The organism is Pseudomonas psychrophila (genome assembly GCF_001043005.1).
Lineage (GTDB): Bacteria > Pseudomonadota > Gammaproteobacteria > Pseudomonadales > Pseudomonadaceae > Aquipseudomonas > Aquipseudomonas psychrophila.
In genome coordinates this window covers 57,672-155,278 of record NZ_JYKZ01000013.1, presented here as the reverse complement: position 1 = coordinate 155,278, position 97,607 = coordinate 57,672, and the positions used below count along the sequence as shown (strand labels likewise).

Annotated in this window: 88 protein-coding genes (1 of these 88 only partly in view); 31 read left to right on the top strand and 57 right to left on the bottom strand. The window is 56.4% G+C overall.

Annotation, left to right across the window (positions count from 1 at the left end; translation table 11 throughout):
- Window positions 1–443 precede the first annotated feature (443 nt).
- Both TU76_RS21425 and TU76_RS21420 read right to left on the bottom strand, forming a co-directional pair.
- Window positions 444–1,664 (bottom strand): CaiB/BaiF CoA transferase family protein, encoded by a 1,221-nt coding sequence (locus TU76_RS21425; RefSeq protein ID WP_048352468.1) that lies wholly within the window; start codon window positions 1,662–1,664, stop codon window positions 444–446.
- Between the two features lie 14 nt (window positions 1,665–1,678).
- Window positions 1,679–2,860, bottom strand: a complete 1,182-nt coding sequence (locus TU76_RS21420; protein WP_048352467.1) for an acyl-CoA dehydrogenase — start codon at window positions 2,858–2,860, stop codon at window positions 1,679–1,681.
- A 158-nt stretch (window positions 2,861–3,018) separates the two neighbouring features.
- Here TU76_RS21420 and TU76_RS21415 point away from each other — a divergent pair, with 158 nt between their 5' ends.
- The 10 genes from TU76_RS21415 (at window position 3,019) to TU76_RS21370 (ending at window position 12,855) form a co-directional block, all read left to right on the top strand.
- Window positions 3,019–3,915: a LysR family transcriptional regulator gene (locus TU76_RS21415; protein ID WP_048352466.1), complete on the top strand. Its 897-nt coding sequence runs from the start codon at window positions 3,019–3,021 to the stop codon at window positions 3,913–3,915.
- A gap of 437 nt (window positions 3,916–4,352) precedes the next feature.
- A complete protein-coding gene (locus tag TU76_RS21410; RefSeq protein ID WP_048352465.1) occupies window positions 4,353–5,474 on the top strand; it encodes a Re/Si-specific NAD(P)(+) transhydrogenase subunit alpha in 1,122 nt (373 codons plus the stop codon).
- Between the two features lie 11 nt (window positions 5,475–5,485).
- Window positions 5,486–5,809, top strand: coding sequence for an NAD(P) transhydrogenase subunit alpha part 2 (locus tag TU76_RS21405; protein WP_019826992.1), 324 nt, complete (start codon window positions 5,486–5,488; stop codon window positions 5,807–5,809).
- Window positions 5,806–7,242, top strand: coding sequence for an NAD(P)(+) transhydrogenase (Re/Si-specific) subunit beta (locus TU76_RS21400; RefSeq protein ID WP_019826990.1), 1,437 nt, complete (start codon window positions 5,806–5,808; stop codon window positions 7,240–7,242). Before TU76_RS21405 ends, TU76_RS21400 begins: the two co-directional genes overlap by 4 nt.
- Before the next feature lie 181 nt (window positions 7,243–7,423).
- A complete protein-coding gene (locus tag TU76_RS21395) occupies window positions 7,424–8,914 on the top strand; it encodes an acetyl-CoA hydrolase/transferase family protein (RefSeq protein WP_019826988.1) in 1,491 nt (496 codons plus the stop codon).
- A gap of 318 nt (window positions 8,915–9,232) precedes the next feature.
- Complete coding sequence (locus TU76_RS21390) at window positions 9,233–9,448, top strand: DUF1127 domain-containing protein (protein WP_019826986.1); 216 nt, start codon at window positions 9,233–9,235, stop codon at window positions 9,446–9,448.
- 300 nt (window positions 9,449–9,748) lie between these two features.
- The gene (locus TU76_RS21385) at window positions 9,749–10,066 is read left to right on the top strand and encodes a DUF2388 domain-containing protein (protein ID WP_019826985.1); all 318 of its coding nucleotides are present in this window, start codon (window positions 9,749–9,751) and stop codon (window positions 10,064–10,066) included.
- A gap of 190 nt (window positions 10,067–10,256) precedes the next feature.
- Window positions 10,257–10,550 (top strand): DUF2388 domain-containing protein, encoded by a 294-nt coding sequence (locus TU76_RS21380; RefSeq protein ID WP_037032528.1) that lies wholly within the window; start codon window positions 10,257–10,259, stop codon window positions 10,548–10,550.
- A 26-nt stretch (window positions 10,551–10,576) separates the two neighbouring features.
- A complete protein-coding gene (locus TU76_RS21375; RefSeq protein WP_019826982.1) occupies window positions 10,577–10,897 on the top strand; it encodes a DUF2388 domain-containing protein in 321 nt (106 codons plus the stop codon).
- Window positions 10,894–12,855, top strand: a complete 1,962-nt coding sequence (locus tag TU76_RS21370; RefSeq protein ID WP_048352464.1) for a DUF7844 domain-containing protein — start codon at window positions 10,894–10,896, stop codon at window positions 12,853–12,855. The genes TU76_RS21375 and TU76_RS21370 overlap by 4 nt, the downstream gene beginning before the upstream one ends.
- A gap of 108 nt (window positions 12,856–12,963) precedes the next feature.
- On the opposite strand, the gene TU76_RS21365 is transcribed toward TU76_RS21370, so the two are convergent.
- The 7 genes from TU76_RS21365 to TU76_RS21335 form a co-directional block, all read right to left on the bottom strand.
- A complete protein-coding gene (locus TU76_RS21365) occupies window positions 12,964–13,839 on the bottom strand; it encodes a response regulator (protein WP_048352463.1) in 876 nt (291 codons plus the stop codon).
- A gap of 76 nt (window positions 13,840–13,915) precedes the next feature.
- Window positions 13,916–14,677, bottom strand: a complete 762-nt coding sequence (phoU, locus tag TU76_RS21360) for a phosphate signaling complex protein PhoU (protein ID WP_019826976.1) — start codon at window positions 14,675–14,677, stop codon at window positions 13,916–13,918.
- Window positions 14,678–14,762: 85 nt separating this feature from the next.
- Window positions 14,763–15,596: a phosphate ABC transporter ATP-binding protein PstB gene (pstB, locus tag TU76_RS21355; RefSeq protein WP_019826974.1), complete on the bottom strand. Its 834-nt coding sequence runs from the start codon at window positions 15,594–15,596 to the stop codon at window positions 14,763–14,765.
- 153 nt (window positions 15,597–15,749) lie between these two features.
- Window positions 15,750–17,420, bottom strand: a complete 1,671-nt coding sequence (gene pstA / locus TU76_RS21350; protein WP_048352462.1) for a phosphate ABC transporter permease PstA — start codon at window positions 17,418–17,420, stop codon at window positions 15,750–15,752.
- Between the two features lie 15 nt (window positions 17,421–17,435).
- Window positions 17,436–19,721, bottom strand: coding sequence for an ABC transporter permease subunit (locus TU76_RS21345; protein ID WP_048352461.1), 2,286 nt, complete (start codon window positions 19,719–19,721; stop codon window positions 17,436–17,438).
- A gap of 220 nt (window positions 19,722–19,941) precedes the next feature.
- Window positions 19,942–20,946 carry a phosphate ABC transporter substrate-binding protein PstS gene (locus TU76_RS21340; RefSeq protein WP_019826968.1) on the bottom strand — a complete coding sequence of 335 codons (1,005 nt, stop codon included), beginning with the start codon at window positions 20,944–20,946 and terminating at the stop codon, window positions 19,942–19,944.
- A gap of 166 nt (window positions 20,947–21,112) precedes the next feature.
- Window positions 21,113–22,402: an MFS transporter gene (locus tag TU76_RS21335; protein ID WP_019826966.1), complete on the bottom strand. Its 1,290-nt coding sequence runs from the start codon at window positions 22,400–22,402 to the stop codon at window positions 21,113–21,115.
- Between the two features lie 375 nt (window positions 22,403–22,777).
- On the opposite strand from TU76_RS21335, the gene TU76_RS21330 reads away from it, so the two are divergent.
- Together TU76_RS21330 and TU76_RS21325 are read left to right on the top strand one after the other, a co-directional pair.
- Window positions 22,778–23,179 carry an acyl-CoA thioesterase gene (locus TU76_RS21330; RefSeq protein ID WP_003438129.1) on the top strand — a complete coding sequence of 134 codons (402 nt, stop codon included), beginning with the start codon at window positions 22,778–22,780 and terminating at the stop codon, window positions 23,177–23,179.
- Between the two features lie 57 nt (window positions 23,180–23,236).
- Window positions 23,237–24,136, top strand: coding sequence for a D-hexose-6-phosphate mutarotase (locus TU76_RS21325; protein ID WP_048352460.1), 900 nt, complete (start codon window positions 23,237–23,239; stop codon window positions 24,134–24,136).
- A gap of 81 nt (window positions 24,137–24,217) precedes the next feature.
- On the opposite strand, the gene TU76_RS21320 is transcribed toward TU76_RS21325, so the two are convergent.
- From TU76_RS21320 to TU76_RS21300, 5 genes are all read right to left on the bottom strand, one after another.
- The gene (locus TU76_RS21320; protein WP_019826960.1) at window positions 24,218–24,754 is read right to left on the bottom strand and encodes a DUF3299 domain-containing protein; all 537 of its coding nucleotides are present in this window, start codon (window positions 24,752–24,754) and stop codon (window positions 24,218–24,220) included.
- Window positions 24,755–24,835: 81 nt separating this feature from the next.
- Window positions 24,836–25,084, bottom strand: a complete 249-nt coding sequence (locus TU76_RS21315; protein WP_019826958.1) for a GlsB/YeaQ/YmgE family stress response membrane protein — start codon at window positions 25,082–25,084, stop codon at window positions 24,836–24,838.
- Between the two features lie 106 nt (window positions 25,085–25,190).
- The gene (locus tag TU76_RS21310; RefSeq protein ID WP_019826956.1) at window positions 25,191–26,276 is read right to left on the bottom strand and encodes a 5-(carboxyamino)imidazole ribonucleotide synthase; all 1,086 of its coding nucleotides are present in this window, start codon (window positions 26,274–26,276) and stop codon (window positions 25,191–25,193) included.
- 11 nt (window positions 26,277–26,287) lie between these two features.
- On the bottom strand, window positions 26,288–26,779 hold the full coding sequence (purE, locus tag TU76_RS21305) for a 5-(carboxyamino)imidazole ribonucleotide mutase (RefSeq protein WP_016782937.1): 492 nt from the start codon (window positions 26,777–26,779) through the stop codon (window positions 26,288–26,290).
- Window positions 26,780–27,170: 391 nt separating this feature from the next.
- Entirely contained in the window at window positions 27,171–28,088 is a 918-nt protein-coding gene (locus tag TU76_RS21300) for a LysR substrate-binding domain-containing protein (RefSeq protein WP_019826954.1), read from the bottom strand.
- 180 nt (window positions 28,089–28,268) lie between these two features.
- Here TU76_RS21300 and aspA point away from each other — a divergent pair, with 180 nt between their 5' ends.
- The 5 genes from aspA (at window position 28,269) to TU76_RS21275 (ending at window position 34,863) form a co-directional block, all read left to right on the top strand.
- Complete coding sequence (aspA, locus tag TU76_RS21295) at window positions 28,269–29,693, top strand: aspartate ammonia-lyase (RefSeq protein ID WP_019826952.1); 1,425 nt, start codon at window positions 28,269–28,271, stop codon at window positions 29,691–29,693.
- Between the two features lie 388 nt (window positions 29,694–30,081).
- Window positions 30,082–31,503 (top strand): alanine/glycine:cation symporter family protein, encoded by a 1,422-nt coding sequence (locus TU76_RS21290; protein WP_019826950.1) that lies wholly within the window; start codon window positions 30,082–30,084, stop codon window positions 31,501–31,503.
- A gap of 56 nt (window positions 31,504–31,559) precedes the next feature.
- Window positions 31,560–32,564 (top strand): asparaginase, encoded by a 1,005-nt coding sequence (locus tag TU76_RS21285; RefSeq protein ID WP_019826948.1) that lies wholly within the window; start codon window positions 31,560–31,562, stop codon window positions 32,562–32,564.
- Window positions 32,565–32,705: 141 nt separating this feature from the next.
- Window positions 32,706–33,698, top strand: coding sequence for an AraC family transcriptional regulator (locus TU76_RS21280; RefSeq protein WP_037032524.1), 993 nt, complete (start codon window positions 32,706–32,708; stop codon window positions 33,696–33,698).
- 127 nt (window positions 33,699–33,825) lie between these two features.
- Entirely contained in the window at window positions 33,826–34,863 is a 1,038-nt protein-coding gene (locus TU76_RS21275) for a histone deacetylase family protein (protein WP_048352459.1), read from the top strand.
- A 125-nt stretch (window positions 34,864–34,988) separates the two neighbouring features.
- Here TU76_RS21275 and pdxR read toward each other — a convergent pair whose 3' ends face one another.
- Window positions 34,989–36,536: a MocR-like pyridoxine biosynthesis transcription factor PdxR gene (gene pdxR, locus TU76_RS21270; protein ID WP_048352458.1), complete on the bottom strand. Its 1,548-nt coding sequence runs from the start codon at window positions 36,534–36,536 to the stop codon at window positions 34,989–34,991.
- An 89-nt stretch (window positions 36,537–36,625) separates the two neighbouring features.
- Here pdxR and TU76_RS21265 point away from each other — a divergent pair, with 89 nt between their 5' ends.
- From TU76_RS21265 to TU76_RS21255, 3 genes are read left to right on the top strand one after another with little or no spacing between them, the layout of a single operon-like run.
- Window positions 36,626–37,255 (top strand): FMN-binding negative transcriptional regulator, encoded by a 630-nt coding sequence (locus TU76_RS21265; RefSeq protein WP_046809485.1) that lies wholly within the window; start codon window positions 36,626–36,628, stop codon window positions 37,253–37,255.
- A 5-nt stretch (window positions 37,256–37,260) separates the two neighbouring features.
- A complete protein-coding gene (locus TU76_RS21260) occupies window positions 37,261–37,710 on the top strand; it encodes a GNAT family N-acetyltransferase (RefSeq protein ID WP_048352457.1) in 450 nt (149 codons plus the stop codon).
- A gap of 14 nt (window positions 37,711–37,724) precedes the next feature.
- Window positions 37,725–38,405 (top strand): GNAT family N-acetyltransferase, encoded by a 681-nt coding sequence (locus TU76_RS21255; RefSeq protein ID WP_019826936.1) that lies wholly within the window; start codon window positions 37,725–37,727, stop codon window positions 38,403–38,405.
- A 55-nt stretch (window positions 38,406–38,460) separates the two neighbouring features.
- Here TU76_RS21255 and TU76_RS21250 read toward each other — a convergent pair whose 3' ends face one another.
- The 4 genes from TU76_RS21250 to TU76_RS21235 all read right to left on the bottom strand — a co-directional run bounded on the left by TU76_RS21250 (window position 38,461) and on the right by TU76_RS21235 (window position 43,518).
- Window positions 38,461–38,736, bottom strand: coding sequence for a helix-turn-helix domain-containing protein (locus tag TU76_RS21250; protein ID WP_019826935.1), 276 nt, complete (start codon window positions 38,734–38,736; stop codon window positions 38,461–38,463).
- Window positions 38,733–40,058, bottom strand: a complete 1,326-nt coding sequence (locus TU76_RS21245) for a HipA domain-containing protein (protein ID WP_048352456.1) — start codon at window positions 40,056–40,058, stop codon at window positions 38,733–38,735. Before TU76_RS21245 ends, TU76_RS21250 begins: the two co-directional genes overlap by 4 nt.
- Window positions 40,059–40,282: 224 nt before the next feature.
- Window positions 40,283–42,091, bottom strand: a complete 1,809-nt coding sequence (gene oadA, locus TU76_RS21240; protein WP_019826931.1) for a sodium-extruding oxaloacetate decarboxylase subunit alpha — start codon at window positions 42,089–42,091, stop codon at window positions 40,283–40,285.
- Window positions 42,092–42,102: 11 nt separating this feature from the next.
- The gene (locus TU76_RS21235) at window positions 42,103–43,518 is read right to left on the bottom strand and encodes an acetyl-CoA carboxylase biotin carboxylase subunit (protein ID WP_019826929.1); all 1,416 of its coding nucleotides are present in this window, start codon (window positions 43,516–43,518) and stop codon (window positions 42,103–42,105) included.
- A 190-nt stretch (window positions 43,519–43,708) separates the two neighbouring features.
- Here TU76_RS21235 and TU76_RS21230 point away from each other — a divergent pair, with 190 nt between their 5' ends.
- The gene (locus TU76_RS21230) at window positions 43,709–44,671 is read left to right on the top strand and encodes a LysR family transcriptional regulator (RefSeq protein ID WP_019826928.1); all 963 of its coding nucleotides are present in this window, start codon (window positions 43,709–43,711) and stop codon (window positions 44,669–44,671) included.
- Here TU76_RS21230 and TU76_RS24950 read toward each other — a convergent pair.
- From TU76_RS24950 to TU76_RS21220, 3 genes are all read right to left on the bottom strand, one after another.
- Window positions 44,613–44,825, bottom strand: a complete 213-nt coding sequence (locus tag TU76_RS24950; protein ID WP_019826927.1) for a PA3496 family putative envelope integrity protein — start codon at window positions 44,823–44,825, stop codon at window positions 44,613–44,615. The genes TU76_RS21230 and TU76_RS24950 overlap by 59 nt on opposite strands.
- Window positions 44,826–45,017: 192 nt before the next feature.
- Window positions 45,018–45,884, bottom strand: a complete 867-nt coding sequence (gene hexR, locus TU76_RS21225; RefSeq protein ID WP_019826926.1) for a transcriptional regulator HexR — start codon at window positions 45,882–45,884, stop codon at window positions 45,018–45,020.
- 157 nt (window positions 45,885–46,041) lie between these two features.
- The gene (locus TU76_RS21220; RefSeq protein ID WP_082136560.1) at window positions 46,042–47,577 is read right to left on the bottom strand and encodes a putative bifunctional diguanylate cyclase/phosphodiesterase; all 1,536 of its coding nucleotides are present in this window, start codon (window positions 47,575–47,577) and stop codon (window positions 46,042–46,044) included.
- A gap of 191 nt (window positions 47,578–47,768) precedes the next feature.
- Between TU76_RS21220 and uvrD the strand changes: the two genes are divergently transcribed.
- From uvrD to TU76_RS21205, 3 genes are all read left to right on the top strand, one after another.
- Complete coding sequence (gene uvrD / locus TU76_RS21215; RefSeq protein WP_046809489.1) at window positions 47,769–49,952, top strand: DNA helicase II; 2,184 nt, start codon at window positions 47,769–47,771, stop codon at window positions 49,950–49,952.
- Between the two features lie 265 nt (window positions 49,953–50,217).
- A complete protein-coding gene (locus TU76_RS21210) occupies window positions 50,218–51,075 on the top strand; it encodes a Tim44 domain-containing protein (protein ID WP_019826921.1) in 858 nt (285 codons plus the stop codon).
- 134 nt (window positions 51,076–51,209) lie between these two features.
- Window positions 51,210–51,617, top strand: a complete 408-nt coding sequence (locus TU76_RS21205; RefSeq protein ID WP_016782918.1) for an SMI1/KNR4 family protein — start codon at window positions 51,210–51,212, stop codon at window positions 51,615–51,617.
- Between the two features lie 43 nt (window positions 51,618–51,660).
- Here TU76_RS21205 and TU76_RS21200 read toward each other — a convergent pair whose 3' ends face one another.
- Window positions 51,661–53,421, bottom strand: coding sequence for a cation:proton antiporter (locus TU76_RS21200; protein ID WP_048352455.1), 1,761 nt, complete (start codon window positions 53,419–53,421; stop codon window positions 51,661–51,663).
- Between the two features lie 287 nt (window positions 53,422–53,708).
- On the opposite strand from TU76_RS21200, the gene TU76_RS21195 reads away from it, so the two are divergent.
- On the top strand, window positions 53,709–54,194 hold the full coding sequence (locus TU76_RS21195) for an acyl-CoA thioesterase (protein WP_019826917.1): 486 nt from the start codon (window positions 53,709–53,711) through the stop codon (window positions 54,192–54,194).
- Window positions 54,195–54,269: 75 nt separating this feature from the next.
- Here TU76_RS21195 and pdxY read toward each other — a convergent pair whose 3' ends face one another.
- Window positions 54,270–55,142 (bottom strand): pyridoxal kinase PdxY, encoded by an 873-nt coding sequence (gene pdxY, locus TU76_RS21190; RefSeq protein WP_019826915.1) that lies wholly within the window; start codon window positions 55,140–55,142, stop codon window positions 54,270–54,272.
- A gap of 113 nt (window positions 55,143–55,255) precedes the next feature.
- Between pdxY and TU76_RS21185 the strand changes: the two genes are divergently transcribed.
- On the top strand, window positions 55,256–55,657 hold the full coding sequence (locus TU76_RS21185; protein ID WP_019826913.1) for a DUF3301 domain-containing protein: 402 nt from the start codon (window positions 55,256–55,258) through the stop codon (window positions 55,655–55,657).
- Between the two features lie 197 nt (window positions 55,658–55,854).
- Here the strand turns inward: TU76_RS21185 and TU76_RS21180 are convergent, their stop codons facing one another.
- Genes TU76_RS21180 through zigA form a run of 3 tightly spaced genes read right to left on the bottom strand, consistent with a single transcriptional unit; the run spans window position 55,855 to window position 58,727 of the window.
- Window positions 55,855–56,829 (bottom strand): CobW family GTP-binding protein, encoded by a 975-nt coding sequence (locus TU76_RS21180; RefSeq protein ID WP_046809492.1) that lies wholly within the window; start codon window positions 56,827–56,829, stop codon window positions 55,855–55,857.
- 39 nt (window positions 56,830–56,868) lie between these two features.
- Window positions 56,869–57,519, bottom strand: a complete 651-nt coding sequence (locus TU76_RS21175; protein ID WP_046809516.1) for a DUF1826 domain-containing protein — start codon at window positions 57,517–57,519, stop codon at window positions 56,869–56,871.
- The gene (gene zigA, locus TU76_RS21170; RefSeq protein WP_046809493.1) at window positions 57,519–58,727 is read right to left on the bottom strand and encodes a zinc metallochaperone GTPase ZigA; all 1,209 of its coding nucleotides are present in this window, start codon (window positions 58,725–58,727) and stop codon (window positions 57,519–57,521) included. The genes TU76_RS21175 and zigA overlap by 1 nt, the downstream gene beginning before the upstream one ends.
- 147 nt (window positions 58,728–58,874) lie before the next feature.
- Between zigA and folE2 the strand changes: the two genes are divergently transcribed.
- The gene (gene folE2 / locus TU76_RS21165) at window positions 58,875–59,771 is read left to right on the top strand and encodes a GTP cyclohydrolase FolE2 (RefSeq protein WP_019826906.1); all 897 of its coding nucleotides are present in this window, start codon (window positions 58,875–58,877) and stop codon (window positions 59,769–59,771) included.
- A complete protein-coding gene (locus tag TU76_RS21160) occupies window positions 59,768–60,328 on the top strand; it encodes a gamma carbonic anhydrase family protein (RefSeq protein ID WP_019826904.1) in 561 nt (186 codons plus the stop codon). The genes folE2 and TU76_RS21160 overlap by 4 nt, the downstream gene beginning before the upstream one ends.
- Here TU76_RS21160 and TU76_RS21155 read toward each other — a convergent pair whose 3' ends face one another.
- Window positions 60,329–60,847, bottom strand: a complete 519-nt coding sequence (locus tag TU76_RS21155) for a DUF3617 domain-containing protein (protein WP_019826901.1) — start codon at window positions 60,845–60,847, stop codon at window positions 60,329–60,331. It lies immediately after the preceding gene.
- Between the two features lie 138 nt (window positions 60,848–60,985).
- On the opposite strand from TU76_RS21155, the gene cls reads away from it, so the two are divergent.
- The gene (cls, locus tag TU76_RS21150; protein WP_048352454.1) at window positions 60,986–62,425 is read left to right on the top strand and encodes a cardiolipin synthase; all 1,440 of its coding nucleotides are present in this window, start codon (window positions 60,986–60,988) and stop codon (window positions 62,423–62,425) included.
- 72 nt (window positions 62,426–62,497) lie between these two features.
- Here cls and cfaB read toward each other — a convergent pair whose 3' ends face one another.
- The 7 genes from cfaB to TU76_RS21115 form a co-directional block, all read right to left on the bottom strand.
- Window positions 62,498–63,682: a C17 cyclopropane fatty acid synthase CfaB gene (cfaB, locus tag TU76_RS21145; RefSeq protein WP_019826897.1), complete on the bottom strand. Its 1,185-nt coding sequence runs from the start codon at window positions 63,680–63,682 to the stop codon at window positions 62,498–62,500.
- 114 nt (window positions 63,683–63,796) lie between these two features.
- A complete protein-coding gene (locus tag TU76_RS21140) occupies window positions 63,797–65,713 on the bottom strand; it encodes a cation-translocating P-type ATPase (protein WP_048352453.1) in 1,917 nt (638 codons plus the stop codon).
- Window positions 65,710–66,768, bottom strand: coding sequence for a protease modulator HflK (hflK, locus tag TU76_RS21135; RefSeq protein WP_046809495.1), 1,059 nt, complete (start codon window positions 66,766–66,768; stop codon window positions 65,710–65,712). The genes TU76_RS21140 and hflK (TU76_RS21135) overlap by 4 nt, the downstream gene beginning before the upstream one ends.
- Complete coding sequence (hflC, locus tag TU76_RS21130; protein ID WP_019826893.1) at window positions 66,765–67,673, bottom strand: protease modulator HflC; 909 nt, start codon at window positions 67,671–67,673, stop codon at window positions 66,765–66,767. Before hflC ends, hflK (TU76_RS21135) begins: the two co-directional genes overlap by 4 nt.
- A gap of 116 nt (window positions 67,674–67,789) precedes the next feature.
- Window positions 67,790–69,724 (bottom strand): protease modulator HflK, encoded by a 1,935-nt coding sequence (hflK, locus tag TU76_RS21125; RefSeq protein ID WP_019826892.1) that lies wholly within the window; start codon window positions 69,722–69,724, stop codon window positions 67,790–67,792.
- Window positions 69,725–69,930: 206 nt separating this feature from the next.
- Entirely contained in the window at window positions 69,931–71,265 is a 1,335-nt protein-coding gene (locus TU76_RS21120; RefSeq protein WP_048352452.1) for a serine hydrolase domain-containing protein, read from the bottom strand.
- 103 nt (window positions 71,266–71,368) lie between these two features.
- Window positions 71,369–72,283, bottom strand: coding sequence for a LysR family transcriptional regulator (locus TU76_RS21115; RefSeq protein ID WP_019828676.1), 915 nt, complete (start codon window positions 72,281–72,283; stop codon window positions 71,369–71,371).
- A 279-nt stretch (window positions 72,284–72,562) separates the two neighbouring features.
- Here TU76_RS21115 and TU76_RS21110 point away from each other — a divergent pair, with 279 nt between their 5' ends.
- A complete protein-coding gene (locus TU76_RS21110; protein ID WP_019828674.1) occupies window positions 72,563–73,525 on the top strand; it encodes a bifunctional GNAT family N-acetyltransferase/nucleoside diphosphate kinase regulator in 963 nt (320 codons plus the stop codon).
- A gap of 209 nt (window positions 73,526–73,734) precedes the next feature.
- Here the strand turns inward: TU76_RS21110 and glmS are convergent, their stop codons facing one another.
- The 22 genes from glmS to rpmH all read right to left on the bottom strand — a co-directional run bounded on the left by glmS (window position 73,735) and on the right by rpmH (window position 95,849).
- Window positions 73,735–75,570, bottom strand: coding sequence for a glutamine--fructose-6-phosphate transaminase (isomerizing) (gene glmS / locus TU76_RS21105; protein WP_048352451.1), 1,836 nt, complete (start codon window positions 75,568–75,570; stop codon window positions 73,735–73,737).
- Between the two features lie 9 nt (window positions 75,571–75,579).
- Window positions 75,580–76,347 (bottom strand): DeoR/GlpR family DNA-binding transcription regulator, encoded by a 768-nt coding sequence (locus TU76_RS21100; RefSeq protein WP_019828670.1) that lies wholly within the window; start codon window positions 76,345–76,347, stop codon window positions 75,580–75,582.
- 268 nt (window positions 76,348–76,615) lie between these two features.
- Entirely contained in the window at window positions 76,616–77,983 is a 1,368-nt protein-coding gene (gene glmU, locus TU76_RS21095; RefSeq protein ID WP_048352450.1) for a bifunctional UDP-N-acetylglucosamine diphosphorylase/glucosamine-1-phosphate N-acetyltransferase GlmU, read from the bottom strand.
- A gap of 115 nt (window positions 77,984–78,098) precedes the next feature.
- Window positions 78,099–78,524: a F0F1 ATP synthase subunit epsilon gene (locus TU76_RS21090; RefSeq protein ID WP_019828668.1), complete on the bottom strand. Its 426-nt coding sequence runs from the start codon at window positions 78,522–78,524 to the stop codon at window positions 78,099–78,101.
- A 44-nt stretch (window positions 78,525–78,568) separates the two neighbouring features.
- The gene (gene atpD, locus TU76_RS21085) at window positions 78,569–79,948 is read right to left on the bottom strand and encodes a F0F1 ATP synthase subunit beta (protein WP_019828667.1); all 1,380 of its coding nucleotides are present in this window, start codon (window positions 79,946–79,948) and stop codon (window positions 78,569–78,571) included.
- A 27-nt stretch (window positions 79,949–79,975) separates the two neighbouring features.
- A complete protein-coding gene (gene atpG / locus TU76_RS21080; RefSeq protein WP_019828666.1) occupies window positions 79,976–80,836 on the bottom strand; it encodes a F0F1 ATP synthase subunit gamma in 861 nt (286 codons plus the stop codon).
- A gap of 50 nt (window positions 80,837–80,886) precedes the next feature.
- Window positions 80,887–82,431: a F0F1 ATP synthase subunit alpha gene (atpA, locus tag TU76_RS21075; RefSeq protein WP_019828665.1), complete on the bottom strand. Its 1,545-nt coding sequence runs from the start codon at window positions 82,429–82,431 to the stop codon at window positions 80,887–80,889.
- A 21-nt stretch (window positions 82,432–82,452) separates the two neighbouring features.
- Window positions 82,453–82,989, bottom strand: a complete 537-nt coding sequence (locus tag TU76_RS21070; protein WP_046809499.1) for a F0F1 ATP synthase subunit delta — start codon at window positions 82,987–82,989, stop codon at window positions 82,453–82,455.
- A 12-nt stretch (window positions 82,990–83,001) separates the two neighbouring features.
- Window positions 83,002–83,472, bottom strand: coding sequence for a F0F1 ATP synthase subunit B (locus TU76_RS21065; RefSeq protein WP_019828663.1), 471 nt, complete (start codon window positions 83,470–83,472; stop codon window positions 83,002–83,004).
- Window positions 83,473–83,529: 57 nt separating this feature from the next.
- Window positions 83,530–83,787: a F0F1 ATP synthase subunit C gene (gene atpE / locus TU76_RS21060; RefSeq protein WP_002555987.1), complete on the bottom strand. Its 258-nt coding sequence runs from the start codon at window positions 83,785–83,787 to the stop codon at window positions 83,530–83,532.
- A 123-nt stretch (window positions 83,788–83,910) separates the two neighbouring features.
- Window positions 83,911–84,780, bottom strand: a complete 870-nt coding sequence (gene atpB, locus TU76_RS21055; RefSeq protein WP_019828662.1) for a F0F1 ATP synthase subunit A — start codon at window positions 84,778–84,780, stop codon at window positions 83,911–83,913.
- 16 nt (window positions 84,781–84,796) lie between these two features.
- Complete coding sequence (locus tag TU76_RS21050) at window positions 84,797–85,204, bottom strand: F0F1 ATP synthase subunit I (RefSeq protein ID WP_003437994.1); 408 nt, start codon at window positions 85,202–85,204, stop codon at window positions 84,797–84,799.
- 148 nt (window positions 85,205–85,352) lie between these two features.
- Window positions 85,353–86,225, bottom strand: coding sequence for a ParB/RepB/Spo0J family partition protein (locus TU76_RS21045; RefSeq protein ID WP_019828659.1), 873 nt, complete (start codon window positions 86,223–86,225; stop codon window positions 85,353–85,355).
- 9 nt (window positions 86,226–86,234) lie between these two features.
- A complete protein-coding gene (locus TU76_RS21040) occupies window positions 86,235–87,026 on the bottom strand; it encodes a ParA family protein (RefSeq protein ID WP_046809500.1) in 792 nt (263 codons plus the stop codon).
- Between the two features lie 18 nt (window positions 87,027–87,044).
- Window positions 87,045–87,689, bottom strand: a complete 645-nt coding sequence (rsmG, locus tag TU76_RS21035; RefSeq protein ID WP_046809501.1) for a 16S rRNA (guanine(527)-N(7))-methyltransferase RsmG — start codon at window positions 87,687–87,689, stop codon at window positions 87,045–87,047.
- A complete protein-coding gene (gene mnmG / locus TU76_RS21030) occupies window positions 87,686–89,578 on the bottom strand; it encodes a tRNA uridine-5-carboxymethylaminomethyl(34) synthesis enzyme MnmG (RefSeq protein ID WP_019828655.1) in 1,893 nt (630 codons plus the stop codon). The genes rsmG and mnmG overlap by 4 nt, the downstream gene beginning before the upstream one ends.
- Window positions 89,579–90,082: 504 nt before the next feature.
- The gene (locus tag TU76_RS21025; RefSeq protein WP_048352449.1) at window positions 90,083–91,699 is read right to left on the bottom strand and encodes an ABC-F family ATP-binding cassette domain-containing protein; all 1,617 of its coding nucleotides are present in this window, start codon (window positions 91,697–91,699) and stop codon (window positions 90,083–90,085) included.
- A gap of 224 nt (window positions 91,700–91,923) precedes the next feature.
- Complete coding sequence (gene mnmE / locus TU76_RS21020) at window positions 91,924–93,291, bottom strand: tRNA uridine-5-carboxymethylaminomethyl(34) synthesis GTPase MnmE (RefSeq protein ID WP_019828652.1); 1,368 nt, start codon at window positions 93,289–93,291, stop codon at window positions 91,924–91,926.
- 80 nt (window positions 93,292–93,371) lie between these two features.
- Window positions 93,372–95,057 (bottom strand): membrane protein insertase YidC, encoded by a 1,686-nt coding sequence (gene yidC / locus TU76_RS21015; RefSeq protein ID WP_019828650.1) that lies wholly within the window; start codon window positions 95,055–95,057, stop codon window positions 93,372–93,374.
- Window positions 95,058–95,070: 13 nt separating this feature from the next.
- A complete protein-coding gene (yidD, locus tag TU76_RS21010) occupies window positions 95,071–95,304 on the bottom strand; it encodes a membrane protein insertion efficiency factor YidD (protein WP_019828647.1) in 234 nt (77 codons plus the stop codon).
- Window positions 95,297–95,698, bottom strand: coding sequence for a ribonuclease P protein component (gene rnpA, locus TU76_RS21005; RefSeq protein WP_019828646.1), 402 nt, complete (start codon window positions 95,696–95,698; stop codon window positions 95,297–95,299). The genes yidD and rnpA overlap by 8 nt, the downstream gene beginning before the upstream one ends.
- A gap of 16 nt (window positions 95,699–95,714) precedes the next feature.
- Window positions 95,715–95,849, bottom strand: a complete 135-nt coding sequence (rpmH, locus tag TU76_RS24945; RefSeq protein ID WP_003213577.1) for a 50S ribosomal protein L34 — start codon at window positions 95,847–95,849, stop codon at window positions 95,715–95,717.
- 563 nt (window positions 95,850–96,412) lie between these two features.
- Here rpmH and dnaA point away from each other — a divergent pair.
- Window positions 96,413–97,607, top strand: the 5' portion of a protein-coding gene (gene dnaA, locus TU76_RS21000) for a chromosomal replication initiator protein DnaA (RefSeq protein WP_046809504.1). It continues 311 nt past the right edge of the window; the window shows 1,195 of its 1,506 coding nt (coding positions 1–1,195); it begins with the start codon at window positions 96,413–96,415; its stop codon lies beyond the right edge, outside the window.

Below are 97,607 nucleotides of genomic sequence, written 5' to 3'. Positions count from 1 at the left end.
TTCAAACATCTTTGGGTTTTTAAGAAACCCTAAACTTGGCTCAGCAATCGTTGGTTACATCTTTGATTTCTCGCGGAGTAACTTGTGATGCTGATAATCTTGTTGACTATCAGTCTGACTCCACAAGTACCCACACGAATTGCTTGATTCAGTTGTTAAAGAGCGGTTGGTTTAGCCTTCGCTGAACCGAGGTGCGCATTCTACAGCGTTACAAGCTGCTGTCAACACCTAATTTCCTGCTTCGATGACTTGAAGCTAACACTGTAAAACAATCCAACTCATTGATTCTCAAGGAGTTTTCCGTTTCAACTGCGCCGGAAGTGGGACGAATTATAGGCCGCTAAAAATCCTAGTCAAGGGCTAATTGAGTAAAACTATCAATAAACTTCAAATACCCCTAAATACACCTATATAGAGGGGTGCTGACGCACCCCTCTATATAGCTACAGCACGCCAGACCGCCGCAAAGCTTCCACCGCTCCCGACTTCAGCCCCAACACCTGCTCCAGCACTTGCTGAGTATGCTCACCCAACAAAGGAGGTGCATTGCGGTACTCCACTGGCGTTTCGGACAACCGGATAGGGCTTGCCACCTGCGGCACAAGACCCGCTAACGCATGTGGCAACTGCATCGCCAACCCTCGAGCACGCACCTGAGGATCAGCAAACACTTGAGCCAGGTCATTGATCGGCCCGCAGGGCACACCAACCGCTTCCAGTTGCGCCACCCACTCAGCTGTAGTCTTGAAAACAGTTAGCTGCCTGATAAGCGGCACCAACTCCGCCCTATTAGCAACACGCAGCTTATTAGTGGAAAAGCGCGGATCCCCACCCAACTCAGGACGACCTGCCACTTCAGCAAATTTACGGAACTGACTGTCGTTACCTACCGTGAGAATAAAGTCTCCATCTGCCGTCGGAAAATCCTGATAAGGAACGATATTAGGATGAGCATTGCCCAGGCGCTGCGGTGCAACGCCCGTAGTCAGATAGTTCATCGCCTGATTCGCCAGGCAAGCTACCTGCACGTCCAGCAGCGCCATATCAATATGCTGCCCGCCACCCTCATGCTGGCGATGGACAAGGGCAGCCAGAATAGCTACGGTCGAATATAGCCCGGTCAAAATATCGGTCAGCGCAACCCCAACCTTAACCGGTCCCGCACCCTCATCACCCTCAGGCCTTCCCGTCAGGCTCATCAGACCACCAAGCCCCTGGACCATAAAGTCATAACCCGCCCGCTTGGCATAGGGACCGGTCTGACCGAACCCCGTAATCGAGCAGTAGATCAAATCAGGGTTCAACACCTTGAGCGACGCATAGTCCAGACCGTACGCCTGCAGACCACCCACCTTGAAGTTCTCAATTAGTATGTCGGACTTGGAGGCCAGATCACGAACCAGCTGCTGCCCCTCAGGCTTGGTGAAATCGATAGTGACTGACTGCTTGTTGCGATTGGCAGACAAGTAATAAGCCGCCTCCCCCGTACTCTCACCGTAAGCATCCTTGAGAAAGGGTGGCCCCCACGCGCGCGTGTCATCACCATTGCCCGGGCGCTCAACCTTGATAACCTCGGCTCCAAGGTCCGCCAGTATCTGCCCGGCCCACGGCCCCGCCAGCACCCGAGACAAATCCAACACCCGCAAATGCGATAAAGCACCCATGAGCCGAGCTCCTGTTAATAGAACGCCTGAAGGCCGGTCTGCGCACGACCCAAGATCAAGGCATGCACGTCATGCGTGCCTTCGTAGGTGTTCACAACCTCCAGGTTGACCAGATGGCGCGCAACCCCGAATTCATCCGAGATACCGTTACCGCCCAGCATGTCGCGGGCCATACGCGCGATGTCCAGCGACTTGCCGCATGAATTGCGCTTCATGATCGACGTAATCTCAACAGCCGCAGTCCCCTCATCCTTCATCCGACCCAAACGCAGGCAACCCTGCAGGGCCAACGTAATCTCGGTCTGCATATCGGCCAGCTTTTTCTGGATCAACTGGGTTGCAGCCAAAGGCCGACCAAACTGATGACGATCCAGGGTGTACTGACGCGCCGTGTGCCAGCAGAACTCTGCAGCCCCCAGCGCTCCCCAAGAGATGCCGTAGCGAGCCGAATTCAGGCAGGTAAAAGGACCTTTCAAACCACGCACATCCGGGAAGATGTTCCCTTGCGGCACAAACACGTTATCCATCACGATTTCGCCAGTAATGGACGCACGCAAGCCAACCTTGCCGTGAATCGCAGGCGTAGTCAGACCCTTCCAGCCTTTTTCCAGAACAAAGCCACGAATGTCGCCTTCATCATCTTTCGCCCACACCACAAACACATCGGCGATCGGGCTGTTAGTGATCCACATCTTGCTGCCCGTCAGGCTGTAGCCGCCATCAACCGAACGGGCACGGGTAATCATCGCGCCCGGGTCAGAGCCGTGATTAGGCTCTGTCAGACCAAAGCAACCGATCCACTCGCCAGAGGCCAGCTTGGGCAGATACTTTTGCTTCTGCGCCTCGGTACCGAACTCATTGATCGGCACCATTACCAATGAAGACTGCACACTCATCATCGAGCGATAACCCGAATCGACCCGCTCCACCTCACGAGCGATCAGGCCGTAGCTGACGTAATTAAGGCCACTACCACCGTACTGCTCAGGAATCATCGCACCCAGCAAACCGGTTTCGCCCATTTCGCGAAAGATCGCAGGGTCAGTCTTCTCATTACGGAAAGCATCAAGAATACGTGGCGCCAACTTGTCCTGAGCGAACTGCTCAGCACTGTCACGCACCATGCGCTCTTCTTCAGTGAGCTGCTGATCCAGCAACAGTGGATCAATCCAGTTGAAGCTTGCTTTACCCGCCATGAGAGAACCCTCGCGTAATAGATAAAATGTCGTGAGCCGATCCTAGACCCCTTCTATATAGAAGGACAAACGAGGATTCAGCACCATCCTGTGATAATTTCTCACTCCGTAACTCGATAAAAAGCCTTTTCTGACTGCATTTAGTGAGGAAGCCGTACATGCGCCGCAAGATCCCCAGCACAACAGCCCTGATCAGCTTCGAAGCGGCCGCACGCCACGAAAGCTTTACCAAAGCTGCGCACGAGCTTTCCCTCACTCAAGGGGCCATATGCCGACAGATTGCCAGCCTGGAGGAATTCCTGAGCGTTGAACTCTTCCGACGCTCTAAGCGCGGCGTAAAACTGACCGAGGCAGGCCTTTCTTACAGTCGACGCATAGCAACCCAGCTGGATGCGGTAGAACGGGACACACTGTCGGTCATGGGCCAGCAGGGCGCCAATGTGATTGAGCTGGCCGTAGTGCCCACTTTCGGGACGCAATGGCTATTACCTCGCCTCAAGGACTTTCAGCAGCAACACCCGGACGTCACGGTAAACCTGACCAACCGCACACGCCCCTTTCTGTTTGCCGATACCGACTTTGATGCCGCCATCTACTTCGGCGATGCCGACTGGTCAGGCACTTCGTCCTACCGACTGATGGGCGAGAACCCAGTACCTGTATGCAGCCCTACACTACTGGGTACACACCAGGGCCTCACCCCGCACGCTCTCGCCGAAGTTCCTTTGCTACAGCAAACCACTCGCCCCTACGCGTGGCGCCAGTGGTTCAACGCACAAGACATGACCGTGCCCCGCGACATGACTGGGCCACGCTATGAACTGTTCTCGATGCTGGCTCAGGCCGCCATGCATGAAATGGGCGCTGCCCTGATCCCCCCGTTTCTGATTCAGCGCGAACTGGCCGAAAAACGCCTGGTGATTGCCAACGAGAGCGCCCTGCTCAGCACCAAGGCTTACTACCTGATGATCCCCGAACGCAAAATTGAGTCAGCCTCACTGCAAGCTTTTAGAGACTGGCTGATCAATCAGGCCGCGACTTACAGCCTGATTTGAAAGTCCCGCATAGTCCAAATAAACTATGTAGCGCCATACAAATAAGCGCTACATATATAAGTAAATGTCGCCTTTAAACACTCTGGACTTTTGTCTAACTGGACATTCCTGTAAGCCAGTAACCACGCGGCCTACAGGGTATTTCTCAAAGTTATGCAGCGATAACTAAAAGAAATGTGAAAAAAACTCAAAAAACACTCAATTCCTCTGCAAGCCCCGTATTTAAAGGCATGTAGCCGACCATTGCGACATTCGGTCACTGCATGACTTGTAGTTTAAATCTCGTCACCCTCCATAAGTTCTTGAAGGGTAAAAAAATTGCCAGCAGAATGCCCCGCCCCACCCATACTTTGGTGGGATCGTGCTGATCGGCCGCCCCAGTCGCACCATCCGTAGTGCGCTGGCTTTCTTATAAAAGATCACGCAGGAGATTTGACGTGCACATTGGTGTTCCTCTCGAGACCCATACGGGTGAAACGCGGGTTGCTGCAACCCCGGAAACCATCAAGAAGCTGATCGGCCAAGGCCATAAGGTGACTGTTCAAAGCGGCGCGGGCATTAGTGCCAGTGTTATTGACAGTGCTTATGAAGCCGCTGGCGCGACTATTGGCAACGCAACAGATGTTTTCGGCGCAGAGCTGATTCTCAAGGTTGTCGCCCCAAGCGATAGCGAACTGGCCCTGATAAAAACCGGCACCGTGCTCATTGGCATGCTCAACCCGTTCAGCAATGAAACCATTGCCAAACTGGCCGAGCGCGGGATCACCGCCTTCTCTCTCGAAGCCGCCCCCCGAACCTCCCGCGCGCAAAGTCTTGATGTTCTGTCATCCCAGGCCAACATCGCCGGCTATAAAGCCGTCTTGGTCGCCGCTCACCACTATCCGCGCTTTATGCCGATGCTGATGACCGCTGCCGGGACCGTTAAGGCCGCTCGCGTGCTGATCTTGGGCGCAGGGGTTGCTGGCTTGCAGGCAATCGCCACGGCCAAGCGCCTGGGCGCAGTGATCGAGGCCTCCGATGTACGACCTGCCGTTAAAGAGCAGATCGAATCTCTGGGCGCCAAGTTCGTCGACGTGCCTTACGAAACCGACGAAGAGCGCGAGTGCGCCGTTGGGGTAGGCGGCTACGCACGTCCAATGCCTGCAAGCTGGATGCAACGCCAGGCACAGGCCGTTCACGAACGCGCCAAGCAGGCAGACATCGTGATCACCACCGCACTGATCCCGGGCCGTAAAGCTCCGGTACTGCTCAGCGCCGAAACCGTAGCCCAGATGAAACCCGGCTCGGTGGTCATCGACCTGGCTGCCGCACAAGGCGGCAACTGCCCGCTGACCGTTGCCGATCAAGTAGTGGTTGAACACGGCGTCACCATCGTCGGCCACACCAACCTTGCCGCCATGGTTGCCGCAGACGCTTCGGCGCTCTACGCCCGCAACCTGCTGGACTTCCTCAAGCTGGTCTTCACCCCCGAAGGACAGTTCCAGATCAACCTTGAAGACGACATCGTCGCCGCGTGCCTGATGTGCCGCGACGGTCAAGTCGTGCGCAAAAACGGCTGAGGATAAAAATAATGGAAGAGTTCATCTCCCCCGGTATCTACAACCTGATCATCTTCGTGCTGGCCATCTATGTGGGCTACCACGTGGTCTGGAACGTGACACCTGCGCTGCACACACCTTTGATGGCCGTTACCAACGCCATTTCGGCGATTGTGATCGTAGGCGCGATGCTTGCTGCGGCACTGACTGTTACCCCACTGGGCAAAACCATGGGCACCCTGGCGGTCGCGCTGGCGGCCGTAAACGTATTCGGTGGATTTTTGGTCACCCGGCGCATGCTGGAAATGTTCAAGAAGAAAGCACCTAAAGCCAAAGAAGAGGTGCGCAAGCCATGAGCATGAACCTGGTCACTGTTCTGTATCTGGTTGCATCAATCTGCTTTATCCAGGCACTCAAGGGTCTGTCGCACCCTACCACCTCACGTCGCGGCAACCTGTTCGGCATGCTCGGCATGGGTCTGGCGATCATCACCACGGTCGGCCTGATCTACAAACTGGGCGCAGAGATCGCGACTGCTGGCATCGGCTACGTGATTGTCGGCCTGCTGGTCGGCGGTACTGCTGGCTCGATCATGGCTAAACGCGTTGAAATGACCAAAATGCCTGAGCTGGTCGCTTTCATGCACAGCATGATCGGCCTCGCTGCGGTATTTATTGCCATCGCAGCCGTGGTCGAACCGCAGTCGCTGGGTATCGTCAAGCACCTGGGCGACGCCATCCCGGCAGGCAACCGCCTGGAGCTGTTCCTGGGCGCAGCCATTGGTGCAATCACCTTCTCCGGTTCGGTGATCGCCTTCGGCAAGCTCTCGGGTAAATACAAGTTCCGTCTGTTTCAGGGCGCACCGGTACAGTTTACCGGCCAACACAAGCTGAACCTGGCGCTTGGCCTGGCTACGCTGGCTCTGGGCATTACCTTTATGCTGACCGGCAACCTCAACGCATTCGCGCTGATGCTGGCTCTGGCATTTGTACTGGGTGTGCTGATCATCATCCCGATTGGCGGCGCCGACATGCCGGTCGTGGTATCGATGCTTAATAGCTACTCAGGTTGGGCAGCCGCCGGTATCGGTTTCTCGCTGAACAACTCGATGCTGATCATTGCTGGCTCGCTGGTAGGATCTTCGGGTGCGATCCTGTCGTACATCATGTGCAAGGCGATGAACCGCTCGTTCTTTAACGTGATCCTCGGCGGCTTTGGTGGCGCAACAGACGTTGGCGGCCCAGCCGGCACGCAAGAGGCCCGTCCGGTGAAATCCGGCTCGGCTGACGACGCCACCTTCCTGTTGATGAACGCCGATACTGTGATCATCGTTCCAGGCTACGGCCTTGCGGTTGCCCGGGCACAGCACGCGCTCAAAGAACTGACTGAAAAACTGACCCACCGCGGTGTGACCGTAAAGTACGCGATTCACCCGGTTGCAGGCCGTATGCCAGGCCATATGAACGTGCTGCTGGCCGAGGCCGAAGTGCCTTACGACCAAGTGTTCGAAATGGAAGACATCAACTCCGAGTTTGGCCAGGCTGACGTGGTGCTCGTACTAGGCGCCAATGACGTGGTCAACCCGGCGGCAAAGAACGATCCAAAATCGCCGATCGCAGGCATGCCGATCCTCGAAGCCTATAAAGCCAAAACCGTCATCGTTAACAAACGCTCCATGGCCAGCGGCTATGCAGGCCTGGATAACGAACTGTTTTATCTGGATAAAACCATGATGGTTTTCGGCGACGCCAAGAAGGTTATTGAAGATATGGTTAAAGCGGTCGAGTAACATCAACCATCACCGCAATATCGAGAACCCCGGCGCTGTATTGGCCGGGGTTTTTCTTTTTCCAAGGAACCCGACCAAAGGCTCTAAATCGGCCGCTGGCATTCGACCATGGTAGCGGGACGAAAGGCTCTGAAAATGAATAGACTGCGCCTCTTGCTTCCGTTGCCCGAGATAACAATCCATGTACCGTGAACGTATTCGCCTGAACTCCCTGCACGATAAGGTCATGAGCGCCGAAGAAGCCGCCGCCCTTATCCAAGACGGCATGACCGTCGGCATGAGCGGTTTTACCCGTGCCGGTGAAGCCAAAGCCGTCCCGCAGGCCCTGGCTGAGCGGGCCAAAAAGTCACCGCTGAAAATCACCCTGATGACCGGCGCAAGCCTGGGCAACGACCTGGACAAGCAATTGACCGAAGCCGGTGTACTGGCACGTCGCATGCCATTCCAGGTAGACAGCACTCTGCGCAAGGCCATCAACGCTGGCGAAGTCATGTTTATCGACCAGCATTTGTCCGAAACCGTTGAGCAACTGCGTAACAATCAGCTCAAGCTGCCAGACATCGCAGTCATCGAGGCCGTCGCTATTACCGAGCAAGGTCATATCGTTCCGACGACTTCCGTAGGCAACTCTGCCAGCTTCGCCATCTTCGCCAAGCAAGTGATCGTCGAGATCAACATGGCGCATAACCCGAACCTGGAAGGTCTGCACGACATCTATATACCGACCTACCGTCCGACGCGTACACCTATCCCCTTGGTGAAAGTCGACGATCGCATCGGTAGCACCGCGATCCCGATCCCGGCAGAAAAAATCGTCGCCATCGTGATTACCAACAAGCCCGACTCGCCATCCACCGTATCCGAGCCTGACAGCGAAACAGACGGTATCGCCTTCCACCTGATCAACTTCCTCAAGCAGGAAGTCGAAGCCGGCCGCATGACCAACAAGCTCGGCCCGCTGCAAGCGGGTATCGGCAACATTGCAAACGCCGTGATGTGCGGCCTGATCGACTCGCCGTTCGAAGACCTGACCATGTACTCTGAAGTACTGCAGGATTCGACCTTCGACCTGATCGACGCGGGCAAGATGAGCTTCGCTTCGGGCAGCTCCATCACCTTGTCGGAACGTCGCAACTCGGACGTGTTCGGCAATCTGGAACGCTACAAGGACAAACTGGTACTGCGTCCGCAAGAGATCTCCAACCACCCTGAAGTGGTTCGTCGTCTGGGCATCATCGGTATCAACACCGCACTGGAGTTCGACATCTACGGCAACGTCAACTCCACTCATGTCTGCGGCACGCGGATGATGAACGGCATCGGCGGCTCGGGCGACTTCGCCCGTAACGCGCACCTTGCGATCTTCGTCACCAAGTCGATTGCCAAGGCCGGCGCAATCTCCAGCGTTGTGCCAATGGTCAGCCACGTCGACCATACCGAGCATGATGTCGACATCCTGGTGACCGAACAGGGCCTGGCCGATCTGCGTGGCCTGGCACCGCGCGAGCGCGCACGCGTCATCATCGACAACTGTGTGCACCCCGACTTCCGTGAAGCCCTCAATGATTACTTCTCCAAGGCATGCGCGATAGGTGGCCACACGCCGCACATCCTGCGTGAAGCCCTGAGCTGGCATATCAACCTGGAAGAAACCGGAAAAATGCTCCCGTAACCCGCGAGCTAGACAGCCGCTGACGTAAACACTGTTTCGTCAGCGGCTTTTTTATGCCTGGAGTTTCAAAAACTGTACTGCTGTACTGGTCTATTTATACCTGTTAAGCCTGTCTTTCTTACGAATTTTGCCATTTATGCACTACTTAGGTGCGCACAGGTACAGTTGCACTCATTTGTGCCAGTACAGCCCCTGTAAACAGTTAACTGGCCCATCGCAATACAGGTGAACTGTATCTAGAGACCATGGACAAAGAGGAGGATCATTGGCATCAGTTAAACCACTAGCCAATGCCGCCATAAGCGGAAGGATGACACCATGGAACGTACACTCAGTTCCGAACTGTTCAGCGAAAGCAACTCTGTAAACACCCAGGCTTCCATGCCTTTGCGCGTACTTGCCAACCTGATGTTGTGGCAGCGCCGCATCTCCAGCCGCCATCAATTGGCTCGACTGGACTCGCGTCTTCTGGCTGATGCCGGTATTAGCGAAGCACAGCGTTACGAAGAGTTGAGCAAGCCGTTCTGGCGCTAACCAGCGCTCGCTGGCCCTGACCACCGGTCCACTGCCAGCAACCTGAATTGAAAAAACAGAACCCGTCGCGGATAACCGCTGACGGGTTTTGTCGTTTATGGGCTCCGGGTTTGAGTACCAGCATTGCGACGGGTACAGTTTTAAAATGCATAAAATCGACAAGTACAGTTAGCGCAATGCCTGATCTAGAGCACTTTGCCCACAGAACCCAGTAAAACTTCCTATGCCTAGCGCAGCCCTCAGCCTACTATTCGGTCCATAACCGACTATTTTCATACGTTCATATCCAGGAGTCTCACCATGTCCACACTTCGCCTACTTAGCGCGGCGGCTCTGCTGGCCGTTGCTGCAAGCGCCAACGCCACAAGCTTCATCGTTACGACCGATGGCATTGTGGGCACCCTCAAGGCAACGACCGATCTGACATCTGACGCCACAGGCTCGTTTCGTGACAACAAAATCGTACGTGCCGCCCGTGACGACGCTGCCAGCTTTGTTGCCAGCGAAGGCACTATCCGTGGCGTGAAACTCGAAAGCGCTTTCGAAGCCATTCGCCAGCAAGCTCCGCAATTGCAGGCCACCGATGCCCAGCTTGCCCAGGCCATTTTGACGATCTGAATGTAAGTGACGCCATAACGGGTCAGCTCTTGTGGGAGCGGGCTTGCTCGCGATGCAGGCGGCGCGTTCATTCAGTTGAAACGCGTCGACACCATCGCGAGCAAGCCCGCTCCCACAAAGACACCCCCGCGCTGGCCCTGCCCCGCCCATTACGCTAGCCTTGACGCTCATTCAAACAGCCTCGAGACCCATGCGTTTTTCCTTATCCGTTCTACTTGCTCTCTGCTGGACTCAATCAGCCAACGCCTTCGACATGACCACCCAGAATGTGGTGCTCAGTGGTTACGTCACCAGTAAAGTGACGTCCGCGCCTTTTGATCAAAAATTGATACGTGCCGCCCAGGATGATGCCGCCGTCTTTATTGCCAGTGATGGCCAGACAAGAGGAGCGCAGCTGGAGTCTGCCTTGCGCTATCTGCGCCAAAACACGCCAAAATTGAATGCCAGCGACCTTGAACTGGCACACACAATTCTCGTCCAATAAATACCCGCTTTTCCTGGAGATACGTCATGCGCAGCCCATTAATTGTCGCCACCCTTGGCCTTTTGCTGCTCGCCGATGTGGCGCAGGCACAAACCGTCGTGCAGACCAGTAACATCATCGTGCGCGCTTTTGGCCGCACCATCGATTTCACGTCCGATACCACCACCTCTATCCGCGACTCTAAAGTAGTGCGTGAAGCCCACGACGACGCGGCTACCTTCGTCGCCAGCCAAGGCGATATTCGCGGCGTACAATTGGAAGCTGCCTTCAGCACCCTGCGTGACCGTGTGCCTGAAGCACGCAACGCCAGTGACCAGGATCTCGCCGAAGCCATCCTCGCACTGTGAGGTCGCTAACGCGCTGGTTAGCCGCCTGTGGCCTGCTGCTGATCGCCAGCAGTGCCCAGGCCGCGCTGCATCTGCAACTCAAGACCGAAGGCCTGAGCCCGGCCGAGCAACAGGCCAGCCAGGCCTTGCTGGATGAGGCCATGCAGAGCCTGCCACCGCGTTTTATCGAACAACTGGACCGACAAATTCTGGTGGGCTGGACCGATGACATGCCCAGCAACGCCTACGGCCAGGCATCGCTGACCTCCGAGCTGGACCTCAATCGCACGCTCCTGGCAGGGCTGACCGATGGCTCGGCCGCGACCCGGCAGACCAACCGTCCACACGGCACCGTGCGCCGTGAAATGCTCGCCACCGTCTTGCACGAAATCACCCACATCTACGACCGCGCCCGCCTCTGGCCCACACCCGAGCGCACGCTGATCCGCCGCTGCACCCGTCAAAACGGCAACACCGGCCTGATTGGCCTGCCTGATCAATGTCGCGGGCAGACCGAACGCCGTTTCACCCTCAGTGATGACCCGCGCCTGCTCGACCTGGCCGGCTGGCAGCAATACGTGGGTCGCCGGGGCGAGCGCGAACAAGATAACCACCAGGTCGTGCGCAGCCCCGACCTGTACGAAATCAGCAGCCCCAAGGAGTTTGTCGCGGTCAACATGGAGTACTTCCTCCTCGACCCGGCCTATGCCTGCCGCCGACCGGCGCTGTATCGCTACTACAAAGAGCATTTCGGCTGGGCACCCGCCGTCAAGGACGAGTGCCCCAAAGGCTTTGCCTTCCTCAATGCCGGCAACGATTTCGCCAAAACACCGCTGGGCACCGTAGACCCTGAGCGGGTCTACGCCGTCGACTACCTGCTGGCCGAAGCCAATCAGGAATGGGCCAGCCGTTGGGGCCACAGTATGCTCCGCCTGGTGATCTGCGCCCCAGGACGCCCACGCGGGCCGGACTGCCGACTCGACCTACAAGAACACTTGGTGTTGTCCTACCGGGCGTTCGTCAATGACGTACAGCTTTCAAGCTGGGACGGCCTGACCGGTGCCTATCCTTCACGGCTGTTTGTATTGCCGCTGGCCCAGGTGATTGACGAATACACCAAAACCGAACTGCGCAGCCTGGCTTCCGTACCGCTCAAACTGAGCCGTCCGGAAATCGAGGAAGTGGTTGAGCACGCCGCCGAAATGCACTGGAGCTATGACGGCGACTACTACTTCATCTCCAACAACTGCGCTGTCGAGACCCTGAAACTGCTGCGCAGCGGCAGCAACAATGCCCAACTCAAGGGCCTGGACAGCATCGTGCCCAATGGTCTGCTCGACGTCCTCAAGGGTCGTGGCCTGGCGGACACCAGCGTGCTGGACGATCCCAAAGAGGCGCTACGCCTGGGTTATCGCTTTGACTCCTACCGTGATCGCTACCAAGCAATGTTCGACGTACTCAAGACCCGCTTGCCGATCAAGCAAACCACCGTCGAAGACTGGTTGGCCCTGAACGCGAACGAACGCCGCCCATGGATCGCGCAAGCCGACTTGCGCGCCAGCGCCGCCTTGTTACTTCTTGAGCAAGCCGGCTTTCGCCGACAACTGCTGCTGGCACAGGACGAGGTCAAACAAAAGTACCTGGGCGCACGCGGGCTCAAGGATGGCGGCATGGACAAGGCCAACAAGACCTTGCAGGAAATCCTCGCCAGCAGCGGCTTCCTCAGCCGCCCGGCCGAACTGCTCGGCAGCGGCGGCTACGGCCTGCCGCAAACCAAAGAATGGGAAATGCTCGAGTCCGAAAGCAGTCAGCGCCAACAGCAACTACTGCGCCTGACTACCGACTTGGACAAGGAGGTGCGCAGCCTGCTGGAGCCTTCCCGCGCCGCCGAAATAGCGGCGACTGAAGCCAACGTCAAACAGATCGGTGAACACCTGCGGGCAATCCACAAGGCATCGGGCGGGTTGCAGCTGCCCTGATCCACATATGACGTGTGGGAGCGGGCTTGCTCGCGATGGTATCGACGCGGTTCGACTGAAAAACCGCGGCGTCCACATCTCGAGCAAGCCCGCTCCCACAAGGGCACTTCACGCACCCGGCACAAAATGCTTCTGTGCCGTGCCGTGGGCAATCAATCGTGACAGGTAGTTCATTTTGTCGGCATCCTGATCGACAAAGCGAAAGGTCAGTTGCAGCCAGGCGCTGTCTGGTTTTGGCTCATACGCCACGATGGCATGCAGATAACCATTCAAACGCGCCACTTCGGCGCTCTCGCCCTGCTCAAGGTCCAATACGGCGCTGTCCAGCACCTGAGGCAGCACTTCGCCACGACGCACCACCAGCAGCGCCTCCTTAAGGCTCAGGGCCTTGATCACACAGACCTGTGTGCCGCTGGGTAACCGCAGTTGTCCTTGGCCACGGCTTGTCAGTGCCGGCGCAGGCACTGGGGCCGGACGCGGTGCAGGGGCCGCCGGTGCAGGGGTTACCACCTGCGCCTTGCCTCCAGTTAGTGCATTCAGCGAATCATTGCCAAACGCCGAGTTCATGCGCGTCGGTGCACTGGCCATCACCGAGTCGAGCAATCCTGCCTTGGTGAACGCCTTCTTCACCTTGGACAGCAACTGTTCGTTGGTAAAAGGCTTGCTGACGAAATCCGAAACACCGGCCTGAATAGCCTGGATCACGTTCTCTTTATCGCCACGGCTGGTGACCATGATAAAGGGCAGCGTTTTCAGCTGGTCCTGCTCACGACACCAACTCAACAGTTCAAGGCCGGACATCTCTGGCATTTCCCAGTCACACAGCACCAGATCGAATGATTCACGGGTCAGCAGGGTCTGGGCTTTGCGGCCGTTGACGGCGTCTTCGATCCTGATGCCCGGAAAATAATTACGCAGGCAATTTTTAATCAGGTCACGAATAAACGACGCGTCATCCACCACCAGCACACTCACCTTGCTCATCGACTGCTCCTTGGATATGAACGCCTGAAAACCAAAACGCCCGGCAATGAGCCGGGCGTTTTTAGTTCAGGCTGTCTTACTTATCGTCAGGCGGCGTCGCAACATTAGCGTTATCGGCACCCGTGCCCTGAACTTCTTCGCGCATGCGCTTGAGGCCCATGTGTCGAACGTCGGTGCCGCGTACCAGATAAATCACCAGTTCCGAGATATTACGGGCGTGGTCGCCGATACGCTCCAGCGAACGCAGTACCCAGATGATGCTCAACACCCGCGAGATCGAGCGCGGATCTTCCATCATGTAAGTGGCCAGCTCACGCAGTGCAGTCTTGTACTCGCGGTCGATGATTTTGTCGTACTGGGCCACCGACAGTGCAAGGTCGGCATCGAAACGGGCAAAGGCGTCCAGTGCATCGCGCACCATGTTGCGCACCTGATCGCCGATATGGCGCACCTCGACATAACCCCGTGGTGCCTCACCTTCTTCGCACAACTGGATAGCCCGGCGGGCGATCTTGGTCGCTTCGTCGCCGATGCGCTCAAGGTCGATCACTGACTTGGAGATGCTGATAATCAAACGCAAGTCAGACGCCGCAGGCTGACGACGGGCCAGAATGCGCAGGCACTCCTCGTCGATGTTGCGCTCCATCTGGTTGATCTGTTCATCAATCTCGCGCACCTGCTGAGCCAAACCCGAGTCGGCCTCGATCAACGCGGTCACTGCATCGTTGACCTGTTTCTCGACCAGGCCGCCCATCGCCAGCAGGTGGCTGCGCACGTCTTCGAGTTCCGCGTTGAACTGCGCGGAAATGTGATGGGTGAGGCCATCCTTTGAAATCATGGTTCTGCTCCGCAAAAGCTGTGAGCTGCGCGCTGTAAGCGGCTAGCCAAATTGTCGATACGTCGAACGGTCACTACCGCTCAAACTAGCCATAGCGCCCGGTGATGTAGTCTTCGGTCTGCTTCTTGGCCGGGTTGGTGAACAGCGTGTCGGTGTCGCCGTACTCAACCATTTTGCCCATGTACATGAACGCCGTGTAGTCCGAAACCCGAGCTGCTTGCTGCATGTTGTGGGTCACGATCACGATGGTGAACTTGGACTTGAGTTCGTAGATCAGCTCTTCGACTTTCAACGTCGAGATCGGGTCGAGTGCCGAGCACGGTTCATCGAGCAACAGCACTTCAGGCTCTACCGCGATGGTACGGGCAATCACCAGACGTTGTTGCTGGCCACCCGACAACCCCAGTGCCGATTCATGCAGGCGGTCCTTGACCTCATCCCACAACGCCGCTCCCTTGAGTGCCCATTCAACGGCCTCGTCGAGCACGCGCTTTTTGTTGATGCCCTGAATCCGCAGGCCGTAAACCACGTTTTCATAAATGGTTTTGGGGAACGGATTTGGCTTCTGGAACACCATGCCGACGCGACGACGCAGCTCAGCGACATCCTCGCCCTTGCGGTAGATGTTGTTGCCGTACAGGTTGATCTCGCCTTCGACGCGGCAACCGTCTACCAGGTCGTTCATGCGGTTGAAGGTGCGCAGCAACGTGGACTTGCCACAGCCCGACGGACCGATAAACGCCGTTACCCGTTGTTTCGGGATATTCAGACACACGTCGTACAGCGCTTGTTTTTCGCCGTAGTAAAGATTCAGGCCCGGGACTTCAATGGCGACTTCTTCGCTTTCCAGGTTCAAGCTTTGTTTGGTGCGACCCAAGGCTGACATGTTGATGCCGTGGGTTGAGGATTCATGCTGCATGGGTTGCTCCATACGCTAAAAATTCGTTTCGGTTTTCAGTAACCGGGCTTCTTCTGTGGGAGCTGGCCTGCCAGCGATTCGGGTAACCGGTTCCACCTTGAAACCTTGGCGATACCTTCGCGAGCAAGCTCGCTCCCACAGGTTATGTGTCTATCAGCTTTCCAGCGCCTTGTACTTCTCGCGCAGATGGTTACGAATCCACACCGCCGACAGGTTCAGGGTCGCGATTACCAGTACCAGCAGCAGCGCCGTGGCATAGACCAGCGGGCGGGCAGCTTCGACGTTCGGGCTTTGGAAGCCGACGTCATAAATGTGGAAGCCCAAGTGCATGATCTTCTGGTCAAGGTGCAAGTACGGATAGTTGCCGTCCAGAGGCAGCGAAGGTGCCAGCTTGACCACACCCACCAGCATCAGCGGCGCCACTTCACCGGCCGCACGAGCCACGGCGAGGATCATGCCCGTCATCATGGCCGGACTGGCCATCGGCAGCACGATCTTCCACAGCGTTTCGGATTTGGTCGCACCCAGCGCCAGCGAACCTTCGCGAACGGTACGCGGAATACGCGCCAGCCCTTCTTCAGTGGCCACGATCACCACTGGCACCGCCAGCAGCGCCAGCGTCAACGAAGCCCACATCAGGCCCGGTGTACCAAAAGTCGGCGCAGGCAATGCTTCAGCGAAGAACAAACGGTCAACCGAGCCGCCCAACACATACACAAAGAAGCCCAGACCAAACACACCGTAAACAATGGCCGGCACACCCGCCAGGTTGTTCACCGCAATACGGATCACCCGGGTCAGGGTGTTTTGCTTGGCATATTCACGGAGGTAAACCGCCGCCAGCACACCAAACGGAGTCACGATCACGGCCATGATCAACGTCATCATCACGGTGCCGAAAATCGCCGGGAAAATACCGCCTTCGGTGTTCGCTTCACGCGGGTCCTGGCTCAGGAACTCCCAAATGTTGCTGAAATACATGGCCAGTTTTTGCCAGCTGTTCATGGCGTTCGGCTGGTAGGCCTTGACCACTTTGCCGATGTCGATCACGAGCTCTTTGCCATTGGCATCGCGGGCCGTAAGGCTGTCGCGATTGAACTGCGCATGCAGCTCGCCCAGACGATCTTCAATCGCTTTGTAACGGGCATTCAGCTCGGCACGTTCAGCGTCCATGTCCGCTTGTGCCTGAGGGGTCAGCTTGCCGTCCAGTTCCAGCTTGCGACCCTGCAGACGGATGCGCTCAAGCCCATAGTTGATCGCACCGATGTCTTTCTTCTCGAGCTGGCTGAGTTGCGCCGCCAGATCATTCACACGCTTGACCCGGGCTTGCAGCTCTGGCCAGGCGGCGGCACCTTCTGCCACCACCTTGCCGTTTTCTTTCACGTTAACCAGGTAACCGTAAAAGTTGCCCCACTCACGACGCTCAATGGCCATCAGCTCTGGCGGCGTGCTCTGGTTAGTCAGCCACTCGCCGACCACCCAGGTAAAGTCGTTGCCATTCAAGTCACGGTTGCCGACCTTGATCAGCTCGCGAGTCATGAACTCCGGGCCTTGCTCCGGGACTGGCAAACCCGCGCTTTTCAGACGCTCGCGGGGCACCTCTTCCTTTTGCACCACTTCACCAACCACCAGGTGATGGGTATCGCCTGGAACGTTGTACTCAGCGTGTATCAGATCAGCAGGCCAGAAGTGGCCCAGGCCACGTACGGCAATCACCGACAGCAAGCCGATGGTCATGATGACGGCGATGGAAACCGCACCACCGCTGATCCAGACGCCAGGAGCGCCGCTCTTGAACCAGCCTTTGAGGGAGTTCTGTTTCACAGACTTCTACCTTCCTTAAAGCGACGAATATTTCTTGCGCAGACGCTGACGGATCAGCTCGGCAAGAGTGTTCATGACAAAGGTGAACAGCAGCAGCACCAGGGCCGAGAGGAACAGCACGCGGTAATGGCTACCGCCCACTTCCGACTCCGGCATTTCCACCGCCACGTTTGCCGCCAAGGTACGCAGGCCTTCGAACAGGTTCATTTCCATGACCGGGGTGTTACCGGTGGCCATCAACACAATCATCGTCTCGCCAACCGCACGGCCCATACCGATCATCAGTGCCGAGAAGATCCCCGGGCTGGCCGTCAGGATCACTACGCGGGTCATGGTTTGCCACGGCGTGGCACCCAGCGCCAGCGAACCCAGGGTCAGACCGCGAGGTACGCTGAACACGGCGTCTTCAGCAATCGAGTAGATGTTGGGGATAACTGCAAAGCCCATAGCCAGACCCACTACCAGTGCGTTGCGCTGGTCGTAGGTGATGCCCAGGTCGTGGGAGATCCACATCCGCATGTCGCCGCCAAAGAACCAGGCTTCCATATACGGGCTCATGTACAGCGACAACCAGCCCACAAACAGCAGCACCGGGATCAGAATCATGCTTTCCCAACCATCCGGTACTCGCAGGCGGATCGACTCAGGCAGACGGCTCCAGGTGAACCCGGCGACCAGAATACCAATCGGCATCAGCATCAGCAGGCTGAAAATCCCCGGCAAATGCCCTTCGACATACGGTGCGAGGAACAGACCGGCAAAGAAGCCCAGAATCACCGTTGGCATGGCTTCCATCAGCTCGATAACCGGCTTGACCTTGCGGCGCAGGCTCGGAGCCATGAAGTAAGCGGTGTAGATCGCAGCGGCAACGGCCAGAGGCGCAGCCAGCAACATGGCGTAGAAAGCAGCCTTCAACGTACCGAAGGTCAATGGCGCAAGGCTCATCTTCGGCTCGAAGTCGGTGTTGGCGGCGGTCGATTGCCAGACGTATTTAGGCTCGTCGTAGTTCTCGTACCAGACCTTGCTCCACAGCGCACTCCAGGACACTTCCGGGTGCGGGTTCTTCAAGGTCAGTGGCAGCAGCTTGCCGCCCTCTTCCACGATGATGCGGTTGGCCCGCGGCGACAACGCCATGATGCCAGGGCCTTCGGCAATTTTTTCGACCAGCAGGGTACGGTGCGCGGTGCTGTGGAACACGCCGATCTCACCCGCCGCATCCAGGGCCAGGAAGCCCTTGCGACGTTGTTCGGCAGTGATTTCAACAATCGGCGAAGTGCCCATCTGGAAGCTGCGGATAGGCTTGAAGCGCTGTTCGCCATCCGGATCGCGGGCCATGAACCACTGGCTCAGACCACCTTTGGAATCGCCAAATATCAGGGAGATGCCACCCACCAGCTGCGCACTGGCCGTGATCTCTGTGGTCGCGTCCTCAGACAGTTTGTAGCGACCGTTGAGGCTCTTGTCGCGCAGGCTGAACACATCGACTTGGGCGCGATCATTGACCACATACAGCCACTGCTGACGCGGATCGATGTACAGCGCTTTAACCTGATTGGTCATCTGCGGCAGATCGATGCGGGTCTCGGAGTTCGTGACCTCACCGGTCATCATGTTTTCTTCGCTGGCCAACGACACCACATGCAACTGCGCGCCGGTTGAACCCGCCAGCACCAGCGTCGAATCGTTCACGCTGAGGTTAACGTGATCCAGTGCGCGGCCTTGCGGATCGAGCACGACGGGGGTTTCCCCGTAGGGGTATTCAATCGCAGGGGTGATGGTCTTTTTGTTGTCCGGGTAGCTGACGCGATAGGTGTGGCGAAACACCAGCGCCTGGCCATTGGACAAGCCCAAGGCTACCACCGGGTTACCCGGCTGGTCTTCGCCCAGCGAAGTCACTTGCGTGCCAGCTGGGAGCGGCAAGTTAACCCGCGTCAGTTCTTCGCCGTTCTTCACATTGAAGAACAGCACCATGCCCTTGTCGGATACCCGCATGCCCACCTGATTCTGCTCCTCAACGGAGATCATCAGCGGCTTGCCGGCGTCCTGCATCCAGACCGGCGTAATCGCCTGTTTGGCATTCAGGTCGGCGCCCTGGAACAGTGGATAAACCACGTAGCCCAGAAAGAAGAAAATCAGGGTGATAGCGCCGAGCACGGCAAGACCGCCGATAAATACATACCAGCGGGTCAAGTGGTCTTTAAGCGCGCGGATACGGCGCTTGCGCTGCAGTTCAGGCGTATTGAAATCAATGCGCTTGGGAGCGGATGTCGTAGTCATTGGGGAATTGGCCAGATCATTCATGCGCACACCCTAGCGGTCCTGTATGACAGAAAGATGACAAAGCAGTGACGCAAAAAATCCGCCGCCCAGTGGTTCCGGCAGCGGAGTGAAAAAATGAGGTGAAGCAGAAGTGAAATAACCCTGTAGTCGCTGCCGCAGGCTGCGAAGGGTTGCGCAGCAACCCGTTGATCTGAAGTCTGCGCGATCCTTTTCGCAGCCTTCGGCAGCGACTACATAGCCATTACTTCTTCGCGACGTCAGCGCCGCCTTCTTTCAAGCCCAGGTCAGCCAAAGCTTTGGCAGCGACTTTGGCTGGCAGAGGGATGTAGCCGTCTTTGACAACCACTTCCTGACCTTGCTTGGACAGAACCAGCTTGATGAACTCGGCTTCCAGCGGGTTCAACGGCTTGTTCGGCGCCTTGTTCACGTACACGTAGAGGAAACGCGACAGCGGGTATTTGCCGTTCAGTGCGTTTTCTTCGGTGTCTTCGACGAACTCGGTGCTGCCTTTTTTAGACAAAGGCACGGTCTTCACGCTGGCGGTTTTGTAACCGATGCCCGAGTAACCGATACCGTTCAGCGAGCTGCTGATCGACTGAACTACCGAGGCAGAGCCCGGTTGTTCGTTCACGTTAGGCTTGAAGTCACCTTTACACAGGGCTTCTTCCTTGAAGTAACCGTAAGTGCCGGATACCGAGTTACGACCAAACAGTTGCACCGGCTTGTTCGCCAGGTCGCCCGTCACACCCAGGTCACCCCAGGTCTTGATGTCGGACTTGCCGCCACACAGACGCGTGGACGAGAAGACAGCGTCTACTTGCTCCATGGTCATGTGCTTGATCGGGTTGTCCTTGTGCACGAACACGGCCAGGGCATCCACTGCCACCGGGATAGCGGTTGGCTTGTAGCCGTACTTCTGCTCGAAAGCAGCCAGTTCGTTGTCTTTCATCTTGCGGCTCATCGGGCCCAGGTTAGCGGTGCCTTCAGTAATCGCAGGCGGCGCGGTCGAAGAACCGGCAGCTTGAATCTGGATGTTCACGTTTGGATATTCTTTCTTGTAAGCCTCAGCCCACAAGGTCATCAAGTTCGCCAGGGTGTCAGAACCAACGCTGGACAGGTTGCCCGATACACCAGTTGTCTTCACATAGGGCTGAATAGCCGGGTCAACACCAGCGGCAACCGCATTGGCAGTTGCAACGCCTGCGGCAACAAAAGTCAGGGCCGCCATAACACGCTTCAGTTTCATGCCTTACTCCTAACAAACGGGGTTAGATGAATCGGGGGCCAGTATCTGCAGGCCATGTGACTACTCTATGAACCGATTGTGACAATTAGATGAAAGGCCATCATTCGTTACAAATGATGGCCTTCGGGGAGAGGCTAGCGAGACGTCATGACAGACAAGGAATCGATCAGCGTCCTTTTTTCCACAGATAAGCACCCACTACCAAGCCCATCGTGCAAATGATTGCCACGTAATACGCGGGTCCCATCGGGCTTTCCTTGAGCAACAGGGTCACGGCCATCGGGGTCAGGCCGCCGAAGATGGCGTAGGCCAGGTTGTAGGAAAACGATAGACCACTGAACCGCACCACAGCCGGGAACGCTTTGACCATCACATAGGGTACGGCGCCGATGGTGCCTACAAACAAACCGCTCAGGGAATACAACGGGAACAGCCAGTCAGGGTGTTGCAGCAGGCTGTGATAGAACGTCCATGACGTGATCAGCAACCCGGCGCAACCCACCACAAACACTTTGCCTGCACCAAAACGGTCAGCCAGAGCGCCCGAGGCAATGCAACCCAAACTCAAAAAGACGATCGCCAGGCTGTTGGCTTGCAACGAGGTGGTCGCAGAAAAACCGTAGATGGTTTGCAGTACTGTCGGCGTCATCAGAATGACCACAATGATCCCGGCAGACAGCAGCCAGGTCAGCAGCATAGAGATCACTATCGCCCCGCGGTGATCACGCAATACGGTCTTGAGCGGGACTTCAGCGGCCAGCGCCTTGCGCAGTTGCAACTCGGCGAACACCGGGGTTTCGTGCAACCAGCGACGCAGGTAGACCGAGAACAACCCGAACACACCGCCCATCAGGAACGGAATCCGCCACGCGAAATCAGAGACTTCAGCCGGTGTATAGATCGTGTTAATGGCAGTCGCCATCAGCGAACCCAGCAAAATACCCGCCGTCAGCCCGCAGGTCAGGGTGCCGCAGGCATAGCCCACATGGCGTGGCGGTACGTGCTCGGCCACAAATACCCAGGCCCCTGGCACTTCACCGCCAATGGCGGCGCCCTGAATCACGCGCATCAGCAGCAACAGGATCGGCGCCCACATGCCAATCTGCTCATAGGTTGGCAGCAGCCCCATGATCAAGGTCGGAACGGCCATCATGAAGATGCTCAAGGTGAACATCTTTTTGCGCCCCAGCAGATCGCCAAAGTGCGCCATGACGATGCCCCCTAGAGGGCGCGCCAGGTAACCTGCGGCAAAAATGCCAAAGGTTTGCATCAGGCGTAGCCATTCCGGCATGTCAGCCGGGAAGAACAACTTGCCGACCACGGTGGCGAAAAATACAAAAATAATGAAATCGTAAAACTCCAGCGCACCACCCAGGGCAGACAGCGACAAGGTTTTGTAGTCATTACGGGTCAACGGCCGTGAAGGCGGTGCAGCACTGGAAGGCTCTGTGATCATGGGGTAATGCTTCTCTTATTAGGCTCGGCAAAAGCTGCAACTTCGCCGGCAGGGGCTGGGCAGGTTTTGAAAGATAACAAATTGTTTGCAAAAGCACAGAGCTAGACGCGCAGCGCCCTCAAAAAGCAGAATCTGAAGGTCGTCGGCTGAGTCATCGCCCGATATACTCACAACAGAAAGAAACACTTGGTAACTTCTCAAGTGACTGTACGAAAACGTCCTGCTGGACGACTTCAGCCGGTTTTGCAGCGTTTCCCCATGGCGCGGCTTATGAAGAACGTGACGAACGTAGTATGTTCGGGCTGAATCGTTTTTCTAAAGACGCTTTTTCACCCGCAGTACTCATGAAGAATCACGGGTCAGAGGCCCTTAGGCATGCTAGAGCTCGAACAAGAAGATCCAATCCCCCAAGGCGACTTGGCCTTGCAGATCACCGCCTTGCCACGGGAAACCAACGGTTTCGGTGATATTTTCGGTGGTTGGCTGGTTTCACAAATGGACCTCGCCGGTACCGCAATGGCCAGTAAGGTTGCAGGTGGCCGTGTAGCCACTGTCGCGATTGATCGCATGGCGTTTTTGGTGCCTGTGGCCGTTGGCGCGCAATTGTCGTTCTACACCCAGGCACTGGAGATCGGCCGCAGCTCGATCCAGATGATGGTTGAAGTGTGGAGTGACGACCCGTTGTCCAGCGAGTGGCGCAAAGTGACCGAAGCGGTCTTTGTATTTGTTGCCATTGATGGCAGCGGTCGTACCCGCTCCGTTCCGCCGCGCCGCTAAAACTTGCGCGATTTGCCTGCCCATTGCTGCCTTTGCCCCTGAAATAGAGAGCCTGCCATGCATCACATTGAGTCAGTCACCCTGGATGAACTGGAGTGCTGGCACTTCCAGCATGGTCAGGCACAACTGTTGATCGCCAAACAGGGCGCGCAGGTACTCAGCTATCAGATAGGCGATGAGCCCCCGATTATCTGGCTCAACGAAAAAGCGCAGTACAAGCAGGGCAAAGGCATTCGTACCGGCGTGCCTGTGTGCTGGCCGTGGTTCGGCAATCTGGCGCTTAACCCGCAAAGCGTGCAGGCCATGCGCCACAGCGATGAACCCGCCACCGCCCACGGCCTGGTACGTACCCGCGAATGGGAAGTGTTGGAGATCGATGATGCGGGCGAAGCGCTGCATATTGAACTGGGCTTGCCCCACATCGAGGGCGGCCTGCCCGGCTGGCCCCACGATGTGGCACTCACCCTGAGCATTCGGCTCGACACCCAGTTGCACATCAGCCTCACCAGCCATAACCGCAGCGACATCCCGGTCAGCATCAGCCAGGCGCTGCACAGTTACTTCGCGGTCAGCGACGTACGCAAGGTTCAGGTTCAAGGGGTCGAGGGCCTGACCTACATCGATACCCTCAAAGACTGGGAACACATCAAGCAGTCGGGCGACCTGACCTTCAGCGGCGAAACCGACCGTATCTACCTCGACACCCCGCAGCAACTGAGCATCGTTGACCCCGCCTGGTCACGCACTCTTGAGTTGACCAGCCGAGGCTCACGCACAGCCGTGATCTGGAACCCCTGGATCGACAAGACCGCCAGCTTCAAGGACATGGCAGCAGATGGCTGGCAGCGCATGCTGTGCATCGAAACCGCCAACGTGATGGATGACGTGATCACCCTTGAGCCAGGCGCCAGCCATACGCTGGGTGTGAGCATTGCGAGCAAGCGCCTGAAGGTCTGATACACATACACCTTGTGGGAACGAGCCTGCTCGCGAAGATCGTTTTCGCGAGCAGGCTCGCTCCCACAACTAATCTGCCACCTACAAATCTTCCTCGACCACCACCCGCACCTTGCTGGCATCCAGCGCATAAGCCGCATCGGCCAGGTCATTGCTGACCTTCTCGACCTTCAGCGTGCCCATGACCCACAGCGGCGTGTAGATGTCATCCAGCTTCAGGCCTTTGGGATAGCGCACCAGCACCAGTTGATTCGGCGGCGGAGGTGGCACATGGATGCAGGCCCCCGGGTAAGGGACCAGGAAAAACAACGTGCTACGCCCCTTGGCATCTGTTTCCAGAGGTACGGGATAACCGCCCAGACGGATATTTTTGCCGTTCATGCCAGCAACAGTTTTGCTGGAATACATCACGGCCGGCAAACCCTTGCTCTGCTTCAAGCCACCCTTGTCAGTAAACGTACCATTGGCCTCGGGCGAGTCATGGTCAATTTCGGGCATTTGTTCGAGGGCTTTTTGGTCCGACATGGGCATCAGTTCGAGCCAGTCGGTTTCGGGCAGTTCTGCCGCGTGTACCAGGCCTGAGCCCAGCAAAAGAAAAGTCAGTAGAAGACGGCGCATGAAAGGCTCAATGAAAGAGGAGTTAAACGCGCGCAGTTTAGCTCCCTCTGCGGTTCGCGCAGAGAGAGCCAAAGCGTTTAATCAGGACTTTTTCGACACAATGCCGTAGATCACCAGCAAGATCACTGCACCAACCACCGCACCAATAAAGCCGGCACCCTCACCCGCCCTGTAGATACCCAGTGCCTGACCACCATAGGTAGCCGCCAGCGAACCGCCGATACCCAGAAGGATGGTCATGATCCAGCCCATGCTGTCGTCACCTGGTTTCAGGAAACGAGCCAGCAGGCCAACGATCAAGCCGATGAAAATGGTTCCGATGATGCCCATGGGCGCTTCCTCTCGTTTAGATGGCGTTATACCAAAGCCTAGTCAGCACTTTGGCATCACGCCATCAGAGAGCAGTGACAACCCAATGGTTCCCGGCGAAAGCGATTTACGCTTCGTCGATCAGCGCTTCAACCTTGAGGATTTGCGCTTGCAGAGTCGCCATGTCGGCGCAGCGCAGGTTGGCGTGACCGACCTTGCGCCCGACCTTGAACGCCTTGCCGTAGTGATGCAAATGGCAGTCGGCAATCGCAATCACCTTCTCAACCGGCGGCACGCTGCCGATGAAGTTGAGCATGGCGCTTTCACCCACCTTGGCCGTCGAACCCAGCGGCAAGCCAGCGATGGCCCGCAAGTGGTTTTCGAACTGGCTGCACTCGGCGCCTTCAGTGGTCCAGTGCCCGGAGTTGTGCACACGCGGAGCAATTTCGTTGGCCTTGAGGCCACCGTCGACTTCGAAGAACTCGAACGCCATCACGCCAACGTAATCCAGCTGCTTGAGTACACGGCTGGAGTAATCCTCGGCCAATGCTTGCAGTGGGTGATTCGTACTGGCAACCGACAGCTTGAGAATGCCGCTGTCGTGGGTGTTGTGTACCAACGGGTAGAACTGGGTCTCACCGTCACGACCGCGCACAGCGATCAGCGACACTTCGCCCGTGAACGGTACAAAACCTTCCAGCAAGCACGACACACTGCCCAGCTCGGCAAATGTACCCACTACATCCGCGGGGGTACGCAGCACTTTCTGGCCCTTGCCGTCGTAACCCAGGGTACGGGTCTTGAGCACCGCAGGCAGGCCAATGGTGGCCACCGCAGCGTCCAGATCAGCCTGGGACTGAATGTCGGCAAACGCCGGGGTCGGAATGCCCAGGTCCTTGAACATGCTCTTTTCAAACCAGCGGTCGCGCGCAATGCGCAATGCTTCGGCACTTGGGTACACCGGGACGAATTGCGACAGGAACGCCACGGTTTCAGCCGGAACGCTTTCGAACTCAAACGTCACCAGATCGACTTCATCGGCCAGTTGGCGCAAGTGATCCGGGTCGCTGTAATCCGCACGCAGGTGTTCGCCCAGTGCGGCTGCGCAGGCATCGGGAGCCGGGTCAAGGAAAGCGAAATTCATGCCCAGCGGAGTGCCCGCCAAGGCCAGCATGCGGCCCAGTTGGCCGCCACCGATTACACCGATTTTCATCGTCAGAAACCTCAGGCTACGCGCGGGTCTGGATTGTCCAGCACGCTGTCTGTCTGTTCAGCACGGAATGCTTTCAAAACGGTATGGAACTGCGGGTGTTTGGCACCCAGGATGCTCGCCGACAACAGGGCCGCGTTAATCGCGCCCGCCTTGCCGATGGCCAGGGTTGCAACCGGGATGCCTGCTGGCATTTGTACGATCGACAGCAGCGAGTCGACGCCCGACAGCATGGCCGACTGCACCGGAACACCCAGTACTGGCAAATGGGTTTTAGCCGCACACATGCCTGGCAGGTGGGCTGCACCACCGGCACCAGCGATGATGACCTCGATCCCGCGGCCTTCGGCCTCTTCGGCATACTGGAACAGCAGATCCGGAGTGCGGTGGGCAGAGACCACTTTCACTTCGTAAGGAATGCCGAGTTTTTCCAGCATATCGGCGGTGTGGCTGAGGGTGGACCAATCGGACTTGGAGCCCATGATCACGCCTACCAGTGCACTCATCGTCGCGCCTCTTCTCTTGGGCGCCCGCAGGCGCGTCAAAAAACAACAAGCCACGTGGAGGATCCGACGTGGCTTGTTATAGGAATTAAGGCCGGTCAAGCCAGCCGAAGGCCGCGCAGTATACCGCAAAGAGGTGGTTTGACAGCACCTTTGGCGACCATCTGTCTTGCACCCTGAAAACGGCCCGACAGCCCGGTTTTATTGACTCTAAGGTCAGGCAAAAAAACCACCTCAGGTCATAATGCTGTTCACTTGAGCCAGCGGTGCCTCTGTGGGAGCGAGCCTGCTCGCGAAGGCCGTTAGCGATAACGCGTGATTACGGGTTAATCGCGACGGTCTTAAGGCGATCGCGAGCAGGCTCTCCCACAGCTGAGGTCATACCGCATTCGGGTCAGGTCGGCGTTGGTGTCTGACCGGTAGGGTTCTCCAGCTTGCGCCACAACAACCGCACGTTGGCCTTGCGCACCAGGGCGCAGCGATACAGGCGAATCTCCAGTGGCACGTGCCATTGTGGGCCGCCGCACACCACCAGCTCACCCCGCGCCAGCTCGGCGCGCACACTTAGATGAGGCACCCAGGCAATGCCCAGCCCTTCGAGCGCCATGCTCTTGAGGCTATCCGCCATGGCCGTTTCATAAATAGTGGTGAAACGCAGGCTGCGCTGGCGCAGCAGCAAATTCACCGAGCGCCCCAAAAACGCTCCGGCGCTGTACGCCAGCAATGGCACGCTGGCTTCACCTTCCAGGTCAAACAGCGGCTTGCCGTCCGCATCGGCCGCACACACCGGGAGCATTTCGGTGTTACCCAAGTGCAGTGACGGAAAAATCTCCGGGTCCATCTGTAAAGCCGCATCTGGATCGTAAAAAGCCAGCATCAAATCGCATCCGCCCTCGCGCAAAGCATGCACCGCGTCTCCGACGTTAGTCGCAACAAGCCGCGTGGCAATGTTCAACCCTTCGTTGCGCAATTGGGCGATCCAGCGCGGGAAAAAACCCAGCGCCAGGGAGTGCGCGGCGGCCACTTGCATGACCTCGCCCTGCCCACCTTCGAGGTGATGCAAGTGACGCAACACCTCACCGAGTTGCTCGACCACGGTACGCGCCGTCACCAAAAACAGCTGACCGGCCGCAGTCAACTCCACCGGGGTGCGGGAACGATTCACCAACGTCAGCCCCAGTGCTGCTTCGAGGCTGCGAATACGTCGGCTAAATGCCGGCTGGGTCACAAAACGACGCTCTGCCGCCTGGGAAAAACTGCGGGTCGCAGCCAGGGCACTAAAGTCCTCCAGCCATTTGCTTTCAAGATTCATCGAGTCCTCCCGGACGCGCACCAAATTGGGTCACACGTTCAACGCAGCCGTCGCGTCACGTCGTCATTATGCCGTTTCTGCATAGGATAGTGTTTAAAGGCATTGGCCCAAAATAGTCTGCAGGCCTAGGATTCGCAGCGTTCCGGCCCAGACCGGGTTCTTATCGAGATGATTTCTATCATGTCCTCCGCTGCATCTTTCCGTACCGAAAAAGACCTGCTTGGCGTACTCGAAGTACCGGCTCAAGCGTACTACGGCATCCAGACCCTGCGAGCGGTGCATAACTTCCGCTTGTCCGGCGTCCCGATCTCGCACTACCCGAAGCTGGTTGTGGGCCTGGCAATGGTTAAACAAGCCGCCGCTGACGCCAACCGCGAGCTGGGTCATCTGAGCGACGCCAAGCACGCTGCCATCAGCGAAGCCTGTGCCCGCCTGATCCGCGGCGATTTCCACGAAGAGTTCGTGGTGGACATGATTCAAGGCGGCGCTGGCACTTCAACCAACATGAATGCCAACGAAGTCATCGCCAACATCGCGCTGGAGGCCATGGGCCACCAGAAGGGCGAGTACCAGTACCTGCACCCTAACAACGACGTCAACATGGCGCAGTCGACCAACGACGCCTACCCGACTGCGATCCGCCTGGGTCTGCTGCTGGGTCACGACGCCATGCTTGCCAGCCTCGACAGCCTGATCCAGGCGTTCGCCGCCAAAGGTGTTGAGTTCAGCCACGTGCTGAAAATGGGCCGTACCCAACTGCAAGACGCCGTGCCGATGACCTTGGGTCAAGAGTTCCGTGCGTTTGCCACTACCTTGGGTGAAGACCTGGCCCGCCTGAAAACACTGGCGCCAGAGTTGCTGACCGAAGTGAACCTGGGCGGCACCGCCATTGGTACCGGCATCAACGCCGACCCGCGCTACCAGTTGCTGGCCGTAAACCGCCTGGCGACCATCAGCGGTCACCCGCTGGTACCGGCTGCCGACCTGATCGAAGCCACGTCCGACATGGGCGCCTTCGTTCTGTTCTCCGGCATGCTCAAGCGTACCGCGGTCAAGCTGTCGAAGATCTGCAACGACTTGCGCCTGCTCTCCAGCGGTCCACGTACCGGCATTAACGAAATCAACCTGCCAGCACGTCAGCCAGGCAGCTCGATCATGCCAGGCAAGGTCAACCCGGTTATCCCGGAAGCCGTTAACCAGGTTGCGTTCCAGATCATCGGTAACGACTTGGCACTGACCATCGCTGCCGAAGGCGGTCAACTGCAACTGAACGTGATGGAGCCGCTGATCGCCTTCAAGATCTTCGACTCGATCCGCCTGCTGCAACGCGCCATGGACATGCTGCGCGAGCACTGCATCGTCGGCATCACCGCCAACGAAGCACGCTGCCGTGAACTGGTCGAGCATTCGATCGGCCTGGTCACTGCACTGAACCCGTACATCGGCTATGAAAACGCCACCCGCATCGCCCGTATCGCCCTCGAAAGCGGACGCGGCGTGCTGGAACTGGTGCGCGAAGAAGGTTTGCTCGACGACGCCATGCTCGACGACATCCTGCGCCCGGAAAACATGATTGCTCCGCGTCTGGTGCCCCTCAAGGCCTGATGCTGTAACACGCTCAACGCTCACCAGGTCGAGGGACTAGACACCTCTCACCTTTTGAGGGCCTGTAGATACGTCTGCAGGCCCTTTTTTTTGCCTGAAAAAAGGGCAAATCGGACACAAACTGATGCCTTTTAAGACGACTCGCACATGAAAAATCAATCACTTATGCAGACGCTTCCTGCGCTCCTAGGTATAGTGCCGCCCCTCTTCCTGTGCCCGGCCCCAGCACCAGCTGGCCATCGCCAGCACGGAAACAGCATCGTAAACCAAGCAGCAACATGGCCAGGGTCTCATTGATCGCCTACGTTTATGCCTTGCTCAAGCAGGTGTAACGCGATATTTCGATCCGCCCGTGTTGCCATCAGATAAAAACAGCGAGGAATAATCCATGCTTGAAGTCATCAATGACTTCCTCTCAGGGAAAGTGCTAATCGTGCTTATGGTCGGGCTCGGTGGTTACTTCACGATCCGCTCGCGTTTCGTTCAGTTTCGTTACTTCCTGCACATGTTTTCGGTATTCAAAGACAGCCTGCGCAGCAGCGCCGGTGAACTGAGCTCGTTTCAGGCATTGATGCTGAGCCTGGCCGGCCGCGTAGGCGCGGGCAACATTGCCGGTGTCGGCATTGCCGTTACCCTGGGCGGACCGGGTGCCGTGTTCTGGATGTGGGTCACCGCACTGGTCGGCATGTCCAGCAGCCTGATCGAGTGTTCGCTGGGCCAGCTGTACAAGCGTCGCGACGCTGAAGGCCAACTGCGTGGCGGTCCGTCCTTCTATATGAAGCATGGCCTGGGCAAATTGTGGATGGGCCAACTGATGGCCGTGCTGCTGCTGATCACTTTCGGCTTTGCCTTTATGGGCCTGCAAGCCCATGCCGTCACCCACTCGCTGCAAGATGCCTTCGGTTTCGATGTCAGTTACTCAGGCCTGGCCATCGCCATTCTGTTGGGCCTGGTGTTTATCGGTGGTATCAAGCGTATCGCTTCGGTGGCCGACCTGCTGGTTCCGGTCAAGACCCTGGCCTACATCGCGGTCACCCTGTATGTGATCGTGCTGCAATTCGACCACGTGCCTGCGATGCTGGGCCATATCGTCAAGAGCGCCTTCGGCCTCGATCCGGTGTTTGGCGGTCTGATCGGCAGCGCGATCGTGATGGGCGTCAAACGTGGCGTATTCGCCAACGAAGCCGGTCTGGGCAGCGCCCCGAACGTGGCAGCGGTGGCCGATGTTGAACACCCGATCGCCCAAGGCGTAGTTCAGGCGTTCAGCGTATTCCTCGACACCTTCGTGATCTGCACCTGCACCGCCTTGCTGATCTTGCTGTCGGGCTTCTATACCCCGGGCTTTGAAGGCGACGGTATTGCCCTGACCCAGAACTCCCTGGCGGCCGTGGTCGGCGAATGGGGCCGTGTGTTTATCAGCGTGGCACTGGCGTTGTTCGTGTTCACCTCGATGCTCTACAACTACTACCTGGGCGAGAACAACCTGCGCTTTCTGGTCGGTGAAAGCCGCAAGGCGCTGATCGGCTACCGCGTTCTGGTACTGGTATTGATTTTCTGGGGCTCGATCGAAAACCTGCAAACCGTTTTTGCGTTCGCCGACATCGCCATGACCATGCTGGCCTTCGTTAACCTGGTTGCCCTGGCGATGCTGTTCAAGATCTGCATGCGCGTGCTCAAGGACTACGATGACCAGCGCCGTGCGGGGATCAAGACACCGGTGTTCGATTCCAGTAAATTCTCGGATCTGGATCTGGACCTGAAAGCCTGGCCGCCAAAACCGGCCGCCAAGGTCGAAGAAACAAAACGCTGATACTTGACGCGGCGGTTCTCCAGAACCGCCGCGTTTTTGCTTATGGGGACTCAACAATGACCGCAGCCACTCACCACCCTTCCCAACGCGTCATGGTGCTCTACACCGGCGGCACCATCGGCATGCAAGCCAGCGCCAGCGGCCTGGCACCTGCATCGGGTTTTGAAGCGCGCATGAGCGAGCACCTCGCCAGCCAACCGGCGCTGAAAGTGCCGCAGTGGTCCTTTCGCGAGATGAGCCCGCTGATCGACAGCGCCAACATGACGCCGGCCTACTGGTTGCGCCTGCGTAGCGCGATCATCGAAGCCATCGAACAGGATGGCTGCGATAGCGTCCTGGTGCTGCACGGTACTGACACGCTGGCCTACAGTGCGGCGGCCATGTGCTTTCAGCTGCTGGGCTTGCCAGCACCGGTGCTGTTCACGGGCTCCATGCTGCCAGCAGGCGTACCGGACAGCGATGCCTGGGAAAACGTCAGCGGTGCACTGCAGGCACTGGGCCAAGGCCAGCCTCACGGTGTTCAGTTGTACTTCCACGGCAAGCTGATGGCCCCGACACGTTGCGCCAAGGTACGCAGCTTTGGGCGCAACCCGTTTGTGGCACTGACGCGCAACGGCGGTGTGGCCAAGGCCACTTCATTGCCGGGCGAACTGGTCTACAACCATCCAAAGCACGAAGCCAACGTGGGTGTATTGCCGCTGGTACCGGGCATTGGCGCAGCCCAACTCGACGCACTGCTCAACAGCGGAATCGAAGCGCTGGTGATCGAATGCTTCGGTAGCGGCACGGGTCCCAGCGATAACCCGGACTTCCTCGCCAGCCTGCAACGGGCACAGGAGAACGGTATTGTGGTGGTGGCCATCACCCAATGCCATGAAGGCGGAGTGGAACTGGACGTGTACGAAGCAGGCAGCCGTCTGCGCGGGGTCGGCGTGCTATCAGGGGGAGGCATGACCCGTGAGGCCGTGTTCGGCAAACTGCATGCCTTGCTCGGTGCAGACTTGCCACTGGCTGAAGTGCGTCGCCTGATCGAGCTGGACGTGTGCGGGGAGCTGGCCTGATCGACGTGTAGCTGCTGCCGCAGGCCCGCCTTGATTGAAGGTCCTGCGGCCCTTATCGCAGCCTGCGGCAGCGGCTGCAGGTTCGCGCCCGCCCCGGCACACAACTTGCTGGTTTCCTGCACCCTCACGCAGGAAGCCAGCATGCTGCATTCTCATCTCACTACCCTCAACGCCGTTTCGCTGGTGCTCAGCACCTTCAATGCCGAAGGCTTGTCCAGCGAAGCGTTGTTGGCGGGCAGCGGCATCCGGGCGGCGGATTTGAGCCGCGCAGACACACGCATCACCACCAACCAAGAGATGCGCGTGTGTGCCAACGCCGTCGCCTTGCGCCGCGAAATCGGCCTGGAACTGGGCCGGCGGATGCATGTGTCGTCCTATGGAATGCTTGGTTACGCCCTACTGACCAGTGCCACCTTAGGTGACGCATTGCGTCTGGCTTTACGCTATCCGGCGCTGCTGGGAACACTTTTTGAACTCAGCCTTGAGGTCGAAGGTGAACAGGTGTGGTTCTGCGCCAATGGTTATGCAGAAGGCCCACAACTGGCGGTGTTCAACACCGAGTTATGCCTGGTTTCACTCAAGGTCATTTGTGAAGACCTGCTCGGCCAGCCGTTGCCACTCTTGGGTGCACGTTTTGCCCACAGCGCGCCCGACTACCACGCCAGCTACGGGCAAAGCTTCGATTGCCCTCGCCTGTTCGAGGCCGACAGCAATGCTTTCGCTTTCGCCAAAAGCTGGCTCGACCAGCCCTTGCCCCTGGCCGATGCCGTCACTCATCAGGCGATGGCTGAGCGCTGCCGTAAACAAAACCTGGAGTTCACCGGGCGGCAAACCTGGCTGGAACGCATCCGTAAACTCCTTGCCGCACAACTGCACGCCGCCCCCGGGCTTGAGGGGCTGGCTGAACAAATGAACTGCTCGCCACGTACCCTGCGTCGTCATTTGCACGATGTGGGCTGCAGCTATCAGACGCTCCTCGATGACCTGCGTTTCGAGCGGGCCAAGTTATTGCTCAACGAAACCGAGTGGCCCATTTACCGCATTGCCGAAACCTTGGGCTTCAGTGAAACCGCAAGCTTTCGTCATGCCTTCATACGCTGGAGCGGGGTCGCGCCCAGCCAGTTCCGCGCCTGACTCAGGGGCGAATTTCGGTCAGTGATTTTGGCCATATCCATCTCCTTTTGGCCGCTCCTGCCGTTCTCTCAAACACCTTGCGCCGCAAGACTGTAGGCCACCGCTCAAGCCTTGGGAGAACAAGAACATGCTGACGATCTACTCGGACGATCATCACCTGCATCATGGCCGCTGTGAGTTGATGGACGGGCAATTGATGCCCTGCTTTGAAATGCCCTCTCGTGCCGACCATATCCTGCAGCGCGTGCAAACCCGCGAACTCGGGCCGGTGCGCGCGCCACAAGACTTCGGTCGCGGGCCGATCGAGAGGGTCCACAGCGCAGCCTATCTGGACTTTTTTCAGGGTGCCTGGGCTCGCTGGACCGAGCATGGCCGCGATGGCGACTTGCTGCCCTACACCTGGCCAGCCCGTACCCTGCGCGCCGTTTTACCCACCAGCCTTCACGGCCAGCTTGGTTATTACAGCTTCGACGGCGGTGCGCCCATTACCGCCGGCACATGGCAGGCGGCCTACAGCGCCGCGCAAGTGGCCCTGACCGCCCAGGCCGAAATCCAGAGCGGTGCCCACAGCGCCTTCGCCTTGTGCCGACCACCCGGCCATCACGCCGCCAGCGATTTGATGGGTGGCTACTGCTACCTGAACAACGCTGCCATTGCCGCGCAGGCGTTTCTGGATCAGGGCCGACGCAACGTGGCGATTCTCGACGTGGACTACCACCACGGTAACGGCACGCAGTCGATTTTTTATGAACGCAGCGACGTGCTGTTCACCTCGATTCATGGCCATCCTGAAGCCGAGTTTCCGTTCTTTCTGGGCTATGAAGATGAACTCGGTGAGGGGCCGGGCGAAGGTTTCAACTTCAACTACCCGCTACCCGCGGGCTCAGCCTGGGATCGTTGGAGCGCAGCACTTGAATTGGCCTGCGGCGAAATCGAAGGCTACGACGCTGACGTCATCGTGGTTTCGCTGGGTGTGGATACCTTCAAGAATGACCCGATTTCCCAGTTCAAGCTCGACAGTCCGGACTACCTGCGCATGGGCGAACGCATTGCACGCCTGGGTAAACCGACTCTGTTTGTGATGGAAGGCGGCTACGCCGTTGAGGAAATCGGCGTGAATGCGGTGAACGTGCTTGAAGGGTTTGAACGCATGAACGACGCATAATCCCCGGTGGGAGCGAGCCCGCTCGCGAAGTTCGTTAACGATAGCGCGTGCTGACTAGCTAAGCGCAACGATCTTGATACCTTCGCGAGCAGGCTCGCTCCCACAGAGCAACCGCAGCATGCTCCTCAATTCCACACCTTGCCCAGCCGCTCCAGCGCCGCCTTGATCTCCACTTCGGGCACCGCTGCAAACCCCAGCACCAGCCCCGCTCTTTTATCCACAGGCTCAATCGAGTCTTGCTGCCAATAACTGCTTAACCCGTTGATTTCCACTCCTGCCGCTTTGGCCTGCGCCAACAGTGCCTGCTCACGCGCAAAACTGCTCACCGGCACAGCAACGTGCAACCCCGCGTTTATTGCCGGCATCGGCCCCACTCCTGCCAGCTCATGGGGCCAGTTTGCCAACAACACATCGCGCCGGCTCAAGGCAGCGCGACGCATCCTGCGGATATGCCGCTGAAAATGCCCAGATGCCATAAATTCAGCCATCACCGCCTGGGTGCTGACTTCCGAATGGCGCATATCGAGAGAGCGGCGCCGGGCAAACGGTTCGGTCAAGCCTTTGGGAAGCACCAGGTACCCTAGGCGCAGCGCCGGAAAGGCCACCTTGCCGAATGTGCCCACATATATCACCCGACCACTGCGGTCCAATGCCGCCAACGGCGCCAGCGGCGCACCGCTGTAGCGGTACTCGCCATCGTAGTCGTCTTCGACAATCCAGCCCTGGGTGCGCTCAGCCCAGGCCAGCAGCTCCAAACGCCGGGCCAGGCTCAAGGTGACACCGCTGGGGTACTGATGAGAGGGGGTCACGTAGGCCAGTCGACAGTTGTTCAAGTGCGCCAATTCCGAACAATCCATACCGTCCTGATCCACCGCCACACCCTGCACATGGGCTCCGGCAATCGCAAACGCATACGCAGCTGCGCGATAGCCAGGGTTCTCCACAGCCACCCCCTCGCCCGGCTCTACCAGCAGCTGTGCACAAAGGCTAATCCCCTGCTGCGCGCCACTAGTGATCAAAATTTGATCAGCCGCACACGATAAACCCCGCGAAGTGCGCAAGTACGCCGCAATCAGCCCACGCAAACGCTCATCCCCAGCCGGATCGCCGTAACACAGTTGCTGCAAGTCCGGCTTACGCCAAAAAGCCGCCTGTAGCTTGCTCCATACCTCGAAAGGGAATAAGTCAAACGCCGGGACGCCCACTCGAAATGCACGCGGAACACCGCTGGGAGGAAGGTCCAATGCGTGCTTTGCGACCCTGCTCAGGGCTGTGCTGTGGATAACTTTACTGGATGTAATTACAGGTAATTCAGCCTGTTTTGTGGATAAACCTGTGGGTAAGCCTGTTGAAAACCCTGTGGACAAGTTGGTGGACAACTTTTTTATCGGTAGTGCTTTTTCAGGCAGTTTTGCGACGTAAGTGCCGTCCCCTACTCGCCCCTCAATAAAACCCTCGGCATACAACTGGTCATAGGCCCGTACCACGCTATTTCGGGAAATACCCAGGGCGCAGGCCAGATCGCGGCTGGCGGGCAACCGCGCACCGCCACTCAAGCGTCCATCCAGCACGCGCTGGCGCAATGCCTGATACAGCTGGCGACTCAGGCCTTTTTTCGGATCAAGCTCAATTCCGGCTGGGTTGAAGGCGATTGAAAGCGCTGAATCCGTCATAGATTGGACCTATGAAAATGACCATTAATGGCTCTTACAACAAACCAATAGCCTGCCTAGGATGAAGCCATTCGCCAAGGATAATTTCTATGTACGTTCCCCGCGCCTTCGCAGTAGACGACGTTCCAATCCTGCATCAGCAAATGCTGGCCACGCCCCTGCCCGTGCTCGTTACTCACGCCAGCCAAGGCTTGATCGCCAGTCATGTGCCTTTACTGCTGAACCCCGATGAAGGGCCCTACGGCACGCTGTACGGCCACCTTGCCCGTGCCAATCCGCACTGCAAAGCTCTGGCTGAAGGGGTAGAGAACCTGGTGATTTTCGCCGGAGAACAGGCCTACATCAGCCCGTCTTTCTATCCCAGCAAGGCTGAGCACGGCAAAGCAGTGCCCACCTGGAATTACCTCGCCGTGCACGCTTATGGCACAGCAGAGGTCTTCGATGATGCCGAGCGTTTACTGGCGCTGGTCAGCCGCCTGAGCAACAAGCACGAAGCAGACCGCTCTGACCCTTGGTCGGTCAGTGATGCACCCGCGGACTACATCGACAGCATGCTCAAGGCCATTGTGGGTTTTCGCCTGCCCATCACCCGCCTGGACGGCAAACGTAAACTCAGCCAGAACCGCGACGCTACCGACCAAGCGGGCGTACGCAAGGGACTCTTGGCCAACAGCAACCCGCAAGACCACGCACTCGCTCACTTAATGGCCAAGGAATAGCGCCCATGACTCAAATCCAGATAAAACCCGCAACCGCTGCCGATCACGCACAGTGGCTCCCCCTCTGGGAGGCGTATTTACGCTTCTACAAAACCGAACTGTCCGACGAGATCACCCAAACCACCTGGGCACGCTTTTTCGATCCAGCAGAACCGACTTCCCTGGCCCTTGCCTGGCAGGACGATAAAGCCGTAGGCATGGTCCAGTGCGTTTATCACCGCACCAACTGGAGCATTAAAAACGCCTGCTATCTTCAAGACCTGTTTGTCAGCCCTCAGGTGCGCGGCAAAGGGGTGGGCCGCCAACTGATCGAGCACGTATATGCCGTCGCGCGCGATAAAGACTGTGCCAAAGTCTATTGGATGACCCAGGAAACCAACACCACGGCGATTCAGCTGTATGAGCGCATTGCCGAGCGCCCTGGCTTTATTCAGTTTCGCAAAACCTTGTCATAACTAAGGAACGCGCAATGCCCGACTCTCTAGAACACTGGCTGGCGGCCAAAACACCCGATACCCGAACCCTTGAAGGGCAATTCATTCGTCTGGAAAAGCTCGACCCGGCACGGCATGGCGATGAACTATGGCTAGCCTTACAAGGACCGCAGGCGGATCCCAAGCTTTGGGACTACTTACCCTACGGGCCCTTCAATGAACGTCCGACGTTTGATACCTGGTTGCACAACCATGCTGCCAGTCGTGATCCACATTTTTATACCGTCATTGATAAGTCGAGCGCAGAGGCACAAGGCTTGATCAGCCTGATGTGCATTGTCCCGGAACACGGGCGTATCGAGATCGGCCACGTGACCTTTGGCGCCCCCATGCAGCGTTCGCCAAAAAGTACCGAAGCGGTCTACCTGCTGGCCAAGGAAGCCTTCGCATTGGGCAACCGACGCCTGGAGTGGAAGTGCAACAACGACAACGCGCGCTCAAAGCGTACAGCAGTACGATTGGGGTACACATACGAAGGCGTCTTCCGCCAGCATATGGTGGTTAAAGGCAAGAATCGTGATACCACGTGGTACAGTATTATCAGTACGGAATGGCCCTCTATAGCAGCAGGCTTCGAAAAATGGCTGGCACTGGATAACCAACCAGAAAGCGGCCAAATAAAGACCCTGGAAGAATGCCGAGCATCAACTGTATAAAATTTGATCAACACGCCCAACAAGGACTGTTGGGCGTTTTTGCGTTCAGAAGGGGTTAAAACTTGCGAGGTAACCGGACAACTCCCATCTGCAACCCAAAAGGCTTGAACACAGCATTCAGGGATTTAAGTGTGGGGTTACCTTCGCCGTGTTCGATTTGAATCAAGGTTCGAACCGAGATTTTGCACATGCGGGCGAATTGGGTTTGCTGCAACCGGGTGACATCCACCCTGAATCGCTTTACCGCTTCGCCTAATGTGATCTTGCCCTGAGCCAGATCAGCCTCAATGCTTTCGATCATCAGCTGACGCGCATCAATAGTCAGGGTCATTTCAAGCCCCACTCGCGCAATCGCTGGTCGAGGTTTTTAAGCGCTATTTGTGGATGGTTCATTGTCATTTCCGGCAAACCTTCAGCGCGAAGCAAATCAGGCAAGGCCCGCAGCGGCTCTACGTCAGTGCGCAAACGCTGATACGCCATATCCGGATCAATAATCGCGCTCAGCGACTCACAGGCGCCTCGCCAATCAATTTGCCCTGCACGCTCAACCTCCCGCGACCACTTGGTTGTACGCGTAATACCTTCACCATCCATCACCATGGGCGCCAGGTCATACACAGGCGCCAGGCGAAATGAATCAACACCCCGAATAATCGCGGTGTTGCGGCCATGGTTATCACTGTTGCCGAGGATTTTGTTTAGCAGATCGCGGCGCAAGTATTCAGCCACCAGATCAGGGATCTGATCCTGCTGGCCAGCATGCTTCCAAAGCGCTGCCAACCGCTCAAGCACTTCGACGTGAGCCATGTCGCTGCCGGGCTCAGTGACCTGGGCAAGAGAATAGACAGACTCCACAGCAAGCCTCTCGACGCCTTGCCCAGTGACCTTGCGGTCAAAGCGCTGCATCCACAGGCTCGGCTTTCGCCCTTCTTCCAGCGCCAGCCCTTGAGCTGGAACAGTTTCGATACCCAATGCCTGCAAGGCTTTGTAGTACATGAATTCGCTGCGCAAAATGTCGCAGTCCAGCTCCAACCCCTTGTTGCGAGCAAACTTGATGAACCAATGCTGCCTGACGTCAGGGTCCGCCAGGGTAGCGTCGGGATACAACAAGCCATCCGCGCCTTCAGACATCAGCAGTTTTGGCGCTTCGCCACCCGCCCCTGTTGCGCCGCCAATCGCAGCTCCTTGCTCGTGGGCGTACTCAAGAAAGCTGTTGTCACGATCGATCACGTCCTGGCGAGAGAAGCCCAGCGCCGCATGGGTATCAAGCCGCTCAAACGACTCTTTAATCCGCAGATGGCCTATCGGCGCAGGTGTGCTGCGGCCAAGCAAAAACAAATCAATGCTCAAGTCCTCAGGTTTTTCCCGCCCTATTTGCTTGATCAGGATTTTCTTCGCAGCCCCGGCCGGGGCAATATCGTGCAGGAAGGCGGGAGCCTTTTTCAGCATGTGCGTATCCCACTCAACGGGCACACACGCACTCACCGAGCAAAGAAAGGGGCTTTCAATGGCCTCCAGGTTTTGCATCAGGTACTTCTGCTTGTAGCCAAAGCGGCAAGGGCCATCGAGCCCTTTATTCGGCTCAGAAAAAGCCAGCGTCATCGCGTCATGCCACTGACCGGCACGGTAGAGCTGAAGGGTTAGCTGAAACATGCTCGCACCTGCAATTCAATGCATATCAAACAATCGAATAAACCATTACCTGCAATATAGTGCAGTTATAGTTATTTTTCTCGCCCAGACAATGCATTTTAATGCAGATAAAGGCGATTGCCGGATCATCCGCCTGCATTAAAATACAGATATAAAAAGTCAGTCGAAAAAAAAGGGGAGCACATGCTCCCCCGAGGTTTAAAGCGTTTGTATCAAAGGCGGTATCAGGCTTCGATTTCGATCAGAATTTCGCCCGGGTTAACGCGGTCGCCTTTAATGACGTGGATGGTGACGATTTTGCCAGCGATGGCGGCCTGAACTTCGGTCTCCATTTTCATCGCTTCGGTGATCAGTACCGACTGGCCAGCCTTGACGACGTCGCCTACAGCAACCAGTACATCAACGATGTTGCCCGGCATTGCAGTGCTCACGTGGCCCGGCTCGCTGGCTTGCTTGCGTTTGCTCGAAGTGCCACCCACGAATTCGTTGAGCGGCTCGAACACCACCTCTTCCGGCATGCCGTCGATGGACAGGTAGAAGTGACGCTTGCCTTCTGCCTTGACGCCCACACCGGTGATATCAACGCGGTAGCTTTCGCCGTGTACGTCGATCACGAATTCAGTCGGCACGCCCTCACCGCTTGCCTTGGTGACGCCGCCCGCCTCAGGAATCGGCAGCAAGACTTCCGGAGCCAAGGTGCCTGCAGCACGCTCTTCGAGGAACTTGCGGCCGATGTCCGGGAACATGGCGAAGGTCAGTACGTCTTCTTCCGACTTGGCCAAAGCACCAATCTCAGCACGCAACTTGACCATTTCTGGCTTTAGCAGGTCAGCAGGACGTACATCGATCAGCTCTTCGTTGCCGATAGCCTGACGGCGCAGTTGCTCGTTGACCACGCCCGGCGCCTTACCGTAACCACCTTGCAGGTACAGCTTCACTTCGTTGGTGATGGTTTTGTAGCGCTCGCCAGCCAGCACGTTGAAGAACGCCTGGGTGCCGACGATTTGCGAAGTCGGCGTTACCAACGGCGGGAAGCCCAGGTCCTCACGAACACGCGGGATTTCGGCCAGCACTTCGCTCATGCGGTTCAGGGCGCCCTGTTCCTTGAGCTGGTTGGCAAGGTTGGAAATCATCCCGCCTGGCACCTGATTGACTTGAACACGGGTGTCGACTGCGGTGAATTCGCTTTCAAACTGGTGATACTTCTTACGCACCGCATAGAAGTACAAGCCAATTTCCTGCAGCAATGACAGGTCAAGACCGGTGTCGTATTCGCTGCCTTTGAGGGCCGCTACCATCGACTCTGTACCCGGGTGGCTGGTGCCCCACGCAAAGCTGGAGATGGCGGTGTCGATGTGGTCGGCGCCGTTTTCAATCGCCTTGAGCTGGCACATCGAAGCCAGACCCGCGGTGTCATGGGAGTGAATAAAGATTGGCAGGCTGATTTCAGCCTTCAGCGCCTTGACCAGATCGCCAGTGGCGAACGGGGTCAACAAACCAGCCATGTCCTTGATTGCAACAGAGTCGCAACCCATGGCCTCCATCTGCTTGGCTTGGGCCACAAACGCTTCAGTGGTATGCACCGGGCTGGTGGTATAGGCGATGGTGCCCTGAGCGTGCTTGCCAGCAGCCTTGACCGCTTCGATGGCGACGCGCAGGTTACGGACGTCGTTCATGGCGTCGAAAATGCGGAACACGTCGATGCCGTTGACCGCAGCTTTGGCGACGAAGGCTTTGACCACGTCATCGCTGTAGTGGCGATAGCCAAGCAGGTTCTGGCCGCGCAACAGCATTTGCAGGCGAGTGTTAGGCAAGGCGGCACGCAGTTGGCGCAGACGCTCCCACGGGTCTTCCTTGAGGAAGCGTACGCAAGCGTCAAAAGTGGCGCCGCCCCAGACTTCCAGCGACCAGTAGCCGACTTTGTCGAGCTTGTCGCAAATCGGCAGCATGTCTTCAGTGCGCATGCGGGTAGCCAGCAGCGACTGGTGGGCGTCACGCAGGATGGTGTCAGTTACAAAGATCTTCTTGGACATGAAAATATTCCTCACAGGCCTGCGTGGGCGGCAATGGCGGCAGCGATGGCCAGGGCCAGCTCTTCGGGTTTGCGCTTGATCGAGTAGTTGGTCAGTTCTGGATGGCTTTCTACGAAGCTGGTATTGAACTGGCCACTACGGAATTCCGGGTTACGCAGGATTTCCTGGTAATACGCGGCGGTGGTTTTGACCCCTTGCAGACGCATGTCGTCGAGGGCGCGCAAACCACGGTCCATCGCTTCTTCCCAGGTCAGGGCCCACACCACCAGCTTCAGACACATGGAGTCGTAATACGGCGGGATGGTGTAGCCGGTGTAGATCGCCGTGTCGGTACGCACGCCAGGACCGCCGGGCGCGTAGTAACGGGTGATCTTGCCGAAGCTGGGCAGGAAGTTGTTTTTCGGGTCTTCAGCATTGATCCGGAACTGCAGGGCAAAACCGCGGTGCTGGATGTCTTCTTGCTTGATCGACAACGGCAGGCCGGAGGCGATGCGAATTTGTTCACGAACAATGTCGATGCCGGTGATTTCTTCGGTGATGGTGTGTTCCACCTGCACCCGGGTGTTCATCTCCATGAAGTACACCTCGCCCTCGGCGAGCAGGAACTCCACGGTACCGGCGTTCTCGTAACCCACCGCCTTGGCGGCGCGTACCGACAGGTCGCCGATGTAGGCGCGCTGCTCCGGGGTCAGCTGAGGGCTTGGGGCAATTTCGATGAGCTTTTGGTTGCGACGCTGGATCGAGCAGTCGCGCTCAAACAAATGCACTACGTTGCCAAAACTGTCACCGAGGATCTGCGCTTCGATGTGCTTGGGGTTAACGATGCACTTTTCCAGGAACACTTCTGCCGAGCCAAAGGCTTTGGTGGCTTCAGAGATCACTCGAGGAAAGGCTTGCTCCAGTTCTTCACGGCTGTTGCAGCGACGAATCCCGCGTCCGCCACCACCCGAGGTGGCTTTGAGCATGACCGGATAGCCAATGCGCTCGCCTTCGAGCAATGCTTCGTGGATATCGGCAACGTTGCCTTCAGTACCGGGCGTGACCGGCACGCCGGCCTTGATCATGCTGCGACGCGCTTCAGTCTTGTCGCCCATGCGGCGGATGACTTCAGCGGACGGGCCGATGAACTTGATTCCGCGCTCGGCGCAAATATCAGCCAGCTCTGCATTTTCTGACAGAAAACCATAACCGGGATGCAGGGCATCACAACCGGTTTCAACAGCCAGGTTCACCAGCTTGCGCGGGTTCAAATAACCGGCCAGCGGGTCTTCGCCAATGCTGTGGGCTTCATCGGCACGTTTAACGTGCAAGGCATGTCGATCCGCTTCGGAATAGACCGCCACGGAACGAATACCCATCTCGGCGCAGGCACGCACGATGCGGACGGCAATTTCTCCGCGGTTGGCGATCAGGATCTTTTTTATCACTTGGATTTTCCCTAAAGCCCATGGAACAAACGACCTGCTAGACCAGGTCGGCACGTGTCCAAATGTGTCTGAACCGTTGTGTCGCCACACTAGACCCACGCAGCAATAAACAAAAATCAATAATTCTTGGGTCGTGCATAAGTAACAACTTATAGTTAATCAACTTGCCGCTTCGGATACTTTTATAAAAATGCGTAAGTCATTGATGCGTATCACTTTTCGTCAATTACAGGTGTTCAACGAAGTCTGTGATTTGCGCTCATACAGCCGCGCTGCAGAAGAAATGTCGCTGACACAACCCGCCGTAAGTCTGCAAATTCGTCAGCTTGAAGAGCTGATTGGTCAGCCTTTGTTCGATTACGTAGGCAAAAAACTGTACATGACCGAGGCGGCTGAAGCGCTTCAGTTGGCCAGCCGGGATATTTTCGGGCGCCTTGAAAACCTCGACATGCAGCTCTCGGACATGCTCGGGTCGTTGCAAGGTCAGCTGAAGTTGGCGGTTGAATCGAGCGCAAAGTATTTCGTGCCGCACCTGTTTGCTGCGTTCAAGCGCCAGCACCCGGAGGTCAATTTGCAGCTAACGGTGGTCAATCGGGCGCAAGCCGTTCGTCGACTGTCGGATAACCGCGACGATCTGGTGATCATGTCGATGGTGCCGCAGGACATGGGCCTGGAGTTTCTGCCCTTTTTGAATAACCCGATTGTTGCCGTCGCACCGGTAGACCACCCGCTGTGCAGTCGTGGCCCCCTGCATTTGCAGGACCTGGAGCCTTATACCTTGCTGATGCGCGAGCAGGGTTCGGGCACGCGCCTGGCGTGCGAGGAGTACTTCAAGGAGAAGCGCGTTCACTTCAGTCAAACGCTGGAAGTGTCATCCAATGAGTCTCAACGCGAGTGTGCGGTGGCCGGACTGGGCGTGGCGCTGTTAACACGCCACGCCGTCAGCCTGGAGCTTGCAACCGGCCTGTTGCGCGAGTTGCCGGTCGAAGAGTTGCCGCTGTATCGCAGTTGGTGCGTGGTGCAGGCCAAAGCCAAGCGCCTGTCACCGGTGGCCCATGCGTTTCTGGGGTTTATTCGCAGTGAGCGCCTGCAAATCAGCGAGCTGGTTGAGCGCTTCGACGGTCACTTGCCGACGCTGCCTGCCAATAGTTGATGGCGCCAAGATCCGGGTAGTCAGAGGTTTCCAGACGCAGCTGGCGCTGGTTCGTATGCTCTTCAATCGCTCGACGGAAGGCCATGCGGCGCTGGTCTTCTTGCTGACGGCGGGTTTTGACGGCGCTATTGCGTTCTTCGTAAGGCTGAGCCATTTCGAGTCTCCCAAGGCGTGTACGGGAGTTTCAAGATGCACTTTGTTTGTGACGACTTGGCGAAGATGGGATGACAGGGGGATGAAGGCTGAATATGAGTACTGTGCGGGAGGGCGCTTGATCGCGATTCAGGCAACGCGGCCTGTCAGGAAAGCTTCAGCGATGCCATCGCGAGCAAGCCCGCTCCCACAATTAATCTTCGTGGCTTTTCAGCGACTTTGGCGACAAGCGCAAGCTGCGCAGGCTGCGCTTGACGCTTTTGAGGTGGTTGACCAGGCTCGGGCCGCGGGCCATGGCAACGCCCATCGCCAGCACGTCAATCACCACCAGGTGAGCGATACGCGAAGTCAGCGGGGTATAGATTTCGGTGTCTTCGTGCACATCGATCGCCAGATTGACGGTCGCAAGCTCCGCCAACGGCGTTTGGCTCGGACACAAGGTGATCAAGGTCGCGCCGCTTTCACGCACCAGATTGGCCGTAATCAGCAAATCTTTGGAGCGGCCCGACTGGGAGATGCAAATTGCCACGTCGGTAGGCTTCAAGGTCGCAGCCGACATCGCCTGCATGTGCGGGTCGGAGTACGCCGCGGCTGTCAGTAACAGGCGGAAAAACTTGTGCTGGGCATCTGCCGCAACGGCACCCGAGGCACCGAAACCATAAAACTCGACTCGCTGCGCTTGCGACATGGCCGTCACCGCACGCTGCAGGGCGGCGGGATCAAGCTTCTCGCGCACCTCCATCAGGGTGTGCAGCGTGGTGTCGAAAATTTTCAGGCTGTAGTCCGCAACCGAATCGTCTTCATGGATTGCGAACTGACCAAAGCTGGCGCCTGCTGCCAGGCTTTGCGCCAGCTTGAGTTTCAAGTCCTGGAACCCGGAACAGCCAATCGCCCGGCAAAAGCGCACGATGGTGGGCTCACTGATGCCGACATTGTGGGCAAGGTCGGCCATGGAACTGTGCATTACAGCCGCAGGATCAAGCAGCACGTGATCGGCGACCTTGAGTTCCGATTTACGTAACAGGTGGCGTGACTGGGCAATATGTTGCAGCAGGTTCAAAGGGCAGGACTCGGTCTGTAAGCGGCGGGCGCCGGGGATGTAGCATTCTTGTAGTTATACTACAAGAATTCGCTTTCTGCCCACCCAATACACCCTGTCTTCCCCTTCTCTTTCCCTTGATTCATGCAGCTTCAGGGCGATGTAGCCCTTTTTGGCACTACAAATCCACTACACCAGTGCGCAATAAATCGCCAAAGTACGCAGCGTTCACCGGACGACTGATCAAGTAACCCTGCACTTCATCGCACCGCCGAGCCTTGAGAAATGCCAGCTGCGCCTCGTTTTCGACACCTTCGGCCACTACTTTGAGGTCGAGGCTATGGGCCATGGAGATGATCGCAAGCGTGATGGCCTCGTCCTCACTGCAGCGTCCCAGGCCGTGAATAAAGGTTTTATCGATCTTCACGTAGTCCACTGCAAAGCGTTTGAGGTAACTGAGGGATGAATAACCGGTACCGAAATCATCAATCGCCAGCTTCACCCCCAACTCATGCAATTGCTGGAAGGTCGCGATGACGTATTCAACATTGTCGAGCAACTGGCTTTCTGTCAGCTCAAGCTCCAGGCAGTGCGGCGCCAGGCCGGTTTCTTCGAGCACCTGACGCACCAGGCTGACCAGCTTGCCCTGGCGTAATTGATGCCCCGACAGGTTCACCGACACTCGTATCGGCGCCAGCCCTGTGCCCTGCCATTCACAGGCTTGCCGACAGGCTTCGCGCAACACGAATTCTCCGATGGCGCTGATCAGGCCGGTCTCCTCGGCCAAGGCGATAAAGTCGCTCGGAGGGACGCTGCCCAACTGCGGATGATCCCAGCGGACCAGCGCTTCAGCAGCGTGCAGGCGCCCCGTCGCCAGACAGAGTTTGGGTTGATAAAAAACATCCAGCTGGCCCAGGGCAATGGCTTTTCGCAGCTGACTTTCCAGCTGCAAGCGCTCCAGGGTGCTGTGTTGCAGGCTGTGACTGTAGAACTGGAAAGTACCGCCGCCCAGATGCTTGGCCTGGCGCATGGCTTTATTGGCCTGATGGACCAGGGTTGTGATGTCACGTGCACTGCCCGGTAACAGACTGATGCCCATGGACACACTGATGATCAACTCATGACCATCAACCAACAGTGGCCGGCCGAGCCTTTCCAGCAGCCGGGTCGCTACCCGCGCCAGACTGGTCAGGCTGCTGTACGCATCAAACAGCACGGCAAACTCATCACCCGAGAGCCGCGCAATGGTGTCGGCCTCAGGCAAGGCCTTGCTTATGCGCTCTGCCATTTTTTGCAACACATGATCAGCCAGATCGTGCCCAAGATTGTCATTGAGCAATTTGAAACGATCGAGATTGATGTGCAGCAACGTGAGGTTGCACGAGCCCTGGCGAACTCGCTGACTGGCCTCTTCCAGTCGCTCCTTGAACAAGAGGCGGTTGGCCAGCCCGGTTAGCTCATCGAAATGGGCAAGGCGGCGCACCCGTGCCTCAACGAGACGGCGCAGCTCTACTTCGCGCAAAAGCTCAGAGTTCAGTTGTTCACTGCGGACATTGGCTTGCTGCAAGTCTTCGAAAAGGCCTTGATGGCGCAAGCGCTGAGCCTTTTGACGCTGATTGATCCGTTTTACTTGCCAACCAAGACCACTCACCAGCAGAAAAATACCGAACCCTAGGCCGAAAAAAATTCCCGGCGAATTTAAACTCTGAACCATCGGCGAAATTCTTATCAGTAGAGGGGCCAAAAAGTCGCCCGAGCATACACAAGCTATGCCCGCGACCAAACGCACACCGTATTAAATAGCTGAAACCGGCTGGGTACATTTACCGGCAGGCTTTTTGACCGCTCGGCCCAAGACCGCTACGTGGCTAGCAATGAAACGCCAACAGCCCCTAAAATGCCCCGATGCGCGATGATCTCTCTCTCTTGTTAAATTCTCTCAACGATGCCCAACGTCAGGCCGTCACGGCCAGTGTTGGGCGTCAGTTGGTTCTGGCCGGCGCAGGTTCCGGCAAAACCCGTGTGCTGGTGCACCGTATCGCCTGGTTGATCCAGGTCGAGAACGCGTCACCCCACTCAGTCCTGTCGGTGACCTTCACCAACAAGGCCGCCGCCGAGATGCGCCACCGCATCGAGCAGCTGATGGGTATCAACCCGGCGGGCATGTGGGTTGGCACCTTCCACGGGCTGGCGCACCGCCTGTTGCGGGCCCACTGGCAAGAAGCCGGGCTGAGCCAGACCTTTCAAATCCTCGACAGCGATGATCAGCAACGCTTGGTCAAGCGCGTGATCCGTGAGTTGGGGCTGGATGAGCAGCGCTGGCCAGTGCGTCAGGCGCAGTGGTTTATCAACGGCCAAAAAGACGAAGGCCTGCGCCCCAAACATATCCAGGCCAGCGGCGACTTGTTCCTGGCCACCATGCGCACTATTTACGAGGCCTATGAGGTCGCGTGCCAGCGTGCCGGTGTCATCGACTTTTCCGAGCTGCTGCTGCGGGCCCTTGACCTGTGGCGCGACAACCCTGGTCTGTTGGCGCACTACCAGAAACGCTTCCGCCACATTCTGGTGGACGAATTCCAGGACACCAACGCCGTTCAATATGCCTGGCTGCGATTGCTGGCCCAAGGCGGCGACAGCTTGATGGTCGTAGGCGATGACGACCAGTCGATCTACGGCTGGCGCGGCGCGAAAATCGAGAACATTTACCAGTACTCAACCGACTTTCCGGATGCCGAGACTATTCGCCTGGAGCAAAACTATCGCTCCACGGCAGGCATCCTCAAAGCGGCCAACGCCTTGATTGCCAACAACAGCGGCCGTATGGGCAAAGAGCTGTGGACGGACGGCGGTGAAGGCGAAGCAATCAATTTGTACGCCGCCTTCAACGAACACGATGAGGCGCGCTACGTGGTCGAGACCATCGAGAGCGCCCTTAAAACCGGCCTGGCCCATAGCGATATCGCCATTCTGTACCGTTCCAACGCCCAATCGCGGGTGCTTGAAGAAGCGTTGCTGCGCGAACGTATTCCGTACCGCATTTATGGTGGCCAGCGCTTCTTCGAGCGCGCAGAAATCAAAAACGCCATGGCTTACATGCGCCTGCTCGAAGGTCGTGGCAATGATGCGGCGCTGGAGCGGGTCATTAACGTACCGGCTCGGGGTATCGGCGAAAAAACCGTCGAAGCCATTCGCGAGCACGCACGTCACAGCGATGTGTCGATGTGGGAGGCCATGCGCCAGCTCATCGCCAACAAAGCTCTCCCGGGGCGGGCTTCAGGTGCCATTAGCGGCTTTATCGAACTGATCGATAACCTCGCGGCAAAAGTCATGGACATGCCTCTGCACCTGATGACCCAAACGGTGATCGAACAGAGTGGGCTGATTGCCTACCACCAGGCGGAAAAAGGTGAAAAAGGCCAGGCCCGGGTAGAAAACCTTGAGGAACTGGTCAGCGCGGCGCGCAACTTCGAAAGCAACGACGAAGACGAAGAGCTGTCGCCATTGGCCGCCTTCCTCGGCCATGCCTCACTGGAGGCAGGCGATACCCAGGCCGAAGAGCATGAAGACGGTATCCAGCTGATGACGCTGCACAGCGCCAAGGGTCTAGAGTTTCCGTATGTGTTCCTGGTAGGCATGGAAGAAGGCTTGTTCCCCCACAAGATGAGCCTGGAAGAACCCGGTCGCCTTGAAGAGGAACGGCGCTTGGCTTACGTGGGTATTACCCGCGCCATGCAAAATCTGGTTATGACTTACGCTGAAACCCGACGCCTGTACGGTAGCGAGACCTACAACAAGGTTTCGCGCTTCGTGCGAGAAGTGCCTAAAGGCCTGATTCAAGAAGTTCGACTGTCCAACAGCGTCAGCCGTCCTTTCGGTGGAGGTCAAAAGCAGAGCGCCAGCAACCTGTTTGGTGGCTCAGAGATCCCAGAGACCGAATTCAAACTCGGCCAGATGGTTAAGCACGCAGTCTTCGGCGAAGGCGTCATCCTCAACTTCGAAGGCGCAGGCGCACAGGCCCGGGTTCAAGTGAACTTCTCGGAAGGCAGCAAGTGGCTGATGATGGGTTACGCCAAACTTGAAGCGGTCTGACAGCAACCCGACAGCTTTGCGGGAATAGGCTGGATTGATAGATAACGGTGGGAGCGGGCTTGCTCGCGATGGCAGCACCTCGGTGTATCAGATGCACCGAGTGCCGGGAATCGCGAGCAAGCCCGCTCCCACATCAATGCGTCCTACAGTAAAAAAATCTGTCTCTTACAGATAAGTAGGAAAAAGCCCGAAACACTTCACGCCTAGCCAGTCACACCTCACCTGTGCAACATGGCGCGCGTGTATCCACAAATGGGAACCCCTTATGAAACGTTTTCTTAGCATCGCCATGGCGTTGTGCATCGGTTTGACGATGAGCCTCGACGCGAACGCCAAGCGCTTCGGCGGCGGCAAAAGCGCTGGTGCAGCGCCTAGCCACCAAACGCGTCAGGCCGCTCCAGCTGCTGCTCCTGCCGCAGCTGCCGGTGCTGCAGGCGCCGCCGCTAAAGCCGGTGGTGCTTCGCGCTGGCTCGGCCCTCTGGCTGGCCTCGCAGCCGGCGGCCTGTTGGCGTCCATGTTCATGGGCGGCGGCTTCGAGGGCATGCAGTTCTTCGACATCCTGATCATGGCGGTCATCGCCTTCCTGATCTTCCGCTTTATCGCGGCCCGTCGTCGCAAGCAACAATCCGAGATGATGGCCCCTGCAGGTCACGCTCCACTGCAACGCGAAGCCTTTGACGCCAAGCCTGCACCTTCGTCGTTCTTCGGTGGCGGTTCGGCTGCTCCTGCGGCCCGTCCGGTGATCAATGCACCGGCCTGGTTCAATGAGCAGAACTTTCTTGAAGCTGCGCGCAACCATTTCCAGTCCCTGCAACAACACTGGGATGCCAACGAAATGGACAAGATCGCCGAGTTCGTAACCCCGCAGATGCTCGACTTCCTCAAGCGTGAACGCGCTGAGCTGGGCGATGGCTTCCAGTCCACCTACATCGACAACCTGACCGTGCAACTGGACGGCCTGGATGATCGTGCAGACAAAACCATCGCAACCTTGACCTTCAGCGGCGTGTCGAAAAACTCGCGCTTTGACCAGGGCGAAGCCTTCAGCGAAAGCTGGAACATGGAGCGTCAGCAAGGTGACAACCAGCCTTGGCTGGTAGCAGGTATCCGCCAGAACGGCTGATCCCGCCAGTAACACATGCGTTAACCAAAGCCCCGGACTTGTCCGGGGCTTTGCATTTCACGATTGCACTTATAACGAGCTACTGTATAAAGCGCGTCATATAAACCGCGCCATAGAGCATGAGGATTGAGGTCGTGGAAGAGATCATTGAAGAGCTACGCGAAAAAAACGAGCCTGTACCAGTTCCTCTGGAACTGCCTGAAGAAGACCAGTTGGTGGAAATCGAAGAACAGCTGTTCATTGATATCCCGTTTGTCTTCAGAGAGTTTCTGCTGACCGTCAGTGACGTGGTGTATGGCAGCCTGGAGCCGGTCACCGTGACCGATCCACAATCACACACCTACCTGCCGGAAGTGGCAGCCAACGCTTGGGATGCCGGCGTTGATCGCAGCTTGATCCCTATTTGCCAGGACGGTGACGACTACTACTGCGTAGAAGAAGACGGCACCGTGGTGCTGTGGTCCGGCGAAGAAGAACTCGTTACCGAAGAAACATGGGAATCGGTCTGGCACTGGGCGCGCGACGTCTGGCTGGAAAGCTGATACCTGCTTGATACCCGCTTTCCAGCCATTGGTCAGCGGGTTGTCAGTGCCCCCCTTCCTTGTGGTTATCCAGCGTCTCCAGCAGTGCAACCTGCATGCGCGTATGAATCCGGATAAACCAGCGCCACAACAGCGCAGCCACCCCCGCCGCGACCACTGCAATTACGATCAGCAACTCATTGGTGGGCAAGATGCTCGCTGACAATGCTGACAACAGCAGAAAGATCACCAGCAACGACAAGATCGGGATCACTTCTGAGATCACTCGACGCACGCGCTGAGTGTGGCGCCCGGCCATTTCCGGCTTGACCCCCATCTCCGCCAGGAGCATCGACAACGCTTTGAGCTTTCGATACGCCGCAATCAAAAACGGCAGTGACAGCAACAAGGCCACGCCCCAGATAATCCCTTTTTGCCAGCTCGGCTCCAGGATCCAGCCCTGCAAGAAACGGCCGATCCGGGGGGCGAAGTAACCACCCGCGAAGAAAATAGCGATGACCAGCGCCAGGTTAACGCCCACTTGCATCAATATTTTTCGGATCATCGCGGCCAACAAGGCCCCTTCTCCCTGCGGCTGAATACTGCGCAGCCATTCGCCATAGAGCCCGAACACCCGTGACACACGACCAGGCACCACCTGTGCCAGCTTGAGCGAGAGCGGGTCTGCGGCGCGAATCAAGTAAGGCGTCATCAGGGTCGTCAATACGGACACAGCCACCGCTACGGGGTACAGGAAGCTGCTGGTGACCTGCAATGTCATACCCAGTGCCGCGATGATGAAAGAAAACTCCCCAATCTGAGAAAGCCCCATCCCAACTCGCAGTGATGTGCGTCCGTCATTACCTGCGATAAATGCTCCAAGCCCGCAGGACAGCATCTTGCCCAGCACCACCGCAATGGTGATCACCACAATTGGCACCGCGTATTCCAGCAGGATTGCCGGGTCGAGCATCAGCCCGATGGCGACGAAGAAAATCGCACTGAACAAATCACGAACCGGCTCAATCAGGCGCTCGATTTTCAGCAACTGACGGGATTCGGCCATGATCGCCCCGATCAAAAACGCCCCGAGCACCATGCTGTATTCCAGTTTGACCACCAGCAGGCAGAAGCCAAAACACAGCCCCAGCACGGTGATCAGCAGCATTTCATTACTTTCGAATTTAGCCACATAGGCCAGCACACGCGGCACCAGCAAAATGCCAATAACCAGCGCCACAATCATGAACAACGACAATTTACCGACCGTCGAAAAAACTTCTTCGGGGCTGACACTGCCGCTGACAGCGATACTCGACAGCAGCGCAATGATTCCGATACCTAAAATATCTTCAACGATGAGCACGCCAAAAATCAGCTGTGCGAAGCGCTCGTTCTTCATTTTCAGGTCGTTAAGGGCTTTGACGATGATGGTGGTCGACGAAATGGCCAGAATTGCGCCTAAAAACAGCGAATCCATGGTGTTCCAATCAAACCAGCGGCCAATTTCGTAGCCGATCCAGATCATCAGCGTAATTTCCATAAACGCTGCAATAAAGGCAGTGGCTCCGACCTTGAACAACTTGCGCAGGCTGAACTCCAGCCCCAGGCAGAACATCAAGAAAATAACCCCCAGCTCGGCCAGGGTCTTGATCGTTTCTTCATCGTGGATCAGGCCAAACGGCGGGGTGTGCGGGCCAATAATAAATCCCGCAACGATGTACCCCAGCACCACCGGCTGCTTGAACCTGTGAAAAAGAATCGTCACCACACCTGCAACCAGCATGATGACTGCCAGATCCTGAATAAAACTGATGGCATGCATGGCATGGCGCTCCTTGTTTAATTGTCACCAGACAACAAGACGACAGACGCCGCCTGTTTGGCTGTGCGTATCGACCGTTTAAAATGTAGGAATTACCCGACTAATGGGCTTTTGCAGGTTAACACCGCGACTTCCAGCAGAAAGGCGGTGCAATATATGGAAACAGATGGATATGGGCGTGACGGCAGTCAAAACGGCAACGTCCCGTTAATAACTGTTTCAAAAATCGACAAGTATCCTCAGAGATACCCATTTCACTGCTGCAACACAACCACGAGCCTGCTGCTATGGAACCCGGAAACGCCCAACTGTCGATGACGGTCTTGATGACCCCGGACATGGCCAATTTTTCTGGCAATGTTCACGGCGGAACCCTTCTCAAGTACCTCGATGAAGTCGCTTACGCCTGCGCCAGCCGCTATGCGGGGCGTTATGTGGTCACCTTGTCGGTGGATCAGGTTATTTTTCGCGAACCGATTCATGTCGGCGAGCTGGTGACCTTTCTTGCATCGGTCAACTACACCGGCAACACCTCGATGGAAGTTGGCATCAAGGTCGTAACCGAAAATATCCGTGAACGCTCAGTGCGCCACACCAATAGCTGTTTCTTCACGATGGTAGCCGTGGACGACGACCGTAAACCGGCCGCTGTACCACCGCTACAGCCGTTGAACAGTGAAGACAAACGTCGCTTTATTCAGGGCAAGCAACGTCGCCAGATCCGTCAGGAACTGGAGCAGCGTTATCGTGAGTTGAAAGACGAGACGGTGTAAATGACCTGTGGGAGCGGGCCTGGTCGCGAAGGTCGTTCGCGAGCAGGCTCGCTCCCACAAAAAAACCGAATATGCTTACAAACTGATCGGCACTGCCTCAAACCGCACACGCGGATGAGCGATGCGGTCCTGGGACCGGACCAGCTGCAATTCGTAGCTGGTACAGGCCTGGGTTTCCAGCAGCACCTCGTGCACCGCCGCTGCTGTGAATTCAAAAGCAGCCAGCAGGCTGTCGCCCAGCAATACCCGCGCTAAAAATAATCCTGACGTCAGATCGCCCACACCCACCGGCTGACGCGGGAAGGCCAACAATGGACGGCGCAAGTGCCAGTTCCCTTCTGCCGTTACCAGCAGCATCTCAAAACTTTCTGCCGGCTTGCCGGGATATGACAAATGCTTCACCAGCACCGCTTTAGGGCCGCGGGCCAGCAGGCTGCGGGCCATCGCCAGGCAGTCAAACAACGATTGCGGATGGCGACCGCAAAAACTGTCCAGTTCCAGCTGATTGGGGCACAAAAAATCTGCCATCGCGACAGCTTCTTCAAGCAGGAAATCACTGACCTCCTGGGGGACGATGCAACCTTTCTCCGGGTGGCCCATCACCGGGTCACACAGGTACAGCGCATGGGGATTAACTGCCTTGATACGCGCCACGCCACTCAAAATTGCTCGCCCCTGAGCCGCACTGCCCAGGTAACCGGACAACACCGCATCACAGTTGCCCAGCTCACCGATGGCGGCAATTCCGTCAACAAGTGAAGGAATTTGCTCAGGAGCCAACACTTCGCCTGTCCACTGACCATACTGAGTGTGGTTGGAGAACTGCACCGTGTTCAGAGGCCAGACATTCACCCCCACACGCTGCATAGGGAAAACGGCTGCGCTGTTGCCGGCATGGCCGAAAACCACGTGGGATTGGATGGCTAGTAAATGAGGTGTACGTTTCATGCCGGATTCCAGACTACGGGTGGATTCAAGCCACGCAGTATGCGACGAAACGCGGCCTGTACGACAGGTTGAAGACGCAGTTAAGCTGAGCACAATCTGTTGGAGCACATGTAATGCTGACCTTAGGAAATATGTTTGTGCTGATGCTGCTGGCCACTGGCGCAGCCTGGCTATGGCACAACCACGGTTTGCGCGAGCGGGCGCTGGAACGCGTCAAACAGCACTGCAAAAATCTCGATATCGAGTTGCTGGATGAAAACGTGGCACTCAAAAAAATCGGCTTGATACCCGATGCCAACGGCAACAAACGCCTGGCCCGTGTGTATAACTTCGAATTCACGGTCACTGGGGATCAGCGTCATACCGGGACCATTACCCAGTTCGGTGCCCATAGCGCAAAAATCGAACTGCCGCCCTATCCGTTCCAAACCGAGCCTGAGCCAAGCGAGATTCCCAGCGCTCAAGTGATTGAGCTCAGCCAGTGGCGTCAGGAACACAGCAAGACCCGCCACTGAGCCCCCTCACACGCCTCACCTGCAAAGCACCTGTGGATAACTTCCCTGCAAAACAGGCTAAAACCATTGAGATAGACACTTCTCATGGTTTTTAGCCAAGGGAAATCAATGCGCACACTTAACCTTGTAGGACAATTTTACCAGCACAGAATCAGGTAAAACGTCCCGCTTTCTTGCTCTCGCCGTCCACCCACTCCCTAAAAAACGTCCTTTTTCAGGCAGTTTTCCAGCCCCGAGCGAAGCAAATCCAGGTCTTGGGGGTGATCAAAGATTAATTCGAGGCGTGAATCCCTGCGCCACTCACTCGGTTTCCACTCAGCGATCGAGTTATCCACAGAATTACTTGAAAACCAGCCCGCCGAGCCATGAATGACCAACTTGGCACGGCGCCAATTGAGGCTTTCAAGCCACAGCTGCAGCAAACCCAAATCAAACTGTCGAGAGGCATGCCAACGCCACCCCACACTCCAGGCTTCGGGCTGAAGCTGAGTCATTACAATGGGCGTGAGAGGGTCTGATAAGACGCTGCCGATTTGATTAAAATCCTTATAAATCAAAGAGTTATCCACAGCATGAGAATCATTCATACAGGCTGCAGGCAGCGTATTTAAAGGGATGCGGCCATGCTCGACCCATAAAACAGGGCACTTTGGCAGGCTGCATGCAATCTGCTCACGTTGCTCATTTGGGACACTATTAGATTTATTCATGACCACTAAACCAGCACTTTTCAGGGCTTCTTGCTGGGTTTCGGGCAAAGGTTTGTCTTGGGCCAAGGCCTGTGCATCGAGCACCATGACGCACGGCTGCAGCGCCAAAACACCCAGCCAGGGCGCCTCACTGAGTTGCTTCAAAATCTGTACGGGGTGACCCAAACCGGAAGGTTCAATAAACAATCGATCGGGGCGAGCCTTGCGTAATAGACGGCTCAAGCCGATCTGAAAAGGCGCGCCATTGACGCAGCACACGCAACCGCCCGCCACTTCGGCAATGGCAATTGCATCGTCTCCCTGACTCATCAGGGCCGCATCCAAACCTATTTGACCGAATTCATTCACCAACACTGCCCAGCGCTCGTGGGCGGGTTTTTGCGCCATCAGGTGCTGGATCAGACTGGTTTTGCCGGCGCCGAGTGGCCCGGCAATCACGTGGGTGGGTATGTTCTGCAACATGATCGCCAGCTTCTGTGTGGATCAAAGCAGCAATATGCCTCAGGCCAGCCAATCGAGGGTCAAAATCAATCGGCGCTCGCCCGGCGCCAATGCTGGCGAACGATGAATCAAGCCCGCACCCTCATTGCCCTGCCACTTTTCGCCTTTGAGCAAAGCTACCTCACCGGCATTGACTTGCTGGATCAACCCCGCCCGGGTTGGCTCGGCCTGCTGATGGCCCAGCTGCGAACGCTCCATCACACCCTCTTCCAACCATTGGCTGCCAATTCCCGCATAAGTGGTAATAAGTCGCACAGGTACGTGGTCCACATGAAATCGTGGGCACATGGCCTTATCCAGCGCCCTGAGACGCAGCCCAATGCGTTTTGCGCCCAACAGGCACGCATAGGCACTCACCAGCCAGGAAACATCGGCAATGAAGCCTGTATAGCCCTCCAGATCATTGAACCTTGAGGCAAGCCCCTGCAGGTTGGGCTGAGTTTTTTCATTGGGCATTTCAACAACAATGGCGTCAGCCAATGGCTCATCAAGCGAAAGCAATAGAGCCCCGAAATCAACGATATGCACAGGCAACTGACGCTGCCAGAGGGCCAGATTGACGTTTTCGTCGAGAATCTTCGTCATGACCTCCGGGGTTTGCCCGCAGGCCTGATGGGTCAAAGGCAGCGCTGTAGGGGCATAAGCGTTCATCATGCAGCCACCTCTTCATGCCATTCACCAAACGGATCATTCAGTTGTTTCCAGCTCGCTTCCCCCAATGCCATCTCAGCATCGCTGAGCAAGCAGGCGTCGAGTTCAAGCGTGAGAAGGGAGAAATCGATGTGCTGGCCTATAAACACCAACTCCTGACGGCAATCTGCAGTGTCTGGCAGCCATTTTTGAAGAATTTCCGCTCGGGTTTGCGGATCGTGCGGCCATTGGTCACGGGGTACAAAGCGCCACCAGCGCCCGGCAAATCCATAGCGCATCAGGCCGCCTGCCTGGGACCAACTGCCCGCCTCCTGATACTTGCTGGCCAGCCAGAAAAAGCCTTTGGAGCGCAGCAGCTTGCCGTTGGTCCAGGGACGCTCGATAAAATTATAAAAACGCTCGGGATGAAACGGACGACGAGCGCGGTAGGCGCTGGAAGCAATGCCATATTCGTCGGTTTCAGGTACATGCTCACCGCGCAATTCTTGCAACCAGCCGGGTGCCTGCGCCGCACGCTCAAAATCAAAGCGTCCGGTATCGAGAATTTTATGCAGCGGAACTTCACCCATGACCATGGGAATGATTTCTGCCTGAGCATTCAGGCGCTGCAAAATGGCGATTAATTCCTGCCTGTCGGCACGACTGATCAGGTCAATTTTGCTGATCAAAATAACGTCAGCGAACTCGATTTGCTCAATCAATAAATCAGTAATTGACCGTTCGTCGGATTCTCCAAGCGTTTCGCCCCGTGAGTCCAGGCTCTCTGCGGCTTGAAAATCCTGCAAGAAACTAAGGCCGTCCACCACCGTGACCATGGTGTCCAGACGGGCAACATCAGCCAGGCTTTGGCCCGTTTCGTCACGGAAAGTAAAGGTTTCGGCCACTGGCAGAGGCTCTGAAATACCCGTCGATTCGATCAATAAATAATCAAATCGTCCGTCCTTTGCCAATGCACTGACCTCCTCCAGCAAGTCTTCCCGCAGGGTGCAGCAGATGCAGCCATTGCTCATTTCGACGAGTTTTTCTTCAGCACGATTCAAGGTCACGTCGCGCTGAACGGCTCCGCCATCAATATTTATTTCGCTCATGTCGTTAACGATCACCGCCACGCGCAAGTTGTCGCGGTTACGCAAAATATAATTTAGCAGGGTGCTTTTTCCTGCTCCGAGAAATCCGGACAGCACTGTCACCGGCAGACGTTTAGGCATGGGAGTTCCTCATCAGGATTGGCAGGTCAAAGCGCCCGCTTGTTGGCTCGATCATTTTCGATCGTCGATAGTGATACATTATAACAATACAAAGTATTAAAATTGTTATTAAGTAACAAAACACCCACTCCCTCGATGGAAGCCCCTATGAATGCCCTCACCCTTCCCGACATTGCGTCACAAAACGCCCGACAAGCTGTCCCACTAGAATGGGTTGGAATGTGCGGTATTGCGCTGCCTGTTGTGATTGACGGTCAGAGACTCACCGCAACAGCCGATGCAGGTGTGAGCCTGGATGACGGTGAAGCCCGTGGGATTCATATGTCGCGACTTTATTTAGCGCTAAAAGTACTCGAGTCGCAGGACCTGAACCCTCTCGTTTTTAAAAAAGTTTTGCAGCAATTTCTCGATAGCCATGACGATTTATCGATCTGCGCCTACCTGCGAATTCACACCCACGTACTGCTTAAACGCCCCGCTTTAGTCAGCCCTTTGAGTGGTTGGAAGAGTTACCCAGTGAGTATCGATGCGTCTCTGAAAAACGGAATGTTCCACGTGGAACTAAAAATTGAGGTGGATTACTCATCGACTTGCCCGTGCTCAGCGGCATTGGCCAGGCAGTTAATCCAGCAACAATTCGTCAATGACTTCGCCAACAAACCACTCCAACACGCCGAAGTTTTAACCTGGCTTGGCAGTGCGCAGGGCATTGTTGCAACACCCCATAGCCAGCGCAGCACCGCCTATTTGCAGACTCTCCTCAGCACTGAACTGCAGCATTTCCCGATCAACATGCTTATCGATGAAGCAGAAGGCGCATTGGGTACCGCCGTACAAACGGCAGTGAAGCGTGCGGATGAACAAGCCTTCGCGTTAGCAAATGGTCAAAACCTGATGTTCTGTGAGGATGCAGCACGCCGACTGAATGTCGCTTTAAAGGTTGTCCCAGGCGTTAAAGGCTTCAACTTAAAAGTGGTACACGCCGAAAGTTTGCATAGCCATGATGCCGTGGCCGAGAGTCACTGGAACTGGAGAACACGATGATCCGCAAGAACCCGTCCGGTGATTTACCCCAGATTGCTGAGTCAGCGTACGTCGATAGAACCGCGATTATTTGCGGCAAGGTAGTCATTGGCGAAAACGTATTTGTCGGGCCATATGCCGTGATACGCGCCGACGAGGTGGACAGTCAGGGTGGCATGCTTGCGATCACTATCGGTGCCAATTCCAATATCCAGGACGGGGTGGTGATTCATTCGAAGTCCGGTGCGGCAGTCACTATTGGTGAGAGCACTTCGATAGCACACCGCTCCATCGTTCACGGCCCCTGCCGTGTAGGTGATCGAGTGTTTATCGGTTTCAACAGTGTGCTGTTCAATTGCGAGTTGGGGGACGGGTGTGTGGTACGGCATAACTCGGTCGTCGATGGCCGCGACCTGCCGGATAATTTTTACGTACCGTCCACGACCCGTATCGGGCCAAACACTGACCTGAGCCAATTTGCCCCGGTCAGTGTCAGTGCATCGGAGTTTTCAGAAGATGTAGCCCGCACCAATGTCGATCTGGTGCGCGGCTATAAAGCGCTGCAAAACGAGTTCTAATCAAGTGCGCGGTTTGACTGTTCCACAGTTTTGACCCAACCAGACAGCACGGGTATCCATGCTGCCCTTCTGCTGAATCCCGGTCGCGTTAAAGGTGCCATTAACTTGGGTGGTGAACTCACGATCACTGGCAAAAGTTGCCACACCTGCGCCCTGGGCTTTTGGACAACTAAAGCGAAACTTCCACTGATTTCCACTACGCTCAGTGATCTGCTGATTACATCCCGACTTGGGATCCGTCAGCGGGATGTCATCTGTTTTCACTTGATCAGGGGTGAGGCAGACACGAACACCTTTACCCGCCATGGTTAGCCCCTGGCTCTCCAGTTGGGCTTTTTGTTCCGGGGTCAGCATATTCTGTAATTGGCCTAACATTACCTGCAGTTCAGGTAATTGTTGGCCGTCTACCTGCATATTGCTGGAGCTGAGCTCCCAAAGCCCAGGCTGCAGCATTTGGGCCTGAGCCACCGGGATCGACAAACCACAGGCCATGAACAACCCAAGCAGACGAACATTCATCAAATAACTCCTACGCAATTGTCAGCGTTAGACGTCGAAAAAGGGCGAGTGTTGCAACCAACACCCTAAACAGGGACATTCACAACAGAACGTGGTCAGTCTGTCATTTGCATTGAACATTGAGGAGCAAGGATACGCATGGATTATCTAGGCCCGCACGTATTTGGTTATCTGATTTTATTAATCCACAGCTTAGGCTTGATTGCTGCCGTACATGCGGTCTTAACCGTCAGGACGGCCCAAGGCTCGATTGCCTGGGCCATGTCATTGTTCTTCATTCCATACTTCACACTCATTCCGTATCTGATTTTTGGGCGCAGTACGTTTGACGATTACATTCGCGCCCGGCGTGATGCCAATCAGGAGATGCGCGAAGCCATCACTCACCTGAGCTGGCGACCTTGGGTTGAAGAAGCACTCGCTGCACGCAACTCAAAAGCTTATGCCTCGTTACGGGCGATGCCCAGGTTGGGGCGCATGCCCTGCCTGGCAAACAACAACGTGCGTTTGTTAATCAACGGCACAGCTACATTCGACGCTATTTTTGAAGCCATCCGCGCAGCAAAAGAAGTCGTGCTGGTCCAGTTCTTCATCGTTCACGACGATGTGTTGGGGATGAAGCTGCATGCACTGCTCCTGGAAAAAGCAGCTCAAGGGGTCGCGGTGCATCTGCTCTATGACAGTATCGGCAGTCATGCCCTGCCCAACAGTTATGCCGAGTCTTTGCGCGCAGGCGGTGTTCAATCGTATGCATTTGCCACACATGGCGGTTGGATCAGTCGCTTCCAGGTGAACTTTCGCAACCACCGAAAAGTGGTCGTTGTAGACGGGGTGCGGGGCTTTGTTGGAGGGCACAACGTAGGGGATGAATACCTTGGGGCGAAGCCACCGTTGTCTCCATGGCGCGATACCCATGTCGAGGTCACCGGACCGGTGGTGGCCTGCCTGCAGGAGTCCTTTGCGGAAGACTGGTTCTGGGCTGCGCGCAAACTGCCCCCCCTGATCCTGCCTCAAAGCTATCCGGACGGTGGCGTACTCTGCCAGTTTCTGGCCAGCGGTCCTGCAGATCCGTACGAGACCTGTTCGTTGTTTTTCGTGGAAGCCATCCATGCCGCCAATCACAGGGTGTGGATTACGACCCCCTACTTTGTTCCCGATGAGGCGGTGTTCTCAGCCTTGAGGCTCGCCGTACTGCGGGGTGTCGATGTACGGATCCTGATACCTTCGCGCCCGGACCATAAAATTGTGTATGCAGCATCCAGCCTTTACGCCTTCGAAGCGGTTCACGCAGGCGTGCGGATCTTCCGTTATCAACCCGGTTTTGTGCATCAAAAAGTGGTGTTGGTGGATGACGAAATCAGCGCCATTGGCAGTGCCAATATGGACAACCGTTCGTTCCGTCTCAACTTTGAAGTGATGCTGCTTACGGTCGACGAAGCGTTCGCCAGAGAGGTCGAGCATATGCTGCTCGATGACTTCGCGCTGGCCCGCGAAATCACTGAAGCGGATATCAAGGCCACACATCGATTGCAGCAACTGGGCATGCGAATCGCCCGCCTGGTTTCGCCTGTTCTATAAAAAAGGCCGTGACGCTCCAGTCCAGGGTGGTCTGTTGACGTCACGGCCTTTTCTCTACTTTGTAAAAAGCTGTCAGCGATAAATATCCGCTCGGGTCGGTGGCAGCTCCAGCGAGCCATCGGCATGTGGCTTGGTCGCCAGAATCTGGTCGATGTTGATCCACCCATGAGCAAAGGCATAGGCACACCCAGCCAGATACAGCCGCCAAATACGCAGCGCTTGTTCCGGTACTTGTTTGGCTGCAGCCTCAAGGTTTTGCTCGAGACGCTGGCTCCAGTGCTCCAGTGTGCGCGCGTAATGCAGGCGCAAACTTTCGACATCCACCACTTCCAGTCCCGCCTCGCTGATCTCGGCAGTCATCATCGACAGATGCGGCAACTCCCCGTTGGGGAACACATAACGGTCGATGAAATCTCCTGCTCCCCGTCCTACCTGACGACCATCGGTGTGCTTGGAGGTAATCCCGTGATTCATCACCAGTCCGCCCTCACGCACGGCCTTGGACAGAATCTCGCAATACTCGCGAAGGTTGGCGTGCCCCACGTGTTCGAACATCCCAACGCTGACAATTTTATCGAACCGCCCATCTTGGGGCAGATCCCGATAGTCCAGCAGTTGCAGATCAACCTTGTCCTGCAAGCCTTCGGCGTTAACCCGCTCGCGAGCCAATGTGAGTTGCTCTTTGCTCAGGGTGATTCCGAATACCTTGACCCCGTACTCCCTCGCGGCAAAACGCGCCAGCCCGCCCCACCCACAACCAACATCCAATAAATATTCGCCGGGTTTGAGCCGCAGCTTGCGACATAGCAGGCGGAACTTGGCTTGCTGTGCTTCATCCAGGCTCTCTTCCCCGGTTTCGAAATACCCACAGGAATAGGCCATGTCGCGGTCGAGCCACAACTGGTAGAAGTCGTTGGAGAGATCGTAGTGATACGAAATGGACTCGGCATCCGTGGCTTTGTCGTGATGAACGCGAGGCGGTGGAGTGTCGTCCTCATCGTCCAACAATGCCTGACTCAATTCATCGCACACGCGAATGGCTTCGCTGATAGAGCCTTCCAGTTCAAGCCGACCCTCAACAAAAGCACTGCCCAGAAGGTCCAGACTGGGATGGGTAAATTGAGCCACCAGGGTTGGGTCCTTGACCACAATCGTGACGCTGGGTGTCGGGCCAAAATTGAACTCGTGACCGTCCCACAGCCTTAGCCGTAATGGAAGTTGAAGTTTCTGTAAGGCCGGCGGAAGTTGCGCGAGCATCTGTGTTCCTCCTTCAGTTCAGATATCAAAACTATAGGTTAGACGAATAACGTACGCTGTCAGTTTCATGGACCAGAGGTGTGCACTAGAGCGGGTACAGCCCCCTTATCTAAATCATGCCCCGGGAGGCTTAAGCGCCACCAAAGGCTCATGAAACCTCAACAAACGCCCTGCATTACCCAATACCAGTAACGTGCTGAGGTTATGCAACACGGCAGCAATCATTGCGCCGGCCGCACCCAGCCAGCCAAACGCCGCGCCAGCCACGATGGCCAGGGTCCAGCCCAAACCGATGATCACGTTGACCTGCAACGTATGACGACACTCGCGACTCAGGCGCACGCAGGTTCCCAGCCGCCGCAAGTCACTCCCTATCAACACGATGTCCGATGACGCCAGCGCGATATCCGCCCCGCCTGCGCCCATGGCAACCCCGACCACACCGGCCTTGAGCGCCAGCGAATCGTTGATGCCATCACCTACCACCATGGGCCGAAAACCGTTGTCGATTTCACTTAAAACGCGATCAAGTTTGTCTTCGGGAAGTGCCTGCGCCTGAACTTCGCTGATACCGACGGTATGTGCCAACTGCTCAGCCACGCTCTGGCGATCACCGGTCAGCAACACCTGACGCCCAAGCCCAAGCTCGCGCAGTTCGCTCAACGCCTGCCGGGCTTCAGGTTTGATGCTGTCCGCCAGCAGCAACCAACCCAGAAAGTTGCCATTGAGCGATAGCCCGGCAATGGGCCCGTCGTGCTCCGGCACGGAGGTCGTGCAGATACCCAACTGGCTTAATAACTCAGGGCGGCCCAAAGCGGCTTCACCCCGCTCGGTGGTCGCCACGACGCCCAACCCTTGACGCTCGCGAACGTCATTCAGAGTGAGCATCTGCTCGTGACTCACCACTGCGGCCAAGGCCCGGCTCACCGGGTGGCTGCTGGCTGCACCCAAACTGGCGGCCAGTTGCAACAGCGGTTGTTGCTCGGCGACGTCGGTCTCAATAGCCAGCAAGCGCAGGGTGCCGTACGTCAGGGTTCCGGTTTTATCCACCACCAACGAAGTGAGGTCCGCCAACTCTTCGAGAAATGCCGAGCTGCGGATCAGAATGCCGTGACGCGCAGCGACGGCAATTCCGGCAATCGCCGTGGCGGGTGCCGACAACACCAATGCACAAGGGCATGCTGCTACCAACACTGCGAGCATCGCCTGAGCGTCGTTGGTGGTGAACCAGGTCACGGCTGCAATCATCAATACCAACACCATGTAGCCACCGGCATAGCGCTCAAGCAATCGGGTAATCGGTGGCTTGGCGCGCTCGGCGTTTTGCATCAGGGCGATGACCTTGCCCAGCGTCGACTCCTCGCCAGTACGCGTGACTTGAACACGCAGCAAGCCATCCAGGTTGATCGCACCACCAAAGATCGGCATGCCACTACTGACCTCAAGCGGCACCGACTCCCCGGTAATCGAGGCGGTGTCGAGACTGGCCTGCCCCGTCAGCACCACACCATCGGCGGGCACTCGGTCACCGGCGCGCACCTCCACCTCATCACCGCTCTTGAGGGTGGCGTTGTCGACTTCCAGCAAACTGCCGTCCGCCTGAAATAAACGCGCCTGACTGCGGGTCAGTTTGCCCAATGCGTGGATCGCTTCCTGTGAGCCGATCACACTGCGCTCTTCAAGTACGTGGCCAAAAATCATGATGATCGGCAACAGGGCCGCCGTCAGTAAATCTCCCGTAGCCCAGGCTCCGAGCATGGCCAAAGCAATCAACTGGTCAGTGATCCCGTGCAGGCTTGGATAACGCAGGCTGTACCAGGCCGAACGCATCACCGGTATAGCCACCAGTAGTGACGCGACACCAAGCAGTAAATGACTGACGCCAATTTGTGTCGGCAGCAACCAGCGCCATACCAACCCCAAACCCAACAAGCCCAGCGCCAGCATGGCCAGGGTCAATTGGCGCGCTGCGCTGCGTTGCTCGGCGCCGGACAGCAGGCTGACGGCAGGTTGTGTCGCGGACGTGCTCATTGTTCGGCTCCCTGAATAATCAGGCGGGAATCATCATTAGGGTCAACGCTGGTGACAGAACCGGCCTGCCCCAAAATGTGCGGCATGCGTTCGCGGTACAGACGTAGCATCAAGCCCGGGTCATTACCGGCCCGCTGCACCTTGGCCAAATTGATGATGGTGGATGTGTCCGCCTGAGCGCGGGCCAAACGTTCACTGGCCTGAGCCTGGGCCTGCTCGACACTGCGGTCAGCTTGTTGCGTGGCGGACTGGGTAACTTTGGCAGCTTCATTACGGGCTGTTGCCACCGCTTGTTCGGCGTGCTGACTGGCCGTCAGTACCGCGTTGAAGGCATTCACTGCAGGCCCCGGCAAACTGGATTGCACATCAACGCGCACAACGTCCAGGCCCAGGCTCTGGCCTGTCGCACTCAGGGCTGCAAGTTGCTGATTGATGCCCTGCACCAAATCACCGCGCAAACGCTCGCGGCGTTCCGCCGCCTGGCTGTCACTGCCGATCAGTTCGGGACGTGCCACCAGAATGGTGTCCAGGTCGCGAGCAGCCGTCAGGGCCACCGCGCTACGGGTCACCAATCGATCCAGCGCTGGCAGGACGTGTTCACCTTGCAGCACAAACGCGTAGGGTTCGGTGACGTTGTAAAACACCCGCACATCCAGTTGCACCACACCCGCATCGCCGGTCAGCAAATACCCGGAGCCGGCTAACGCATCGTTGATCGGCGTAGCAAACGTAGCCACCCGGTCTGCCTGCAGCGCAGCATCAGAACGCAGGAGGTTTTGTACCCGGCGTTCACTCACACGGTCTGCAGCAGGAACGATCACTACTTGCTCGAAAGGCCTTGGCCACGCCAACAGCAAACCGGCATTTTGAATACGGTCCAGCGCGCCCAGGCGTAACACCACAGCGCGGTTTTGCGGATCGATCTGGCGCACGTTAGAACCCCCCCACGCCACAGCGGCGAAAATCGTAACCGCGTACAGGCCCAAAAAAGCCAGCCGTCCGGCTTGCTGCCACGGGCTGCTGGCTTTTTTTGTCTGCTCAGATGGGTGGCTCATTGCTGTGATCCAGTCTTGGTATCCAGCTTGGGTGGCCCGTCTACCAATACTCGAAACGGTGCGGCATCGGTGCGCAGAATAATTTTAGTGCCCGGATTGACCATCGTGCCCAGCGTATCGAGGGAGCGCAGTTCGTTGTACAGCTCAGGCGAACTGGCATAGGCCCGGCCGTAAATCTGAGCGGCTTCGACCCGGGATTGGGCTTCAATGTCAGCAGCTTTGATGCCGGCATCGGCCTGGAGAATTCGCGCATCGCGCTCGGCTGCTGAACGAATTTGCGCTGCTTCGCGTTTGCCCACAGCGGTGCGCTCAGTGGCAATTGTTTCGCGTTCGGCACGCATGCGATCGACCGTGGCCGTGAGCGTGACCGACGGCAATGTCAGCCGCTCCACGCCTACTTGCAGCACGCGTACCCCATAAGTGCTGAGCAGCTGCTGTTCGATCTGCTGGCGCAATTGCGCTTCAAAATCGGCAATCTTGACCTTACTGGCATCCGTATTCACCAGGCTTGAAAGATCAAAGCTAGCGGTTGTGGTTTCCAGTGCAGAGCCGACAAAAGTGCGAATCTGCCGGGCCGCTTCGTCCGGCTGATTTTGCACGGCACGCATGAAGCGCTGCACATTCTCGGCATCAGGTTGTACCTGCCAGGCCACGTAGGCTTGCACAATAATCCGCAAACCGTCGCGGGTGCCCACGTCTTGCAGGCCACTGGACGTGGTGCGCAGACGCAAGTCTACCGGCACGCTGACTTCAAACGGTGCCGGCCAGCGCCAACCCAAACCCGGTTCCAGCAGCACCCGGGCCGGGTTGCCAAAGCGGGTGATGACCGTGGCTTCGCCAGAACGTACTTGCACCAGGCTTGCAGCGGCCATGGCGAACAGCACCAGCAGCGCCGCCCAACCCATGCGTCTCCACGGGAACGGGCTCGGCTCGTGGGCGTCGCCATGATGGTGATGGCCGTGGTGTGCACAGCCATGATGATGGCCGTTGTGATCATGAGATTGAGACACAAGAAAGCTCCTTACTGAGCAACTTTACGCGGCGCGACAGGATCGGCCGGCAGCGTGAAAGAACGCAGATCGAGGGTCGGCGTGCTGCTGCCCCCGAGGCGATGGTCGAGGATCAGCAATTTGGCGTTGTTCAGCCCCAGGCTTAATTGGCTCAAGTACTGCTCCAGCAGGAACGCATGGCCGGCGCTGGCGTAGGCTTTTTGTTCGGCGCCAAAGCGCAGGTCAGCCGTCTGTGCGGTGGCGTTTACTTCACGCGCCAGCGCATGGGCCTGGTCCAGCAAGATGCTGGCCTGTAATTGCGCGACGTTGCTTTGCTCGCTCGCCGCCCCCCGCTCCCGGGCAATCAGGGCCTGGGCACTGATTTGTGCAGCCTGGACACCGTGATAGGCATTGGCTGCACCGGCCGGGGGATGGATGGCTTCGACCACAGTGGCGAGAATTTCGACGCCGCTGTCGAGGGAATCCAGATCGGCTTGAACGGCACGACCGATATCATCGGCCAACGCACTGCGCTGCTCACCGAGCACACCATCGAGCGTACGCGAGGCAAAGTCGTGTACCAGAATGCGGCTCGCGGTACTGCGGATCAGCGTGGGTACATCATTGCTGTGGTAAGTAGCCGCAATGGCGGCATGGTCGCTCAGCCCAATGCGGTACACAAAACGGACGTCCATGTTGACGATCTGAAAGCCCTGCTTGTCGCCACTGTCGCTGGCAATCACCTGGGACTTGTCGTTCACATGGGTGGCGTCCCACAACCGATTGGCGCTAAGTGGAGGCAAGCCATCAGCAGGCGTGAGCAACGGATCGGACGACGATTCGGTGCTAGTCGCCAGTTCATGTACCCCACCATTTTCGACCGTCAACACCCGCCCCAAAGGCCACGGCAAACCTGCGTGCAAACCCGGCCCCAACACGTCGACCGGTTCACCGAAGCGCTCATAAATGCCGCGACCTTGCAGCGGGATTTCGTTCACACCGCTCAGTGCCCAGCCGGTCACGATAACCACCGCCAGCACCGGGAAGAACGCTTTACGCATGTACGTAAACGCCCAGATCTGGCGCAGATCGATGCCAAAGCGGTTATGCAGTTCGAGTTGCAGCGCCAATAATGGCTGAGGGGGCCAACGCAACATGCCCGCGACAAAGCTTTGCGCAATCATGCGGGGTTCAAACGTGTCGCGACGCGGACTGAACAGCGCCGCCACAGCACGCAAGACGTACTCAATGGCCACCGCCGCCGGCAACAGTCCTGTCAATACGGCTAAACGGGATGGCCATAACGCATCGTCGCTACTGAATAACAGGCATAAGGCGCTCAGTAATAACGTCAGGATGGGCACGCGAACCAGCGGTGCCAGCCAACGGGCTTCAGGCCATTGAGCGGGCAGTTGCTGCGCCAGATACCGCTCGAACACAAGCAACGCAAACGCCATTAGAACCGCAACGCCTGCACCGATGCTGCCCCAGGTACCCAACGCCACACCCGGCAGTGCCATGTTCCAGGTGTGCTGCACACTCCACCAGGCCGTGGCGCCCAGCCCGGCGAGCCATAAGACAGGCGCACCGATAGTGGCCAGCACATGTTGCATCCCGGCAGTAAATCGTTGGCTCAAGCGGTCGATACCGCTCATTTGTAGATCCGGTACCTGCTCGGTCACATCTGGGACCGTGTGGAGGGCAGCCTGGCGCCAACTCGCAACCCAGTAGGCCGATTGAGCCCCTGCCGCCAGCACCAGCATGGCTGCTGCGTTGTTACCCAGTAGTACAGGCCACAGCGACTGCGACGAAAACAGACCAATAAAAAACGCCAGCGCCCAGGCCATGATCGCTAAAGCAGCCAGTAAAAACCCTGACCGATAAAGCTGACGAGCCTGAACGCCGGCGCTTTGAAATCGAGGTAGAGACTCAAGGCCACCCTCCTCGGCATCTAAATCGACGCGCATGGACATTCTCACTTATGAAATATCTAGTAACGATATCGCAGAAATGATGAAACTTTTGTCCAGCTTACGCATTCTTCATCTTTGCTGGATAGAGCGCGCAAATCCTGTGGGAGCCGGACTTACCCGCGATGCAGGCAACCCGGTGTATCCAAAAACAGGGGTGAGGTGAACGAGAGCAAACCTGCTCCCTCACCCCGTCAGTGCAATCACTCGGGGTGAGCAATCAACTGTTTGGCAAGCGCTTCGAATGCCGGAATGGTGACCGGATCGTTTGCGGAGTTACTGGCAATCGGATTGGAGGCATAGCGCACGATCACCATCTCGGCTTTCGGGTCGATGTAGGTACGCTGACCATAAACACCGCGAGCCATAAAGGCGCCGTCGGTGTTGTGCGTTACCCACCACATGTTGCGATAGCTGCTGCCCTTGAGCAGGTCATAACCGGCCTTGGCAAAGGCCGCTTTATCACCACCGGCACGGATATCATCGACGACCGCTTTGGGTACGATTTGCTGCCCAAGATACTGACCGTTGTTGCGGATCATCTCGCCGAACCGGGCCATGTCCCGTAGTCCGGTATTCAGACCGCCGCCTGCGAACGGAGTACCGATTGAATCGACGGTAAAATAAGCCGCTTGTTCAGCACCGATGCGCTGCCAGATTTTTTCGGACAATAATTGCGCAACATTCTTGCCGGTCACCCTCGCAATCACCCAGCCCAGTACATCGGTATTCACTGTTTTATAGGCGAAGGCCTCACCGTGCTCACCTTCAGGCTGAACCGTCTGTAAATACTCCATATAGGTTTGCGGGCCGGTGTAATCCTTGGGTTTAGGCAGCGGGTTACCGGCCTGTGCGTGCTTCCAGACTTCGGCATTGGGATCGGCATAATCTTCGCTGTATTTGAGCCCCGTGGTCATGTCCAGCACCTGACGCAAGGTGGCATTGCCAAAAGCCGACGAGGCCAACTCCGGCACATACGCTGCGATTTTCTTATTGGCATCCAGTGTGCCATCAGCCACCAGCATCGCGCCCATGGTGCCAACCACCGACTTGGTCATCGACATTGCGGCGTGCTGGCCTTCAGGGTTCAGGACGCCAAAATAGCGCTCGTACACAATTTTTCCGCGATGTAATACAACGATGCCGTCGGTGTAGTTCGCGGCCAAGGATTGCTCCCATGTCATCGGTTGCTTGCTGCCCAATGGTACAAAGGTCAAACCGTCGATATCCGTACGCAAGGCGCTGGCCAGCGGAACGGGATCACCCAAGCCACGGGAAACATTGGTGGTGGGCATCAATTGGCGAAAATTTGAAACACTCCAGCGCATGGCCGGAAACTGGAAGTAACTGCCATCGGCAAAACGTACGATGCGATCAGGGGGTGGCGGTGCGCCGATCATCCAGCCCATCTTTGCCGGATCGCTGGCGGAAGCATCGGGGTAACTGGTTTTATCGCCTGCACAGGCAACTGAAGCTGCCAGGCATGAAAGTAAAAAAAACGCGCTGGTGCGCACGGGTTTGAAAAATTGTTTAAACATCGAATATTCCTTTTCAGTTCAAGGCCGCACACCACCTTGCGATTTAACAGTGGGAAGGTATAGCCCACCACAGCTCACACAGGTTGAACTGCAGAGCTGTAATTTATATTTTTATTTTTTCAATCAACGCTTCCAACTGATGAAAGTCGCTGTGGATATTTCTTTCACGGCTCCAGATCATGTCCAGAGTAAAGGTTGGAAAGCCTGCTGGCGGTTCGAGAACTTTAATTTTTGGCGGTACATTTAACGTCGCAACTATTTTTTTCGGAATCACGATCAGCGCGGGCACGGCCAATAAAATAGTGACTCCCGCGTGATAGGAATTGGCACGGGTAAAAATATTTCTCCTGCGCGACTGTTTTTCCAACCAGCCATCCACCATGTTTTTTTCCGATAACCACGGTGTCGGGAATACCTGTGGTGTTTCACAAAACTCATCGATACCCAAAGCGGTTTTCGGTTGGTGTTTTGGCACGCTGGACAAACACACAAAAGAATCTTCATTGAGGCTGCGGTACCCCAACAACGGATGGCGCTGGTGATACCCGGGGCCGAAGCCAAAGCACACGTCGATATCCGAGGACAACATGTCGTTGATCGGCAGATCCCTGCCCAAACGGCTCACGCTCAACGACCAGTTGTGCCCGGTTGAACGTGCTTGCTGCAACAGCGTGGGCAACATCAGGATTTCAAAGTATTCCGGGGCCGTGATGTTCCACTGACGCGGCGCGCCGCTCTGCTCGGCCCCCTCTTTGGCGCATTGGTTAATGCACTGCATGATGCTTTGCAGATAAGGCTTCATGGCCAGCACTCGCGCCGTCGGCTGCATGGCGCCCTCACTGCTTTCGAACAGTTTGTCGTCGAAACAGTGTCTGAGTTTTTTCAGGCTGTAACTGATACTCGACTGACTGAGATTCAAGATTTCTGAAACCCGCTTGGCGCTGCGGTTTTCGATCAACAACAAAACAATCGAAATATCCTGCATATCCAATTGTCTCAGAGCATTGGTGTACAGCATGCCGCCTCCTTGCTGAGGTTATCCACAGGCCAGAAACAATTCGACCCGCAGCGCGGGTCGAGTGGGTGTGAATCCTGAGAATTAGAACTGTTGCACCCAGTAATGACAAGACATCCACATACATTTGATGAGTCTCTGGGGGGGATTAAAGGACACAACGATGCATCGCTGATCATTGTGATTGACAGTCGGCCTCATCAAGGCTTGAGCGTTCAACGGGTTCGGGTTCGGCTTTACCCGCGTTATGTCTTAAAATAGCCGGTTGCCGAAAGAACCGTCATGACCATAACCATGAAGGGCTTCCAACTTTTACAAATAAGTGTGGTTAAGATGAACAAGCCTTTCATTTCGCTGTGCCCTGAAATTACTCGGGCGCACGCGCTGACGCTGATGGACTGGTTGGAGGATGAGCGCGTCACCTGCTATCTGAGCGATTCGCGTCACGTCTCCCGCTCCATCGAGCAAGTGATCGATCGAACTCAATTGCCGATCCTGACCCATCTATTCAACCAGGGCGGCCGATTCTTCATGGCCTATGACCGGCATGACGCTCCGGTGGGCTTTGTCCGTCTAATCAAGACCGGCTCAAATTGCGAGATAGTCCTGGTCATCGGAAACAGCGACAAATGGGGCCGAAATCTTGGCGCTCGCACGATCCGCGAAGGCATGAAACTGGCCTTTCTCGACATGCGGGCAAAGAAACTCATCGCCAAGATCCACCCTGACAACGCACGCTCGCTGAAAGCCTTTCTGCGCAGCGGCTTTGTGCTTGAGAGCGAAACACCGACATTGAAGTCATTTTCGATGACAGCAGGGCGCTATCTCCAACTCTTGCGCGAAGGTGCCGTTGACGACTCCACCAGGATCTACATCACTGAAATCGACAAGGCCAGGCTCGAGAGTCTCATCGCACTCGAGCAAGGCCCGGCTGTTGTTGAACTCGAACATGAGCTTGAGCGAGCCATTGTCGTCAAGCCACAACAGGTGGCGTGCAATGTCGTGACGATGAACTCCAGGGCTTTGCTGCAGCTGGACGACGAAGAGATCGAAGTGGCCTTGGTCTACCCTGAAGACGCGGACAGTAACGCCGGGAGGCATTCCGTGTCTTCCGACATCGGCGCCGCCATCCTGGGCTATCAGGAGGGGGATACCATCGACTGGCGAATTTCTGATCGGACTCGCCGAATTGAGATCAGGAAAGTGCTTTACCAGCCGGAGGCGGCGGGTCATTTCCACCTGTAATCGCCTTGTGCTCAGTGTTCGTCCATAAGACGTCAGGCCCCCAAAAGGATGGGAGCCTGGCCTTGCGTACCTGAGCGGCCCGTTGGATGGTCAAGTTGTGAAAAGCAGGCAGCCGCAGGACTGACTGAGCTGGCTCCTGCGACAGCTTTAACTCTCTAAATCCAGTACTACTGGATTTAGAGAAATGATACCCACTGTCGCGGTAGGATTTATTCCACGGTGACGGATTTAGCTAGGTTACGTGGCTGGTCTACGTCAGTGCCTTTGAGCACAGCTACGTAGTACGACAGCAATTGCAGAGGGATGGTGTAGAGGATCGGCGCCAGCACATCGTGGATATGCGGCATGTTGATCACATGGGTGCCTTCCCCATTGGTCATGCCTGCCTGTTCATCAGCAAACACAATCAGTTCACCCCCACGGGCACGAACTTCTTGAAGGTTGGATTTCAGTTTTTCCAACAATTCATTGTTCGGTGCAACGGTTACTACCGGCATGTCGTTATCCACAAGCGCCAGAGGGCCGTGCTTCAACTCGCCCGCTGGATACGCTTCAGCGTGGATGTACGAAATCTCTTTGAGCTTGAGTGCACCTTCCATTGCCACCGGGAATTGAGCACCACGGCCCAGGAACAGGGTGTGGTGTTTGTCGGCGAACAATTCAGCCACTTTTTCGATAATCGAATCCATCGCCAGGGCTTCGCCCAAACGTGCCGGCAAACGACGCAACTCTTCAACCAGCTGAGCTTCAACGCCTGCTTCCAGGGTGCCGCGAACCTGGCCCAGGGACAGGGTCAGCAGCAACAGGCCCACAAGCTGGGTGGTGAACGCTTTGGTGGAAGCCACGCCAATTTCACGACCGGCTTGGGTCAGCAGCGTCAGGTCAGACTCACGTACCAGCGAGCTGATGCCCACGTTGCAAATCGCCAGACTGCCAAGGAAGCCCAGTTCTTTTGCATTTCGCAGTGCGGCGAGAGTGTCTGCGGTTTCGCCCGACTGCGAGATCGAAACAAACAGGGTGTCTGGCTGAACGACGACTTTGCGGTAGCGGAATTCGCTCGCCACTTCGACTTGGCACGGAATACCGGCCAGGCTTTCAAGCCAGTAACGCGCAACCATGCCGGCGTGATAGCTCGTGCCACAGGCTACGATCTGAACATTGCGAACCTTGGCGAACAATTCCTTAGCTTGTGGACCGAAGGCTTGAACCAGTACGTGGTCCTGACCCAAGCGGTTTTCCAGGGTGCGCTGCACCACGGCTGGCTGTTCGTGGATTTCCTTGAGCATGTAGTGGCGGTATTCACCTTTGTCAGCGGCTTCAGCACCATCACTGTACTGAACGGTTTCGCGCTGAACGCTTTGGCCATCGACATCCCAGATCTGAACACTGTCACGATGGATTTCAGCGATGTCGCCTTCTTCCAGGTACATGAAGCGGTCAGTTACCTGGCGCAATGCCAATTGGTCGGATGCCAGGAAGTTTTCCCCAAGACCCAAACCAATCACCAGCGGGCTGCCGCTACGGGCTGCAACCAGACGATCCGGCTGTTTGGCGCTGATCACGGCCAAACCATAGGCACCGTGCAACTCTTTAACGGTGGCTTTGAGAGCCGCGGTCAGGTCGTGGTTGGCTTTGAGTTTGTGCTCAAGCAAGTGAGCAATGACTTCAGTGTCAGTGTCCGAGGTGAACACGTAACCCAGGCCTTTGAGTTGCTCGCGCAGGGCTTCATGGTTTTCGATGATGCCGTTGTGCACCACGGCCAGATCGGAGCCGGAGAAATGCGGGTGAGCGTTACGCTCGCACGGCGCGCCGTGAGTTGCCCAGCGGGTGTGGGCAATGCCCAGACGACCTGCCAATGGTTCACCGGCCAGCGCTTGCTCAAGTTCTGCAACTTTACCGTTGCGGCGCATGCGTTCCAGGGTGCCATTGTTGGTGAAAACAGCAACACCAGCACTGTCGTAACCACGGTATTCAAGTCGTTTCAGGCCTTCAAGCAGAATGGCCGTGATATTGCGTTCAGCGACTGCGCCTACAATTCCGCACATAAAATTCTCCTAGCTTAGGGCCGCGCATAACAATGTTATGCCCCGGGCCTGAATCTGTTCGCGTGCCTCAAGCGGCAGGCGATCATCGGTAATAAGGGTATGGACGCTGCTCCAGGGCAGCTCCAGGTTGGGTATCTTGCGACCAATCTTGTCTGACTCGACCATTACGATCACTTCACGTGCGACGTCAGCCATGACCCGGCTCAGACCCAACAACTCGTTAAAAGTTGTCGTGCCGCGCTGCAGGTCTATGCCGTCAGCACCGATGAATAGTTGATCGAAGTCGTAGGATCGCAACACCTGTTCGGCAACCTGACCCTGAAAGGACTCAGAGTGCGGGTCCCAGGTGCCCCCGGTCATCAACAGCACCGGCTCGTGTTCAAGTTCACTGAGTGCATTGGCGACATGCAGGGAGTTGGTCATCACCACCAGGCCAGGTTGCAGGCCCAATTGTGGAATCATCGCGGCGGTGGTACTGCCGCTGTCGATGATGATGCGCGCGTGCTCTTTAATCAGGCCAACTGCCGCACGGGCAATAGCTTGCTTATAAAGAGAAACGGGTTGGGGTACATCACTGACCAGTTCTTGCGGCATGGTAATGGCGCCGCCGTAACGACGTAATAAAAGACCATTACTTTCGAGTGCAGCCAAATCCTTGCGAATCGTAACCTCGGAGGTTTCGAAGCGCTTGGCCAGTTCATCCACACTGACTTCGCCTTGCTCGGCAAGCATGGCCAGGATGTTGTGTCTGCGTTGTGGTGTATTGCGTTTGGACATAACGGCTTAAGTTTCGTTTCGAAAGATAACGAAAGCAATGAAACCTTATCTCGAAATCCCCGTCAAGGAAATGTTGCAGGTTATTTTCTGTGAATAACTCGATATCGGCCTGTATTAATGGGCTAAAAACGTGATTTCAACTCGGAAACAATAAAGCCTTATCCACAGGATGCAGATAAGGCTTTAGGTAACTTATTGATTTAAAACAGTTATAGGATGACTTGTTGATAACCACAGATCGCCAGGTTGATCTGTGGATAAGTTAAAATCAAGGCTTTGGCTGCTTTACCGGACGCTTCCAGCCATCAATATTGCGCTGGCGCGCACGTCCCACCGCAAGTTGCTCAGGGGCCACATTCTGGTTGATGGTTGAACCCGCTGCGGTGGTTGCACCGTTGGAGATATCCACAGGCGCAACCAGAGAGTTGTTCGAACCGATGAACACATCCGCACCCAACACGGTTTTCCACTTGTTGGCGCCATCGTAGTTACAGGTGATGGTGCCCGCGCCAATGTTGGTGCGCGGACCCACTTCGGCATCCCCCAGGTATGTCAGATGACCGCACTTGGCACCTTCACCGAGATGGGCATTTTTCAATTCGACAAAGTTACCCACATGAGCACGGGCATCCAGCACGCTACCCGGACGCAAACGTGCGAATGGACCCGCATCGCTGTTCTCACCCATCACGGCACCGTCGATATGACTGTTGGCCTTAACTACAACGCCTTTGCGCAAAGTGCTGTCTTTGATCACGCAGTTAGGACCAATCACCACATCATCTTCAATGACCACACGGCCTTCGAGAATCACGTTGATGTCGATCAGCACATCACGGCCTACAGTCACTTCGCCGCGCACGTCGAAACGAGCCGGGTCACGCAAGGTCACACCCAATGCCATCAGGCGACGACCTTCACGCAGCTGGTAATGACGCTCCAGCTCACTGAGTTGATTGCGGTCGTTGGCGCCCTGCACTTCCATCGGGTCGTGGGCATGTTCGGTAGCCACGACCAAACCATCGTTCACCGCCATCGCAATCACGTCGGTCAGGTAATACTCGCCCTGGACGTTATTGTTCGAGAGGCGGCTCATCCAGTTACCCAGGTGCTGGGTCGGCAGCGCCAAAATTCCGGTATTGCCTTCAGTGATGGCACGCTCAGTTTCGGTCGCATCCTTATGCTCTACGATGGCGCTGACCTTGCCGTTAGCGTCACGCACGATCCGACCATAACCGGTCGGGTCTGCAAGGTTTACGGTCAGCAAGCCCAGTTGCTCAGGGCCGACTTGCTTGAGCAAACGCTGCAAGGTCTCGACTTCAATCAGTGGTACATCCCCATAAAGAATCAGCACATTTTGCGCAGTCAAAAATGGCAGCGCCTGGGCCACGGCATGGCCTGTTCCCAATTGCTTGTCTTGCAGCACAAAGTTCAGATCATCAGCGGCCAGACGCTCGCGGACCAGTTCGGCACCGTGACCGATCACTACGTGGATACCGGTCGGTTTGAGCTGACGAGCGCTGTGGATAACATGGCCGAGCATGGAGTTGCCTGCCACGGGGTGCAAAACCTTGGGCAGGGATGAACGCATGCGGGTGCCCTGACCTGCAGCGAGAATAACGATATCGAGAGACATGACTGGCTACCAATCCTGGGTGGTCAGCGGTTGCGACCAAAAAGTATTTCGCGGAAAAAGAAAAAGGGTAGCCGAGGCTACCCTTTTTAATCAATCACACAATGAAGCAGGAGGCTTAGCCGCCAAACTTTTTGCGGATTTGCTGGACGGTGCGCAGCTGAGCTGCAGCCTCGGCCAGTCGTGCAGCAGCAGATCCGTAATCGAATTCTGCGCCTCTTTCGTTCAGGGCCTTCTCGGCAGCCTTAACGGCTTCCTGAGCGGAGGCTTCATCCAGGTCGGCAGCACGTTGCACAGTGTCGGCAAGAACCTTGACCATGTTCGGCTGAACCTCGAGGTAACCACCGGAGATGTAAAACACCTCGGCTTCCCCACCCAGCTTTATCAGGCGGATCGGACCTGGTTTGAGCTCAGTGATCAGCGGAGCGTGACCCAGGGCGATACCAAGATCACCCAGGCTGCCGTGCGCAATCACCATCTCGACCTGACCGGAAAAGATTTCTCCTTCCGCACTGACGATATCGCAATGGACTGTCATAGCCATCTGCTTGCCTCAACCTGATTAGCGCCCGTTACCGGGCGCCGGGATTACAGTTTTTTGGCTTTCTCGATCGCTTCTTCGATGCCGCCGACCATGTAGAACGCTTGTTCTGGCAGGTGGTCGTAGTCACCGTTGAGGATGCCTTTGAAGCCAGCAATGGTGTCTTTCAGGGAAACGTATTTACCCGAAGCGCCAGTGAAGACTTCAGCCACGAAGAACGGCTGAGACAAGAAACGCTGGATCTTACGAGCGCGAGATACCAACTGCTTGTCGGTTTCCGACAGCTCGTCCATACCCAGGATCGCAATGATGTCCTTCAGTTCTTTGTAACGCTGCAACACGTACTGAACGCCGCGAGCGGTGTCGTAGTGTTCCTGGCCGATTACGTTCGGGTCCAGCTGGCGCGAAGTCGAGTCCAGTGGATCGACCGCTGGGTAGATACCCAGGGAGGCGATGTCACGGGACAATACAACAGTGGCGTCCAAGTGGGCGAAAGTGGTCGCAGGCGACGGGTCAGTCAAGTCATCCGCAGGTACGTATACCGCTTGGATCGAAGTGATCGAACCGTTCTTGGTCGAAGTGATGCGCTCTTGCAGAGTACCCATCTCTTCAGCCAGAGTCGGCTGGTAACCTACTGCCGAAGGCATACGGCCCAGCAGTGCGGATACTTCAGTACCGGCCAAGGTGTAACGGTAGATGTTGTCAACGAACAACAGTACGTCGTTACCTTCGTCACGGAACTTCTCGGCCATGGTCAGGCCAGTCAGTGCTACGCGCAGACGGTTACCCGGCGGCTCGTTCATCTGACCGTAAACCAGTGCTACTTTGTCCAGTACGCTGGAATCCTTCATCTCGTGGTAGAAGTCGTTACCCTCACGGGTACGCTCGCCCACACCAGCAAACACAGAGTAACCGCTGTGTTCCATGGCGATGTTACGGATCAGTTCCATCATGTTTACGGTTTTGCCTACACCGGCACCACCGAACAGACCAACCTTACCGCCTTTTGCAAACGGGCAGATCAGGTCGATAACCTTGATGCCGGTTTCCAGAAGGTCGTTGCCGCCCGCTTGCTCAGCGAAGGACGGTGCAGGGCGGTGAATGCCCCAGCGCTCTTCGGTGTCAATCGGACCAGCTTCGTCGATTGGGTTGCCCAGAACGTCCATGATCCGGCCCAGAGTCGCTTTACCGACTGGAACGGAGATGGCTGCGCCAGTGTCGGTGACTTCCAGACCGCGCTTCAAGCCCTCGGTGGAACCCATCGCAATGGTACGAACCACGCCGTCGCCCAGCTGTTGCTGAACTTCCAGAGTGGTCCCGGCCGCGCTTTGTACTTTCAGCGCGTTGTAGATGCTCGGTACGTTTTCGCGTGGAAATTCCACGTCGATCACGGCGCCGATGATTTGAACGATACGTCCGCTACTCATAGCTGGATCCTCTGAATATTTGAACCGTTAAACCGCGGCAGCGCCGCCGACGATTTCCGAGATCTCTTGGGTGATCGCAGCCTGACGCGCCTTGTTGTAGATCAGCTGCAAATCGCTGATCAAGTCACCGGCGTTATCAGTGGCGTTCTTCATTGCGATCATCCGCGCAGCTTGTTCAGCTGCACTGTTCTCGACCACCGCCTGGTACACCTGCGACTCCACGTAGCGCACCATCAAGCCGTCTAGCAGCTCTTTGGCATCCGGTTCGTAGAGATAGTCCCAGTGGTGCTTGAGTTTTTGATCCGGGGTCGCCACCAGTGGAATCAACTGCTCCACAGTAGGCTGTTGCGTCATGGTGTTGATGAACTTGTTGGATACCACGGACAGGCGGTCAATACGGCCTTCCAGGTAAGCATCCAGCATCACCTTAACGCTGCCGATCAAGTCATTGATCGACGGTTCTTCACCCAGATGGCTGATAGCAGCGACGACGTTACCGCCGAAGTTACGGAAAAATGCCGCACCCTTGCTGCCGACCACGCACAGATCAATCTCGACGCCGTTTTCACGGTTTACCGCCATGTCCTTGACCAAAGCCTTGAACAGGTTGGTATTCAAACCACCGCACAAACCACGGTCACTGCTCACAACCACATAACCCACACGCTTAACTTCGCGGTCGATCATAAATGGGTGGCGGTATTCCGGGTTGGCGTTAGCCAAATGCCCAATAACCTGGCGGATACGCTCCGCATAAGGACGGCTAGCAGCCATGCGCATTTGTGCCTTGCGCATTTTGCTGACCGCCACTTTTTCCATGGCGCTGGTAATCTTTTGCGTGCTTTTGATGCTCGCAATCTTACTGCGAATCTCTTTTGCGCCTGCCATGTAACACCTATCAGGTTAGCAAGCGGGAGCCTTGCGGCTCCCGCTGCGGCTTACCAGGTTTGGGTGGCCTTGAACTTCTCGATACCGGCTTTGATGCCAGAATCGATTTCGTCATTGAAGTCACCTTTAACGTTGATCTTCGCCATAAGCTCGGCGTGATCGCGGTTGAAGTAAGCAATCAGCGCTTGTTCAAAGCTACCGACCTTGGTGATTTCGACGTCAGTCAGGAACCCACGCTCAGCGGCATACAGCGACAGCGCCATGTCAGCGATCGACATTGGTGCGTATTGCTTCTGCTTCATCAGCTCGGTAACGCGCTGACCATGCTCAAGTTGCTTACGGGTCGCTTCGTCCAGGTCAGATGCGAACTGGGCAAATGCTGCCAGTTCACGGTACTGAGCCAGAGCGGTACGGATACCACCGGACAGCTTCTTGATGATCTTGGTCTGAGCGGCACCACCCACACGGGATACCGAAACACCGGCGTTCACTGCAGGACGGATCCCGGAGTTGAACATGGCCGATTCCAGGAAGATCTGACCGTCAGTGATGGAAATCACGTTGGTCGGAACGAACGCGGAAACGTCGCCAGCCTGGGTTTCGATGATCGGCAGTGCGGTCAGGGAACCGGTTTTGCCGGTCACTGCGCCGTTGGTGAACTTCTCTACGTACTCTTCGGAAACGCGGGATGCGCGCTCCAGAAGACGGGAGTGGAGATAGAACACGTCGCCTGGGTAAGCTTCACGGCCTGGTGGACGGCGCAGCAGCAGGGAAATCTGGCGGTAAGCCACTGCTTGCTTGGACAGATCGTCATAAACGATCAGTGCGTCTTCACCGCGGTCGCGGAAGTATTCGCCCATGGTGCAACCGGAGTACGGTGCCAGGAACTGCAGCGCTGCGGATTCGGAAGCACTGGCAGCAACGACGATGGTGTTAGCCAACGCGCCGTTTTCTTCCAGCTTGCGAACCACGTTGGCGATAGTCGATTGCTTCTGACCGATCGCTACGTATACACAGAAAATGCCGCTGTTCTTCTGGTTGATGATCGCGTCGATCGCCAGAGCGGTTTTACCGATCTGACGGTCACCGATGATCAGCTCACGCTGGCCACGGCCGACAGGGATCATGGCATCGACAGCCTTGTAGCCAGTCTGTACAGGCTGGTCTACCGACTTACGCCAGATCACGCCCGGAGCAACTTTCTCGACTGCATCAGTCTCGGTGTTGCCCAGTGGACCTTTGCCATCAACTGGGTTACCCAGTGCGTCGACAACGCGACCCAGCAGTTCCTTACCAACCGGAACTTCCAGGATGCGGCCAGTGCACTTGGCGCTCATGCCTTCAGCCAGAGTCGTGTATGCGCCCAATACTACGGCACCTACAGAGTCTTGCTCCAGGTTGAGAGCCATACCGAAGACGCTGCCCGGAAACTCGATCATCTCGCCGTACATTACGTCGGCCAGACCGTGAATCCGCACAATGCCGTCAGATACGCTGACGACAGTGCCTTCGTTACGGGCTTGGGAGGTCACATCGAGTTTTTCGATGCGGCCCTTGATAATTTCACTTATTTCGGAAGGATTGAGTTGCTGCATTGCTCTGCTGCCCCTTCAAACTCAAGATTTCAATGCTTCGGCAAGGCTTGCGAGTTTTCCGCGAACCGAGCCATCGATAACCAGGTCGCCGGCGCGGATGATGACACCACCTATTAGGCTGGCATCCTCCGCAACTTGCAGGCGCACTTCCCGGTTGAGTCGTGCACTGAGAACCTTGGCGAGTTTGTCTTGCTGTTCTTGGTCCAATGTAAAAGCACTGGTCACTTCTACGTCTACCGACTTCTCTTGTTCAGCCTTGTACAGGTCAAACAGAGCGGCAATCTCCGGCAATAGCGGGAGACGGTCGTTTTCGGCAACGACGTTGATGAAGTTCTGTGCTTCTACAGTGAACTTGTCGCCGCACACGTCAATAAACGTGGCGGCCTTTTCTGCGCTCGTCAGTCGCGGGGCCTTGAGCACGCGCTGCATAGTGTCGTCTTGCGACACTGCTGCAGCCAGGCCGAGCATGGCTGACCAAGAGGCCAGTTGCTGGTGGGCCTGGGCGTGCTCGAAGGCTGCCTTAGCGTAAGGTCGGGCCAACGTGGTCAATTCTGCCATGATCGCCCTCGCTTAAATTTCAGCAGCCAGTTTATTAACCAGCTCCGCGTGCGCGTTTTGATCGATTGTGGCACCCAGGATCTTCTCAGCGCCTTCAACGGCCAGGCTACCCAATTGGGTGCGCAGCGCGTCTTTGACACTGTTGAGTTCCTGCTCGATCTCGGCCTGAGCCTGAGCCTTCACACGGTCAGCTTCAACGCGAGCCTGTTCACGGGCTTCGTCTACGATCTGAGTTCCGCGTTTCTTGGCTTGCTCAATGATTTCAGCTGCTTGAGCCTTAGCTTCGCGCAGTTGTTGACCCGCTTTATCTTGGGCCAACTCCAGGTCGCGAGCTGCTCGGTTAGCAGCGTCCAGTCCAGCCGCAATCTTCTTCTGACGTTCTTGCAATGCCGCGATGACCGGAGGCCACACGAACTTCATGCAAAACAGTACAAAAATGAAGAACGCAACGGACTGGCCAATCAGGGTTGCATTAATGTTCACGCCAACACCTCGCTCGTTCGTTGTCCATCACTCTAATCAACTCGAAAATTCGAGTGATTAGCCAGCGAGTTGACCAACGAAGGGGTTCGCGAAGGTGAAGAACAGTGCGATACCAACACCGATCATGGTCACGGCGTCGAGCAGACCGGCAACGATGAACATTTTAACTTGCAGCATTGGAACCATTTCTGGTTGACGCGCTGCGCCTTCCAGGAACTTGCCACCCAACAGGCCGAAACCAATTGCGGTACCCAGTGCGCCCAGGCCGATCAACAGTGCAACAGCGATAGCGGTTAGACCAACTACAGTTTCCATCTTTCCTCCCGACTTTTACGTCGTATGGTTTAGGTTTTTTAGATTAAAGCGGTAAAACAAAATCATTTTGCGATGCTCTCTCACCCTGAGGTGAGAGGAGCACCAGACTCGCCGAAGCGGATCTTAGTGGTTATCTTCGTGTGCCATCGACAGATAGACGATGGTCAACATCATGAAGATAAACGCTTGCAAGGTGATGATCAGGATGTGGAATACAGCCCACGCCCATTGCAGCACCACGCCCAGACCGCTAAGCCAAAGCAGGCCGCTGCCGAACATTACGGCGATCAGGATAAACACCAGTTCGCCAGCGTACATGTTGCCGAACAGACGCAGAGCCAACGAAATAGGCTTGGCAATCAACGTCACGAATTCGAGCAGGAAGTTCACCGGAATCAGCAGCGCTTGAACAAAAATGTTCTTGCTGCCAAACGGGTGCAGGGTCAGTTCGCCGATAAAGCCGCCGATACCCTTGATTTTGATGCTGTAGAAGATGATCAACGCGAATACCGACAGGGCCATGCCCATGGTCGCGTTTGGATCAGTCGTCGGTACGGCACGGAATGGGAAGTGCTCATCGCCGGTGATCAGGATCGCCAACTGAGGAATCCAGTCAACCGGAACCAGGTCGATGGCGTTCATGAGGAACACCCAAACGAAAATGGTCAGCGCCAGCGGTGCGATAACTGCACTGCGACCGTGGAAACTGTCTTTAACGCTGCCATCAACGAATTCCACCAGTACTTCAACGAAGTTCTGCAGTGCGCCTGGTTGACCGGAAGTTGCCTTCTTGGCCGCCATGCGGAATACGAGGATGAAGACCAGACCAACAAACAGCGACCAGCCGAGAGTATCGACGTGGAACGCCCAAAAACCCATTGATTTAGCTTCTGCAACGGTGTGAGCAAAGCCCCAGCCGCCATCAGGTAGCTGCCCAAAGGTCAGGTTCTGTAAGTGGTGCTGGATATAGCCCGAAGCGGTTGTTTCTGCCATGGTTGCCTCAAACGCCCTAAGGTCTCGAAAGTGTTGTTCTCATTAGCAGGGGAGCGAACCAGCTGACCAGTTGGGTCAACACGAAGACGCCGAATACTGCTAGCGGCGCCAATGGCTTCACACCTGCAAACGTCAGCGCGAACAGCACTGCCGTCAAAATTAACTTGCCCGCCTCGCCGGCGTAAAACGACCGGACGATGGCTTGCGCTGCTCGGGCGCCGGAAAACCGAAAAGCCCTGTGAGCAAAATACACATTGGGTAGCAAAGCTATCAGGCCTCCGCAGAGTCCTGAATATCCGGCGACGACTCCATGCCATTGCCAGAGCCCCAGAGCAGCCAGCAATAAAACGACAAATTGAGCCAGCAAAACCGGAAAAACCGCCAAGCGATGGAACGGCAAGCGGTTTGGCGTGCGGGTTTCCATCACAACTGCTCCTCAAAGGTCGGCTACCAAAAACAAAAAACTTGGCATAATTTGTGCCGACAAAATGCGCGCAGAGTATAGGGGCGCTTAAGCCCCTATTCAACTGTCAGGTAGTGATTTCCGACTGCACGCTACATGGGGAATTGTTTCAGCGGATGTGAGCCAGCACTCCTTGAAGCTCATCCAGAGAATTGTAACCAATCACTAACTGGCCTTTTCCCTTCTTTCCGTGGCGAATCTGCACCGCAGAGCCTAGGCGCTCAGCCAGACGCTGTTCGAGCCTGGCTATGTCCGGATCTGGTTTAACCGGTTCAGCCGGCTCTTGTTTGCCGCTCAACCACTGGCGAACCAGAGCTTCGGTCTGACGTACTGTCAGGCCTCGTGCGACAACGTGTCGCGCCCCTTCAACCTGCTGATTTTCAGGCAAACCGAGCAATGCCCGCGCATGACCCATTTCCAGGTCACCGTGGGACAACATGGTTTTGATGACTTCCGGCAAGGAAATCAATCGCAACAAGTTAGCCACAGACACGCGGGACTTACCCACGGCGTCAGCGACTTGTTGCTGAGTCAGCTGGAACTCTTGCTGCAAGCGCTGCAAGGCGACGGCTTCTTCAATCGGATTGAGATCTTCGCGCTGAATGTTTTCGATCAGCGCCATCGCGATGGCGGTTTCATCCGGCACATCGCGCACCATCGCCGGGATGGTGTCCTTGCCTGCCTGTTGGCTCGCGCGCCAGCGACGTTCACCGGCGATGATCTCAAAACGGTTGCCATCAATCGGGCGAACCACGATTGGCTGCATGACGCCTTGAGTCCTGATCGAGCTGGCCAGCTCTTCAAGCGCCTGAGGATCCATGTCACGACGAGGCTGATACTTGCCGCGCTGGATCAGATCCAGAGGCAAGTGCTGCAGTTCGCTTTGATCAACCTTGACCGCTTGCTCTTCCAGCGAGCTGACCGTTGGACCACTCAGGAGTGCATCCAGTCCGCGTCCGAGACCTCGTTTCTTGACGGCCATAGGATTTCCTTAAGTTGGCTGAGGCGTGCGGGTGGTACGACGTTGACGACGAACCAGCTCGCCCGCCAGGGCAAGGTAAGCAATCGCGCCACGGGAGTTTTTGTCATAGGCCAATGCTGGCATGCCGTAGCTCGGGGCTTCGGCCAGACGAATGTTGCGCGGAATCACCGTGTCGTAGAGCTGCTCGCCGAAGTGTTCCTTGAGCTGAGCCGATACATCGTTCATCAGGCTCAGGCGCGGGTCGTACATGGTCCGCAGCAGGCCTTCGATTTTCAGGTTCGGATTCAGCAGCTCGGCAATGCGCTTGATGTTATCCACAAGGTCGCTCAAGCCTTCGAGTGCGAAGTACTCGCACTGCATGGGGATAATGACCCCATCGGCAGCAACCAGAGCGTTCAGGGTCAGCATCGACAGCGACGGCGGGCAATCGATCAGAATGTAATCGTAGCTCTCGCGAACCGGCGCCAGTGCAGTGCGCAGACGACTTTCTTTCATCTGCATTTCGAGCAATACAACTTCGGCTGCCGTCAGATCACGGTTAGCGGGCAGGAGCTGGTAACCACCGTGTTCGGAGATATGCATGGCCTGAGCCAGGTCGCATTCACCGATCAACAGGTCGTAGACCGAATTCTCGAGACCGTGTTTATCCACACCGCTACCCATGGTCGCGTTGCCTTGCGGATCGAGGTCGATCAGAAGCACGCGGCGCTTGGTCGCGACCAGCGATGCTGCGAGGTTGATACAGGTGGTGGTTTTACCCACACCACCCTTTTGGTTCGCTATTGCGAATACCTTAGCCATTCTTGCTTGCGTTCCCAATCATGCCGTGCGGCGCAGTATCAGCAGATGGCGTTGGCCTTGGCAACCTGGAACGGTCAAGGCGTGTTCGCTATCTAGACGAAAATCAGACGGCAATGCTACCAGCTCATCGGCAGGATGAACGCCCTTCATTGCCAACCAGCGCGTTTCGCTGTTGCCCAGGTGGCGCGTCCAGTTGCTGAAGTTTTCCATGCTGCTGAAAGCCCTGGAAACAATTCCATTGAATGGCAGCTCTGGCTGAAACTCCTCAACGCGACTGTGGATAACTTGCAAGTTATCCAGCTTGAGCTCGAGTTTAACCTGGGTCAGAAAACGGGTTTTCTTGCCGTTGCTGTCCAGACAGGTCACTTGAGACTCGGGAAACAGGATCGCCAGGGGAATCCCCGGCATGCCGCCGCCGCTGCCCACATCCAGCCAACGGCCGTTTTCGATGAAGGGCATCACACTGAGGCTGTCGAGCAAATGGCGTGAAACCATTTCGTCCGGGTTACGCACAGCCGTGAGGTTGTAGGCCTTGTTCCATTTGATCAACAGGGCCAGGTAGCCCAGCAATTGCTGGTGCTGGCTTTCGGTCAGTGCAACGCCCAACTGGCGTGCACCTGTGGATAACTCTTCGGCGTGTTGTGCGGTAACCAGCGAACTCAAGCGTTTTGCTCCAACGTGCGGCCAGCGCCGCGCTTTTTCAGGTGAATCATCAACAGGGAAATCGCCGCCGGCGTGACGCCGGGGATACGCGAAGCCTGACCCAGGGTCTCGGGGCGGGTTGCGCCAAGCTTGCTCTGGATCTCTTTCGACAGCCCGGAGATGTTCGTGTAATCGATATCCACAGGCAGTTTGGTATTTTCACTGGCGCGCAGACGGGCAATTTCGTCTTGTTGACGATCGATATAACCGGCGTACTTGGTTTTGATCTCAACCTGTTCGGCGACCAACGGATCTTCGGCGCCCTGCCCGGTCACTTCAACCAGGCCGACGTAGTCGATTTCAGGACGGGTCAGCAGATTGAGCAAATTGTATTCATGGGTCAGCGGTGTGCCGAATTTGGCAGCAATGGCATCGCCCTGCTCAGTGCCCGGGCGAACCCAGGTACTTTTCAGTCGCTGTTCTTCTTGCGCGATGCTTTCACGCTTGGTGCAGAAAGCAGCCCAACGGGCGTCATCGACCAGGCCCAACTCGCGACCTTTTTCGGTTAAGCGCATGTCAGCGTTGTCTTCGCGCAGGATCAGGCGGTATTCGGCACGGGATGTGAACATCCGATACGGTTCTTGAGTACCCAAGGTAATCAGGTCGTCGACCAATACCCCGATGTACGCCTCATCGCGACGCGGGCACCAGCTTTCCTTGCCCTGTGCGAGCAATGCCGCGTTAGCGCCAGCCAGCAAACCTTGAGCACCGGCTTCTTCGTAACCGGTAGTGCCGTTGATTTGTCCTGCAAAGAACAAACCGCCAATCACTTTGGTTTCGAGGCTGTACTTCAGGTCGCGCGGATCGAAGTAGTCGTATTCGATGGCGTAGCCGGGCCGCACGATGTGGGCGTTTTCCATGCCGCGAATCGATTGCACGATCTGGATTTGCACATCGAACGGCAGGGAGGTGGAGATCCCGTTCGGATACAGCTCGTGTGTGGTCAAACCTTCCGGCTCGATGAAGACCTGATGGCTTTCCTTGTCGGCAAAGCGATGGATTTTGTCTTCGATCGACGGGCAGTAACGCGGGCCAATCCCTTCGATTACACCTGAGTACATCGGTGAGCGATCGAGGTTGGACGCGATGATTTCGTGTGTGCGGGCGTTGGTATGGGTAATCCAGCAACTGACCTGAGCCGGATGCTGTTCTTTGTTGCCCATGAACGACATCACTGGGATCGGTGTATCCCCTGGTTGCTCGGTCATGACCGAGAAATCCACAGAGCGACCATCGATCCGCGGTGGTGTACCGGTTTTCAGGCGACCCACTCGCAGAGGCAGCTCACGCAGACGGTGTGCCAAAGCGATCGAAGGTGGATCACCGGCTCGGCCGCCCGAGTAATTCTGCATCCCGATGTGGATAAGTCCACCGAGGAAGGTGCCTGTGGTCAAAACCACGGCATCCGCCATAAAACGCAGACCCATTTGGGTCACTACGCCACGCACTTGATCCTGTTCAACGATCAGGTCATCCGCTGCCTGTTGAAATATCCACAGGTTGGGCTGGTTTTCCAGCGTTTCGCGTATCGCCGCCTTGTACAGAATCCGGTCGGCCTGTGCACGGGTTGCCCGCACAGCCGGGCCTTTACGCCCATTAAGTACACGGAACTGGATGCCGCCTTTATCGGTAGCCATTGCCATCGCGCCGCCAAGGGCATCGATTTCTTTAACCAGATGGCTTTTACCAATCCCGCCAATCGCAGGATTGCAGCTCATTTGCCCGAGGGTTTCCACGTTGTGGGTCAACAGCAGGGTTTTTACGCCCATGCGTGCTGAAGCAAGTGCAGCCTCGGTTCCGGCGTGACCGCCGCCGATGACGATCACTGCAAAACGGGAAGGGAAATTCACCACGCACCTCGTGCCTGTTACTAGGGGTTTTTTGGATAGACCGCGAAGTATAGGGACTTCGCCCTTCTTAAAGAACCCTTTGCACAAAATTTAACCAGCTGTGGATAAGGGCAAGATAGATAAATAAATAGAGAAGAAATTTATAAAGCTTTGTTTTTATGTTTATTTCTACTGAACCACTTTTCTGTGGATAGATTGCTGCAGGCCATATTTTACATACTGTACAGAGATTCAAAAGTCTGTGGTTATGCACCGATAAGGGGTTGGGATAAGTGCTTTAAGCCTGTGGGTAAAACATATGGTTATCCACAGGGGTGGTTATCTTCAGTTTTCAGGCCTACTTACCCACTGACCTGAGGGCTAGTTATACACAGAGCTTATTCGACGATTTAGAGGGTTTTTGGTCAATAAACAGGCAGCCGAAAACCGCTTGAATGGTCAATCCATCAAGCGGTTGGACGATCGGTCAGTGATTAAAGTGATAAACGGTACAAGCCAGCGCCGTTATTGAAGCGTAATCAGCCAGCCTGTGGGTGATGCCTCAAGTCTGTGGGTAACTCCAATTGCAGTCAGGAACACCTCATCGTGGGAGGTGACAACCAGAGTTCCCGAGTACTGTTTGAGCATGCTCTCCAGCGCCTGAACCGAAGGCAGATCCAGGTGATTGGCGGGTTCATCGAGTAACAACAGCTGTGGCGGGGACGCGGCATAAAACACACATGCCATCGCGGCTTTAAGGCGTTCACCGCCACTCAGCCGGTTACATGGCAGGTTGATTCGATCCGCATTGAGGCCCAATTGCGCCAGCCGAGTGCGTAATTCTCCTTCATTGAGCTGCCGATTGAGGGACTGCAACTGCTCAAGAACTGATCGTTCGGGCTTTAACAGTCCCAGGTGCTGGTCGAGATAAGCGGTTGTTACGAAGGTCCGGGCCTGACCTGAAACAACCGGAAGCTGACCGGCCAGTACCTTGAGCAAGGTCGACTTGCCGCACCCGTTCGGCCCCACCAGGGCAATACGCTGGCCACGAGTCAGCGTGAGATTGATCGAGCGTAAATGCTCAGCTCCCTGTGGCAGACGAGCATCGATCAACTCAGCGATTTGCACCGGTGCGCTTTGGCAAGCTTGAGGCGGGTAGACAAAGATGGCCTGTTGCTCTTCTACCTGACTCGCGGCCTGGCGCACTTGAGCAGACAATTGTTCCCGTGCCGCGTCCTGTTGTACCCGCAGTTTGCCGCTGCTCGCCTGGCTGCGTTCCTTTTGCCGGCCCAGCAAAACTTTGGCCTGATTAGCATCACTGGCCTGTTTATGGCCGCGGGATTGACTGCGTTCCAGACGCTCTTTTTGTTCACGCAGGGCCTGTTCCTGTCGCTTGCGTTCAAGCTTGGCTGACGCCAGTTGTAGCTGCGCCGCTCGAAGTTGCTCGGCTTTTGCCTGTGTATAAAACGAAAAACCACCGCCATAACGGGTGAGCCCCATGGAAGACAACTCAACAATAACCTCCATGTGCTCCAACACATCGCGATCGTGGCTGATCACCAGCAAGCCGTTGGGCCAGTTCAGCAACTGCTCATGGAGCGCACGACGGTGCTGGTGATCCAGATGATTAGTGGGTTCATCCAGTATCAACAGGTCGGCTTGAGACAATAAAGCGCCCATCAGGGCCACGCGCATGGCTTCGCCCCCACTGAGTGCTGAAGCAGGGGTTGAGGGCGTCAGGTGTGCAAGATTGTTTTGGGCCAGCTGGTCGAGCAGTTGCTGACGGATGCCCCAGCGCTCGCCGATGCAATCGAAGTCCGCTTGCTCAGTGCTGCCCTGCTCTATTCGCTCAAGGGCGCTGATAACGGGCCGTACACCGGCAAGGTCGGCAACGGTATGACCGGGTTCGGGGCTAACGTGCTGAGCCAGGTAATACACGGTGCCACTACGTGTGCAACGGCCTGTGGAGGAGGAGATATGCCCAGCGATCAGGCGTGCCAACAGGCTTTTGCCCACACCATTACGCCCCACCAGACCTGTACGGCGATGGTCGATATGCAGATCAAGGTTTGTGAACAGGGAACTGCCGTCGGGCAGGTGATAAGAAACGCTTTCCAGCGTTACACAGGTAACGAGAGCCATACGCACTCCAGAGATGCACAGATCTACCCCCTGTTGCAGGGGAGTCAAGAACTGGCCGCAAGCATCGCGGCGGCATCAATGGCGCATTGGACTAACACCTCGGTGGAATGTGGATAACTGTAGCAGTGTGACACGTTGTAGTCGCTGCCGAGGAACGAAGACTGCGATAGCCTGAAAACCGCTCGCAGCCTTCGTTCCTCGGCAGCGACTACAGTAGTGTTCTGTTACTTGCCTATACAGAAGCTGGAGAAAATCCGTCCCAACAAGTCGTCCGAGCTGAAGGCTCCAGTTATCTCGCCCAGCGAATGCTGCGCCTGGCGCAAATCCTCAGCCAGCAACTCCCCTGCGCCCGCCAGGGTCAGTTGCGCCCTGCCGTGTTCAAGTGCCTTGCTTGCGTGCTGCAACGCTTCCAGGTGCCGACGACGTGCGCTGAAGCTGCTTTCAGACGTTTGCTCGTAGCCCATGCAGGCTTTGAGGTGTTCACGCAGCAAGTCCAGACCTTCCGTTGATCGCGCACTTAGGCTGATCGTAACGTGGCCATCGTCACACACCTGCAGCGCAACGTTTTCGCCGCTCAGGTCTGCCTTGTTACGGATCAAGGTCACTTTCGCCGGATCTGGACGCTGTTCAAGAAACTCTGGCCATAGCGCAAACGGGTCGTCCGCTTCCGGTGCAGTGGCATCGACCACCAACAGCACCCGATCAGCTTCGCCAATGGCCTTGAGTGCCCGTTGCACACCGATTTTCTCCACTTGGTCGTCTGTGTCTCGCAGACCTGCAGTGTCGACCACATGCAGCGGCATGCCATCGATGTGGATATGTTCACGCAACACGTCCCGGGTGGTACCGGCAATCTCGGTCACGATGGCCGCTTCACGCCCGGCCAGGGCATTGAGCAAGCTCGACTTGCCGGCGTTGGGACGGCCCGCAATAACCACGGTCATGCCATCGCGCAGCAAGGCGCCTTGTCCGGCCTCCCGTTGAACGGTGGATAACTCTTCGCGAACCTTATCCAGCATTCCAAGTACATGGCCATCAGCCAAAAAGTCGATTTCTTCTTCCGGGAAATCAATCGCCGCTTCGACATAGATACGCAAACCGATCAATTGCTCGGTCAAGTTATGCACACGCTGTGAGAAAGCGCCCTGCAAGGAACGCAATGCGTTACGTGCAGCCTGTGCAGAACTTGCCTCGATCAAGTCGGCAATTGCTTCGGCCTGGGCAAGGTCGAGTTTGTCATTCAGAAACGCCCGCTCGCTGAATTCCCCCGGACGAGCCAGACGGCACCCCAGTTGAATGCAGCGCTGCAACAACATATCCAGAACAATCGGGCCGCCATGGCCTTGCAATTCCAGCACGTCTTCGCCGGTAAACGAGTTGGGCCCCGGGAAATACAGCGCAATGCCTTCATCCAGCACTTCACGGTTTTCGCCGTAAAACGGGCCGTAATGGGCGTAGCGAGGTTTCAGTTCACGTTCACTGAACGCTTTCGCCGCAACACTGGCGAGCGGGCCGGAAATACGCACGATTCCCACACCACCTCGGCCCTGGGCGGTCGCTACTGCGGCAATGGTTTCAGCCGGAACACTCATAATACAGGCCTCAAAACTAAAGTAACGGATAGCAAAACGCCCCACTAGGGGGCGTTTTGAGTGGTGCTCACCAGAGTAAGTTACTCGGCTGCTTTTTTGGTAGCAGCTTCAACTTTACGGGTGATGTACCACTGTTGAGCGATGGACAGGCAGTTGTTCACAACCCAGTACAGCACCAGACCAGCAGGGAACCACAGGAAGAAGAAGGTGAAGATGATAGGCATCAGCTTCATCACCTTGGCCTGCATCGGATCCGGCGGAGTCGGGTTCAGACGCTGCTGGATGAACATGGTTGCGCCCATGATGATCGGCAGAATGAAGAACGGGTCCTTGATCGACAGATCGGTAATCCAGAGCATGAACGGCGCCTGGCGCATTTCAACACTTTCCAGAAGTACCCAGTACAAGGACAGGAAGACCGGCATCTGCACCAGAATCGGCAAGCAGCCGCCCAGTGGATTGATCTTCTCTTTCTTGTACAGCTCCATCATCGCTTGCGACATTTTCTGGCGGTCATCACCAAACTGCTCTTTCAGAGCAGCCAGTTTTGGTGCCACGGCGCGCATACGAGCCATCGACTTGTAGCTGGCGGCCGACAGAGGGAAGAAGATCCCTTTGATCAGCATGGTCAGGAAGATGATCGACCAACCCCAGTTACCGACCAGGCTGTGGATATGTTGCAGCAGCCAGAAAATAGGCTGGGCAATGAACCACAGAATGCCGTAGTCGACGGTCAGTTCCAGACCTGGGGATAACTCTTTGAGCACACCCTGGCTTTTTGGACCGGCGTACAACGTAGCACTGGTTTCAGCAGTTTTGCCCGGCTCAACGGTCAAGGTTGGGCCAGTAAAACCGATGATGTAGTTGCCCTGGTTGTCTTTGCGGGTCTGAACGACGTTGTTATCGCCTTTCTGAGGAATCCACGCGGTCACAAAGTAGTGTTGCAACCAGGCAACCCAGCCACCTTGAACTGTTTCTTTCAACTGAGCCTTGTCGATATCTTTCATCGACACTTTTTTGTACGGCTCTGCACTTGTCCACAGGGCAGCGCCCAAGTAGGTGGCAGTACCGGTGGCGGTGCTGGAAGAAGGATCGGAGCTGGCGTCACGCTTCAATTGCGCGAACAGGTTGCCGCTCCACGGCTTGCTGCTCTCGTTATCAATCAAATAGCTGACTTGTACATCGTACAAACCACGCTTGAGCGTGAAACGCTTGATGTAATTGATGCCGTTTTCGCTGAACTTCAGATCAACAACCAGTTGATCCTGGCCTGGGGCCAGTTCGAAAGTCTTTTTCTCAGCGCTGAAAACAGGACGACCTGACGGACGGGCGTCCGGGCCATCAACGCCTGTCAGGCCACTTTGTGCCAGATAGGTGCGTTCGTTGCCGTTATCGAACAACTGGAAAGGAACATCCGGGTGATCCTGGCGACGTGGATAAAGCGGCAGACGCAACTGGGCAATATCACCACCCTGTGGATCGATCGCGATGTCCAAAACATCCGTTTTTACGTGGATGAGGTCTTTGCTTGCAGCCACCGGAGTTTCAGTCGGTGTGCTGGTATCTGTATTGGCGCTGGGTACATCGGCACTGTTTGAAGCGTTGTTACCTGAAACCGTGTCGGGCAAAGCCGGCGCGGTGGTGCTGCTGGCGGCAACATTCTGAGTCGGCAGGGCAGCTTGGCCGTAATCCTGGTTCCATTTCAGAACCATAACGTAGGACACGACTGCTAGAGCGACGATCAGGATCGTGCGTTTAATATCCATGATTACTCGGCCATCAAGAAGAACGGGAGGTAGGGATAGGCGGAACCGGGTCGTAACCACCGGGATTCCACGGGTGACAGCGACCTAAACGACGAAAGGTCAGCCAGCCGCCGCGCAGAAGGCCATGATTTTCAATGGCTTCCAACGCGTAGCAGGAACAACTGGGGTAGAAACGGCAGTGGCTGGCCATCAAAGGACTAATGGCATAGCGATAAAACTGGATCGGAACGAGCGCCAGTTTACGCATCAGGACTGCCTACCCCTACAGTTTCGGTTTTAACTGCTGGAACTGGCGTGTTACGGGCCAGACGCTTCCAGAGTTTGCCGAAATGCTGAATCAATTCGGGGTTCTCTACGTCACCCAAACCTTTGCGCGCGACGATAACGATATCCCAACCAACCAGTAAATCCTGGTGGAGACGAAACGATTCACGCATCAAACGCTTAAGGCGATTGCGCTCAACGGAGAGCTTTACGCTCTTTTTCCCGATTACTAACCCCAGGCGGGGGTGATCAAGATCGTTGCTACGCGCAAGGAGCAGGAGGTTTTTCCCCGGAACCTTGCCGGTGGGGGAGTCAAAGACTGCCTTGAAGTGTCGGGGAGTGAGTAACCGCTTTTCCCGACTGAAGTCCTGACTCACCACCATTGTCTGATTATCAAACTGCCAGACGTGCGCGGCCTTTGGCGCGGCGACGCGACAGGACTGCACGGCCGTTTTTAGTAGCCATGCGTGCACGGAAACCGTGAGTGCGGGCGCGTTTGATAGTGCTTGGTTGGAAAGTACGTTTCATGTCGTGCTACCTGGTTCGTCCACAACGGGCCGGAATGGCCCCCGTTTTAAGAGACCGGCGATTCTAGAGAAAGCAAGCCAATAGGTCAATTTCCAACCAGCGTTTACCGGTAAATAGATGTTTGGCGTTATGCACAAGCCTTTAGCCTGCCAACTATAGAAATAAAAAAATGAAGTATTTAAAGCTCTTTTAAAGATGTAACTACTCTTATAGGAGACATTTTCTGTGGATAACTTAATGCAGCCCTTGTAGATCAAGGCTTTCAGCGATCAGAAAGGTTGTCCAAAAACCGTGCTCTGCCTGTGCTGCACCCGCGGATAAGCTGTGCATTAAAGGCCTGTTTATCCACAGGCCAGTTATGCACAGAGTTTCGACCCCACTTGTGCAACGGGCTTAGGCCCGCTTATCCACAGACCTTATGCACATACCATTTGTCGCTTTGTTCACAGCGAAAAGCCCGATCTCTCCTTATATGCAGCTCACCTACATGTGGATAAGTGGGGCGGTGGTCGCTACAATGGCGCCTGTTTTTGCCTCACCGGCTTTCAACTTAGGGGATATCCGTGTCAGTGGAACTTTGGCAGCAGTGCGTGGAGCTTTTGCGCGATGAGCTGCCTGCCCAGCAATTCAACACCTGGATCCGTCCACTACAGGTCGAAGCCGAAGGCGACGAGTTGCGTGTGTATGCACCCAACCGATTCGTTCTCGACTGGGTCAACGAAAAGTACCTGAGCCGCTTGCTTGAACTGTTGAACGAGCACAGCAATGGCATGGCGCCTTCGTTGTCCTTGTTAATAGGCAGCAAACGCAGCTCGGCGCCTCGTGCTGCCCCCAATGCGCCATTGGCTGCAGCGGCATCTCATGCCCCGGCGCCCAGCGCACCTGCCAATACAGCTGCACCTGCCCCAGCCCCAGCGCCAAAACAGTCCGGGCATGCCAGCGAAGAGCCTTCGCGTGCCAGCTTCGACCCAATGGCCGGGGCCAGCTCGCAGCAAGCGCCAGTGCGCGCCGAGCAGCGCACCGTTCAAGTCGAGGGTGCGCTCAAGCACACCAGCTACCTGAACCGTACCTTTACCTTCGAAAACTTCGTTGAGGGCAAGTCGAACCAACTGGCTCGCGCTGCGGCGTGGCAAGTGGCGGATAACCCAAAGCACGGTTACAACCCGCTCTTCCTTTATGGCGGCGTTGGTCTGGGTAAAACTCACTTGATGCACGCGGTGGGCAACCACCTGTTAAAGAAGAACCCGAATGCCAAGGTCGTGTACCTGCATTCCGAGCGTTTTGTAGCTGACATGGTTAAAGCCTTGCAGCTCAACGCCATCAACGAGTTCAAGCGCTTCTATCGCTCGGTAGATGCCTTGCTTATCGATGACATTCAATTCTTTGCGCGCAAGGAGCGGTCCCAGGAAGAGTTCTTCCACACCTTCAACGCCCTGCTTGAAGGTGGTCAGCAAGTGATTCTGACCAGTGACCGCTACCCCAAGGAAATCGAAGGCCTTGAAGAACGTCTCAAGTCCCGCTTCGGTTGGGGTTTGACGGTAGCCGTCGAGCCACCAGAGCTTGAGACCCGTGTTGCGATCCTGATGAAGAAGGCCGACCAGGCCAAGGTCGATCTGCCTCACGATGCCGCGTTCTTTATTGCTCAGCGCATTCGCTCAAACGTGCGAGAACTCGAAGGTGCGCTTAAGCGCGTTATCGCTCACTCGCACTTTATGGGTCGCGACATCACCATCGAATTGATCCGCGAATCGCTCAAAG

Excerpts from the sequence above, each read along its gene's own strand:
- TU76_RS21425 (WP_048352468.1), bottom strand. The coding sequence starts at position 1,664 with ATGGGTGCTTTATCGCATTTGCGGGTGTTGGATTTGTCTCGGGTGCTG.
- TU76_RS21420 (WP_048352467.1), bottom strand. The coding sequence starts at position 2,860 with ATGGCGGGTAAAGCAAGCTTCAACTGGATTGATCCACTGTTGCTGGAT.
- TU76_RS21415 (WP_048352466.1), top strand. The coding sequence starts at position 3,019 with ATGCGCCGCAAGATCCCCAGCACAACAGCCCTGATCAGCTTCGAAGCG.
- TU76_RS21405 (WP_019826992.1), top strand. The coding sequence starts at position 5,486 with ATGGAAGAGTTCATCTCCCCCGGTATCTACAACCTGATCATCTTCGTG.
- TU76_RS21400 (WP_019826990.1), top strand. The coding sequence starts at position 5,806 with ATGAGCATGAACCTGGTCACTGTTCTGTATCTGGTTGCATCAATCTGC.
- TU76_RS21395 (WP_019826988.1), top strand. The coding sequence starts at position 7,424 with ATGTACCGTGAACGTATTCGCCTGAACTCCCTGCACGATAAGGTCATG.
- TU76_RS21390 (WP_019826986.1), top strand. The coding sequence starts at position 9,233 with ATGGAACGTACACTCAGTTCCGAACTGTTCAGCGAAAGCAACTCTGTA.
- TU76_RS21385 (WP_019826985.1), top strand. The coding sequence starts at position 9,749 with ATGTCCACACTTCGCCTACTTAGCGCGGCGGCTCTGCTGGCCGTTGCT.
- TU76_RS21380 (WP_037032528.1), top strand. The coding sequence starts at position 10,257 with ATGCGTTTTTCCTTATCCGTTCTACTTGCTCTCTGCTGGACTCAATCA.
- TU76_RS21375 (WP_019826982.1), top strand. The coding sequence starts at position 10,577 with ATGCGCAGCCCATTAATTGTCGCCACCCTTGGCCTTTTGCTGCTCGCC.
- TU76_RS21365 (WP_048352463.1), bottom strand. The coding sequence starts at position 13,839 with ATGAGCAAGGTGAGTGTGCTGGTGGTGGATGACGCGTCGTTTATTCGT.
- phoU (WP_019826976.1), bottom strand. The coding sequence starts at position 14,677 with ATGATTTCAAAGGATGGCCTCACCCATCACATTTCCGCGCAGTTCAAC.
- pstB (WP_019826974.1), bottom strand. The coding sequence starts at position 15,596 with ATGCAGCATGAATCCTCAACCCACGGCATCAACATGTCAGCCTTGGGT.
- TU76_RS21345 (WP_048352461.1), bottom strand. The coding sequence starts at position 19,721 with ATGAATGATCTGGCCAATTCCCCAATGACTACGACATCCGCTCCCAAG.
- TU76_RS21340 (WP_019826968.1), bottom strand. The coding sequence starts at position 20,946 with ATGAAACTGAAGCGTGTTATGGCGGCCCTGACTTTTGTTGCCGCAGGC.
- TU76_RS21335 (WP_019826966.1), bottom strand. The coding sequence starts at position 22,402 with ATGATCACAGAGCCTTCCAGTGCTGCACCGCCTTCACGGCCGTTGACC.
- TU76_RS21330 (WP_003438129.1), top strand. The coding sequence starts at position 22,778 with ATGCTAGAGCTCGAACAAGAAGATCCAATCCCCCAAGGCGACTTGGCC.
- TU76_RS21325 (WP_048352460.1), top strand. The coding sequence starts at position 23,237 with ATGCATCACATTGAGTCAGTCACCCTGGATGAACTGGAGTGCTGGCAC.
- TU76_RS21320 (WP_019826960.1), bottom strand. The coding sequence starts at position 24,754 with ATGCGCCGTCTTCTACTGACTTTTCTTTTGCTGGGCTCAGGCCTGGTA.
- TU76_RS21315 (WP_019826958.1), bottom strand. The coding sequence starts at position 25,084 with ATGGGCATCATCGGAACCATTTTCATCGGCTTGATCGTTGGCCTGCTG.
- TU76_RS21310 (WP_019826956.1), bottom strand. The coding sequence starts at position 26,276 with ATGAAAATCGGTGTAATCGGTGGCGGCCAACTGGGCCGCATGCTGGCC.
- purE (WP_016782937.1), bottom strand. The coding sequence starts at position 26,779 with ATGAGTGCACTGGTAGGCGTGATCATGGGCTCCAAGTCCGATTGGTCC.
- TU76_RS21300 (WP_019826954.1), bottom strand. The coding sequence starts at position 28,088 with ATGAATCTTGAAAGCAAATGGCTGGAGGACTTTAGTGCCCTGGCTGCG.
- aspA (WP_019826952.1), top strand. The coding sequence starts at position 28,269 with ATGTCCTCCGCTGCATCTTTCCGTACCGAAAAAGACCTGCTTGGCGTA.
- TU76_RS21290 (WP_019826950.1), top strand. The coding sequence starts at position 30,082 with ATGCTTGAAGTCATCAATGACTTCCTCTCAGGGAAAGTGCTAATCGTG.
- TU76_RS21285 (WP_019826948.1), top strand. The coding sequence starts at position 31,560 with ATGACCGCAGCCACTCACCACCCTTCCCAACGCGTCATGGTGCTCTAC.
- TU76_RS21280 (WP_037032524.1), top strand. The coding sequence starts at position 32,706 with ATGCTGCATTCTCATCTCACTACCCTCAACGCCGTTTCGCTGGTGCTC.
- TU76_RS21275 (WP_048352459.1), top strand. The coding sequence starts at position 33,826 with ATGCTGACGATCTACTCGGACGATCATCACCTGCATCATGGCCGCTGT.
- pdxR (WP_048352458.1), bottom strand. The coding sequence starts at position 36,536 with ATGACGGATTCAGCGCTTTCAATCGCCTTCAACCCAGCCGGAATTGAG.
- TU76_RS21265 (WP_046809485.1), top strand. The coding sequence starts at position 36,626 with ATGTACGTTCCCCGCGCCTTCGCAGTAGACGACGTTCCAATCCTGCAT.
- TU76_RS21260 (WP_048352457.1), top strand. The coding sequence starts at position 37,261 with ATGACTCAAATCCAGATAAAACCCGCAACCGCTGCCGATCACGCACAG.
- TU76_RS21255 (WP_019826936.1), top strand. The coding sequence starts at position 37,725 with ATGCCCGACTCTCTAGAACACTGGCTGGCGGCCAAAACACCCGATACC.
- TU76_RS21250 (WP_019826935.1), bottom strand. The coding sequence starts at position 38,736 with ATGACCCTGACTATTGATGCGCGTCAGCTGATGATCGAAAGCATTGAG.
- TU76_RS21245 (WP_048352456.1), bottom strand. The coding sequence starts at position 40,058 with ATGTTTCAGCTAACCCTTCAGCTCTACCGTGCCGGTCAGTGGCATGAC.
- oadA (WP_019826931.1), bottom strand. The coding sequence starts at position 42,091 with ATGTCCAAGAAGATCTTTGTAACTGACACCATCCTGCGTGACGCCCAC.
- TU76_RS21230 (WP_019826928.1), top strand. The coding sequence starts at position 43,709 with ATGCGTAAGTCATTGATGCGTATCACTTTTCGTCAATTACAGGTGTTC.
- TU76_RS24950 (WP_019826927.1), bottom strand. The coding sequence starts at position 44,825 with ATGGCTCAGCCTTACGAAGAACGCAATAGCGCCGTCAAAACCCGCCGT.
- TU76_RS21220 (WP_082136560.1), bottom strand. The coding sequence starts at position 47,577 with ATGGTTCAGAGTTTAAATTCGCCGGGAATTTTTTTCGGCCTAGGGTTC.
- uvrD (WP_046809489.1), top strand. The coding sequence starts at position 47,769 with ATGCGCGATGATCTCTCTCTCTTGTTAAATTCTCTCAACGATGCCCAA.
- TU76_RS21210 (WP_019826921.1), top strand. The coding sequence starts at position 50,218 with ATGAAACGTTTTCTTAGCATCGCCATGGCGTTGTGCATCGGTTTGACG.
- TU76_RS21200 (WP_048352455.1), bottom strand. The coding sequence starts at position 53,421 with ATGCATGCCATCAGTTTTATTCAGGATCTGGCAGTCATCATGCTGGTT.
- TU76_RS21195 (WP_019826917.1), top strand. The coding sequence starts at position 53,709 with ATGGAACCCGGAAACGCCCAACTGTCGATGACGGTCTTGATGACCCCG.
- pdxY (WP_019826915.1), bottom strand. The coding sequence starts at position 55,142 with ATGAAACGTACACCTCATTTACTAGCCATCCAATCCCACGTGGTTTTC.
- TU76_RS21185 (WP_019826913.1), top strand. The coding sequence starts at position 55,256 with ATGCTGACCTTAGGAAATATGTTTGTGCTGATGCTGCTGGCCACTGGC.
- TU76_RS21180 (WP_046809492.1), bottom strand. The coding sequence starts at position 56,829 with ATGTTGCAGAACATACCCACCCACGTGATTGCCGGGCCACTCGGCGCC.
- TU76_RS21175 (WP_046809516.1), bottom strand. The coding sequence starts at position 57,519 with ATGAACGCTTATGCCCCTACAGCGCTGCCTTTGACCCATCAGGCCTGC.
- zigA (WP_046809493.1), bottom strand. The coding sequence starts at position 58,727 with ATGCCTAAACGTCTGCCGGTGACAGTGCTGTCCGGATTTCTCGGAGCA.
- folE2 (WP_019826906.1), top strand. The coding sequence starts at position 58,875 with ATGAATGCCCTCACCCTTCCCGACATTGCGTCACAAAACGCCCGACAA.
- TU76_RS21160 (WP_019826904.1), top strand. The coding sequence starts at position 59,768 with ATGATCCGCAAGAACCCGTCCGGTGATTTACCCCAGATTGCTGAGTCA.
- TU76_RS21155 (WP_019826901.1), bottom strand. The coding sequence starts at position 60,847 with ATGAATGTTCGTCTGCTTGGGTTGTTCATGGCCTGTGGTTTGTCGATC.
- cls (WP_048352454.1), top strand. The coding sequence starts at position 60,986 with ATGGATTATCTAGGCCCGCACGTATTTGGTTATCTGATTTTATTAATC.
- cfaB (WP_019826897.1), bottom strand. The coding sequence starts at position 63,682 with ATGCTCGCGCAACTTCCGCCGGCCTTACAGAAACTTCAACTTCCATTA.
- TU76_RS21140 (WP_048352453.1), bottom strand. The coding sequence starts at position 65,713 with ATGAGCACGTCCGCGACACAACCTGCCGTCAGCCTGCTGTCCGGCGCC.
- hflK (WP_046809495.1), bottom strand. The coding sequence starts at position 66,768 with ATGAGCCACCCATCTGAGCAGACAAAAAAAGCCAGCAGCCCGTGGCAG.
- hflC (WP_019826893.1), bottom strand. The coding sequence starts at position 67,673 with ATGGGTTGGGCGGCGCTGCTGGTGCTGTTCGCCATGGCCGCTGCAAGC.
- hflK (WP_019826892.1), bottom strand. The coding sequence starts at position 69,724 with ATGCGCGTCGATTTAGATGCCGAGGAGGGTGGCCTTGAGTCTCTACCT.
- TU76_RS21120 (WP_048352452.1), bottom strand. The coding sequence starts at position 71,265 with ATGTTTAAACAATTTTTCAAACCCGTGCGCACCAGCGCGTTTTTTTTA.
- TU76_RS21115 (WP_019828676.1), bottom strand. The coding sequence starts at position 72,283 with ATGCTGTACACCAATGCTCTGAGACAATTGGATATGCAGGATATTTCG.
- TU76_RS21110 (WP_019828674.1), top strand. The coding sequence starts at position 72,563 with ATGACCATAACCATGAAGGGCTTCCAACTTTTACAAATAAGTGTGGTT.
- glmS (WP_048352451.1), bottom strand. The coding sequence starts at position 75,570 with ATGTGCGGAATTGTAGGCGCAGTCGCTGAACGCAATATCACGGCCATT.
- TU76_RS21100 (WP_019828670.1), bottom strand. The coding sequence starts at position 76,347 with ATGTCCAAACGCAATACACCACAACGCAGACACAACATCCTGGCCATG.
- glmU (WP_048352450.1), bottom strand. The coding sequence starts at position 77,983 with ATGTCTCTCGATATCGTTATTCTCGCTGCAGGTCAGGGCACCCGCATG.
- TU76_RS21090 (WP_019828668.1), bottom strand. The coding sequence starts at position 78,524 with ATGGCTATGACAGTCCATTGCGATATCGTCAGTGCGGAAGGAGAAATC.
- atpD (WP_019828667.1), bottom strand. The coding sequence starts at position 79,948 with ATGAGTAGCGGACGTATCGTTCAAATCATCGGCGCCGTGATCGACGTG.
- atpG (WP_019828666.1), bottom strand. The coding sequence starts at position 80,836 with ATGGCAGGCGCAAAAGAGATTCGCAGTAAGATTGCGAGCATCAAAAGC.
- atpA (WP_019828665.1), bottom strand. The coding sequence starts at position 82,431 with ATGCAGCAACTCAATCCTTCCGAAATAAGTGAAATTATCAAGGGCCGC.
- TU76_RS21070 (WP_046809499.1), bottom strand. The coding sequence starts at position 82,989 with ATGGCAGAATTGACCACGTTGGCCCGACCTTACGCTAAGGCAGCCTTC.
- atpE (WP_002555987.1), bottom strand. The coding sequence starts at position 83,787 with ATGGAAACTGTAGTTGGTCTAACCGCTATCGCTGTTGCACTGTTGATC.
- atpB (WP_019828662.1), bottom strand. The coding sequence starts at position 84,780 with ATGGCAGAAACAACCGCTTCGGGCTATATCCAGCACCACTTACAGAAC.
- TU76_RS21050 (WP_003437994.1), bottom strand. The coding sequence starts at position 85,204 with ATGGAAACCCGCACGCCAAACCGCTTGCCGTTCCATCGCTTGGCGGTT.
- TU76_RS21045 (WP_019828659.1), bottom strand. The coding sequence starts at position 86,225 with ATGGCCGTCAAGAAACGAGGTCTCGGACGCGGACTGGATGCACTCCTG.
- TU76_RS21040 (WP_046809500.1), bottom strand. The coding sequence starts at position 87,026 with ATGGCTAAGGTATTCGCAATAGCGAACCAAAAGGGTGGTGTGGGTAAA.
- TU76_RS21025 (WP_048352449.1), bottom strand. The coding sequence starts at position 91,699 with ATGGCTCTCGTTACCTGTGTAACGCTGGAAAGCGTTTCTTATCACCTG.
- mnmE (WP_019828652.1), bottom strand. The coding sequence starts at position 93,291 with ATGAGTGTTCCGGCTGAAACCATTGCCGCAGTAGCGACCGCCCAGGGC.
- yidC (WP_019828650.1), bottom strand. The coding sequence starts at position 95,057 with ATGGATATTAAACGCACGATCCTGATCGTCGCTCTAGCAGTCGTGTCC.
- yidD (WP_019828647.1), bottom strand. The coding sequence starts at position 95,304 with ATGCGTAAACTGGCGCTCGTTCCGATCCAGTTTTATCGCTATGCCATT.
- rpmH (WP_003213577.1), bottom strand. The coding sequence starts at position 95,849 with ATGAAACGTACTTTCCAACCAAGCACTATCAAACGCGCCCGCACTCAC.